Below are 114,118 nucleotides of genomic sequence, written 5' to 3' on the forward strand. Positions count from 1 at the left end.
TGACCAAATTCGCTGGCAGTTTTTTGACTTCGTCAGGCCAAACCGCTAAATGCCCTCGTAGCTCTATCGATTCATCATGGAATTTTTTCAAGTCAGCCAGCACAAAGCGGTATCGATCCAGATAAGCCGCCGATAAATCATCCGCCAAGATTCTGGCGGGTTCTCCGGCTGTTGCCAGACACCATTGAACAATCTCGGCCACCCGTTCGTCAGGTCTGCACGGTGTGACAGCATGAATGACACTCAAAATATATTTGTTGTAAAGCACAGCCCCCTGCTCAGGTTCATCAGTTGGGTTCCCCGGACAAAGTCGTCGCTCCCAAGGAAGGACGTAAACCTTTTTATCCATCACGGCCTGGAGTACATAATCCGACGGTTTAACCAATCGCTGCATGACTTTCTCCGAGGGGGGGGAAATACGGTTCAACTATGGTAGCTCGTGGATAGAGGCCTAAGGCCTCTATCGAAAAAAATTACCTTTCAGCCTTCCTCGTCGGCCTCTTGACCGGTGGATTGCTCAGCAACGGCGATAGCATGCTGGAAACTTTCAAGAAACACGGTTTCGGCATGGGTCATTTTCTGCTCGCGGTTCCACAACAAGTGGATGTCCACATCGGAGACCCCGCCCCTCGGCGGCAGGCGCCCGAGCATGCCGTTGTATAGGTCGATATCGAGCAAGTGTTCCGGCAAGTAGCCGATACCATAGCCTGCGATGACCAATCGACGGATTTTTTCGAAGCTGGATGACGATCCTGCCGGTGAAGCCTTGTTGGGTCACGAAAGACAGTCAGCGGCGACAGGTTGCCGCCAATCTGGTCACTGGTGAAGCTGACAAAGTTCTCACCCTGCAACTCAGCCAGATAAAGGCCACGCACACCGATAAAGCGATGGCGTTTGCCACAAAAGAAGGCATATCGCTGACGTATCAGGCACCGTTGCTCCAGCTTGGGTTGAGCAATGCGGCATAGACCGACACCTGCGGTGGCGGTTTTCTGCATCAGCGAACTGAGAATGTCCGAGCTACGCAGCACCTCTATTTCCAGCTCGACGCGTGGATGGCTGAGGTGAAAATTCGCAAGAAAATCATCATAGATCGCCGATTGAACCCGGCCGATCGAGAGCAGGCGAACCTTCCCCACCACGTCATCCTGCGGGCCAGCACGAGGTGCCAGGGCCATTGTGGTCGACGGCGTAGTGACCGATATCCTTGAACTGCGTGAAGCGGGGCTGCCCGTTTTCGCCCGCGGCACCAGCCTGCTGACGACCAAGCTGCACGGTAATACCGAGAGCCGGTTGAATGTTCCAGTGCAGTGCGGCGGGGTTCAGGTGCATCCGGGCGATCTGGTCCTGGGCGACGATAACGGCTTGCTGATTCTCGACAGCCAGGTACTCGCCAGCGTCATCGATCAGGCACTGGCCAGTGATCGTGCAGAGCCCGATCTGATTAGGCGTATCGAAGCCGGAGAGTCAATAACATCGCTGCTGCGCACCGAGTGAATGATCGTGGTTGGTAACGATCCAGCCATGGGTCGAACCGTTTAGGGTTTTTAAGGTGATGCCCAGGATACGCGATTGAACGCAAGCACCCTTCTAAAAAACAAAGGGCCCTTTTAAACTCAAACCAAAATCGTTAGAGAAGCATCCACGCTTCAAACTGCACTTCACGCCGTTCAGCGCCTCCTGGCTGAACGCCGTGGAAGGCTGGTTTGCTCAACTGGAGCGACGCGCCCTGTACCCGGAGCGTCGCGGAGCTGAAAGCGGGCATTCGTCAATTCATCGAGGCCCACAATGAATACTCAGCAAAACCGTTCAAGTGGAACAAAACAGCTGAGTCCATCATCAGCTCGATACATAAAGCGAAGCTGGGTGCGATTAAAAATAGATTTTTGAATTAACCGCTCAGGACAATAGATAAAAAATTACTATATGTTCTGACGAAGTACACCATTGCATTTCACTGCACCACAAACGCTGATAACTTCCTCTTTAACATAAAAAAACCAAAAAAATTTATCAAACACATTAAAAAGCAATAGCCAATTAACGGCCATGGATTATCGCCGCCAAAAATAAGGATCATGCTTGTACCAACGCCACTAACCACCAGGCTCTGAATACCAAAATACAAGGCAACCGCAGTGCCCGCCATATCATCAAACTCCCGCAGCGCACCATTAGCGGTGACGGATACAAGAACGACGATACCTACCGCTATTAGCCACATGGGCATCACAAAGGTAGCAAACCGCGGCGCCCCAAAAGTTGAGCATATCGCTAGAACTCCAGCGCCACTCATTATTAAGGCAGTGCCGCGAACAAAACACCCGAGTATTCCCCAACGCCCTACGAACCAGCGCGCGAAACGAGCGGTGGCAATCATGATGATCGCAACGGAAGAGAAAGAAAAACTAAACCCCATTTGAGAAAAACCCACCCCATCAATCAACACGCGAGGAGCAATAGAAAAGAAAACAAAAAAAGCTCCCATTGCCGAGCTGAAACCAAGGGTATATACCCAAAAAGAATTATTTATCAGTATAGAGGCGAAGCTAGACTTGCTACTTTTAGTAGAATGTAATCGCGTTTCATACCATCTGGGCCACGCGTGCAGTAGTGATATAACCCCTGCCACACCCAGCATGCAAAAAATCGCACGCCACCCAAAATTGACTGCAATGACAGCACCTAAGATCGGCCCTACTGCAGGAACAAACGCAAGTATCGAACCAAGTAATCCATAAATTGTACTGCTTTCTGGCCGTGCTCCGTATACATCTCTAATCGTTGAAAATGTTCCAACAAGCGCAGCAGATGCTCCCAACGCTTGAAAAATTCTAAAGATCAGAAACAAGTCGCCACGGCTAACCGTCGCAGCGGAAAACGATGCAATAACAAACACAGTTGCTCCGCCAAGCACAACGGGTCTTCTACCGATACGGTCTGATAGCGGCCCGAAAATTAATTGCCCCATCCCGAGAACAAGAATGTATATGCTCAAGGTGAACTGAACAATTAAAGGCGATGTATTCAACGCTGCCGGCATTTGAGGAACGACAGGCAAATATACATCCATGGCGAGCGAAGCTAAGAGATCAAAAGGTACCATCAGCAACAAAGCTGCTGGCAAAGGATATGTCCAAGTATGGACGGCTCGATGAGTCATAATATGAATCCGCTAACGTTAATAAATAACGGCGACCCGCCCAAAGGGCTCATTGAGAAATCGCCGCAACAGACATATGAACTATTGCGGCTTAATCGTCCGTTAGTGTAAGGATTCGCAATCCCGTATTTCACCTCTAGAACGGGACCACGCACTATGAAGCACCAGCCCCCTGCAAGTGCTGACAAGCTTCTTTCGTCTACATGGTTATTCTCAAGCAAGCATTTATTTCGTTTTGTATCAACACTCAGCCAACACCAAATCATTCCTACAAAAAAGCAAGCACTCCAAAACGACGTAGGAAGCCCAGCGCAAACACAAGCCATTGCTCAATAAAGAAAATCTCCAACTTTAACAGAGATCAAAAAACACTCATCACTCGCCAAATAAACACTTTGTTTGTTTGGCGAGTGACAAAGTTTCGCCACCAGGCTACTTGTATCCTGCCTCATAAACAAAAGGCCATTGCCTCACGGGCTCGCTGTATCTTGCTCAAAATATCTTCCCCCTTGGCGTTCCAGACGTAGCGAGTCGGCTGCGCGTTTCGCAGTGCCAGGAACGTGATTGAGGTTTCCAGTTCGCGTACCGAACTGAAACTGCCGTCACGTAGATGGCTGGAGACTCTACAAAATCTCAACTTTCGAGAGGCAGCAGTTGGTTTTCTCAGAATTTCGTACAGAGCCTAGAGCGATTGATACCGGACTCAATTTCCTTCAACCGCAGGTAACGGAATAAAAGCTAACGGTTGTGGCATCACAATCGACGCCCCCGGCGCACTGGCGCGGGTATTTTCAAGCATGCCGTCCACGTCCTGAAGAGGAAGTGGGGTCGCCGGCAATACTGTGCTTTTCAGAAAATTCTCCCAGTGCCCAAGCACTATCAGCCGCGGTCGAGTAATCGCGAGCAAGGCTTGAGGGTACTGATCCACCTTACGCCAGGAGCTCACGGCGAGTATTTGTACGTCCACCTTCTTGTTGCCGATGTGGCGTGGAGGCAGTCCATAGGGTGGGCTGCTTGCCGAGTCGAGATAATGGATTCGCAAAACGGGCTTTCCCTGCTCGTCCAGCAAATCAATCAACCAGGCAAGGACCTGACCTTGCTTCCATCCCATTGCCGAAGCAGGTAGTTCATTCAGATCTGTGTGATAGTCCCCCGCCGCCAGCGTAATCCCGGCGAAATGTGGGGCGTGCATGCTCTCGATCGGCATTGCCCGGAAACTGCCCCTTGTGGAGTAGAACCACTTGCCTTGCTGCGCGGGTTGGTCACCGTTTACCCGGGCCATCATGGTTTGAGCATTGACGATCCTGCAGCCCGGGATGACCGCGCGCAAAATATGGCCGACTGTATTGGACCCATATGCAAAGGCGTTCGGTGCCTGTTTTTGCATGATCCGGGGTACGTCCAGCAGGTGATCGTAGTGGCCATGTCCGATCAACAGCATGGTGACATCCCGGCTTTCCGGCATCATGGCGTCGATTCTGGCCGTGTCTGCTTGAACCCGCAATGGCGGGATATGCGCCAGTGCCGGATGACTGAATAAAGGCGCAATCAGCAGCCCTTCCTCACGCCAACGGATCAGGTAACCACCGATGCCTAGAAACTGCATGCTAGGCGCGGAAGCCGCTTGGACATGTGCTAAAACACAGGTGCCCAGAAACAGAGTCAGCAGTAAGAAACGCACCATACCGGCCTCTACAAGGATGGGGCCCGCTCAGCCCAGCGCAGTGATATCGGCCACCGTCACGTTCAACTGCAGCGAGTTGTTCCAGTAGAAGCCTGGCGTGTCGTTGGCGCAGAGTAGCAACTCCCCTGCCGGCAAGCCGGTAACGATGTTGTCGCCATCATGCAGCCATTGCCACTTCGATGCGCCATGCACCCCCTTGCTTCTGACCAGCAAGGCCATCCACGGCGCCTGCGGCAATCGCTTTGACCACCCTATGTGTTCCCGAATGCCGCCGGGGTGGGCGTTGCCATTGGCGTTGACCGGTGGATCGTTCCTATCCACCCATTCGCCCCTGACCGAAAATCGGTAGCGATGCCCCGCCTCTACTTCGACGTTGGATCGCAAGCAGGAACAATCAGCCGGAACGGTCAGTTGTACAGGGTCCGTCACGTGGATCATTGCGGGCGCCCTCCTGTATTGCTCGCCTGTTCAACTTGACGACGTCGATTTGCCAGTTGCGAGGCGGTTTTCGTCATGATCATCGGGTCGGGGGTAGAAGTCCCGAGAATACGCGCCAATGTCGCGCGCACGGTGGCCTCGTCATTATCGAAGTCGCCATGATGATGGGCACGGGACGCATCTGTTGCGCCCATCTTCGAGGTGTTGGGCGACAGTATCCACTCGCGAGCACTCTTGGGTTTGAACAGCTGGATCAATTCCTGATCAGCCTTGATGAACTTTTCCATCCCCAGGATCGGTTCACCATCAGGACGAAAGAGCGGAATGCGTGGTTTTTCCTCGAATGCATGAGCCACCAGATAAAGCAGCGATTTGTTATAAATATGTGCGCAATCATCATCCCTTTCGGCTTTGTCCGTGAGTGTGAACAGGCTGAATTGTTCTACCTTTTTATTGGCGAGCGCTGGCACATATTTGTCTTTGAAGAGCTTCACGGTGCACGCCGGGGCCCACAGAGTGCAAGTCTTGACCTTCAGTCCCAACCCACTCGTTTTCTTGTTGGCCTGCGACGTGGAGGACACCAGGTATTCCAACAGGGGCGCGAGAAAAATAGCGCCAGCGCTGTGCCCGACCAGATGGATTTCCACCCCCGCGCCAGCCAGCGCGACCAGTTCGTTGGCAACAATGCGCGCTCCCCCCGCCGCCCGGGTGGTCGCCAACATTGCGTTTTCCTTCATCTCGTCCCACTCGGCCTTTCCGGTCAACTGCCGGGCAATCGGTTCAAGTCCGTCATCCAGGCGATCGAGCATGAAGTCCTTGGTGCCGTCCAGCAGGCCCTCATTACGCCGGCGGCGCATGGCATCGGCGAGCATGTTACCCAGTGTGGTCCAGTAGTCGGTCTTCCAAATGAATGCCAAGGGATAGACCTCGGCATCGATCATCGCTTGACGATATCCCGACAGTGTCTCAATGGCGCTCGCCTTGCTGACCAGCCCACCGTGGGCGATCAAGACAACTCGCTTGGTTGACCAGTGCTGAGTGATCCTAGGGAAGTCTTCGCTAAAGATCTCGCGAACACTGGCCGGCGTGGTGCCGATATCACCGCGAGAATCGAGCACCCCATCATTGCCAATATTGATGACATGCGGCCGAATTTCCCGCAGCGTCTGCAGGGAGGATGCCGCGGCAGTGCCGGAGGCTGTCTTGGAGGCATGACTCACTGACGCGAGCGTCACCGGCGCGCCAAGCCGGGCAACCCAAACGTCTGAACCGTTGCTCAGCCAGTCGTCATAGCGCAGATGCCCAAAACCTTCATGGCCCCACTGATCGCCCCATGAGTTCTGAATCCAGAAACCCTCCTGGTCATAGGCCACGATTGCAAAGGCATGGCCACCGCGAAGCGCATCGGACGGTTCGATGCGACCATCGCTCTTGACGCGCCCCTCCTCCCATCCCTCATGAAGGGTGGCGCTGGCGAATAGCACATTCACTTCCGCCAGCGCAGCATGCATGGCGACCAGATCCTTGTGATCGACCCGATAGTAGGCTCCCAGGGGCCGCAAGGCCGCCTCCTTGGCAAGCGAGTCCGTGAACCCGCCACTCGATGGCCATTGATCCACGCTGCAAACGCCGTGCTTGAACCAGCCTTTCATGGCCCCCCGGCAACTGGACCCACCATAGTCCTCCCCTGCCCATTCGTCATAACGTTGGGCCAGGTGGTAGAACATCTGGGGGCTGACCGCCTGCGTATCGGCCTGATGCCTGCGCGTGCGCAGCAGATAGTGGGCGACGGTCGCGAGGGCGTACCCAATGCAGGCCGGCTCCTGCTGCTGATTGAGGATGGGCACGGCGGCCGATCGGTAATCGGAGAGCTCGCGGCGTATCGGCACCTCCACCAGGGTAGGCGTATACATGCGATCCCTGAAGTCCAGCCCATCGGGCCTGACATTCATGATGTGGCCGCTGAGCCCTTTGGCACTGGCCTTGCGAGATTGACCTGGCTTGCTTGCCATCCTGCGTTCTCCCCCTGCCGGCCAGTGTGAATGGCACGACAGATTTGATGTGAACGGTATGAACATCCGCTTGTTGCACGGAGGCTGCGGTCTCAGTTGCGCTTGGTGTCATCGGCCTCATCAGACACTGCTGGCGGGAGCCAAACCTCGATGATCTTTTTGTCTGGCGCGCCGCCCAACAGGCGTTGTTCCCAAGCGGCTTTCCAGGTTTTGGGCACTTCATTCGACGGATTGGTTAATGCTGCTTCTACCAAGGCTTTGCTGCATGGCTCACCCGCTTGCGTATAGCGCAGCACGGTAGGTTGAGCATGAGGCACGGGAGGTCGCTGCCGCTGTCGGCGAGCACTGTCGACAACATCCTCAATCGGAGGCACATTCGCCCCAAGCCCTCTTGCCTTCCAGAGCTCCCGGTAACTGCGTGCGGCGCCTCGCCAGGCTGGGCCGTAAATTTGCAAATACACCGTGTAGCCTACGCAGGCATGCTCAGGCCCAGTCGGCTCATTTTCACCTTTAGGGGGCAGAGTTTGCTCAGGCAGCATGCAGTTTTCGACTGCTCCGTTGCTGGTAACATTCGTCCCGTAGTCGTAATGCCGGACCCAGTAAAGAGGCTCGCAAGGCTTGCGACGGGCTGTTTTCAGGCAACTGGGTGCGTCGTCGGCTTCCAAGAGTTTGCAAGCTAGGTTCGAATCCGACCCCTTGCAGCCTTCTTTAGTAGTGGCCACGACGGTTTTCAACATTCTGCTTTGGTTGAAACCATCAAATCCTCGAATCTGGCATCGATTTTCTGCCACCCTTAACAGTTCGCTGGCTACAGCGTTCCATTGCGTGGCGCTTTGTGGTTGCGCTCCAAGTGCCTGGCTATAGGCAGCAATAATGCCTTTGTAGTCGTTGGGTTCGATCACGCGAGCCGAGGCGTTGCGTTGCATGATCGGGTCCAGTGCCTGCCATGCCGCCACTGCAGCGGTCGTCACCGCGCCGAAACTGAGCGTGGCACCCACCGCCCCTGTACCGACAAACCGAGCTACATTACGGCCAATAGGCGGCTTCAGCGTCGGAGTACCCACCCCATCGGTGGTGATCACTGCGCCGTCGTCGTTACAGAATTGCTGGAACAATGTGGCAAGGCCCTGCCTCCCTGGCAGCACAATGCCCATCCCAAGGCTATGACCCATCTGGAAATAGCTCTCCCACTGGGCCTCACTAAAAAACTGGTCGGTTGTTGACTCTTGCGGAAACAATGGATTGGAGGCTTTGAAGTTCACCAGATCCAAAGGCATACCACTGAAAAGGTTGGGTTTTACCAGAATCAAGTAGCCCTCATTACCACTGCTGCGGTACTTGATCCGCGCCAGTGCCAGGCATGCATTGGTCTGAGCAGAAGCCAAATCGGCAAGCGAACCATAAATGCCAGCCGTAGTGGGATGGGTCGGCCGCTGAAATACGATCTCTGCGTCCAGGTCGATTCGTGCCTTGCGCACCAGATTCTCTAAATCGCCGAAAGCGTATTGCGGATCAGCGCCGCAGTCGGCGAGTACGATCAGCTCGGCTTCTTCGCGCAGCAGCGCATAGGCACCTGTATTGTCGAAATGGCCTCCATCGCTGAGAAACCAATGGCGCCACGCTCGACCTTCGAAGCGGCCTGTCAATTCGTGTAGCAATAGACGGTACTTGCCATGACGGACACGGTGATCCTCAGCAGTGCTGTCCCACCAGTAACCAAGGCGAATCCCTGCCATCATCAACAGTGCCGCAACGCCTGGGCGCGTCGTGGCGCCAAGCCCAGGTGCAACCGCGGCACCGGAAATAGCCATCCAGTGACCCAGTCCTTTAGCCTGGGGTTGCGTCATGCGCTGCCATCCTCCCATTGCCGCGCGCAATAAACCGGTTGATCCCAGGGTCAGCATTTCACCCTTTCGATCGCGATTGAAGATGCCTCCGCGCGGGTCGCTGGTCTGGTTGACGCATACGTTTAACAGGTGGATGGGTCCGCCTTTGCGGTGCGACTGGTAGTCGGTCAGCAAGACGTCGTCCTGGGCTTCCGGTACGGTGACAGCGAGATCCTGTGGGTCTGGAATCTGGGCACCCATGACATCATCGGAACTGTGCTTGCGCTGGGCATTGCTGGCGCCAAGGTAGGCCCGAATCAGCCGAGCACGGTAGAAAAGGTAGAGAGACGAGCGATTGAGGAAATCAACGTTGTTCCTCGAGATGACTGCCCAAGTCGCTGCGGGGAGGAACACCATGAGCAAGGTGTACCAGGCGCGATCGTAGAAAACCAACACAGCGCCAGGACGAAACAGCGATGAGCCGACCCATCTATGCACCACGCTTATCCAAAAGACGGCCAGCGCTGCGAGCGTGACAATCCCCATCAGATTGAGTATTGCCATCACCATTTTCAAGCCAAGCGGCGACATGCTCTTGGGCGCATTGCTGATCATCGGCAGCGCGATCCTCAAAGCAACTGCCAGCACTGCCAGCACCGGCCCCAAGGCCATGCCTTTGTCTGTGTGAGCGAGAAACCAGGCCGCAAGTTCCGCATACCCTGCCAGGACAATCCCTAGGGACCAGAAAAGCGTGCTGCCAAGCCAATTTGTAAGTCGATTACGCCAATGGTCTGCATTTCCTTGGGTCTTGATTTGTGTAGCGAGTGCAAATGCCAGGCAAGCGCCCCCAAACCAGCCACCAAGGAACACCGCCGCGACAGCCAGCCACCCGTCGGCAATGGGCACCGCCCTGGCATTCAGATCGACTCCGCTCATGGCGTCGTAGAACCCTACTAAACCGAGCAGACCTGCCAGTGGTAACACGGCTATGGCTAATAACCGACGTCCTTCCGACTTCCCGGGGCCTGCTGGAAGCAACCAGTAGGCGAAGCAGAGCACGGCTGCCCAACCCAGCCATGGCACCAACAAGATGAAGACGGTGGGCAGGTTCACGACCGTGGCCAGTAACGCTAATGTTAGCCCTTGGTCGCCCGGTTGCGGTGCGCCGGCCCAGCGATCTGCGCCGGCCCAGACGAGCAAGTCAATCCCTATCAGCACGCAAGCCAACAGTATTCCCAGCACCGCCAGTTCTATGTGGATACCCAGGAGGTTACGCCCAAAGTTCGCAAACGCGTTAAGGGTATCCCGGGTTCCGCTGGGCGTAAGGTATCGACCGTTTGCTCGTAGCCAGTTGAGCCACCAGGTTGACTCCATCCTCCCCAAACGCTCTTCCAGAACACCGCCGGTGGTCGTGCTCTCATGGAATAGTTTGCCCAGGCTGGACCCGGCGTAGCCTCCGCCCGAGACCGTCGACATCAGGTCAAATTGCCTAAGCTGTTTTTGGGCGGCCAGTGCCTTGATGACCCCCAGGCAAAAGGTCGCGCTGCGGATGCCGCCCCCCGAAAGAGCCAGTCCCCAAAACCGACGTTCTGCTGGGATAGGCGGATCAAAAGCTGCACGCCGCTGTTGTACATAGTTGTCGAGTGCTTCGCCTGAATCGTCCACGAGCGACTCCTGCCCATTGCATGTGTCGTGCGAATGGGAACTAGAGAGAGGCGATAAGGCAAAACGCCGACAACCGGCACCGCGCACCTGTCGCAAGGATGCACAATTGATCCGCAAACCCCGGGGCTCGGGATCTAGGTGTGAGCTTCGTTGAAGAATAGATCAGCAATACTGCCTGTACCAATGACCGTTCCCGAGCCTTTTTCTAGGGTGCACTGCGGGTTTGAGCCGCCTTGGCCTGCTGCCACATGGGAATGGCCTTGAACGCCGTGACCATGTCGTAATCCAGTGCCACCGGGGCCTGCCCGTTCGCGCTCGGGCCCATCGGTGTCTTGCCGTTGCGGCTCTGGAACCATTGCATCCACAGTGGTGAGCCGGGATCGGCCATGACCAACGCAGCGGCACTGTCGTTGCTTGAGAGCGGTGGGTCGATGACCTGCGGCGGCTGGCTGCTGGTCGGTAGCAGGAAGGAGGTCATCGGGTACTGAGCACTGCTATGACATCCCAGGCACCCCGCGCTGGCAAGGCCGGCTGGGGAGTAATGCGTGGCGGTCCAGGCCGGAGTGACCACGGCACCGTCATTAGGGCCCGAAAGGCGTCCGTCCCAGCCCAGCGTGGATGTCGAGTAGGGAGGCGCTTTCGGGTTGATCCAGTTTTCGCTGAGCTTCGGATTGACGGTGACCGGCGGTGTCAGCGCTTGCGGGTCGGTGTTTATGACGTCCGGGTCGCCGCCCCAGGTCGCTCCCAGCGGGATCATCTTGTCCCAGGCATCCTTGCCAGGGGCGTTGTTGTCGTAGATCAGCGTCGAGAACACCCAGCCCGTCTGGGGAGCAGCGACGCTGTCCTTGACGATGATGTCGAACTGCATCAGATAGACATTGGTTATAGAGGGTAAGGTTGCACTGCCCTTGGAACCGTTTTCGAGGCATTTGGAGTTCGGGTCTTGGGCACTGCCGTTGCTGATATTGGTTGGCGCGTAGATCTGCCATTGCGCGGCGTTTTCCATTGGCGCCCAATCAGCGCCACAGGCGGTGACCAGGGCAAACTTGATGATGACACTGCCTTCCGCGAACTGTGCTGCCTCGGTGGTCAGTGTGGGATTCATCGCTTGTTCGGCGGTCGTGCCCCAGATGTTGCCCAAGGTCTTCGCGGCTCGGGTGTCGTAGAGCGTCAGCACATAGGTGGTCAGGGGTTGCTTCTGATCGGTCAGGGTGCCGGCCGGGAAGCCGGATCCGACATAGACGCCACGAATAGGCTCACGCTCGACGCCCAGCCATATGGAGTCATACCAGCCGCTGTTCTGGTAGTTCCAGTTGGCATAGTCGAAGACGATCTTGCGCATGTCTGGAGAAACATAGTCCTTGAGGGCTTGAACGTAGGCATTGGCGTTGGCCTGGGTGATCCTGCCGTTGTTGGTCGTTGTACTCCAGGGGAAGGCAGTGGCTGCGGGCAACTGGCTTGGATAGTCGTGGCTGAGGGTGAACAATGGCCCTGTGTAGTTGGCCGGAGGTGAAATGGCGGAGGGTAGAAAGGGATCTATCTTGAGCTTGGCGTCACTCAGCTTTTCAGCGGTGGAGGTCAGGAAGGGGACCTTGCCCACCAGTGATCTGTCGGCGGATGGGGTTTGCGCTTGGGCCGTCAGGGACGGAAGTGTTGCGGCTATCAACAGACTCATCGGGTAAATCAGGTTTTTTTTCATGACGTGCTCCTTGTCTGTAGCGAAAGAGACTTCCGACGGGTGCGTCCCTGGCGCAAAGGGTAGTCCAAGTCCCCGGTTGCGGATGACCGCTGGCCATCAAAAAGCCCACCGGGGTGGGCTAATGTGATGGCCGTCTTACTTCGTTCTGACTGCTGCAGATCACCGCTCGTCGCTTATGAAACCGTCGCGCGGTATACACCCCAGTGTCTGGCTCAAGGATTGCAAAGGCCGGTCATAGCAGCCCCAGAATGACGTAATCCTGACGCGGCCGCGCCCCAAATTAACGCTTGTGGACTCCAGCAATACGCGTGGTCAGTCACCGGAGATGTATCGTGTCAACTCTCAATGAAATCGCAGCGAATCACGCGAGAATGGCTAAGGCACTAGCAGAAAATATGACTGATCCAGGTGCGGGGCTGATTCAGGATGAACAGGTCCTTTACCACACCCGTATTGCAGTGCCCGAAAGGTGCCTCAATCACCGGTTCCAATTGATCCGTCAAGACCACGCATTCCTCGACGGACAACCCGCCACTTAATTTTTTGACAGGCCAAATCCACGATCTATAGTCCATCAGCGACCTGCGGGAAGGAATCCCAAGCCGTCAGAAAATGGAGCTAGTTCAGCTCGCAGTCATTGAAAAGTTGGGCCCTTCCAATAGTGAACATCTAGGTCGCAACGTTGTTAAACGTTGTTATCTCCCGGCAAATGCCAGGGAAATCACTATGGAAAAGGAGCTTCATAATGTCTCGAGTCACGGATGTGCTGGTTTCGATCGACACTGAAACCATCTTGAAAAAATACCCGAACATTAGCAAAAACCCAGACTCGCCTACGCTCATTGACTACAACCACGTCTACATGGTGACCAACCAGGACAACGTGGTCAGTGGCCAGGCCGGCGGCGAGCTCGATCTGAAGGCCCAGGTTGGTGATTTGATCCGCTGGCGTGAAACCAGCCTCTCGCAAAGCTTCGAAACGGCAGTGATCTTCTACAGGTTCATTGGCAATGCGGGCAATGAACTGATCTCCACGCCCTCACCACGCAAGGCCACCGCCAGCGTCGCTGTGCCAAACACCAGCAACCCATGCGTGCCCACTTGCCAAAAAGTCGATAACCACTATTGGTCGTCGGAAACGCTGGCCTGTGGACGTGTAACCTATCACTTCAACTTCCTGATCGTCGATCGCAGCTGCAACGTCGTCGCCTGCTGTTCGTGGGACCCGTTCATTTCCATCCATAACTGATAGGAGCTAGCCGACCTCGCGGCCGCTTTTTCCGCATTAGTTGGAGCGGCCGCGACTCAGTCAACATCATGAAAGGAAGCCGTGATGTCTAACGACCCATCTGCTATGTCCAGCGAAGCAGCTACTTCGCATGTATTACTCATCGTCGATGCCGAGACGCTGCTCTCGCGTTATCCGCAACCCAGCCAGGATCCCGACAGCCCTACCCCCATCGATAAAGGCTTTGTCTTCATCCTGGACGGTGCCCATTTTCCGACCGCGAACGCCGATAGCCATGTGCTGCAGATGAGTCTCGGCAGGGCCGTTTGCTTGCACAGTCGAACCATCGCCCTTCGGGCTGAGCACAGTGTGGTGGTCTACGCCTTCGCGGTTGCCGATACCGAGGTGCTGCCAGCACCGACGCTGGTGGTGAAGCCTGACCAGCCCGTACCCGCTATCAATATCGAAAACCTGATCCAACCCGTCCTTGCGCAAGTTGATGAACATTTCTGGCACTGTCAGCCGCTGTGCAAAGGAGAAGCGCAATGCGAATTGAGGTTTATGTTGGTGAACAGCCAGTGTGAGGCTGTGGGGTATTTCAGTTGGGGGGGGAAGGTTCAAGTCAAATGATCGGAGTTTGCCTCTTCTGGTCTGGCCAACCGACGGGGTACGCAAGGTGTGCTTGACTGGAGTGACATCGCTTTGAGTTGAAGCACGGGAAGGAGAGCCAGCATGCTGGAAATCATCGACAGTCCTAATTCTCTAACTGCCAACATACCCATCCTGCTGGCTCGAGGGGTCAAGGTCGTCATTCGCTACTACAACCACAAAAACTCAAGGATATTCCCCACCAAGTGCCTCGAACCGGCTGAAGCCGTTGCACTCGACGAGGCAGGCATAGCCCTGGCGGTTGTGTTTCAGCAACGTGCAGGTGGTGGCGGGCACATTGAGGACTTCGGCGCGGCGAATGGAACCCGGGATGGCAAACGAGCCCGCGAGCTTGCGGTGCGCCTGCAACAACCCAAAGGCTCGGCCATCTACTTCGCCGTCGATTGGGACTTCGTGAAAGCGGCCGAACTCGCTGAGATTGATGCTTACTTTCGCGAGGTCAATAAAGCGGTAGGCCCTGACTTTCGGGTCGGTGTCTATGGCTCCGGCAAGATTGGTGGTCGCCTCCTGAACCAGTCGCTGGTTTCGTTGATTTGGTTATCGGGTTCGCTCGGTTGGACGGGCACGCGCGAAATGCTGGCCACCGACCGCTGGGCTTTATTCCAGAAGGCGCTCGATAAAAATGAAGCGGGCATCAGCCACGATGGAAACATTGCCAGCCCAGCCTTCGGCGACTTTGGTCAATTCCGCCTTGGAGCAGCCTCGGTCCCAGACATCGCTGAGCCGGCTGCGCCGCCGCTGGCACTGATGCGCGTGACCGCCCGTTCGGGACTGGTTCTTCGCCGAGGCCCAGGGCGCGATTTCACAGACATCGACACACTACCGCGGGACACCGTTGTGCGTGCTTTAGGGCGAACCGGGGACTGGATCAAGGTTGATCTGGAGGGCGATGGTGTTGCTGACGGTTTCATGTTCAGCGAATTTCTGGCCCCCGTTGCTGGCGGCCTTCCAATGCCCGTACCTGCGGGTGCGCGCCCCGTAAACATTGCCCTCGCTGAGCTGGCGGCGGGGATCGCAGAAGTCCCTGGCCAGGGTAACAATCCACGCATTCTGCTCTACCACTCGACAACGACACTGCACGCGACGCAAGACAGCGTAGCGTGGTGCTCATCGTTCGTTAACTACTGCGTCACCCAGGCCGGCATGCATGGCACTAACAGTGCGGGTGCCCAGTCTTGGCACAACACCGACTGGGGCATTGACGTCACCCAATCGCCCCAGAAAGGCGACATCGTCGTCTTCAGCCGCACCGGTGGTGGTGCCAGCCCTGGCAGCGGCCACGTTGGGTTTTGGCTGGATGCAGGCGGTGGCACTGTCAGGGTTCTGGGGGGTAACCAAGGTGATCGGATATCCATTGATACCTTTCCAGAAAACGGCAAGAAGGGCCCCTTCACCTATAAGCGTCTGTCAATTCGCCGGGGGTGAGTCGCAACAGGTCAGATTTTGCCAAGAAATCGATAGATTCGATCATCCATCGAATGGGCGACGTTGAAGCGAATCCAAGGCACCACGCGCGCATCGGGCATGAACAATTGCCCAGGGGCCAGGAGGATTTTTTCATCCTTGGCGAGCATGGCGAGCTTCGTGGAGTCTGCGATCTGCGGATGCCGAGCCCACAGGAACAAACCTGCCCTGGGCTCGACAAATAGCTCCATGCCGACATTGCGCAAGCGCTGGGCGACAACATCATGAGCGTCTGCCAACTGGCTTTGCAGCTGTTTGACATGTTTACGATGTCGCCCCTGCAGCAACACTTCAAGGGCCAGCTCTTCAGTGATTTCCGAGGTTGTCAGGCCACTGACCAGTTTCAGCGGCAGCAACTCGTCGATCAACTCCTGGCGAGCCGCGATAAAACCCACTCGCAAAGCCGGCGCAATGGTCTTGGAGAAGCTGGCGATGTAAATCACCCGCGACAGCTGGTCCATCCCGGCCAGGGTCTGCTGGCCGCCAGGGTCCAGGTCGGCATAGATATCGTTTTCGACAATCAGAAAATCATACTTCTCTGCCAGTTGCAGCAAACGATGGGCCACCGCCAGTGACAGACTGGTGCCCGTCGGGCATTGCAGGCGGGCGTTGGTGAAGAACACCTTGGGCCGGTGCTGCACGATCAATTGTTCAAGCTGTACCAAGTCGATGCCGTCACGGGTGCGCGACACGCCCAAAAGCTTGGCTCCTTGTAGGTGCAGGTTGAGAAACAGGTTGTGATAACCCGGCTCGTCGACCAACACGCTATCGCCTCGTTGCACCAGGTAGCGCACCACCAAGTCCAAAGCATGACTCGCCCCGCTGGTCAGGAGGATTTGTTCGAGGTGGGCGCCAATCCGGCTGTCCGCCAGCTTCTCGGTCAGTTTGGTGCGCAGCTTGGCGCTACCTTTGGCAATGCCGTAACCGGAAAAACTGCTGGGCGCATTGCGAGCCAGGGCCCGCAGGCTGCGTTGCAGACCATCGTCGTCCGTCCATTGTTCAGGTAACAGACCAACGCCGGGGCGCACCTCCATGCCCATTGGCTGGAAGACTCGTTGCAACAGCAGGTAAGCGTCGAAATCGAATTCACTGTCCAGCGCGCCCTCCTCTGTCTCGGATGGCGCTTCGCAGACAACGCTATCAGCCAGTTCCCGCACGTAGAAACCCGCATTGGGCACAGCCTTCAATAGGCCCAGTGCGACCAGCCGATCATAGGCCTCGACCACGGTGAAGTGGCTGACCTTATGAGATTGCGAAAGCTTGCGGATCGAGGGCAATTTGCTGCCGGGGCGCAGCTGTTGTTGTTTGATCGCAAGGCTGATGCCCGCAACGATCTGGCTAACCAGAGGCGTCTGCGAACTGGGATCCAGGAACATCATAAAAACGTCCGTTCAAGCAAGGTATGAGCAGGTAGGTGTACTGGTAAAAAGACCATAACAGGGATGCCGGCCAACGGCCTGTTCTGTGTATGGTCGCCAGCAGGGTGCTGCGGCAAGATCGGGTCATGGCCGATCGATTTATCGGCAGAACATACCACGAACCAGGATCCGCCATGCACGATACCCCCCAGCAAATCGACCGTAGCCGGATCTCGGCCCAAGAGTGGAATACCCGGTGTGACCTGGCGGCACTCTATCGATTGCTCGCGCATTTTCGGATGACTGATCTGATCGATACGCACATTTCCGCCAGGGTGCCTGGCGAGGATGGGCACTTTTTGATTAATCGCTACGGGGTGCTGTTCCACGAAATGCGCGCCTCGGATCTGATCAAGATCGATCATGAGGGCAATGTCCTGGACCCTTGGCACGGTCCCGACAGTATTAACCGTGCCGGCTTCAATATTCATTCGGCGATCCATGCCGCACGCCCGGACATCGATTGCGTGGTGCACTCCCATACCTCGGCGGGGATCGCTGTGTCTGCGCAGGAGCAAGGGTTACTGCCGATCAGCCAGCATGCGCTGAAGTTCTACAAACGCCTGGGATACCATGATTATGAAGGGATCTCTTTAAACCCCGATGAGCGCGCCCGGCTGATTGACGATCTGGGGCCGCACATGGCGATGATCCTGCGCAATCACGGGTTGCTGGCTGCTGGCGGCAGCATCGCCGAAGCCTTCAATCAGATCTATTTCCTTGAGCGCGCTTGCCAGGCTCAAGTACAGGCATTGGCTGGCGGACAACCCTTGCGCTTCCCGTCAGAGGCGGTCTGCGAATTGACCGCACAACAATCCGATGACGAGATCGACCAACAACTGCATCACCTTGCCTGGACTTCTGCACTGCGCCTGATCGCCGGTGATCCCGTGGATTACCGGACCTGACGCAAAGAAATTTCCCAGCCGTCCACATCTGCCAAAACCAACAATCCTAAGGGGTAGACATGAAAAGCAAAGCCATTGGAACCTTATTGCTCGCCGCCATGGCGTCGAGTGCCATGGCCAACGAAATAACCGTGATTTCGTTCGGCGGCGTGAGCAAGGACGTGCAGTCGCAGGCTTTCTACAAACCGTTCGAAAAAGGCACCGGCAACACATTGATCGCCGGTGAGTACAACGGTGAAATGGGCCGGATCAAGGTCATGGTCGATACCAACAGCGTCAATTGGGACGTGGTGCAGGTCGAAGCGCCAGAACTGATTCGCGGCTGTGAGGAAGGGATGTTCGAGCGCCTGGACATGGCGCAGCTGGGTAAACAGGAAGACTTCGTGCCCGGCACACTGTCCGAATGCGGTGCTGGCTTGCTGGTCTGGTCGATGGCGATGGCTTACAACAGCGAAAAACTGAGTGCCGCCCCCACCGGCTGGAAGGACTTCTGGGATACCCAGCAGTTCCCCGGTAAGCGCAGCCTGCGCAAGGGCGCCAAGTATTCCCTGGAAATTGCCTTGATGGCCGATGGCGTGGACTATGCCGATGTCTACACAGTACTCGGCACTAAAGAAGGCGTAGATCGCGCATTCAAGAAACTGGACCAGATCAAGCCCAGCATTCAATGGTGGGAAGCCGGCGCGCAGCCCATGCAGTTCCTCGCCAGTGGTGATGTGGTCATGAGCACCGCGTTCAACGGGCGGGTGTTCTCGGCCCAAGAAGCGGGAGCCCCGGTACAGATCGTCTGGAACGGCAGCATCTATGCCATCGACTCCTGGGCGATCCCCAAGGGCAGTAAGAACAAGGCGATTGCCGAACAATTCATCGGGTTTTCCCTGCGCCCGGAAAACCAGAAGATCCACTCTGCAAAGCTCGGTTACGGCTCGACCAACCTGCACACCGCATCACTGCTTGATCCAGCCCTGGCGGCACGCCTGAACTCCGCCCCCGCCAACTTGGCTCAGGCGATGCCTATGAACAATGAGTTCTGGGTCGATCATGGTGAAGAGCTTGAACAGCGCTTCAATGCCTGGGTCGCTAAAACCAACTAAAGGTCTGGAGCACAGCTTGCTGGCGATGGCCTCGCCTCGGTCATCCAGATACACCGCGTTGTATTCATCGCCGGCAAGCCGTGCTCCTACAGGCCCAGTCTTCACCAGACGCCGGGGACTAATCGCCACCGCACTCGACGGGCATAATTGTCATACCCTGCAAGTTCAGACCGCAACAGCCGGTCTTCCCATGCCGTGCGCAAGACCAGTAGCGCCGACGCCAGCGCGGCGGGCACCAGTGCCCAGAACAAACCTAGCGCGAGGGCCATGCCGAAAAACAGGAACAGTGCGGCGATGTACCCAGGATGGCGCACAAGTGGCTGGCCGATCGCATAAGTGATAGCCGTGCGGCGTGACATCGCCTTCGGCTCTTGGGGAGTTTCCATTTGGCTTGGCATATTTGATAAGGCCCGCAAATGCCGTGTTGAGTTCCCCTGACCACCGAATGTGGCGCGGCTTGTTGTAGGAGCCGGCTTTAGCCGCGATGAACACGACACGGTCTGCCTGATACACCGCGGTGGGGCCTTCGCAGCCAAGGGCAATCGGCATAGGGGACGGCCTTCATAGGCCGTACCCCTGCCACACCACCCGGCATGCGGGTCCGCACCGGGCGGTTCGAGAGATTGAGGTTATGAGAGTCGCGGTAATCCCAAGCTGTCGAACCAAGCGATATTAAACACGCGGTTCAACTCCATACGGCTGTTGTGCCACCAGCGGCGGGTGTTTCCTGCCACCTTCTGCGCCGCTTCCTTACTCGCCCCAAGTGCGCGCAGCTCTCTATAAGTCGTCGTCCCGCGCTTCCAGTGCTTGAGCTGAATCGCTCGTAATCGGTGCCGTATCCATTCATCCAGCTCCCGCCAGACTTTCGGGGTTTGCGACAACCCAAAATAAGCTTTCCAACCCAAGAGGTAGGGCCGCAAGCCGTCGACAACCTGCTGCACGCTACGACCACCCGAGCGTCGAGTGCACTCGCGTATCCGCTGCTTGAACCGCTTCTGCGCTTTAAATGAGACGGCCCGTTTGGCTTCGCCGCGGGAAGGCCAGAAGGCATACCCCAGAAACTTGCGACCGAACGCACTCGTCACTGCACTTTTGCTCTCGTTGACGCTCAAGTGTAGCTTTTCATACAGACGCTTCAGCAAGGCCATTACTCGTTGAGCCGCCTTTTGACTGCGCACATAAATGTTCGCATCGTCGGCGTAGCGCACAAAGCAGTGGCCCCTTCGCTCAAGCTCTCGGTCCACTTCATCCAACAGCACATTCGCCAGTAACGGCGACAGCGGACCGCCTTGCGGCGCCCCGCAGCGGCGTTTCTCAAGCACGCCATTGTTCAGCGTACCCGCATCCAGATAAGCCCGGACCAGCCGGATAACTGCCCGATCCGCAATCCGTTTGCTTAGACGATCAATCAAAATATCGTGATCGACCCGGTCGAAGAATTTCTCCAGATCCACATCTACTACGATTTTCCGACCCGAGGACACATAACGCTGGGCGGCAAGAACCGCGTCCTGCGCACTGCGTCCAGGACGGAAGCCGTAGCTGTGTTCACTGAAGGTGGGATCGAGCAGCGGCTGCAAGACTTGCAGCAACGCCTGTTGGATCAAGCGGTCAGTGACTGTAGGGATGCCCAACTCGCGTTCTCCGCCGTCGGGCTTGGGAATTACCACCCGTCGTACCGGACTGGGCCGGTAGACGCCTGACAACAATTGCCGACGAATCGTGGCCCACTCCGTGAGCAGGTATTCAGCCGTCTGGTTGATGTCCAGACCGTCAGCACCCGCTGCACCTTTGTTGGCTTTGACCCGTTTCCACGCTCGTTTCAGGTTCTCTCTCGCAAAGGCTCGTTCCAGCAGCCCTTGCCCTGCGCTTTCGGGTTCATTTTGCGGGCGATTTGCCTCGTCGCTGACGGAGCTTCTCACGGTTTCACCGCTCGCAGTCTCCTTCCGCCCCGCGTTTGGCAGGCATCTGACTTCCGGCATTTCGCATCAACATGGCCTACAACGCTCTCTCTCGTTCGGCCCTTCGTCAAAAAAAAGACTACTACGGCCTCTGCTGACTTCTCGCTCCGGCTTGCTCCGTCGCCCTTTCAGGCATGAGGCGAGATCTCCCCAGGTAAGAACACAATCCTTCACCGCACAACCGCCGGATTTACGCAGCCTGACTCTTGACCACAAGAGCTTCGCGGTTATTGGCCCGCTCGCCCTGGTCGGCTTCGCCTTATATCCGGTTCTTGTTCATCGGCTCGCGGCTTCGCTCCACGCTTCCTCCCCACACTTGGTCGCCCTCATGCAGTTGCGCTTCACTTCGTTCGCTGTGGTCAGCTCACGGCGGGACTTGCACCCACAAGATTGCGCCCATGCTGGGCGCACCAAAAAAGCCGCCCCGAAGGGCGGCTAAAAACCAAAGGAGATGAAACCGGACTTTCGTCAAACCTTCGCCTGACGCCAGTCGCTTCGAAATCATCGGCGGCAGTTTATCCTCACACAGCCCGACCCCATCATCGTTTTCATCAATAACCTTAATCGAAACAAGCACTTGTACCTTCCTCACCAGATCGTACAAAGCGCATTTTTCAGACTATAGCCAGCGGATGTTTGCCTTTCCCCTACCCCAGCGGAGCAAGCAGTGGCTGCGCCTGCGCACTTGTGTTCAGATTGGCACTGCATTGACTCCCTGACGTTGAGCCATTCTCCGTGCCCCAGACGACTCTCACGCGTACCGGCAAAAACGATTTGATGTGGCGCCAGCTCTTGCCCAAGGTCCGGCGCGATGATCAACCCTTGCAAGTGCAGTTATGCACCGCCTTTGTCACGGCCATTCTGGACGGGCGATTGCCCGCCGGTACACGACTGCCCTCGGGGCGGGATCTGGCGCAGTTGACCAAGGTCTCGCGCAATACGGCGGTGCTGGTTTATGAGCGGCTCAGCGCCGAGGGCTATGTCGAGTCCCGGCTGCGTGACGGTTTCTTTGTGTGCGCAGATATTCCTGCGACGCAAGTCCCACAGGAGCCGACCGGCCCCACTAGTGCACAGCCGGATTGGGGGCAACGCCTGAAAAACAAGGCTGAGGATGTGCGCTGGGCCGATCGACCGACTGTGTGGCGACAGGTGCGTTATCCCTTTATCTACGGTCAGTTCGACCCTCGCCAGTTTCCGCTGTCCCAATGGCGACAGTGTAACCGTCAGGCCAACGAGCTGAGGTCCATCGACCATTGGTGGCAGGAAGGTGAGGATGTCGGCAGCATGGAGTTGATCGACCAGTTGATTCGCCGAGTACTGCCACGGCGTGGTATTGCCGCCACCCGCGACCAGGTCATGCTGACCCTGGGACGCCAGCAGAGTTTCTATCTGCTCGCCCGCTTGCTGCTCAAGGACGGTACTCGGGTAGGCTTCGAAGACCCGGGTTTCATGGATGCGCGCAACGTGTTTGCCTGCAACGGTGCGCAGGTAGTGCCTCTGGCCGTGGACGATCAGGGCCTGGTACCCACCGGCGACTATCGCCATTGCGAGTACCTGTATTGCACGCCCGCCTACCAGTGCCCGACGGGTGTGACCTTGAGCAGTGAGCGCCGCACCGCCTTGCTGGCATTGGCCGCCCGCTTTGATCAAGTCATCATCGAAGATGATGACGATCCCGAGACCCAGTACAACGGGCAAGCGCTGCCAGCGCTCAAGGCTTTGGACGGCAACGACCGGGTGATTTACCTGAGCAGCCTGTCCAAGCTGTTGTCGCCAGGGCTGTGCATTGGCTATATCGTCGCCCCGGCGGCGGTCATCGAGCAGTTGCGTCAGTTGCAACGGCAGATGATCCGGCAGATACCCGGCAACAATCAGATCACGGCTGCCCTGTTTATCCAGCAAGGCCATTACGACCGCCGGCAACAACAAGCGCGGGAAGACCTCGCCCAGCGGGCAGCCCTGATCACTCAAGCACTGCGTGAGTACCTACCCCAAGCGCACTTCATTCCTCCCACGGGTGGTGCCTTCCTATGGCTGCAACTGCCTCGCTGTCATGACCTGACCACCCTGTATTACGAAGGCCTGGCCCAGGGCGTGTTGTTCGATCCCGGTGATGCGTTTTACCTGGACCCTACCCGTGCAACACGCCCCTGCCTGCGCCTGGGGTTTGGCTCGATCCCCATGGAAGCCATCGTGCCCGGCATTCGCGAGCTGAGCCGTGTGGTGGCCGCGCATGTAGCACGCTGGAACCTATAGCGCCCCATTGCCAAGCACCGCCACAGCGGCGCGCACCAACGCTGCGCACCCCGACGAGGCCTGACTGGCCAGTGCCGCCACTGATTTCGCTGCAGCCCGCGCCAGCCGGGGCTTTTACTGGCCCCATCGATAAATATCGTTGGCGCCCTACGCTGGAGATAAAAATGCACAGATACTGGGGTCGCAGCCAACCGGCCAAGCCTGTGGGTGTCGTCCTTCATAATTGAGACAGGATGAGGAAATGTTGAGCAATCGCTGCAGGCCTTACTCACTGACACACTGTTTGATGGCGCTGGCCTGGACCAGTTGCGCCAACGCCCAAGCGGCTGCCGAAGACGCCAGCCCGCCCCAATGCGCCGAGTTCGAGCCTTACCTCACGCGCGCCGAGGTCGCCTTCAAGTCCATCCCGGTCTGTGCACGGATCAGCCCGCCACTGGGTGGCCTACGCCAATCCCTGGCTGAGCACGGCATCGGTTTCACCGCGACCTCCTATAACGGCTACGCCTATGACGTACTCGGGCACAACGCCGAGCCGCAGCTATACAACGGCCAGAACCCCAGCTACAACGCCTCGCTCAACGCCTATCTGACCTACGACCTGACACGCCTGGGTTTTGCCAATGACGCCCAGTTCACCCTGGCGGGACAATGGGTAGGCGCCAACTACACCCCGGCCAACCCACGGGTGTCGACCATGACGGTATTTGTGGTCAACCAATCGTTCTTCGATCACCAGTTGGAACTTGAGTACGGCTATATTGCCGGCGTGCGGTTGTTCTACGGCATGGCCCTGGGGGGCAATGCCTCGACCGCGGCGCTGGGCCCTAGCAGCGTGGTGCCCTTCCAGGTGGGCATGTCGGCCACCTCACCCACGCCCACCTTGAATGTGATCGTGCGTGACCGCTCGTTGCGCTTTTACAACAGCGCCGCGGTGATGCGCAGTGTTAGCCCTGGTGGCATTGCCCAGGACGTGGAAGACAACCCCAGCGGCTTTCGCCTGAGCGTCCCGGATGCCAAGGCGCTGTTCATCAACGAATTCGGTTACAAGCAGCCCGCCAATGCCAGTCAGAACGCGATGTGGCTACGCGCTGGCGCGCTCTACAACACCAGCCACTATCGTGAATTCAAGACAGGCGAAAAATCCGAGAATAACTACAGCGTCTACCTGGCCGAGACCGTTCAGGTCAGCAAACCCTGGGGAGATGCGCGAGGCTGGTACCTGGACAGCAAGATCGACTACTCGCCCGACTCGGTCAATGCGATCAACAAGGCCTGGCAAGTGACGGCCTTCAATGTCGGCCCCTTTGCCAACCGGCCAGCGGACATGGCCGCCGTGGGCCTGACCAAAAGCTATTACAGCAAGGAGCTGCGCGACATCACCGCAGACGCAGGCCTGGACTCGGCTGGCTACACCCTGGCGGTGACCACCTCATACGCTGCGCGGCTGACGCCTGGGATATTCCTGATCAGCGGATTGACCTACACGAAGAACCCGGTGTTCACCCCCCTCCATGATGACGCCTTGCTGTTGCAGATGTCGCTCAATTTTCTGTTCTGAAACTGGCTCACTCACCCATAGACCTATCCCGGATTCCAGCTCGGTGACACTCTGGAACGGGTTTCTGCACTCGGAGCAAATGCCCATGCCCATCGATAAACACGCTTCGCTGTCCCAAGCCGACTATCTGTCGCTGGACGCCACGGCCATGGCCGAAGGCGTACATAACGGCACCCTGACCCCCGAAGTATTGTTACTGGCCGCCTTTGAGCGTTGCGACCAACTCAACCCGCACGTCAACGCTGTGGTCATGCGCCATGACGACCTGGCGCTTGAGCAGTTGCACGCCCGGCAGAGCGCAGGCAGTGAGCGCAAAGGCGTACTGGCCGGCGTACCGATGTTGCTCAAGGATCTGAACACCCACCTGGCCGGCACCGTCACCAGCAACGGCTCGCGGTTCTTGGTCGACGCCCCGCCTGCGCGTGAAAACAGCACCCTGGTCAGCCGCTACCTGGAGGCCGGGATGCAGATATTTGGCAAGACGGCCAGCCCCGAATTCGGCCTCACCACCACCACCGAGTCGGCGCTGTGGGGCCGTACGTGCAACCCCTGGAACCTGGCGCACAGCGCCGGTGGCTCATCGGGTGGCGCGGCGGCAGCCGTGGCGGCGGGGATCGTGCCCGTCGCCCATGCCACCGACGGCGGCGGTTCGATCCGCATTCCGGCATCCTATTGCGGCGTGTTCGGCCTCAAGCCTACGCGCTACCGTAATCCGCAAGGGCCGGCCAGCTTCGAAGGCTGGTTTGGCGCCAGTTGCGGGCATGTGGTGTCACGCAGTGTGCGCGACTCGGCATTGCTGCTGGATGTCAGCCACGGTCACGAACGCGGCAGCCCCTACTGGCTCGCGGAACCTGCGCGTTCGTTCAGCGACGAGGTACGACGCACGCCCGTGGGGCTGCGCATCGGCGTGGTCAGTGAAGCTCTGACCGGCACCGCGCTACACCCGGATGTGCAAGCCGTGTTGACGCAAACCGTGGAATGCCTGCGCCAACTTGGGCATCAAGTGCAGCCGTTGACGCTGCCCATCAATGCGCAGCAGCTGTACAGCGCCCACGGCGCGGTCAGCGGTGTCACCCTGCTGGCGGCGGTACGCGACCGCGAAGCCACCCTGGGTCGGCCCCTGCACCCCGACGAGCTGGAGCCGATCAGCCATCAGGTGATGGCCAACGCCACCTCGACCACGGGCGAGCAAATCTATCGGGCGCGTCGCAGCTTCGAAGCCATCGGCTTGCAAATGGAGGCCCTGTTCGATGACTTCGACCTGATTCTGTCTCCCGTAACCTGCGAACCGCCGCCGCTGCTGGGCCATGTCAGCCTGCAAAACAGCTATGAAGACTATGCCCGGAATATCGTCCCCAGCATCGGTTTCACGGTGCTGGCCAACGTCAGCGGCCAGCCGGCCATGTCGGTGCCAATGGGCAGCAGCCGCGAGGGCTTGCCGATCGGTATGATGTTCACCGCCGCGCTGTGCCAGGAAGGCCGACTGTTTCAGTTGGCCGGGCAACTGGAACAGCACAGGCCGTGGGTCTGTGCCCCTGCCCTGCGCTAAACGGCCCGCCGCACTGCCCTCGGTAGTGCGGCGACAGAACACCCGCATTCAGTGAGCGTCCTTCCATGTCCATCAAGACCTACGGTTTTCGTCGTCACTACACGTTGTTTCTGTTGTTTTTGGTGTCTGCTGTCAGCCTGATCGATCGCCAAATCATGGGCATCGTGATCGAGCCCATCAAGGCCGAATTTCATGTCTCCGACACTCAGATCGGCCTGTTGACCGGGCTCGGTTTCTCTTTGGTGTATTGCCTCTGCGCCCTGCCGCTGGGCCGTTTGGCTGATCGCAGCAACCGCCGTAACCTGATTGGCGTGTGTTGCGCCTTCTGGAGTGGCATGACCTGGCTGTGCGGCATGGCGACCAGTTACTGGGGCCTGGCAATGGCGCGCCTGGGCGTTGCGGTGGGCGAGTCGGGCAGCAGCGCGGCCTCAATGTCGATGATCGCCGACCTCTACCCGCCCCACCAGCGGGCCAAGGCCATTAGCGTCTTCATGCTCGGCGCGCCCATCGGCGCCTTGGTGGGCCTGAGCGCCGGTGCCTGGATCGCCTACTACTATGGCTGGCGGGAGGCATTTGCCTGGATGGCGGTGCCCGGCCTGGTCGCGGCCGTGCTACTGGGGCTCAGCGCCCGCGAACCTATGCGTGGCACTTGGGAAACGACTGCGCAGAGCCCCGTCGAACATGAATCGTTGTGGCAGGTATTGCGCAGTGCCTGGGCCAGCAGCCCGTATGTGCGCATTGCCATTGCCGGTGCCCTTCTGGCGTTCTCCGGCTATGCCTTCAGTATATGGAGCACCGCTTTTCTGGTGCGCACCCACGGTTTGTCGCTCAAGGATGCCGGCACCCTGATGGGGCTGGTGGCCGGCCCCGGTGCGATCATCGGCTCGCTTTCCAGTGGCTGGCTGACGGCACACCTGGCCCGGCGTGATGCACGCTGGCAGCTGGGCATTCCGATCATTGGCGCGCTGTTGGCCTTTCCGCTGGCGGCAGGATTTGCGCTCTACCCCGGCAACGACCCCTGGCTACTGGGCAGCCTGAAGGTGCCCCAGGCGACGGTGTTCATGTTCGGCATGTCGGTGTTCGGAATGTGGTGGATGGCGCCCAGCTACACCGCCATTGCCCAGTTGGTCGCCCCGCAGCGAAGGGCTACGCTGATCGCCGTTTATAACTTCGGCATCATGGCCCTGGGCGCAGGCTTCGGGCCGTTGGCCGTCGGGGTGTTGAGCGATCACCTAAGCCCTCTGGCCGGGCCTCATGCCTTGAGCTGGGCGCTGGTGACCTGTGCCAGCGGCTACTTGTTGGCCAGTGCGATTCTGTTGAGTGTGGTCAAGCCCTACAGCCATGAGGCTCGCCAGGCGGCACTGTGCTCAGCAAATGAACATAATTCTCTTCCCGCTGCTTAATGGACATCTTTTCGACATTTTTTCGACATTCCAGGAGGATAATTAGAGGGGCTCAAGTGACTGAGCAGACCTTGCCCTGCTGAGAGGCCGGGCAAATCCCTGGAGAGGAGTACAGGCGTGTTCAACTCACGATCAAGAGTATCGACAGGCCGCGCGCGCGTGCGCCCTCCGGTCACCCACTCAAACGATGCCGCCCCTGTTCCCGAACGCGGCAAGAACGAGCCGATTCGTGAGTTGCTGCATTTTTACGGCCTGCGCGCCACGCTATTTCGCCTCAAGGTCATCGATGCCTTGCTGTGCGCAGAGCGCGATCACCGCAGCCTGCTCGTCAACGATATCCATGCCCAGGTCGGTACCGATCTTTCCTGCCTCAACTTGCGCGAAGTCATTCGGCGCTTGACCGCTGAGGGCGTGATCGGCATGAGCGATGACAGGCGCTATAGCCTGACGCCTAAGGCCCTTTCTCTGCTCGATCGGTACACGCAGACCGAAGTGTCACCCGCTCAACACAGATCCTTAACAAAACCGTGACATTTTTTGCTACTGCTATGGTTAAAGCTCCAGCCTTGACATGGCAACGACGCAAGGGAGTCGCGCATGAAGGTAACGGTATTTGGTACAGGATATGTAGGACTGACGCAGGCAGTGAGTCTTGCGCAGGTCGGCCACAGCGTTCGGTGCGTGGATGTCGACACGGATCGAGTCGAGCTGTTGAGCCAAGGCCAGTGCCCGATATTCGAGCCTGGGCTGCCTGAACTTCTGGAGAAAAACCTTGGCTACGGACGTTTGCACTTCAGTACTGACGGTGCGGGGGCCTGTGACTTCGCCGACCTGATTTTCATTGCGGTCGGCACCCCGCCCCTGAACGATGGCAGCGCAGACCTGCAGCATGTCTTTGCCGTAGTGGATACCGTGCTGACCCATTCCGGTCGCGCCAAGATCATCGTCAACAAGTCCACGTCGCCTGTGGGCACCGTCGACCGCATCAAGGCACGTATCCAGGCACATGAGCAGGCCGGCATGGGCCATGAAGTCATCAGCAACCCGGAGTTTCTCAAGGAAGGTTCAGCGCTTACCGATTGCATGCGCCCTGAACGCATCATTATCGGCGGTGCCGGGCCTGCGACACTGGAGGTGCTACGCGAGCTGTACCAGCCGTTCAGCCGCAACCGGGAAAAAATCATCGAAATGGACGCCCGCAGCGCCGAGCTGACCAAGTACGCGGCCAATTGCATGCTGGCGACCAAGATTTCCTTTATCAATGAAATGGCCAACCTGGCCGAGCACCTGGGCGCGGACATTGAACAGGTCCGCCGGGGCATCGGCTCGGATTCACGCATTGGCTACGATTTCATCTATCCAGGCTGCGGCTTCGGTGGCTCGTGCTTTCCAAAAGACCTGGCCGCTTTACAGAAGATCGCCGAACACGAAGGCTTCAACCCACGCCTGCTGCGCGCGGTAGATGCCGTCAACCATGAGCAGAAAAGCCGGCTCTTCAAGAAGGTCAATCAGCATTATCGCGGTGACCTAGTCGGCAAGACCTTTGCAGTCTGGGGCCTGGCCTTCAAACCCAATACCGACGATATTCGCGAAGCACCCAGCCTGGTGCTGCTGCAAGCCTTATGGGCTGCTGGCGCCCGCGTACGTGCCTACGACCCACAGGCCATGGAGGCGATCGAGCGGCTTTTCGGCCAACGCCCGGACCTTCACTTGACCGACAACAAAGAGGCCGCGTTACAAGGGGCGGATGGATTGATCATCGTCACCGAATGGGAAGATTTTCGTGTACTGGACCTGGACCGAGTACCCAGGTTGCTGCACGACAAGGTTGTGTTCGACGGTCGTAACCTGTTCGAGCCTGAACATCTGCAGGCTGCCGGCTTGCACTATTACGCCATCGGCCGTGGCAAGGCGGCCCAGGCATGACCGTGCTGGTGACCGGAGCTGCGGGCTTCATCGGGTTTCATATGGCTCGACGCTTGTGTGATGAAGGCCTTGAGGTGGTCGGCATTGACAACCTCAACGACTATTACAGCGTCGATCTCAAACACGCACGCCTGGCTGAGTTGAAGCCGTATCCAGGCTTTCATTTCCAGACGTTGGACATCAGCGACAAGGACGCGCTGCTCGCCTTGTTCACCGAGTATCGATTCAGCCATGTCATCCACCTGGCCGCACAGGCCGGGGTGCGCTACTCGCTGGAAAACCCGCAGGTGTATGGCGAGTCGAACCTGGTCGGTTTTCTCAATGTGCTCGAAGCCTGCCGCCACTATCGGCCGGAGCACCTGATCTACGCGTCCAGCAGTTCCGTGTATGGCGCCAACAGCAAGATGCCATTTTGCGTCGAGGATGCGGTTGATCAACCGGTGTCACTCTACGCTGCCAGCAAACGAGCCAACGAATTGATGGCTCACAGCTATGCGCACCTGTACGACCTGCCCACCAGCGGCCTGAGGTTTTTCACTGTCTACGGGCCCTGGGGCCGGCCGGACATGGCGTTGTTTTCATTTACTCAGGCGATGCTCGAAGGCCGGCCGATCGACCTCTACAACCACGGTCAGATGGCTCGCGATTTCACCTACATTGACGATATTGTCGAGGCTATCAGCCGCCTGCGTCTACGTCCTCCTGCCCCGGCACAGGGCTCGGGCGCACCCTGTGCGCTCTACAATATCGGCCGCGGTACACCGGTGCCATTGCTCGAGTTTGTCGACTGCCTGGAAGCGAGCCTGGGCAAAAAGGCCGTTCGCCGCTACCTGCCTATGCAAGCGGGCGATGTGGTCAACACCTGGGCCGATGTATCGGCGCTGTCTCGTTGGGTCGACTTCACGCCCGGCGTTAGCGTCCAGACAGGTGTCGATCAGTTTGTCCGCTGGTATCGCAGCTACTTTTGCATCTAGTTCAACACGTCGTCGATAAGAAAAGGCTGCGCAACACATGAAGGACACCGGCTGTGGCTTGAAGGTGATCGAGCGCAAGGCGTTCCTGCGACTGCCTTACTTCGACCATATGCACCGGTATATTCCGGCGCTGATCCAGCGTCACAACGGACGCATGCTGGTGCATCCGGTCAACCACCGTCATCGCCAGAGCGGTGTCTCCAAATACGGGAACCTTGATAGGGCCCTGGTCGGAATCGTCGACTTGTTCGGCGTGTATTGGTTGCTGCGTCGCACTCGCCTGCAAGCCGAGCCACAGGAGCTGGAGGGATGAACCTGACACGCGAAACGATGTGGCTGATCCTGGGGTTTGCCGGGCAAGCGGTGTTCACCGCGCGATTTGCCCTGCAGTGGCTGTACAGCGAGTACAAGAAACGTAGCGTGATCCCGCCTGATGACGGGGTTGCCGAAAGTGGCCTTGTACATTCCGGGTTTGTTGTCTGCCGCAACGGCAACCGCCGTGCTTTACGACCTGGGTCGTCGCCTGTGGAACCGCCGGGTGGGGCGTATCGCAGCCCTGCTGTTCCTGGCCACCTACCAGACTTACAGCATCTTGCGCACCGGCCAGATCGACAGCTTTCTATGCCTGTGGGTTGCCTTGGGCCTGTACGGCATGGTCCGTCATTTGCTGCTCGGCCCTGCCTGGGGCTGGTTCTATGTAGCTTGCGCCGCCATGGACCTGGGGGTGATCAGCAAAGGCGTGGGCTTCGTGCCCGCCTTGATGTTGATCCCCTACGCCTATGCGGTGCGCAAGGGCTGGCACGGTGTGGTCGCCATGCCCCATCAGGGCCGCCGCTGGTTGCTGGGCCTGGGGGTGATGCTGGCGGCGATTGCGGTTTGGCTGTTGCCATTGGTGATCACCGTGTGGATGCAAGGATCGGCCGATGATGTGGCCTATCTCAAGGAGATCCTCCTGCGCCAGACCGCTCAGCGCTATGCCAATGCCTGGCACCATCGCGAACCGTTCTGGTATTTCTTCGTCAAGGTTGGCGCTGAGCACGACCGGCGATGTACTCGCCCGCTACCCACTGGTGGGCTTCCTGGACCCTGAAGCCGTGACCTACCTGGGCAAAGGCCGCATCGCGATAGCCGATGAAATCATCCAGCAGCTCTATGTGGTGTCCTTGCCTGACCAGCCAGGGCCGATACAGGCCCAGGACGCTCCCTACATTGCTCTTGAGTTCAATCTCTCGCGCAACAACATCAGAGTGTCTATGCCCGGGACGTGTCCGATGCACACTTTGACGCGAAAACAGGCCAGTGAGCCCAACCTGTTTTATCGGTTCGAGAAAACCCCGTAACTGTAGGAGCAGAGCTTGCTCGCGATGAACGCACCGCGGTCTATCCAGATACGGCGGTGATGCCATCGCGACCAAGGTCTGCTCCTACAGGTCGTTGTAGTACGGCATCAACGGCCCCTCTTCCGGTTTGCGGCCCTCGGCGCCTATGGCCTTGAGGGTGATTTCCATATCCTTGGGGAATGACCAGTGACGGGTGATCGAACGGCGCCCGTTCCCAGGCCACTCGCGGGTCGATTTTGATTCAGGCCTCTTGAGTGGAGGTACGGGCGTAGCGAAACGTAGTCAAACAGCACAGCAACACACCACCCGCCGCCAACACGCCCCCCACAACCCCAATATAGGGCAGGCCAATGTGCAAGCTGACCACGCTGCCGAGCAAGGCGCCCGCACCGATGCCAACGTTATAGAGCCCCGAGAACAACGCCATCGCCACATCAGTGGCATCCGAGGCCAGCTTGAGCACCTTCGATTGCAAAGCCAGGCCAAAGCTCATGATCGAAATCCCCCACACAACACTGAGCGCACACAGCAACATCGGGCTGAACGAGAACGGCAGCAGCAGTGCCAGGCACAAGCCCAGAGCACTGATCGCGGCAATCGTGAACCCATGTGGAAAGCGCTCACTGTAACGGCTGAACATAATCGAACCAAAGATCCCGGCCCCGCCGAACACCAGCAGCACGGCAGTGGTCATGTCGCCACTCATGGCAGCAACGACCTGGGTGAAGGGTTCGATATAGCTGTAGGCCGTGAATTGCGCAGTAATCCCCACCACGATCAGTAGGTACACCGACACCAGCGCCGGGCGCTTGAGCAGAATCGGCAGGCTGCGCAGGGAGCCCGAGTTCTGGCTTGGCAACAAGGGCAACGCCTTGATCAGGACCAACAGCGTGGCAAAGGCGATGCCGGCGATCGCCAGGAAGGTCGTGCGCCAGCCCAGCGCCTCACCCACCACCCGACCGATCGGAATGCCCAGCACCATGGCCAGGGTTGTCCCGGTGGCCAGCAATCCAAGGGCCTTGGCTTGTTGGCCCGCCGGCGCCACGCGCACCGCAAGCGAGGCGGTAATCGACCAGAACACCGCATGGGCCAAAGCGATGCCGATTCGACTGAGCATCAACACAAAAAAACTGTTGGCGATACTGGAGAGCAAGTGGCTGACAATAAACAGTGCGAACACGAATATCAGCAACTTGCGCCGTTCAAAGTTGCGGGTCAGCAGCATCATGGGGATGGACGCCAGGGACACGACCCATGCATAGATGGTCAGCATGAGTCCGACCTGGGCTGAGGGCATCTGGAAGCTGTCGCCGATTGCGCTCAGCAAGCCGACGGGTACGAATTCTGTGGTGTTGAAAATAAAGGCGGCCAGGGCCAGCGCTATCACGCTAAGCCAACTGCCCGACCGGTCTTGCGTGGGGGTATTCATATAAAGAGGTAACGCTCCAGGCGCAAAACTCACGCACAGCATCCTTCCTCCAGAGCGATTGAGCCTGGGCAGCAGGTGCGATGAGTGAGTCGTTATAGGTATGCAATACAGGGTGAAGCGCCAGATTTTACGTGATGCACAACCGGCCCACAATCGATTCAGCAAGGGCGTCAATGTACACATGCGGACAAATTAATTGATTTAATATGCATCCGTATTAGACTGGACCTATCGCGCATTTGCAGGAGCCACCCTTATGGTCGCCACCGTCAAGACACCCAGTGCCCATTCTGATATCGACACCCCGGAAGCCGGCCGCGTGGCGCTGAAATTCTTCTTTGGCCTGATGGAGCACTGGGGCTGCTCGGTCGAACAGCAGCGCTTGCTGCTCGGGTCCATCAGCGCCACCACGTTCTACAAATACAAGCGCCTGCCCAACGTACGCTTGCCCCATGACACACTGGAGCGAATCTCCTACCTGATGGGGATTCACAAGGCACTGAGCATCATTTTCAGCAACCACCGCGAGCGCGCCTATGGCTGGGTCAACAGCCCCAACAGCGCCCCGCCCTTCAATGGCTGCTCGGCCCTGGAATACATGCTGGCTGGCCGGGTGGTAGACATCGCCGACGTGCGTCGATACCTGGATGGGGTGCGGGGTTGATGGAGCCGCGCCTACATACCCCCGACTGGAACAGCGCGTATCGGATGATCAGCAGCTCTTTTCCACCCATCACCCTGTTCGAAGACTTGCTCGATCCTGCCGAGCTTTCCATGGCATACGCGCTGGAATCGCTGACCAATGATCGGTTGGCCGAACAGGTTGGCGTGCTGAGCCGCGTGGCCGTCGAAGACCGTGTATCGGGGCCGGGTTCCACCCCGGTGATGGCGGCTTTCACCCATATTGGCAAAGCCAGTCGCTTTACCGACGGCAGCTACGGCGTGTATTACGCCGCCAGCAGCCAGGAGGCCGCGATTGCCGAAACCAGCTTTCACCAGGCGCGTTTCTTGATGGCAACCCAAGAGCCCGATGTGGAGTTGACCTTGCGCACCTACGTCAACAAGGTGGTCCAGCCGATGCATGATGTACGCGACAGCTTCGCCCATCTGCATGACCCGGACCCTGCCTGCTACGGCCCGGCCCAATCCTTCGCCAAGGCGCTGCGGGCCGACTTGTCCTGGGGCATTCTCTATAACAGCGTGCGCGCCGTGGGCCATGAGTGCATCGCCGCGCTCCGTCCTCCCGCTGTGTCTATCCCGGTACAAGGCAAACACATCCGCTACGTGTGGGATGCCCGCAGCCAGACCATCAACTGCCATTTCGAAATCACACCCATGTGACTGTCAGGTCGTGGCCCAATCCGCCACGACTCGGGCCGCCGAGGCGATGATTTCGTTGCGCGGCTTGGCATCGCGTGCAGGCTGTGTGGTGTAGACCGCAATGATGATCGGCGGGCGCTGGGGTGGCCAGACCACGGCAATGTCGTTGGCCGAGGCGTAGTCACCGGTGCCGGTCTTGTCGCCCACCTGCCAGTCAGTGGGCACCCCGGCACGAATGCGGGCGTCACCGGTGGTGTTGCCGCGCATCCAGTTGAGCAACTGCACAGACTGCGCCTGCGCCAAGGCGCCGCCTAAAACCAGCCGTTGCAGGCTCAGCCCCATGGCTGCCGGAGTGGTGGTGTCACGCAGATCCCCGGGGATGGCAGTGTTCAGCTCTGTCTCCCAACGGTCCAGGCGAAACGTCGAATCGCCGATCGAGCGGGCAAAGGCCGTCACCGCAGGTGGACCCCCCAGCAACTTGATCAACAGGTTTGCCGCCGTGTTGTCGCTGTACTGAATGGCGGCCGCGCACAACTGCGCCACCGTCATGCCTTCGCCGACGTGTTTTTCAGTGATGGGGGAGTAATTGACCAATTCACCCTTGGGATACGACAGCTGCTGCTGCATGAGCGCCGGCTGCTGCTCGCTACGTTTTAAAACCGCAGCGGCGAGGATCACTTTGAACGTGCTGCAAAAGGCAAAGCGCTCTTGCGCGCGATAAACCAACGGCGTGTTGTTGGCGGTGTCGACGGCGAAGACGCCAAGGCGTCCCTGGAGTTGTTTTTCCAGTTCGACAAAACGCTTGTCGAACGGGTCGTTAGCCTGTGTATCTGTCGCCCAAGCGCCCATGGGACCGGCAAACGGTAATACAGCTGCCGCCCATAGGAAGCGCCGGCGGCTGCTTGAAAACGTATTTTCCATGATGTCGAGCCGCCTTCAGATCGAAGAAAAGGCCGTGGCAACCTGTCACCACTGGCGCTTGTCAGGTCGTGTCAGGCCCAACTTCTCGATCCTATAGCGCAGCATGTCCCGGCTCAAGCCCAGCATCCGCGCCGACTTGGTCACGTTCCAGTCGGTGCGGTCGAGCATTTTGCGCACCATGTCGCGCTCCACTTCCGGCAAGTTCATGTTCTCCACGGGTTCGCTAATGGCCCTGAACTCATAGATTTGTGGCGCGGGCTCGGCCATGGGCTCGTCGTGCAGGCTCATGCAGACGTTCAATTGCGCGGGCGCGATAACGTCGTGTTGGGTGAGCAGCACGGTCTGTTCGAGCATGTTGCGCAGTTCACGAACGTTGCCCGGCCAGCTATAGCTTTTCAGCATCTGTTGGGCATCAGAGCTGAAACTCAAACTCGGCTTGCCGTAGCGGCGGCCATGGTGGGCAAGGAAGTGCCTGGCCAGCAGCAACACGTCGTCGCCACGGGCATAGAGCCGCGGGACCTTGATGGAAATGATGCGCAGGCGAAAGAACAAGTCACGACGGAATTTACCCTGCTGGACCATCTGCTCAAGGTTGCAGTTGGTCGCGCTGATGATGCGGATGTCGACCTTGCGCTCCTTGACCGAGCCGATTCGACGGATGGTTCGGTCTTCCAACAACTTGAGCAGCTTGGCTTGCAGCTGCAGGTCCATTTCGCCAATCTCGTCGAGGAACAGCGTCCCACCATCGGCGGCTTCTACCAGCCCCACCCGGCGCTCCTTGGCGTCGGTGAAAGCGCCTTTTTCATGGCCGAACAACTCTGCTTCAAGCAGGTTTGAAGGAATCGAAGCGCAGTTGAACTCCACGAAGGGCGCCTTGCAACGCGGGCCGTCGAAATGCAGGGCACGCGCCACCAGCTCCTTGCCGGTGCCTGTTTCACCTTCAACCAGTACGGGCGGCAGGTCGCCGCCGGTCATGCGTTGTTCAGCCTCGAGCAGGTGACGCAAGGTGGCTTTCATCGCCAACATGGCTGGCGACTCGCCAATCAACGCCTGCAACCCGGATTTCTGTGCCTCGCGCTCCTGATAGAACGACAACTTACGCTCCATCCGCTCGGTCGCCAGCGCCTTGTCCAGCAAGACCTTCAGCTCGCTCAGGGCGACCGGTTTAGTCAGGTAGTGGAAAGCGCCCTCTTTCATGGCTGTCACGGCGTCTTCGACGTTGCCATAACCGGTCATCATGATGACCTTGAGGTCCGGCACCTTTTCCACCAGTTGTTTGATCAGCTCATGGCCACTCATGCCCGGTAGGGAATTGTCGGTGACTACGGCGTCGGGGTTGCATTGTTGCAATTGCTCCAGCGCTTCTTCGGCGCTGTGGCAAACCGTGACCTCAAAGCTCTTGCGTTCCAGAAAGGTCTGGATATTCGACGCGAGGAGTTCGTCATCCTCAACTACCAGAATGCTGTGTTCCATGTTCTTCTCCCTGCGCGACCTTAAAGATGAGGCAGACACGGGTTCCTTCCTGCTCGCGGCTGGTCAAACTGACCGAACCACCGAAGCGCTCCATGATTTTCTTGACCAGCACCAGCCCCACGCCCAATCCACCCTGTTTGGTGGTGAAAAAGGGCTTGAAAACCATCCGTTCCTGCGCAGGCGTCATGCCCTTGCCGGTGTCGTCGAGCAGCATTTGCACACGCTGCCCGCTTTGTTCTTGCACTTTGATACCCAGCACCCCGCCACTGGGCATTGCCTCCAATGCATTGGCCAACAGGCTGTTGAGAATTTGCGTCAACATCACCTGCTGGCTGATCACTGGCGCGCTGGCCGGCACGTTAAGCTGAACCTGAATCCCGACGCGGGCAATCTGGGTGGTGAAACCCGCCAAGGCGTCGTCGATGGCAATCGCCAGGTCCACGGTTTCGGCGTCATCATTCAAGGGCCGCAGCGAGACGAGCAATTCTCGTACCCAACGCGACATACGGTCGACCTGGCTGATGATATCGGTGATGTTTTTCTGTGCCGGCACATCGGCAATTTCATGGGCAAGCTCGGCACTGCTACGAATGGTCGCCAGCGGGTTGCGCAGGCTGTGCGCCACCGCCGAAGACATTTCACCCAGCGCCACAAAGGTTTCACTGGCGATCAACTGGTGCTGCTGGGATTGCAGCATCAGGCTGGCCCGACGAATGATCCAATAAAGGCCGAAATAGATCAGTGCACCCCCGAACAGCGTGGACACCCAGATAATCACGTAACCACGCTGGATCCTGCGCACCAGATCCTGCGGCTCCTTGTAGATCTCGACCATTGCGGTGACTTGGTCACCCTTGGTGTTGAACATCGGGATGTAGTTTTCGATGAACAAGTACTTGGGCTCGGTCAGGAACTGTTGCTCCTCGCGCTCCTCATCGATCTTGTGATAACTGGCTGACACGGGCTGGCGTAACTCGAAGGACTCATCCAGGTCTTCGTCATCAAGGATCTGCTGCCCCACCAGCTCCGGGTTGGTGGACCAGACAATGGTCCGGTCTTGCGCATAGACAATAGAGAGCAAGGTGTCGGGCAAATGTTCGATATGGTCGAGAAACTCCACCCGAGTCGCTGCTACTGTCTGCGCCGACAAGCCCGCGTGATTGCCGTCCTCACGCGGATCGAGCAATTCACCCATGCTGATTTGCGGGCTGATACCCGCGTGACGCACTTCGGCCACGCCAATGGACTGGACAAATTGCGCGGTCAGCAGGGCGTCGCGCTCCACGCTTTCGGTCACCACAAAGCGCGTGGAAACATAGCCCAGGCCCACCGCCACCGAGGCGATAATGAACAGGCTGACCAGAGAGAACCAGCGCAGCAGGTTGAACTGCCTTGGCACGCTGGTGACTCTCCATGCGGCATCTCTTGCAAGACTGAGCATCTTCATCGGATGACTTCCCCCGGATGCTTTCGTTATAGCCCAAGTGCTGGGCGGGTATTCACATCAATACTAATAACGGCTGAAGCCATGATAGTACTTTGCCAGTTTTGCGCACTGCATGCCGTGCATCCGTGGAAAATTTGACCGGCAATGTCAAAAAGCAATTATCGCGCCAAAAAATATGACTCAATATCTCTCTGAAATACCTTTGAATATCAAGTATTTGAGTATTTTTACCCAGACGTGGGGAAATTAACGGCCCCGCTAGCGGGGCAACTTCACCCGCTTAGTGGGGGGGCAAGCTGGAATATCAGGTGTACCCGGGTGCCCTGACCCTGTTTGCTTTCCAGGCGTACGCTGCCACCAAAACGCTCCATGATGCGCTGGACCAGCATCAGGCCAACGCCCAGCCCGCCCTGCTTGGTGGTGAAAAATGGCCTGAACGCCATTTTCTGCTGCTGCGCTGTCATGCCGTGGCCGGTATCGCTGACCGTCATGGCAAGCGTATGCCCCTGGGCCGGTTCAACGGTGATGCTCAAGGTTCCCCCTTTGCCCATCGCTTCCAGGGCATTGGCCAGCAGGCTATTGAAGAGCTGGCTGAGCAATATCTGCTGACCGAGCACACGCGGCGAATGCTGCGCAGCGATCACTATCTGCAGATCCGCGTGGCGGATCTGCGACTCAAAGGCACGCAAGGCCTCATGAATCGTACCAACCAGATCGACCTGCTCGGTTTCGTCGCTCAAGGGCCGAAGCGATTGCAGCAACTCGCGAACCCAGGCCGACATGCGATCGACCTGGCTGATGATGTCGCCGATGTTCTTCTGGGCAGGCCCCTGTTCGAACTCCAGCGCAAGCTCGGCGCTTGAGCGAATACTCGCCAAGGGGTTGCGCAAACTATGGGCCACCGCCGAAGACATTTCCCCCAGGGCGCCGAAGGTCTCACCTGCCACCAGCTGTTTCTGCTGTTTGGCCAGTAACCCGGACGCCTTGCGCACGAGCCAGTACAGGCCGAAAAACATCAGGCCCGCGCCCGCTCCCGTTACCAGCCAGATTGTCACCACACCCCGGATCATCCGGGCGATCAGGTCCTTGGGTTCCTTGTAGATCTCGACCATGGCCGTAACGTTTTGGTCGTTGGCGTCGAACAGCGGAATGTAGTTCTCGATAAAAATAAAGTCCGGTGAAGTGACAAACTTCTGTTCCGAACGGGCATCGTCCACATCGTGATAGCTGGTCGATACGCGAATTTTTTCATTGAACGCGCGCTCCAGATCATCGTCATCGTCAATTTTCTTGCCCACCAGTGCCGGATTGGTCGACCAGATCACCGTACGATCGGGCGCATAGATATTGGCCAACAGCACATCGGGAAGGTTGGCGATATGGTCGAGAAACTGCCAGCGTGCGCCCTGTAGAACCTGAGGGGAAATGTCGGGATAGTCGTCGTCCGAGCGCGGGTCGAGCAACTCGCCCATGGTCCTGACATTGGGAACCGTCACATACCGCACCTCAGCCGAAGCAATGGCCTGGATGAACTGGGCGGTGAGCAGCGCATCGCGCTCGACACTTTCATTGATGATAAAACGCGAAGAAATGGTCCCCAGCCCCACCGCGACCACGCCGATAATCGCCATGCTGATAAAGGAGAACCAGCGCAACAGGTTGAATCGGTGCGCAGTTCCATCGGTACGGTGCAGCATCGAAGCTGCCTGCGGCAACGCTACAGTGCGCTCTGGTGAGTTCATCAAGGGTAGTCCTAATTCAATACCATAAGGTTATAGCCCACTCTTGGCCGCTATTCCCCGATGTCATTCCCCAACTTGCCCCAACCCTGGGGGTTGCAACCCTGTCGACGTTCTACGCCTGCCTGTACCACACCCAACGAAACCGCTCTGGCGCAGCGCTTTGAGAGGCAATTTCAGGCATTGGCTCGAAAGTTGCCGAACCCTCCTCGACTGATCCAACGCCCTCGGGCCCGGCTCACCTCAGAGGAACTTACTCATGCGCCGTCTCATCTCCACCAGCGCGACCTTGTTCGTGCTTGTCTCGCTCACCGATGGATCCGCACAAGCGGCGCTCTACGATGTCGACCCTGGTCCCTATCAAAACAGCACCGGTGGCTTTGCCGCCTGGTACCAGGACAGTCACGGACGAGTGCTCGACCTGTGCCTGTCGAAAAACCTGAGTTCTCGGGTGGCCAGCACGCCCGGGGCACCGTCCTACATGTGCCCGCTGGGGGCAGTACCTGGCGTGTTCGACGATACCCAAGCCGTGGTCTTTCCCACAAACTTCCCTGATGAAGCCTTTTGGTTTACCGCTGACGCTGCGATCATCGATGCAGCTACCGGCATCGACCTGGGCTACGTCGCGGCCGTGGAAGCGGCGTTCAGTGCCGAGGAACCCAAAGAAGGCGATCAGGTCAGTTTTGGCCGGGTGCGTATCCGGGTTGATGTGCCCACGGCCGGTACCTATGTGATCACGCACCCTTACGGCGTCGATGTGTTTGATGTACCCGTCGCAGGACTGCGCGCCATCAACATGACTCGCGACATCGGCATCGGCAGCCCTAAAACCTACACCGGCGCCCTCAAGAGTGATATCGGCCCGTTCCTGCGCAGCATTAACGGCCCCTACACCGAGACCAACCCGGCGACCGGTCTGGCCGAGAGATTCATCGGTGACCCCAATCTCAGCGAAGCGGTGACCGGCAGCCCGTTCAACACCAACTTCGTCAGGGTCGAAGGCCCTAACGGCATCGATGTACGCACCGAACTGTTCGCCATCTCCGGCAAGCTTTCGCAGGCGGCGCGGCCAACGCCGATGATCACTCATCGCAGCACGTATTCACGCAAGACCGAGGCCAGCGTAGTCAAGGCTCAACAGGACGTGTTCGTGCAAGCGCCGCCCAATCCGGCCACCGTCACTCTTAGCAGTCACAGCCCGGCACTGCCCTTCACTGAAGCCGACGGCACGGGTGCCTGGTACGTGCAGGCACCGGAAAACCCTTCCTTGCCTATCAACCTGCAGGTCACCGCCGATAACCACGTGGCCATACCCACTAGCACGTCGACCACCTTGCCCATGGCGTTGACTGACCTTGTCACCATCACTCGCGCCGAATACAGCCTGGGCTCCGGACAACTGTCGCTGACGGCCACTACCAGCGACGAAACGACGCCACCGGTACTCACGGCTGCCACCGGCAATGGCGCCAACATCGGTGCCTTGAGTGGCTCGGGCGCAACAAAAACACTGACTACCGGGATGACGCCGATTCCGCCGGCCAAGGTCATGGTGACTTCCGCCAATGGCGGCAGTGACACCGAAGAAGTGGTGATCTTGCCATGAACATCCTCACGCCAAGATTCGTAGCAGGAGGCAACATGAACACCTGGCCCCGCGCGGCGCACTGCGCCCTTTGGTTGTCGATTTCGCTGGCTGGCGGTGCTAACGCAGCACTCAAGGCCGTCGACCCCGGCCCCTATACCTTCGCCACCGGCGGTTTCCCGATGTGGTACCAGGACGCCAACGACTTGAAGTTGGAGCTGTGCCAGTCACTCGCCGTCAGTACACGGGTCGGCGCAACGGTGCCACCGGCCTATATGTGCACGCTGGCGGTGGAACCTGGCGTCTTTGACGACACCCTGCCGATGGTCTTCCCGGACAACTGGCCAGGTGAAAGCTTCTGGTACATGGCCCAAGCCTCGATTCCCGACACCAACGGCTTTGGCATGGAAGTTTATGTCGCCGCCATGGAAGCGGCCTTCGGCGCCGAAGTGCCCAAGGCAGGCGATCAGGTGAGCTTCGCTCGTATTCGCCTGCGTATAAACGTGCCCGTTGCCGGTACTTACGTGATCACTCACCCTTATGGGTCAGAAACAGTCCAGGTGTCGACACCAGGCCGACGTGCCATCAACATCACTAAAGACGTCGGCATTGGCGCACCGGGTGATTTCAGCGGCGCGCTCAGCGGCGAGATCGGGCCATTCCTGCGTGGCGTCGGTGGCCCTTACACCGAGATCAACCCGAGCACTGGGACCACTGAAACCTATATCGGCGACCCCAACATTACCGAAAGGGTCACCGGCAGCCCGCTCAGCAACAACTTCGTGCGCATCCAGGGCCCGACAGGCACCATCCAGACCAACGTTTTCACGGTGTCCGGCAAGGTATTGGACCCACGCGCCCAGACCCCGGTCGAGCTGCAGCGGGCGACTTACCGCCGCACCTCGGCTGGGTCTCGCGTGGAGGTCTTCGCCAAGGCTGCCGCTGGCACAAGCGTATGCATGCGCAACACCCTGGCGTTGGTGCCGGGTACGCCTCCTTCGCCCTGCCAAACCACCTTGCAGACTGACAACAACGGGCTGTTTTTCGGCAATCAATTGGCTGCCGGCGCACCGCCTGCCGTCTTCGTAGTGACCGCCAGCAATCCGGGTGGCAGTACGCAGCCTACCGCGCTGTCGAGTAAACCGACCGACATCGTGAAAGTCGAGACCGCGCAATACGAATGGACCAACAAACGCCTGACTATCCAAGCGCGCTCCAGCGACGAAGTCCAAGTGCCGGATTTGATTGCCCAGGGCTATGGACGAATGTCAAAAAGCGGCACCCTGCAGACGTTGACGGTCAATGGCCTGACTCAACCACCGGCCAGCGTCACGGTCAAATCGGCAGCAGGCGGCGCCGACACCGAGTTCGTCAAGGTCGTCGGTACGGCGCCTGCCCAAGCGGATAACCAACCGCCAGCAGCCGTGGCCGACACGGCCAGCACCAGTTTCGGGGTACCTATCACCCTGAGCCCTCTGGCGAACGACAGCGACCCAGACGGCAACACCCCACTGACCATCACCGGCCTGACCCCGCCTGCAACCGGCCAGGGCACGGTGGCCCTCAGCGGAACGACCGCAGTGGTCTATACCCCTCCGGCAGTGGTCACCGCGCCGCTGGTGGCAACCTTCACCTACCGTGCCCAGGACACCAAGGGACTTGCCTCGACACCAGCCACCGTGACCGTCAACGTCGCGCCTAACCGGGCACCGACGGCGGTCAACGACACCGTGGCCACCCTCGCCGCGCCTCTGGTTGTGAATGTGTTGGCGAACGACACCGACCCTGAGGGCAACGTGCCACTGAGCGTGGCCAGCGTGACCCCGCCCGCGGCCGGACGCGGCACCGTCACCACCGACGGCAATGTGGTGAACTACACACCACCGGCCACCGTGACCACGGCCTTCACCACCACCTTTGGCTACGTGGCACGTGATTCGCTGGGCGCCTTGTCGGCACCGGGTACGGTGACGGTGCAGGTATCGCCACGTCAAGCAGGGGCAGAGACCTTCACGGTCACCACCGCACAGGTCCAGGCACGGTCCAACAACCGCTTCAACTGGGACTTCGCCGGGACCTCGTCGGTCGTCGCCGGTAACACCATCACCATCCAGGTCACGACCCCGGACGGGCTGGTCACCCTGGGCAGCACGACGGTTCCAACCAATGGTCGCTGGCGGCTGACGGTGAGCAACTCCACCACCATCGTACCGACTGCAAATCCGACGGCCACGATCCGCAGCTCCCAAGGCACCGTCCGTACCCAATCGGTTACATCGCTGTGAAGCTCGCCCTGCCTGCTGCTCGGCAGGCAGGGCACCTGCCCCAGGGAAGAGGAACCGACCATGTCCAGATTCGCTAGCGCCCTGCTCTGCCTCTCGCTGCTCAGCACTGCCTTGATGGCCGACGACCTGATGGACAACGCCGACCTCGCCAGCACCAGCGATCTGGGCGAGCCACCCGCGATCTTCAGCCTGCCGGCCCCAGCCGGCCAGCAAGCCTTGATCGACCAGAACGGCAGTGGCAACCGCGCCACCGTCAACCAGAGTGGCCAGTCACTGTTGGGCAACATCGTCCAGGCCGGCAGCAACCAGGAGGCGTTCATCCTCCAGCAAGGATCGGACCTGATGGCCGCCATCACCCAACAGGGCTACGGCAACCAGGCCTCGATCAGCCAGACCGGCAGTGGCAACCGCGCCGAAATCAACCAGAACGGCAACCAGAACACCGCCAGCATCGAACAGACAGGCTCTGGCCTGCAAAGCAGCGTGACCCAGACCGGCAACGGTCAGAGCGTGCAAATTCACCAGTACCGCTAAAGCAAGGCACTACATTGGAGGTAATACCATGTTCAAGCTCAGCCCATTGACTGCCGCCGTACTGGTGGTCTTAAGCGCCAACGCCCTGGCTAACGACAGCCAGTCCGTACAGGACCAGTCGGGTACCGCCAACATCGCCATGGTGCAACAGGGCGCCTCGGCCAACGGAGTGGTCAAGCAGGACCAGTTTGGCGAAGGCAACGATGCGATGGCCGTCCAGGACGCCACCAACGGCCTGATCGAGCAAACCCATACCGGCGACTACAACGCAGCCTATGCCGAGCAGTTGAATGAAACCAACAGCTACATCCCACAAATCCAGTCCGGCACTTTCAACATTACCCACGCCAGCCAGTACGACGGCGACGGCAACCAGGTGCATCAGGTCCAGGAAGGCAACGGCAACTTCTCGTTCTTCAACCAGGGTGCCCAGACCGGCAGCACCGGCAGCGCCGTGCAGTACGGCGATAACAACAATGCCAACATCGAGCAATTCGAAGGCGGTGCCACCAACAACGCGAAGATCCTGCAGGACGGCAACGGCAACTACGCGGCTGCCGAGCAGGTGTTCCATGAAAGTGGCCAGATCAACATCGACCAGAATGGCGATGACAACTACGCCTACGGTGACCAGCGCAACAACAGCGGCGGCAACGTGCAAATCCATCAATCGGGTACCGGCAACGGCTCGGAAGTCTGGCAAGATACCCAGCCCCTGGCCGTGACCAAAATCAATCAGGAAGGCACATACAACGAAGCGATTGTCGACCAGAGCTTTGGCTCAGACAACCTGGCAACCATCCTGCAACAAGGTAACTACAACGCCAGTTACTCCGACCAGTACGATTCGAACCAGTCGTTGACCAACCTGTTCCAGAGCGGTGACAACAACCTGGCCTACACCTACCAGACCGGCAACAACCATACCCTGGAAACGAACCAGATTGGCTTTGGCAACAAAATCTACGCCAGCGACTGGAAAGGCCCCCACGGCGGTCAGTTCGGCAGCAACCAGACCGCCTTCCTGAACCAGAATGGCTTGGGCAACAGTGTCAACATCACCCAGGCAGACATGACCCAAAAGGCCACTCTGGAGCAACGCGGCGATAATAACCAGGCAACCATCGACCAGGCTGAAAACAACAACGAGCTGTACTTTGAACAGAACGGCAGCGACAGCATTCTGGTTGCCCAACAGCGTGGTGAAACCAACTATGCCAACGGCATTAGCGACGGCAATGGCAACACTATCAACCTCGATCAGTCGGGCGCCAGCAACCTGAGCCTGACCTGGCAAACAGGGGACGGCAACACCGCCAACATCAAGCAAACCGACGGCGTGAACATGGCCTATGTCACTCAGGGCGGTAACGGAAACATCGCGACCGTCGACCAGGCGGGCGCCAACATGACGGCGACCATCCAGCAATACGGTTATTCCAACCAGGCGACCGCCATACAACATTAAGTCCGGCTTTCTCTTTCGCGCAGGCACGGCGAGGTGCCTGCGCTTTTTTATTACTCACGGATTGCCGGGAAAAGTGCATTCGATTTTTAAAAAATGCGCTGTCCCGGTAGCCGTAAGCCATCCGTTTTATAACCTTGACCCAATTGTTGATCCCTTCCAATTAGTCTGACCAAAGGACGAGCTAATTTGTCAGTAGTACAAAAAATTTCGCTCCTCTAAAAAACATGGTGCTGTTCACGTGCAAACTTCTCCACGACTTTGTTAAGCGTAGTGATCTCGGGTATGTCGAGCTCGGGTGGGAGCCTGGACAATGGGTGATGCATTAACGAATGGTCAAATGTCGTTGGGTTGCTCAGTCCGTACCATTCCCTTATTCGCAAGAACGCAAGAATTTCGTAGGGAAACAGCATACGGTACTCGTAATCGAATTCGAAAATTTCATCATGCTGCGGAGAGGTGGCATTGGACAGATGAAAATCCGCCATACTTGAAATCAAACCTTGCAATAATTTTTGGTCTGATGTGTTCCAGCTTTCAAGGACATGATCATACAAAGACAAATTGCCCGGATGTGAATAATTGGATACATCTATGTTTTTACCGACACTACTTGCATATAATTTAACAAGAAACCAGAAGTGACGAAACAGCTTACCACTTTGATTTTTATCATTGCGCCGCAGATTTAATAAAGTTAAAAAGTTGCTGACGGGCAAGCAGTGGAACCACATTGGTCATGCGCACCGAAAAAACTTCTACCGAAATGAATCGCCCCCCTTTTGCTATTAGTCATTGGACCAATGAGTATTTTCGTAGACAGCGTGATAGCCATAGGTATCTACACAACTCTGGGGCAGCGCGGCTCTTGTAGCCGCTGCCGAGGTACGAGGCTGCGATCGGCGGCGAAGCCGTCGTAAATTCAGGCCCTTCGGGGTGCCTGATGGATTACGGTCTCAGGTTTTACGGCCGCTTCGCTGCCGATCGCAGCCTCGTACCTCGTCAGCGGCTACATTCGTAGCAGTAGACGAGCTCAGCGAGGCCACGTCCGGGGACGTAGTCCTCGCAAAGCCTGTACTCGCGGTGTATCTGAAAAACTGAAGTGCCAGGTTTTACGACTGCTGCGCAGCCGGACGTGGCCTCGTTCTACTCGTCCACTGCTACGAAATGCAGTACGCCAAAAGATGTGTAGATACCTATGGCGTGATAGCAGCACCTTGTCAATGCAGTGATTTTTCAAGCGCACGTATAATGCTGCCAAGTAACAATGATGGTTTGCCGCTATGGATATCCACAAATACTAGGGTGGCGGTCGATTCCGCCATGATTACTCCACCCCTTGAAATGTGCTGCTTGAAGGTTACGGAGTGTTTTCCTGCACTCATGGGGGCACTGATTATTGTTAATGCCTCGCCAAGCCTGATGGGCTTAAGGTATTTGATATGCATCTCTACGACGGCAAATGCATAATCCTTTTCGTGATGAAATATATTCCCTTCAAATCCATTTGCTTGCCACCACTCACACCGCGCCATATCAAAATACTTAAGATGATTCGCATGATATAAAACCCCTGCCCAATCTACGTCATGTTGATAGACTCGTATTGTTTTCGTTGCCTTGGCGCACATGGCGATCTTCCTGTTTCTTTTTGTTTAGCGTCTGATCTTTAGTGTTTTCAATTTTCTGAGCAAGGGTGAGCTTCTGTCCCATTCGGGGGTATTATTGCAAAGTGTAATGGTACTGTTAATACTAAGGAAATATGATAGAGCCACCTCAGCTTGCATTTTTGCCAGTGCTTGGCCAAGGCAGTTTCTGGGTCCGTGGCCAAACGCAAGGCTGCTTTTGGTGGTGCGCAAAATATTGAATGTATCCGCCTCCGGACCGTAGTGTTTTTCATCCCTATTAGCAGAGCCGAGACACAATAGAAACCTATCCCCTTTTTTGATATCGTGCTCGGATATTTGTGTGTCCTGAATTGCCTGCCGCTGTGTAAATTGCAGGGGTGATTCAAAGCGCAACACCTCTGCAATCGCAGAGGTCAATAGAGCGCTGTCATTCGTGACCAAGTTGAGTTGTTCGGGATGCCGACTGAGAAGAAAAAACGAGTTGCCTATCAATGCTTGCGTGGTTTCACCTCCACCCGTCAAAACGGTGATACAGGAAAGTGCCATCTCTTCATCTGTAAGGTTACCCATTGATTTACAGCAATCGCGCAGCATTGAAAAATAATTTTCACTGTCGTGCTGGCGAGATTGTTTCAGTTTCTTCTCAAAGAAAATTTGTACGTTCTGCAATGCATTGATGGCGCCAGGAAGATTGGTTTCATTCAAACTTGCTGGGTCTACGAATAGGCGAAGCGTCGGCAATGTGGCTTCCAAGTAAAGTCGCTCCTTTTCATTCAATCCAAGCCAGCGAGAAAAAATGTTAACCCAAAGCAATCCACCAACATCATGAACAAGATCGATTTCATCTCTTTTGCAGGCGCTGAATAATTTGCAGACTTCTTCTTTTGACCAGGCGCGGAGCATTTGCATGGTGGTCGAAGAAAATAGCTTTATCATGATTTTCTTTTGTTTTAAGTGCTCAGGATCATCCAGTACAAGTAGTGTGCTTTTTATAAATAAAGCTGCCTTGTGAGGCAGCGCTATTCCAAGGCGAGTGCAAATAATTTGAATATGAGATGACCAGAAGGCAACATTCATATGCTCATTTTTCAGTGCGGCAAGAACGTCATCATGGCGTGACAGTACTACCCACCCATTCGTCCGGTAGAAAGGGTGGGCTCGCCTCAGTAGAGCGTATCGACCGTAGAGATCGTCAAGATGCGTGGTGTCTTGCGGATTCAATATGGAGTCGGTGCCTGGTCCGGACATATCTTAATCCTCGATACGGAAAAGGGAGCGGGAAAGGGGACTGATTTTCTCCGCCGACGCTATTTTTGATTTCGAGATTACCGTCAACCGCTGGGGCGGAAAGTAGTAGCCGCCCTTGACGGTTTCTTTGCCGTCATTGTCGGGAGCGCTCACATAGGTCATGAAAGCCAAGGCGGTGATTTCCATTAACTTGTGGCTTCACCTTATTAGATGTGTTGGCAATGCGTAACTAACAGTTCTGATAGGTTCTTTACGAAAAGTGAAGTCGCAAACATTGCAGCGTGCATGCTGTAGATTGGCCCCTGTCATTTCTGACAGCAGACAAGCCCACGATACCCGGCTTAAGGTGAGTGAACCTGTGGTCAATGCGTGGGGGATTGCCGTGAGCGAGCTTGAACAGGACTATGTGATCGCCAGCGCCCCCGGCAAACTGACCCTGATGGGTGAATACGCAGCGGCCTATGGTCGGCCTGCCCTGGTCACCAGCATCGGCCTGCAATGCCAGGTGCGGGTTCATCGTGAAGTGGAGTCCGGGGTGCGGCTGTTGTTGCCCGACATCAACATTTTCACTGAGTTCAGCTGGGCCGAGATTGAGCGATATACCCAGGCGGCCGAGGTGCACTGGGAAGAATTTCTGCAACAGCCCTCTGCCGAGCATCTGGCCCGTCTGCGTGGCAAAGACGCCGCCCACGTGGTCAAGATTGCGCTGGGCCAATCACTGCGTTGGTGCGACTTCAGGCCGCCATTCGGTGTCAGTGTCCAGATAGACTCGGCCCTGCCACCTGCCTGCGGCCTTGGCAGTTCTGCGGCGGTGGCAAGCGCCACGACGATGGCGTTGTTGTCACTTTTCAGGCAACCCCCCTCCCTTTCTTCGCTCAGGCAAATCGTGCTGGAAATCGAGCGCCGCCAACACGGCCAGCCTTCAGGCATGGACCACGGCTGCGTGCTCAGCGGTGGGTTGCTCAAGGCCGTGCGCGTCGATGGCAGCCTTTCCATGTTGGTCATGCCGCCATCGCGCGGGCTGCGCCGGTTGAGCCTTTACTACACCGGTAGGCCCAGCCAGTCCAGCGGTGTTGTGGTGAACCACGTCGCCGATAACCTGGAATCTGACACGGCCTTCAAAACCCATCTGCTGGGGCAGATGGAAGCCAGTACGATGCACTTCTATCGGCTTCTGAGCGAGTTCTCACCCTGCGCCCAGGCAATGGTCGAGGTGATTCGTGACGCGCACCGGCAACTGGATCAACTGGGCGTTGTTCCCTACGCCGTGCGCCAGGTGATCAAGGAAATCGAAGCGGCCGGGGGTGGGGCGAAAATCTGCGGTGCCGGGGCGCTCAGTGGCGTGGGGGCCGGCGCCCTGTTGGTCTGCTGGCCGCAAACGCCGACCCGCTTGCCCCCTGCGCTGGACAACTTTCCACGGCTGCATGGGCGCTTGAACGTTCCGGGCGTCAGCATCCAGCCGCAGGGGTGCCTGTGAGGCTTGCAGTGATTGCGAACAGCCGGGGCACCATCGCACAAGGCCCAAACCGCTGCGCAATGGAGACTGCCATGATCGTCCACTGTTATTTCTGACAGCAGACAACTCCATATGCCAGGCCTAAGGTGGCTCAACGACCAGCACTGAACTGGAGATCTCGCATGCCCACCCACACTCAACTGATCGACAGTTGCCGCGACCAGATCGTCAGCGGACAACGCAAGTGGCATGAATTGCCCGACGAACTCAGTGCTGACCAGGCCGCCCAGGTTCGTCGCCAAGCACTGGAGTGCATGACCCGGCGTTCACTTGAAGCGCTGGGGCAATACTCCATGGATCTCAAGCCAGCCCGTTGCGAGAACCTGATTGGTGTGATTCAAGTGCCGCTGGGTGTAGTGGGCCCGGTGTCAGTGCAAGGGCAATGCACTGAACGGGAGGACCTGATCTACGCGCCGCTGGCCACGACTGAAGGGGCGCTGGTTGCGAGTATTGCGCGTGGCTGCCGAGCAGTGCGTGAGGCCGGTGGTGCCGTGGCATCTGTCGAGCAGGTGGGTATGACACGGGCTCCCGTTTTCGTCTGCTCAGGTCTTGAACAGGCCGCCTGTTTTTTGCAATGGGTACAGTCTCACTTTGACCAGATACGCCAGCTGGCGGAAGGTACCAGCCGGCACCTGCGATTGTTGGAAATCAAGCCACAAAGCTTGTGCAACACCATATTCCTACGTTTTCGCTTCAGTTGTGGTGATGCGATGGGGATGAATATGGTGACCCTGGCTTGCGACAAAGTTGTTCGTGAGTTGATAGAACCTGCCACCGGCGTACATTGCGTGGCATTGTCGGGAAATTACTGTACCGATAAAAAACCAAGCGCCGTAAATTTCATCGAAGGTCGAGGGCATCGCATTTCGGCCGAAGTAATCGTGCCAGCCAAAATACTAGAGCAGACTCTCAAGACCAACTCAGAGGCACTGTGCGAGGTTCAGTACCGCAAGAATCTACTCGGTTCCATTAGCGCTGGAGCACTGGGTTACAACGCTCAATTCGCCAATGTAATCGCCAGTTTTTTCCTGGCTACCGGCCAGGATCTGGCGCACACCGCTGAAGGCTCCCTGGGCGTTACCTGTATCGAAGCGCGGGAAAACGGATCGGTCTATGCCAGTGTGCATCTGCCCGATGTGCCATTGGCGGCCATCGGCGGTGGTACAGGCCTTTGCACCCAGCGCACTGCGCTGCGTTTGATGGGAGCCCTGCCCGACCCCAATCAGCCTGGTTGGGCCGTGTGTCGACTGGCCGAAATACTTGGGGCGCTGGTACTGGCGGGTGAATTGTCGCTGCTTGCTGCCATGGCCTCACATCACTTGGCTCGCGCTCACCAGCGCCTGGGGCGATTTAGTGGATGACGTCGAGCAAAATTTTGTCATGGCCAGTGCGCCGGGAAAGTTGATTCTCATGGGCGAGCATGCGGCAGTTTATGGCAGACCCGCGCTGGTCACGAGTATCGACCTACAGTGCCAGGTTAGCATCCACCGGGAAGTAGAGCCTGGCGTCCGGTTGCTGTTGCCCGATATCAACGTCTTCACTGAAAACAGTTGGGTGGAAATCGAGCGCTATACCCACGCCGCCGAAGCCCGTTGGGGGGACTTTGTGCAGCAACCTTCGGCAGCGAATTTCGCTCGCCTGCGTGGCACCGACCCTGCGCACATCGTCAAGATTGCACTGGGTCAGGCGCTGCGCTGGTGCACCTTCAAGCCCCCCCATGGGATAAGTATTCAGGTCGACTCGGCGATTCCTCCCGGTTCTGGGCTCGGCAGTTCGGCGGCTGTGGCCAGCGCTACGGCGGTGGCGTTGCTTAATTTGTGCAAGCAACCCCCTTCGATACCGTCGCTGCGCCAAATCGTTCTGGAAGTCGAGCGCAGCCAACACGGGCAGCCTTCAGGTATCGACCACGGTTGTGTGTTATCCGGCGGTTTGCTCAAGGCGGTACGCGTAGATGGCTGTCTGTCCCTGCTGTCGATGCAGCCTTCGCACTGCCTGCGGCAATTGAGCATTTACCACACCGGTACACCCAACGAATCCACGGGTGCCGTGGTCACCGATGTGGCGGAACGGCTGGACGCTGATCCAGCGTTCAAAAGCCGCCTGCTAGAGCAAATGGAAAACTGCACATTGCGCTTTATTCAGCTGCTGGGCGAATTCTCACCCTGCCCTCAGGCGGTGCTGGAAGTGATCCGCGATGCCCAGAACCATCTGGAGCAACTGGGCGTCGTACCCGATGCCGTGCGCCAAGTGGTTCGCCAGGTCGAGTCGGCAGGCGGCGCAGCCAAAATATCCGGAGCCGGAGCGCTGAGCGGCACAGGAGCCGGAGCGCTATTGGTGTATTGGCCGCAAGTGCCGGCCTGCCATCCTCCCGCACTGGACAACCTGCCTAGGCTGCACGCCAAGCTGAACGTACCAGGCGTTAGTATTCAGCCGCAGGGTTGTCTATGAACCCTCATTCGGTGATCGCACCGGCCAATATTGCTCTGATCAAATACTGGGGGCTGAGTGACAATGAGTTGATGATTCCTTGCAATCCCTCGATTTCGATGACGCTCAGCCAGTGCGTCACCCATACCACTGTCCAGGCTCGGCTTGAGTCTGGCGATGAAATTTTGATCCATGCAGGACGGCAGCTGATACCAGCGCCACCGTTATTCGCCCAGCAGGTCATTGCCCAACTGCACCGGCTGCGCGAGATCGCCGCCAGCCCCTGCGGGTTTCGCGTCGCTACCTGCAATCACTTCCCCACTGCAGCAGGCATCGCTTCATCGGCCTCCGGCTTTGCCGCCTTGACGCTAGCAGCTTGCGATGCCTTGGGACTTACCCCGGACATGACGCAATTGTCGCGCTGGACACGCATGTCAGGCTCAGGTTCGGCCACTCGCTCATTGCTCGGTGGCTTTGTGCAATGGCCCGAAAACCCCGTCGATGGGCAGTCTCCTGCTCATCAGTTGGCCCCGGCAAACCATTGGCCGCTCTGTGATTGGGTGGTGATTGTCGATGATCGGCCAAAGCTGGTGAGTTCGCGGTCAGGACACCAGCGTGCGCATTCCAGCCCACATTTCACCAGACGCCAGCAATTGCTGGCCGAGCGCCTGGAGCGTCTACAAATCGCCCTGCGCAGACGGGATTTCGGATTGTTGGCCGAGGTGGTCGAGGAGGAAGCCATTGAGCTACATCTGATTGCCATGACGGGCCACCCCGCCACCTTTTACTGGCACTCGGCAACACTTACCGTACTGGAAGCTGTCCGGCGTTTACGCGCCGAAGGCCTCAATGTGTGTGCCACCGTAGACGCAGGCCCGAACGTGCATGTGTTGTGTGTGCCCGAGCACCACTTGCACGTTCGCGCAGCACTGGCGGCCTTGCCGGGCGTGATCAGGCTCATCGAAGACCGTACAGGCGAGGGCCCGCAGCGAACGTCGGTACACCTGATCTAGATTGTTCGTTGCGATCTGGCGCCACGTCATCGCACAATTGCCGTTCGGCTGAATAACGGAGACTGCCATGATTGACCTCTACTACTGGCCCACGCCTAACGGTCACAAAATCACGATGTTCCTGGAAGAAGCCGGGCTGCCCTATCGGGTCAAGCCGGTGAACATTGGCAAAGGTGAACAATTCGCCCCTGATTTCTTGAAAATCGCCCCAAACAATCGGATTCCGGCCATTCTTGATCATTCGCCGATCGATAATGGCCAGGCAGTGCATGTATTCGAATCCGGCGCCATTCTGTTGTACCTGGCGGATAAAACCAGCCGCTTCATTCCCGCGGACCTGCGCGGGCGCAATGAAGCCTTGCAGTGGCTGTTCTGGCAGATGGGGGGGCTGGGGCCGATGGCGGGGCAAAACCATCACTTTGTGCAGTACGCACCCGAGCCCATCCCTTATGCCATGGAGCGGTATGTCAAGGAGACTTCGCGGCTGTACGGCGTGTTGAACAAGCATCTGGCCGATGGCCGTGACTATATTGCTGGCGAATATTCCATTGCCGACATGGCCTGCTACCCCTGGATTGTGCCGTTCGAGCGACAGCAGCAGGACCTGGATAACTTCCCTCACCTCAAGCGCTGGTTTGAGCGCGTCCAGGCCAGGCCTGCGACCGCACGGGCCTATGCCGTGGCCGAGCGTATCAACGCAGATCCCGTGGTGGATGAAGAATCGCGCAAATTACTGTTCGGCCAGGATGCCTCAACCGTGCGCTAAGCGCCCTGTAGGAGCGACGGGGGCGCCTAGCCCTTGGTCGCGATGGCGTCACCGCGGTCAATGTTTATATCGCGGTGATGCAGTAGCGACCAAGGCAGGTCGGTTACGCCAACAATTTCTGGATTTGTTCGTGCAAGGTATCGAGGTCGAAGGGCTTGGCCAGGATCGGCGCCTTGCGCGTGATGGGGCTGCCGGATTCAATGATTTCAGCCGGATAGCCGCTGATGAAAATCACCTTCAGGTCCGGCCTGACCTTGACCGCAGGTTCGGCAATTTGAACACCCGTAATCCCGCCCGGTAATCGGTAGTCGGTCACCATCAAGTCCAGGTGCGGCTTGCTCGCCAGGATTTCAAAAGCCTGTTCGCCATCTTCGGCTTCCAGCACCCTGTATCCAAGGCCTGACAGGTAATCGACCAACACCATTCGGATCACCGGTTCGTCTTCGACAATCAGGACTACATCTTGTGCATCTTCGCTCATGGGAAACCTACGTTCTTTCTCAACTGCCTGATACGACCATGACCGGTCGCAGAGGTTGCCAAAATGATGCGACTAAGTGGAGGGTTCCGTGGCCAGCGGGAGATTGACCCGGAACAGAGCGCCCTCGCCTTCGGCGCTTTCCACGTCAATGGTGCCATTGTGGGCAACCACGATCTGCTCGGAGATATACAAACCCAATCCCAGGCCTGCAATAGCATGGTTTGAAGAAACGCGCTCGAATTGTTGAAAAATCCGCTTCTGGTTGGCTGCACTGATGCCAACGCCATGGTCGATCACTTCAACGCAGGCCAAGGCCTCGTAGCGATAGACCCGTACCTGGATCGGCGCATTGCAACCGTAGCGCAATGCATTGGTCAGAAGGTTGGCGATCACTTGCTCGATACGAAATTCATCCCACACACCCACCACCGGCCCGTCGACCGAGAAGTCCAGGCTTACGCCTGCATCGGCAACCTGCGCGGAAAAGCTTTCCAGCAAACGCCCCACAAGGGCTGCCAAGTCAAACTCCGTGGAGCGGATAGACAGTTTGCCGGTGCGAATACGCGAAACATCCAGCATATCTTCAATCAGCCGGATCAGGCTTTTGATTTGCCGTTCATCACGGTCAACCATCGCACGCATCTTATCCAGCGTGAACGCGTCGGCGTTGCCCCGAGCCAGGTGCAGTTTGCGCAGTTGGGTCTCCAGAATCAGCCCATTGAGTGGCGTTCTGACCTCGTGGGAGACAATGGACATGAAGTCATCGCGCATCCGCACCGCGTGCTCCAGTTCGTTCTGGGTCATCTGCAACTGCTTGAGCAGGGCTTCTTGCTCCTGACGACTGTGTTCCAGGGCTTCGAGCTGCTGCTTAAGGGTTTTGCGCTGCTGATAAAGGTCGACGAAGACATTGACCTTGCTCTTGACCGCATGGGTGTCCAAAGGCTTTTGCAGAAAATCCACGGCACCGCTTTCGTAGCCGGTGAAGGCATAGTTCATTTCTCGCCCGGCAGCACTGACAAACACAATGGGAATATTTTTGGTTTTTTCGGTGCCGCGCATCAGCTCGGCCAACTCGAAGCCGTTCATGCCCGGCATTTGTACATCCAGGATGGCCAGCGCGAATTCGTGCTGCAACAGCAGCGATAAGGCTTGGTCGGCCGACAACGCCTGGTGAACCTCGCGGTCATCGCCTGCAATCAAGGCGTTGAGGGCAAGCAAATTCTCCGGCAGGTCATCGACCAGCAGTAGCTTGACTTTTATGTGACTTAGCATTGACTTGATTCCAGCTCGGCGAGCAGTGTCGGGCCTGTTCATGATTTTCGGTAGATCCGTTCCTGGCGAACCAGTGCTTCGAACTGATCGCTGTAGCCGGAGAAATCCAGGGTTTCCTTGCTGCCCAGCATCAAGAAGCCGCGATGGCACAAGGAGTCGTGAAACAGCCCGAACGCTCGGTCCTGCAGCTTCTTGTTGAAATAGATCAACACGTTGCGACAGGAGATCAACTGGGTTTCGGAAAACACACTGTCAGTCGCCAAACTGTGATCGGCGAAGGTCACGTTGCCACGCAAGCTCGAATCGAAAATGGCATTGCCATAGGCGGCGGTGTAGTAATCGCCCAGCGAGGCCTTGCCGCCCGAGCGCTGGTAGTTCTGCGTGTGCGTGCGCATGCTGTCGAGCGAGTAGATGCCTTGCTTGGCCTTTTCCAACGAGCGTGGGTTGATATCGGTCGCATAAAGGATGGTGCGTTCCAACAGCCCTTCTTCACGCAGCAAGATGGCCATCGAGTAGACCTCTTCACCCGTACTGCAACCGGCCACCCAAACCTTGATCGACGGGTAGGTCTTGAGCAAGGGCACCACTTCCCGACGGATCGCCAGAAAGTGCTCAGGGTCACGGAACATTTCGCTGACCGGAATCGTCAGGTACTGCAGCAATTGCATGAACATGGTCGGGTCATGCAGCACTCGCTCCTGCAGCGCCGAGACAGTGTTGCACTCCAGCTGGCGCAACGCATGGTGGATGCGGCGTTTGATCGAAGCGCCTGAGTAGTCACGAAAATCGTAGCTGTACTCGAGGTAGATCGCCTCGATCAGCAGGCGGATCTCGATATCGCTGTTCGGTTGCGGAGTGAGACTGGCAGACACTAGATACGCTCCAGTTGCGGCAGCCACACGCGAATCAGCGAGAACAGCCGATCCAGTTCAATGGGCTTGGCCAAGTAGTCATTGGCCCCCGACTGCAAGCAACGCTCCTGATCATCACGCATGGCCTTGGCCGTCACCGCAATGATCGGCAGCTTGCGAAAGCGTGGATTTTTGCGGATTTCCCGGGTCGCTTCAAAGCCGTCCATTTCCGGCATCATCACATCCATCAGCACCAGGTCGATATCTTCCACGCTATTGAGCTTCTCGATGGCCTCACGGCCGTTGCGGCCGATCTCGACAATGGCGCCCTTGTGCTCCAGGGCGCTGGTGAGGGCGAAGAGGTTACGCACATCGTCATCTACCAGCAGCACCTTGCGGCCTTCGAAGACTTTGTCCCGGCTGCGCGCGGTCTTGAGCATGCGCTGTCTTTCATGGGACAACTGCGATTCGATTTTGTGCAGGAACAAGGTCACTTCATCGAGCAGACGCTCCGGTGAGCGGGCGCCCTTGATGATGATCGAACGTGAATACTTGAGCAGGTCGGCCTCTTCATCGCGGGTCAAATTGCGCCCGGTGTAGACAATCACCGGTGGGAAGGAGCAGATGTCTGCGCTGGACATAGCCTTGAGCAGGTCGTTGCCGAGCATGTCCGGCAATTTGAGATCGATGATCATGCAGTCATAGACGTTCTGGCGCAGCAGCAGCAACGCTTCCTGGGCCAAGCCTACGGCGGTGATTTCGATGTCTTCGTCGCCGATCAGGCGGGAGATACTATCACGCTGCACATCGTCATCTTCCACCAGCAGGATACGCTTGACCTTCTGGGTCAGCTTGGCCTCAAGGCGCGCGAACACCTCCTTGAGCTGCTCGCGGCTGGTGGGTTTGACCGCATAACCGACCGCGCCCATGTGCATGGCCGCCTCGACCCGATCCTCGACCGAAATCACGTGCACCGGGATATGTCGGGTAGGCGCCAACTCTTTAAGGCGTTGCAGCACCGTCAAGCCGGAATGGTCCGGCAGGCGCATATCGAGCAGGATCGCATCGGGCAAAAAGCAGGTGGCCAGGTCAAAGCCCTCGTCAGCCGCCTGGGCGACCAGGCAGTTGTGACCCAGCTCATGGGCCAGATCGAACAGGATCCGGGCAAAGTTGGGTTCGTCCTCGATCACCAGGATGCAGCGTTTCTGAAAGGGCGCCAGCGCGCGATCATCGGCAAAATTGATCCGCTTGACGATCGGTTCAGCCTGTTGCGGCCCCGCGACCATCGGCGGTGTCGCCACAGGCTTGGCGGGTGGGCTTGGCGGCTCATGAGCGGTCGACGGCTCATAACGCTCAGGCAGCGTCAGCGTAAACGTACTGCCCTGCCCCGGCGTACTACTGACTTGGATACCCCCGCCCAGCAGCCCTGCCAGGTCGCGGGAAATCGACAGGCCAAGCCCCGTACCGCCGTAACGGCGATTGGTGGTGCCGTCGGCCTGGTGGAATGCTTCAAAGATGCTTTGCTGCTGATCGTGCGCAATACCGATGCCGCTGTCTTGAACACGCAAGGCAATGCCATCGCTGCCGTCGCGGGCAATGGTCAGGCTGACGCCGCCGCGCTCGGTGAACTTCACGGCGTTGGACAGCAGGTTCTTGATGATCTGCTCGACACGCTGACGGTCTGTGAACAGCTGCACCGGTGCATCGGGTTCTACCACCACACTGAAGGACAGCTGTTTCTCGACCGCCAGTGGCTCGAACAACACCCGCATGCCTTCGGCCAGCCGAGTGACGTTAGTGTTTTCCGGGCGTACATCCAGCTTACCGGCTTCGACCTTGGCGATATCGAGGATGTCATTGATCAGGTTGAGCAAGTCGTTGCCGGCGCTGTAGATCGACTCGGCAAATTTCACCTGTTCGGTAGAGAGATTGTCTTGAGGGTTTTCGGCCAGCAATTTGGCCAGGATCAACGAGCTATTGAGCGGTGTACGCAGCTCATGGGACATGTTGGCGAGAAACTCGGATTTGTACTTGCTGGAACGCTGCAGCTCCTGAGCCCGCGCTTCAAGCTCGACTTGAACCTGCTTGAGCTCAGCATTCTTGTGGTCCAGGGCATCACGCTGGGCTTTGAGCGCATCGGTGCGTTCGGCCAGTTGTTCGTTAGTCTGCTCCAGCTCCGCTTGTTGGGTCTCCAGGTGTGCCTGGGACTCCTTGAGCACTTGGGATTGCTCTTCGAGCTCTTCGTTCGCGGCTTTCAGCTCTTCTTGCTGAGCTTGCAGCTCTTCATTCAGTTGCTGGGTCTCTGCCAGTACTTCCTGCAGGCGCTGACGATAACGCGCGGCCTCGATGGACGTGCCAATATTACTGGCGATCAACTGCATGAATTCAGTATCGCGCGCGCTGACTGCGCGCAGGAAACCCAGCTCGACCACGCCATTGACCTGTTCATCGTTGCGTGTTGGCACCACCAGTACGCTGCGCGGCGCACCGTCGCCGAGCCCCGAGTTAACCTTGAAGTAATCCATCGGTACATCGTCCAGGCGCAACAACGTCCCCTGCAAGACGGCTTGGCCCAGCATCCCTTCACCTGGTTGCAGATACTGCTCGCGCGTTTCTTGCTCACTGGAAAAGCCATAGGTGGCCACCCGGCGCAAGCCACCGTGCTCATCGCGCACATAGACTGCCGCGACCACGACGCCCAAGTAATTGGCCAAGTATTGAAGGATATTGCTCCCCAGCTTTTGCAAACTCAGCTGGCCCAGCACCTGCTCAGCCAGGCTGGTTTGCCCAGCACGCAGCCAGGCCTGGTACTGCAGGCGATCCGCGGCGTCGAGTTGGGCCTTGAGGTTGGTTGAATAACGGGACGAAAGGTTCAACAGGTCACGCCGGCCAAACCACGCCAGTGCGCCACTGACCAACAGCACGAAGCCGACATACAGAATGATCGACAGAATCGTCGTACGGGTAACGTCGGCATTGCGACTGACACGCAACTGATGCTCCATGGCCAAGAAGTCATCGAACTCCTTGCGCACCTCGTCGGTCAGACGCTTGCCCCGCCCCGCCTGGATAGCCCCACGGTAATCGCCATCATTGCGACGTAAATCGATCATTTGGCGGGCATAGAGGTTCCATTCACTGATCAATGATTGGAGACGATTGAGGCGATCAATCTGCAGCGGATTGTCTGCCACCAGCGCCTTGAGGTTGACAAGCTCGGCCGCGACGCGCGGCTTGGCCACCTCGTAGGGGTCGAGAAAACGCTCATCACCGGTGATCAAAAAACCGCGCATCCCGGTTTCCATGTCGATGGACAACTTCACCGCTTCGTTGGCGTTACGGATCACCCGATCGGAGTGCTCCACCCACTGAATCACCATCAGCAGATAGGCGATGATCGCCACGAACACCGCTGCACTGAAGACCCCAACGCCCAGTGGCAGCGCCAGGTTGCGACCCAGCAGCTTGCGAAAACTATGCTCCTCGATCGAGACGGGCTGGGTCATGTGCAGGTTCCATTGACGGTGAACAAAGGGCCGAGTGTGCCGTAGTTTCGAGTATTAATTCTATTTTTTCTGCCCTATCAGCCAGTTTTTTCTTACGCATATTTTTCTTTTTTTCACTAGGCTTTCTAGTCGGGATAGGTGCATTTGGCCAGCATTGGAGCGCTTGGCTGTAAGATAAATTCCCTTCATTTGTAAGCAGCGCTATCCTCCTTGCCCAACGATGACGGTGCCCCGAGCCGCTTTCCTGAAAATATTGACCTGGGATAACCACGATGTCCGAATCCACCTCCCGCAGCATTCTCGTCATCGAAGACGACGACATTGTCCGAATGCTCATCGTCGACGTGCTCGAAGAGCTTGGCTATCGGGTGCTGGAGGCAGACGGCAGTGACGTAGCGCTGCGCCTACTCAAGGACGCCGAAACGGATATTGACCTGATGATGACGGACGTGGGCTTGCCGGGCATGGACGGCAGGGAACTGGCTGCCGCAGCCCGTCTATTGCGCCCGCAGTTGCCCATCCTGTTTGCCAGCGGTTACGCCGAAAGCATCGACGTGCCGGCGGATATGCACGTGATAGGCAAACCCTTCTCCATTGATCAACTGCGGGACAAGGTCAAGGCCGTCCTGGGCCAATGACACAACCTTGGCTGCGATGGCCATAGGTATCTACACAATTCTGGGGCAGCGCGGCTCTTGTAGCCGCTGCCGAGGTACGAGGCTGCGATCGGCGGCGAAGCCGTCGTAAATTCAGGCCCTTCGGTGTGCCTGATGGATTACGGTCTCAGGTTTTACGGCCGCTTCGCTGCCGATCGCAGCCTCGTACCTCGTCAGCGGCTACATTCGTAGCAGTAGACGAGTTCAGCGAGGCCAGGTCCGGGGACGTAGTCCTCGCAAAGCCTGTACTCGCGGTGTATCTGAATACTGAAGTGCCAGGTTTTACGACTGCTGCGCAGCCGGACGTGGCCTCGTTCTACTCGTCCACTGCTACGAAATGCAGTACACCAAAAGATGTGTAGATACCTATGCTGCGATGGCCTCACCGCGGTGGTCCGGCATTTCGGTGAACCTGGCTCCTACCGGTCGGTGTAGGAGCCAGCCTTGGCTGCGATGAACGCACCGCGGTGCATCAGGTAAACGGTGGCGCGCTCATCGCGGTGGTCCGGCATTCCGGCAAGCCCAGCTCCTACAGAACTTCCTGGGTGGCTTCGAGTCGGAAAATAGACAGCTCCCAGGAATCGCGCATGACGACGCCCCATCCCCGCCCGGATCTTGCGCAGGCGCCCGCGGTCCGCTCACTGCGGATCCTGACAGTCAACACCCACAAGGGTTTCAGCGCCCTTAACCGGCGTTTTGTGCTCCCGGAACTGCGTGATGCCGTGCGCACACTGTCAGCCGACGTGGTTTTTTTGCAGGAGGTGCTGGGGACTCATCGCCAACACGGCAAGCGCTTCGATAATTGGACTGACATCCCCCATTACGAATTTCTCGCCGACTCCATGTGGCCGGTGTTCGCCTATGGTCGCAATGCCGTGTACCCGGATGGGGAGCATGGCAATGCCTTGTTGTCCAAATTCCCTATCCTGCGTCACCAGAACCTGGACGTCAGCTTCCAGGGTACCGAGGCTCGCGGCCTGCTGCACTCGGTGCTGGCGGTACCTGGGCAGGCAGAAGTCCATACCGTCTGCGTACATTTGGGTTTGAGTGAACATCACCGTCGCCAGCAACTTCGGCTGCTGTGCAAGTTGCTCGACGAACTGCCGACCGACGCCCCCGTTATCGTCGCGGGCGACTTCAACGATTGGCGCCAGCGCGCAGACCGACAACTGGCGCCAAGTAACCTGACTGAGGTGTTCAGCCAGGCCACCGGCGCGCCGGCCAAAACGTTTCCGGCTCGTTGGCCGTTCTTGAGCCTGGATCGCATCTACCTGCGCAATGCCACTGCTCGCAAGCCTCAGGTGTTGTCCCGCAAACCATGGACCCACCTTTCCGACCATCTGCCCCTGGCTGTCGAGGTGCTTCTATGAAAAACACTTGGCAGTCAGACAATCAGGTGCAACTGCTGATCAATGGTGAAGAGTATTACCCCTCGGTGTTCGAAGCCATTGCACACGCGCGCGAAGAGGTCTTGCTGGAAACCTTCATCATATTTGAAGACAAGGTTGGCGAGCAGTTGCAGCAGGTATTGATTGAAGCCGCCGAACGTGGCGTGCGCGTTGAAGTACTGGTCGATGGTTATGGCACCGCCGACTTGAGCTCAGCATTCCTGCAGCGCCTGACCGCTGCCGGCGTACGTTTGCAAGCGTTCGACCCCAGCCCGAAGCTTATGGGCATGCGTACCAATCTGTTCCGGCGAATGCACCGAAAAATCGTCGTGATAGACGGCGAAGTCGGGTTTATCGGAGGCCTCAACTACTGCGCCGATCACTTGGCTGACTTCGGTGAAATGGCCAAGCAGGACTATGCCGTGCAAGTACGCGGCCCCATCGTGGCCGACTTGCACAAGGCCACCCTGACTTTACTCGATGAGACCAGTCGAGTCCGGCGCACGCCCTGCCCCTGGCGCAGCCACCCTGCCCCCATCGACCCGGACAGCGCCCATGCCGACATGCTCCTGAGCATTCGTGACAACCAAGACCACCCCAACGACATCGAGCAGCACTACCTGCGCGCCATCCGCAGCGCCCGCCAGCGCCTGGTCATCGCCAACGCCTATTTCTTTCCCGGTTACCGATTGCTGCGCGAGCTACGCAATGCGGCCCGCCGCGGGGTCAAGGTCACCCTGATCCTGCAAGGCATGCCGGATATGCCGTTGGTGCGTTTATGCTCACGGCTGCTTTATAACTATTTGTTGCGCGATGGCGTGGTGATTGCTGAGTATTGCGAGCGCCCCCTGCATGGCAAAGTTGCCTTGGTGGACGACGAATGGTCGACAGTAGGGTCGAGCAACCTGGACCCCTTGAGCCTTTCCCTGAATCTTGAAGCAAACTTGTTCATCCGTGACCGCACCTTCAATGAGCGCCTGCATACCCATCTTCAGGAGCTGGCGAGCAGCCAATGCAAGTCCGTCAGCCTCAAACGCGTACTGCGCGGCTATTGGTGGCGTGCACCGTTGATATTTTTAACCTTTCACTTCCTGCGCCACTTCCCGGCCATCGTCGGCTGGCTGCCCGCCCACTCCCCAAGGCTCGCGCCGCTCAGCGCCAAGGTTCAAGACCTGAAGCATACGCCGCAGGCTCATCCATGAATAAGACAGCCCGCCATCCATCGGCCAATAAATGGAAATGGGCAAAGCGTTTGTTGACCCTGGCGTTCTTTGTTTTGGTTGCACTGTTGTTGTTGATGTTGATACGCAACCTGGACTGGCAGGAGGTCAGGCACGCATTGCAATCCTACCGTGCGTCCACTTTGGCCATGGGGGCAGTGATCGCCTTCGTCAGTTACGGGGTGTTCAGCAGCTATGACCTGCTGGGACGCCGTTACACTCAACATACGCTGGCGGCGCGAAAAATCCTGCCGCTGGCCTTTGTCTGCTATGCCTTCAACCTTAATCTGAGCACATGGGTAGGGGGCGTCGCGCTGCGATATCGGTTGTATTCCAAAATGGGCCTGGACGTGGCGACCATCACCCGAATACTGACGTTTGGGCTGATCACCAACTGGTTGGGGTATCTGCTGGTGGCCGGGACAGTGTTTGCGCTGGGATTTCCTCAACTACCCGGCAGCTTCAACGTTGGCGCCAGTGGGCTGCGCTGGATCGGGGTGCTGCTGGTACTGGTCGCCGTGCTCTATCTGGCGGCGTGCCGCTTTGCCAAGCGACGCACCTGGACCTTGCGCAGACAGTCCATCACCCTGCCTTCATTCAAGCTGGCCGCCCTGCAAGCAACATTGGGCACCACCAACTGGTGCCTGATGGCGGCGCTGATCTACCTGTTGTTGCCCGACAAGGCCGCTTACCCCAGCATTCTGGCCACCCTGCTGATCAGCAGCATTGCCGGGGTTATCACGCACATCCCCGCCGGCCTTGGCGTTCTTGAAACGGTGTTCATCACCCTGCAGCAAGGCGTGTACTCCAAGGGCACGCTGCTGGCTGCATTGATCGGCTATCGCGTCCTGTATTTTCTGGTGCCGTTGGCCGTCGCCTGCGTGGTGTACCTGATGCTTGAACGTCGCAATCGAGGCGCAAACGCCCGCCAGACCGATCAACCCTCCTGAAACCTGGGCAGATAAAGACTGAGCGTTGCACCCTGCTCCGGAATCGACTCAATGCGTACCTGCCCACCCGATTGCCGAGCAAAGCCGTAGACCATTGAAAGCCCCAAGCCAGTCCCCTGCCCCACTGGCTTAGTGGTGTAGAAGGGATCAAAGGCACGCTCCATCACGTCGCTGCTCATGCCGAAGCCCGTGTCCAGGATTTTCAGACAGCAATAATCACCCACTAGCAGATCCTCATCAGCCATGGGGGCCGCGTCATGGCGGTAGTTACGCGTACTGATGTACAACTGCCCTCCATCAGGCATCGCATCGCGCGCGTTGAGACACACGTTGAGCAGCACACCTTCCAACTGGTGGATGTCCACCATCACTGGCCACAGGTCGGTGGCCAAGTCCATTTTCAGGTTGACGTTGTTGCCAATGGTCTGTCGGATCAATACGTGCATGCCTTCGACGAGCTGATTGATATCCGTCAACTCCGGCAACAATGACTGACGACAAGAAAACGCCAGCAACTGATGGGTCAGCGTGGCTGCTCGCACCGCCGTGCTCTGGGCCGCCTCGATGTAACGCTGCAACTCATCGAGTCGGCCTTCCTCGACCCGCCGCTTGAGCAATTCCAGGCTGCCACTGATACCGGTCAGAAGGTTATTGAAATCGTGAGCCAGCCCGCCTGTCAGTTGTCCAACCGCTTCCATCTTCTGACTGTGACGCAACAGTTCCTCTGCCTGACGCAATGCCTCCAGGCGCTGTCGCTCATCGGTTACATCACGCCCCACCGCACTGAAGCAATCAATGCCTGGAACAGCCGCCCAGTTTATCCAGCGGGTGCTGCCATCTTTGTGCAACAGTCGACAGTCGACATCGATCACCCGCTCTCCGCGCTCAAGACGCGCAGCGTTATATTGGGCGACCAACAAGTCCTGGGGGTGTACGAAATCCAACACACAGCGCCCTAACAACTCGCTTTCGTTCCAGCCCACCAACCGTTGCCAGGCCGGATTGGTCGCCGTGATCACTAGGTCCGAGCGGGTCACCAGCATGAGATCGGCAGACATTTGCCATAAACGGTTGAGGTCAGCGGTACGTTCGGCCACCTGGGCTTCGAATTTGTCCGCCAGCGCCTTGACCTCTTGTTGAGCAAGCACTTGCGCTGTGGTTTCGACCACCGTGTCGAGCATGCCGACCACCCTGCCGTTTTCGTCACGGACCGGGCTGTAGCAAAAAGTGAAATACGCTTGCTCAGGCGCATTGCGGTTGACCACCAACGGGAAGTTCTCGATGAAGGTGGCCTCCCCCCGGTAGGCCTTATAGGCAATGGGCCCGATCGTGTCCCAGGCTTCAGCCCAGATCTGGTCAAAGCGCCGGCCAAGCGCTTCTGGCTTATCCCCAAGGATTGGCCGAAAGGCATCATTGTAGATAGCCACCATCTCCGGTCCCCACACCAGGCATCCCGGAAACTTGGAGACCAGCAGCATATCCACGGCAATGCGCAAGGCTGGGGGCCAACTCTGCATCGGCCCAAGCGAAGTCGCGCCCCAATCAAAGGTGCGAACTTTTTCGCTCATCTCACTGCGTTGATAGGGGAAGGATTCAAAGATCATGACCCTCATGCCGACTTCCTGTGCCAGTGAACCCAAGGATTACTCACCAATGTCTTCGTTCCAGAGTTGCGGCTGCGCTGCAATAAAGTCCTGCATCATCTGGATGCAGTCTGCATCCTGGCGAACCTCCAATTGAACACCGCGGTCCTTGAGCAACGCTTCTTCACCCAGGAAGGTCTGGTTTTCGCCAATGACAACGCGCTTGATTCCGTAAAGCAGGATCGCCCCACTGCACATCGCACAGGGCGACAAGGTGGTGTAGAGGGTGGCTTCACGATAAACCTTCGCAGGTTGCCGACCGGCATTTTCGAAGGCGTTCATTTCTCCGTGATGAATGGCGCTGCCATCCTGCACGCGACGGTTGTGACCACGGCCGATGATCTTGCCGTCGTGGACGATCACCGAGCCGATTGGAATACCGCCTTCGGCCAGTCCCTTCCGGGCCTCTTCAATAGCCGCCTGCAAAAAAGGGTCGTGGTTCGCGGCTGCGCTGTCGGATAAATGAGTGCTCATGTCCGGTTCCTTGCGATGAAGATATATTTCAAGAAATTAGCAGAGTGAACGAGTCAACAACACGTTTACTGCAGAAATTTTCCGGCAGACGACCGGGCCCCGCCAGATTTGCCAAGGCAGCTATGCTTTATACGGTTTGCCTAAAGGGTTCGTGGGTAATGGATGTACCGTCCACTCAAGGAGAGCGCCAATGAGCAAGAAAATTCTGGTGGTAGTCACAAATGTAGCCAAATATCCCAGCCTTAATCGTGCCACGGGACTCTGGTTCGGTGAGGCTGTGCACTTTGTCGACGCGGTTCAGGCCAAGGGTGTGCAGGTCGACTTTGTCAGCCCCGATGGCGGCTATGTACCGATCGACCCCAAAAGCATGTGCATGGCCGACCAGACAGAATGGGCGTGGTACCAGAACAAGGCGTTCATGAATCGCCTGGGCGCAACCTTTGCACCCGGACAGGTCAAGGCCAGCGATTACGCAGCCATTTATTACACCGGCGGGCACGGCGTGATCTGGGACTTTCCGGAAAATACTGGGCTACAGGCGTTGGCACGCGATATCTTCGAGCGCAATGGCATCGTCGCATCGGTCTGCCATGGCGCGGTGGGGCTACTGAACATCAAGCTGTCCAACAATTCGCTGCTGCTCAAGGATCGCAAGGTGACCGGATTTTCCAATATCGAAGAGCAACTGGTCGAACTGGACAAGGTCGTGCCCTACCTCACCGAGAATGAACTCGGGGCACGGGGCGGCGTGTACAGTAAGACGGAAGATCCGTGGGAATCCTATGTGGTCGCCGACGAGCAAGACGGGCGATTGATTACCGGGCAAAATCCTGCCTCGAGCAGAGCGGTTGCCCAAAGCGTTCTGGCCAAGCTCGGTATTAACTGACACTGCCTACTCAACACGCAGAAAACGCCCACAGCATGCGCTTAAGGAGGCCACAGTCATGGCCTCGAAGCATTTCCAGCATGAACTTATGCTCAAGCAGTCAGCCCCACGCCACGCCTCGGTGGCAAACGTGCGGTTGACTCTTGTCACCTCAACATAAGGGAATGCCATGACACCACGACGCCTCGGCACTCGTGAAAAACGCAAGATCCTGTTTCTCTCCCTCGCGGTAGGCTTGACTCCGATTGTCGCCGGGTTACTGGTTTTGTATCTGCAAGTCGATAAGTCCCTGGGCCAAAGCGCCGCCAAAGCTACCATTCAAGGCTTGCACAAGACCGAAGCGGTCATGGATCGGGTCACGGTTGCAACCCGGGAAATTCGCTATCTTGCCGGCCAGCCCTGCGATGCGGCACTCCCCACCTTGCGCATGGAAGTGGTCAGCGAGTCCTACCTGCGCTCGTTGATGCTGCTGCGCAATAACACCATCTATTGCAGCTCATTGGATGGAGTCATGTCGGCCCATCTGGCGCCGGATGCGTTCCAGAATGGTAAGTTCTGGTTGCGCCAGGGTAACCCGACCACGCCAGACAGCTCGATCCTCTACTATCGACTCTATAACGGTACACAAGGCGTGGCGGCTATCGTCGATGGCCAGACATTGCTCGACGCCCTGGACCTGCGCGGCAACGATACTGCGCTGATCCTGGAGCTGGGCAACGCTTGGCTCGACCGGTTGGGCAACGTGCGTACAGACTCGATCCCGGAGAATCCCGAGCATCACGTAGAACTCAGCTCAACCCGCTACGGCTTCAATGTCCACGGCGGTTACGCCAAAGGCACCGTCCGAACGGTCTACCTGCAGCGCGCAAGCGTATTCGCCAGCAGTTTTTTTCTGGTCGGATTGTTGACCGGCGGGGTGTTTTATTGGGTGTGCAGGCGCTCTTATGCGCCACAATGCAAGACGTGTTCGCCTGCCGGGTAGGAGCCGGCTTTAGCCGCGATGGGGCACACCGCGGTTTGCCTGATGCACCGCGGTGTGCCCCATCGCGGCTAAAGCCGGCTCCTACAGGTTAGTCAGTGCTCAATACGCCACGACGGACCTGATCTCGCTCGATCGACTCGAACAGGGCCTTGAAATTACCTTCACCGAAGCCGTCATCACCTTTGCGTTGAATGAACTCGAAAAAGACCGGTCCCATCAAGGTTTCAGAGAAAATCTGCAACAACAGGCGCTTGTCGTCCTTCTCAGAAGAACCGTCCAGCAGAATGCCGCGTGACTGCAGTTGCTCCACCGATTCTCCATGCCCAGGCAAGCGCCCTTCGAGCATTTCGTAGTAAGTATCCGGTGGGGCTGTCATGAAGCGCATGCCCAGGCCCTTGAGCTGATCCCAGGTCTTGAGCAGGTCGTCAGTGAGGAAGGCCACATGCTGGATGCCCTCGCCATTGAACTGCATCAGGAACTCTTCGATCTGGCCCGCGCCCTTGGAAGATTCTTCGTTCAGAGGAATCCGGATCATGCCATCCGGTGCAGTCATCGCCTTGGAGGTCAGGCCGGTGTATTCGCCCTTGATATCGAAATAACGAATTTCACGGAAATTGAACAACTTCTCATAGAAGTTCGCCCAATACGCCATGCGACCGCGATAAACGTTGTGGGTCAGGTGGTCAATGATCTTCAGGCCCGCGCCGACCGGATGGCGATCCACGCCTTCGATGAAATTGAAGTCGATGTCATAAATCGAGTTGCCTTCACCGAAACGGTCAATCAGGTACAGCGGCGCGCCGCCAATGCCTTTGATGGCAGGCAGGCGCAGCTCCATCGGCCCGGTCGGGATTTCTACTGGCTGTGCGCCGATTTCCAATGCCTTGGCGTACGCCTGCTGGGCATTCTTGACCCGGAACGCCATGCCACACACCGAAGGACCGTGCTCGGCAGCAAAGTACGAAGCCAGGCTGTGTGGCTCGTTGTTCAGGATCAGGTTGATGTCGCCCTGACGATACAGGTCAACATTCTTGGAACGGTGGGTGGCCACTTTGGTGAAGCCCATGATCTGGAAGATCGGCTCCAGGGTACCCGGCGTAGGCGAGGCGAATTCGATGAATTCAAAGCCCATCAGCCCCATTGGGTTTTCGAATAGGTCAGCCATGGTTGTTTCCTCATCACGGTATAGGTGTTTAACAGGTGTTAACGGCTATAGCGGTCGAGGATGGCGGGTGGCGCGCAGGAAATGCCCCTCACGCTGCGGGAGAGGAAGTCACCATAGATGAGTTTGAACCCGTACTGCCTCATGTGGACCCATTCTCTTGGGGTCTGCCGAGCGGCGGACCTTATTATTGTATGCGTAAGCCGATTCTACACAGCGTAACGCATTACGCAAACGCTTTGTGAAAGCACCTCTATCATGAACACTGTTGCCGGTCGCAATATTGTACGTCGCTTTTTAACGACTGCCGCGAAACAACTGCCGACTGTATAGATAGGCCCGGAATTGAGATCATAGCCACCTGTGTCACCTGTCAAAAATCCGCTTCGCGAGGCACCCCTTGTCCAAAGGCATCACGTTGTCCGTCACGGCATCCACCTTATTTGCCGTGATGTACTTTTATACCTCTCTTTTAACCCCGCTCAGCGGTGAAGAAATCTTCGGCTGGCGTGTGCTGCTGACCCTGCCCTGCGTCACTTTATTCATGCTGGCAAGCCGCGACTTTGCGCTGGCCATCGGCTTGATGCGGCGCATTCTAAAAACGCCGATATTACTGCTGGGCACCCTCGCCACTTCGAGCCTGATGGGCGTGCAACTGTGGCTATTTCTCTGGGCGCCGCTGCATGGGCGCAGCCTTGAGGTCTCGCTGGGCTACTTCCTGCTGCCGTTGACCATGGTCCTGACGGGGCGCCTGGTGTACGGCGAACGCCTGTCCTGGTTACAGACGGTTGCCGTTTGCTGCGCCATGGTAGGCGTGGGCCACGAGCTGTACCAGCATGGCAGTTTTGCCTGGGAAACCCTGTTGGTGGCGAGCGGGTATCCGCTGTATTTCGTGCTGCGGCGCAAGTTGCGCACCGACCATCTGGGAGGGCTGTGGGTCGACATGGGCCTGATGATTCCGGCGGCCCTGGCATTCGTGTTGACCGGGCCGTTGTCCACCGCTGACTTGCTAGAGCATCCCAGCCTGTACTGGCTTATCCCGGGGTTGGGCATGATCAGCGCCCTGGCGCTGATCAGCTATGTATTGGCCAGCCGGTTGCTGGCGTTCAGCCTGTTCGGCCTGCTCAGCTATGTCGAGCCTGTATTGCTGGTTGGCGTGGCCCTGTTGCTGGGGGAAAGCATCAAGGCCGACCAGTGGTTCACCTACCTGCCGATTTGGCTGGCAGTGGTGGTATTGGTGCTTGAGGGGTTCAAGCACCTGCTGCGTCAGCGTCGCCCTTCTGTGTAAGCAAGACCTGCCGCACGCGGCGCTCCTCGACCGACATCACCTGCAACTGCCAGGACTGCCAACGCAGGGTGTCCCCCACCACAGGCAGGCGGTCAAGCAAGCTCATCACCAGACCCGCGAGGGTCTGGTAGTCCTCGGTGGCCTTTGCGCCAAAGCCGGTACGGGCTTGGACGAGGCTCAGGTTCAACGCGCCATTGACGATAAAACCGTCTGCTTGTTGCACGATATCTGGCCCTACCACCTCGCTGGCATCGGGTAACTCGCCGGCAATGGATTCGAGAATATCGGTCATGGTCAGAATGCCGGTAAAGTCACCGAATTCATTCACCACAAACGCGATATGCGTCGAGTCGGCACGCATCTGCTCCAGCGCATTGAGAATGCTGAAGCTCTCCAGCAAGTGCAGCGGCTTACGTACCAGGCACTCCAGATCCGGTTCGTTACCGGCCAGCAACTCTTTAAGCAGTTCCTTCTTGTGCAGGTACCCCAAGGGCTCCTCAATTCGACCCTGTCGAATCAACGGCAAACGTGAGTAGGACGAGTGCATCAGCGATGTACGAATTTGTTCGGGTGACTGATCAATGTCAATGGCATCGACGTCCGAGCGCACCGTCATGACCGTGCGAATCGGTCGTTCGGCAAGGTTCAACACACCCTTGATCATGACCCGCTCACGGCGATCGAACAGGGCACCCTCGTCGCTGTCACCGAGCATGTCGGCAATCTCCTCCCCCACTTCCTCGGCATCCGGCCTGCGCCCACCCAGCAGCCGTAATACCGCATGGGCGGTACGCTCGCGCAACGGGCGATGCAGTTGCAGGCTGCGCTTGCGACGCACACGAGCCACCTGATTGAACACCTCGATCAGAATCGAGAAACCGATCGCTGCGTACAAGTAGCCTTTGGGAATGTGGAAACCCAGGCCTTCGGCGGTCAGGCTGAAGCCGATCATCATCAAAAAGCCCAGGCACAGCATGATCACGGTCGGGTGCGAGTTGACGAAACGGGTCAGCGGCTTGCTTGCCACGATCATCAGGCCAATGGAGAACACCACGGCGATCATCATCACCGACAGCTGTTCGACCATGCCCACGGCGGTGATCACCGCATCGAGCGAGAACACAGCATCCAGCACCACGATTTGCGCCACGATGGGCCAGAATGCGGCGTAACGCGTGCTACTGCTGCTCTGCGCAATATGTCCTTCCAGCCGCTCGTGCAGCTCCATGGTCGCCTTGAACAGCAAGAACACGCCACCGAACAGCATGATCAGGTCACGGCCGGAGAAGGCCTTGCCAAAGACGTCGATCAAAGGTTCAGTGAGCGTCACCATCCAGGAGATGCTGGCCAGCAGGCCAAGGCGCATGATCAATGCCAACGACAGGCCCAGCACCCGCGCGCGGTCACGCTGATGGGGTGGCAGTTTGTCGGCAAGGATGGCGATGAACACCAGATTGTCGATACCCAGGACGAGTTCCAGGACGATCAGCGTCGCCAGGCCCAGCCAGGCGGTAGGGTCGGCTAGCCATTCCATGGGCGAGTACTCGAGCAAGGGTGATCAGAAGGGGTTAAAGCAGGCCAGGATGGCCTTGGACTGGGAGGCTCCGAGAAGGAAGTCATATCTACCTGAATTTCAAACGGGGGAAGATCCTACAATTGCAGCTACCTTTTCCGACACTGGAAAAATATTTCAAATCGCTACCATGGCTAATTGCGCGTCGCTGGCAACTCCAATCTCACAGGCCATGGCACGTTGCAACCAATGTGGGAGCCGGCTTTAGCCGGCGAATGCGCCGCGCGGGCGGCGCGCGATCTCAAGAGCAAAGGAAAACCCAAGGCAGGCACCTCGTGGGGCTCATGCGATCTGTTGACAGGCGCTCTGCGGTTCACCCTGAGAATGAAGGGAGGAAGGCCGTATCAAGGCTTCCAGGCGCTTGCCTTGGGTTTTGCGCTGTTGCCAAAATCGAGCGCCGCCCGCGCGGCGCATCGCCGGCTAAAGCCGGCTCCCACATTTTTTGCAACGTGCCATGGCCTGCGGGATCGGCGTTGTTAGCCTTGGGGGTTCGGCTTTAGGTCTTTGTGGTTTCGAAGTCTTGCGCGTGGCTGACAACTCCACTCTCACAGGCCATGGCACGTTGCAACCAATGTGGGAGCCGGCTTTAGCCGGCGAATGCGCCGCGCGGGCGGCGCTCGATCTCAAGAACAAAGAAAAAACCAAGGCAGGCACCCTGTGGGGCTCATGCAGAAATTTCAATCGCACCCATAGCAAAAACCCATTGAATCACCACACGATCGTGAAGTAAGCTCGGTCGCATTCACTGGAGATCAGCATGTCGCCCATCACTCGCACCTACGCCCTCACTGCCGTCAGCGCTCCTTGCCTGACCGTAGCGGCTGCCTGTGCGACAGCTTCCCCAGTCAACTTTTATTTTGGGTATTGGTTTAGCCAACGGCGCGCCTGATACCCATCACGGCGCCCGCAACTCAAGGGGTCGCCAGGCAGAGAAATCTAACCCCCGGTCGGCTCCCCGACCGGGGGTTTTGTTTTTTAAGGCCCCCAACGCCATCAACATTTGAGGATTACACCATGAACTACGCCACCTATTACCGTTACGACAGCTTCAGCGCATGGCGATTTAGCCAGCTCCGCTCGGGACAGCCTGCCGCCTCCGATCGGTCACTCATGGGTGGCAAGCACACACACGACGCCATCACGGCCAATTGTCGAACACCTCGATAGGGTTGAGCGCGGGATGAAGCCCGCCGCCAACCCAGGGAACCCCGAACATGAATTCGTCCAACTCTGCCCTGTCCCTGACCTCGCTGAACGCCCAGCAACTGCCGTTTGCCGCCAATCATGCCGCCAGCCAGCGCCTGCCCAGCACCCATGGTCTCAAGCAACAACTGCCCCTCTCCAATACCCTGCATGCCCAAGTCAGCGCCCACCGTCAGGCCGTGCGCGCCATTCTTGACGGCAGTGACCCACGCCTGCTGGTCGTGGTCGGCCCCTGCTCCCTGCATGACCCGCAATCGGCGCTCGAATACGCCGAACGCCTGGCCGCGTTGAGCAAAGACGTCGACCAACAACTGTTGCTGGTGATGCGCGCCTACGTCGAAAAACCTCGTACCACGGTGGGCTGGAAAGGCCTGGCCTACGACCCGCGCCTGGATGGCAGCGACGACATGCTCGCAGGCCTCAGCCTGTCTCGCGAGCTGATGCGCGAAATGATCAAGCTCGGCTTGCCGATTGCCACCGAGCTGCTGCAACCGATGGCCGCAGGCTACTTCGATGACCTGCTGAGCTGGGCAGCGATTGGCGCACGCACCACCGAATCGCAGGTCCACCGCGAAATGGCCAGCGGCTTGCCGTTACCGGTCGGCTTCAAGAATGGCACCGACGGCGGCGTCGCTATCGCCTGCGACGCCATGCGCAGCGCCGCGCACCCGCACCGCCACTTCGGCGTCGATGCCCAAGGGCACCCGGCCATCATCGAGACTCAGGGCAACCCCGATACCCACCTGGTATTGCGCGGCGGCCACCGTGGTCCGAACTTCGACCGCCAGAACATCCGCGACGTCCATCAGCAGCTGACGAACATCAAGGTACCGGCGCGGATCATGGTGGATTGCAGCCATGCCAACAGTGGCAAAGACCCAAGCCGTCAACCTCACGTGTTCGGCGAAGTGCTGGCCCAGCGCCTTGAAGGCGACCGCTCACTCGTGGGGGTCATGCTGGAAAGCCATTTGTTCGACGGCTGCCAGGCGTTGAGTGACAACCTGCGTTATGGCGTATCGATTACCGACGGCTGCCTGGGGTGGGATGCCACCGAACAGCTGTTGCGCCGCGCTGCACAACAATTGCAGCGCCAGAACGCGGGCATTGCAGTCTCGGCATGAGACAGGGCCTACCGATTGCGGTAGGCTTTCAACCTTTCTGTCAAAGGAGTTGTTCCCATGGCCAAAGCCACTGCCCGCCACATCCTGGTTTCCACCGAAGACAAGTGCAATGAACTGAAAGCTCAAATTGAAGCTGGTGCCGATTTCGCCGAAGTTGCAAAAGCCAACTCCTCCTGCCCATCGAGCCGCCAGGGCGGCGACCTGGGCTCGTTCGGCCCAGGCCAGATGGTCAAGGAATTCGACACCGTGGTGTTCAGCGCCCCTCTCAACGTGGTGCAAGGTCCGGTGAAAACCCAGTTCGGTTATCACCTGCTGGAAGTGACCAGCCGTCAGGACTGATCACAGCTTTACGCCACCGTGGCGGGCCTGACATTCGCCAGCCCGTCACGGTGGAATCGCAATGGCTTAGCGCGTATGTTTGCAGCTGTAATGATTGCCGAATATTGCGGCATATCTTTCCTCACTCCGTGTAAGGAAACAGCGATTGATCGCAACGATCAGCCCCCTGCGCCGGGCATTCCTCCTCTCGTTCTGGATATTGCTGAGCCTGCACCTGCCTGACGCCTTGGCCGCACCGCAACAGGCCCTGACCGTCTACGCAGAACCGCCCAAGTATCCTCCCTCGTTTACTCATTTCGACTACACCAACCCCGCAGCCATCAAGGGTGGCACGTTGCGCCGTTCGGCCATTGAGATCGGACAGTTCGATCACGTATTGCCCTACATCGACCAAGGCGTGGGCGTTTCACAGGTCGACGGCTGGCTGTATTCGCCCCTGGCGGTGCGCTCGCTCGACGAGCCCTATACGGTCTACGGCCTGGTCGCTGAAAAAATGGAACGGGGTGACGACGGGCGCTGGTTACGCTTGTTCCTCAACCCAAAGGCGCGTTTTGCCGACGGCACACCGATCACCGCCCAGGACGTGCGATATACCTTTGAGCTGCTGATGAGCCAGGGCAGCCTTAAATACCGCACTCAGTTCGCCGATGTCGCCAGCGTTGAAGTCGAAGGTCCGAGGCAGATTCGTTTCCATTTCAAGACCAACGAAAACCGCACCCTGCCCCTGGACCTTGCCTCGTTGCCAGTGCTGCCCGAGCACTGGTGGAAAGACCGAGACTTTGCCAACGGTGGCGGCTTCGAGGCGCCGCTGGGCAGCGGTCCGTATCGGGTCGGCAAAATGGACAATGGTCGCAGCATCACCTTCATCCGCAACCCGGACTGGTGGGGCAAAGACTTGCCGGTCAATCGTGGCAGCTACAATTTCGACACCTTCACGGTGGAGTTTTTCGGTGACACCGATGTGGCGCGGCAGATTCTTCGCGGCGGCAGCTACGACTACAACCGGGAGTTTTCCGCCACCGGCTACACCCTCGGCTACCGGGGTCCGGCACTGGACGACGGCCGTCTGCAGCGCGCTCACCTGGCACCCAACTCGCTGCAAAGCGCCCAGGGCTTTGTGTTCAATCTGCAGCGACCGCTGTTCCAGGACCGCCGTGTACGCCAGGCACTGGCCCTGCTCTGGGACTTCGAGTGGAGCAACCGGCAGATGATGCGTGACCTGTACATCCGTCAGCAGAGCTTTTTTTCCAACAGCCCCATGGCCGCCCGGCAATTGCCGGATGCCCAGGAGCTCAAGCTTCTGGAGCCGCTGCGCGGCCAGGTGCCCGAGGAAGTGTTCAGCCAGGTATTCGAAGCCCCGAAAACCGATGGCAGCGGGTTTATCCGCGACAAGCAGTTGCAGGCCCTGGCCTTGCTCGAAGCGGCTGGCTGGACACCCAAGGGAGACCAGTTGGTCAACGCCCAGGGTGAGCCGCTGAGTTTTACGTTTCTCAACGCTCAAAACGGCTTCGAACGCCTGCTGCTGCCCTGGAAGCGCAACCTGGCGCAGATCGGCATCGACTTGCAGATTCGCCGCATCGACTCGGCCCAGTACGTCAACCGCCTGATGGCCCGCGACTACGACATGATCGTGACCGGCTACCCGGTGTCGCCGTCTCCGGGCCAGGAGCTGTACAGTTATTTTGCCTCCAGCGCCGCCGACGACCCTGGCTCGAACAACTACATGGCCCTCAAGGACCCCGCGGTGGACCGCCTGCTCAATGGTTTGATCAAGGCCGACAGCAAATCCTCGATGATTGCCCACGCAGGGGCCCTGGACCGGGTGCTGCAATGGAATTACTACTGGATTCCCAACTATTACCCACCCGGCACCTCAACCGTGTGGTGGAACCGTTTCGGCCGGCCTGCCATTGAAGCCAGTAACGACGAAGCCGTGGAAACCTGGTGGGAGGTCAGCCCTGTGCCCCTGACCAATGCACAAATGGCCGAACGCCTGGACCTGACTGCCAAGGAGGCGCAATGACGGCTTACATCCTGCGTCGCCTGCTGCTGATCTTCCCCACGCTGCTGATTATCCTTCTGGTGAACTTCGCCATCATTCAGGCCGCCCCCGGTGGGCCGGTTGAACAGGCTATCGCAAGGCTGCAAGGCATTGGCGGCGGCGCCATCGCCAGTGCAGGCGAGACGGTACACGCAAGTTCCAGGGCCAGCCGCGGCCTTGACCCCAAGCTGATCAAGGAAATCGAGCGCCAGTATGGGTTCGACAAATCCGCCCCAGAGCGGCTCTGGCTGATGTTGAAACACTACGCGACGCTCGACTTCGGCAGCAGTTTCTTTCGTGGCGCCAAAGTGACCGATCTGATTCTGGACAAAATGCCGGTGACCTTGTCGCTCGGAGTCTGGGCCACGCTGATCACCTATCTGGTGTCCATTCCGCTGGGTATCCGCAAGGCCGTGCGTCATGGCAGCCGATTCGATGTCTGGACCAGCACGGCGATCATCATCGGTTATGCCATGCCAGCATTTCTATTCGCCTTGCTGCTGATCGTGGTGTTTGCCGGTGGCACCTCGCTCAACTGGTTCCCGGTGCGTGGGCTGGTGTCGGAAAACTTCGCGCAGCTTTCCACCCTGGGCAAGGTGGCCGATTATTTCTGGCACCTGGTATTGCCCGTCACCGCCTTGGTGATCGGTGGCTTTGCCACCCTCACCGTGCTGACCAAAAATGCCTTTCTCAACGAGATCACCTGCCAGTATGTGGTCACCGCCCGCGCCAAGGGCTTGAGCGAGTCGCGGGTGCTGTATGGGCATGTGTTTCGCAATGCGATGCTGCTGGTGGTGGCCGGTATTCCGCAGGCATTGATCAGTGTTTTTTTCGCAGGTTCCTTGCTGATCGAGGTGATTTTCTCCCTCGATGGCCTGGGCCGCATGAGTTATGAGGCAGCAGTTTCGCGTGACTACCCGGTGGTGTTCGGCTCGCTGTTCATCTTCACTCTGTTCGGCCTGTTGGTCCGGCTGATTGGCGATTTGTGCTACACCTTCGTCGATCCGCGCATCGACTTCCATGCCAGGAGCCAGTGATGTTCGCCCTCTCCCCCATGAGCGTTCGCAAATTACAGCGCTTTCGCCGCAATCGGCGCGGTTGGTATGCGTTGTGGTTGTTTGGCCTGCTGTTTGCCTTGAGCCTGGGCGGCGAACTGATCGCCAATGACAAACCGCTGGTACTGAGCCTCAAGGGTGAGCTGTATTTTCCGGTACTCAAGCGCTACACCGAGCAGGACATCGGCGGGCAACTGCCCTTCCAACCCGACTACCGAAGCCATTACGTGCGCAAGCTGGTGGCCGACCAGGGCGGCTGGATGTTGTTTGCCCCGATTCCCTTCAGCGCCGATACCCCCAACTATGATTTGCTCGTACCGGCGCCCAGCCCACCCTCGACTGAGAACTGGCTGGGCACCGACGATCAGGGCCGTGATGTATTGGCACGGGTGATTTTCGGCGCTCGGGTATCGATCCTGTTTGCCTTGGCGCTGACGTTGATCAGCGTGTTGATCGGCATTACCGCCGGTGCCCTTCAGGGCTATCACGGTGGCTGGGTCGACCTATTGGGCCAGCGCTTGCTGGAGGTCTGGTCAGGGCTGCCAGTGCTCTACTTGCTGATTATCCTGTCCGGGTTTGTCGAGCCCAACTTTTGGTGGCTGCTGGGAATCATGGCGCTGTTCTCCTGGCTGGCGTTGGTGGACGTGGTGCGTGCCGAGTTTCTGCGCGGGCGCAATCTGGAATACGTAATGGCAGCGCGCGCCTTGGGGTTGCCCGACCGTTGGGTCATCGTGCGACACATCCTGCCCAATGCCATGACCGCAACGCTGTCCTTTGTCCCGTTTATTCTCACCGGCGCCATCTCAACCCTGACGGCGCTGGACTTTCTGGGGTTTGGGATGCCAGCAGGCAGCGCCTCGCTGGGTGAACTGATCAGCCAGGGTAAACAGAACCTGCAAGCACCTTGGCTTGGCTTTACCGCATTTTTTACCCTGGCACTCTTGCTCTCGCTGTTGGTCTTTATCGGAGAAGCCTTGCGCGACGCCTTCGACCCGCGCGCGTAAGCAAGCGAAATCAACTGGAGGATTTCTATGCAACTTAAAGGCAAGACAGCACTGGTCACGGGCTCCACCAGCGGCATTGGCCTGGGTATCGCCCTGCGCCTGGCCCAGGCGGGAGCCAATCTGATTCTCAACGGCTTTGGCGATGCGGCACCTGCGATAAAAGCCGTGGCCGCGCACGGCGTCAGCGTGGTCCATCATCCGGCGGACGTCAGCGATGTGAAGCAAATTGCCGAACTATTTGCCTACGCCGAGCAGGAGTTGGGCGGTGTCGACATCCTCGTCAACAACGCCGGCATCCAGCATGTGGCCGCCGTTGAAGACTTCCCCGTCGAGCGGTGGGACGCGATCATCGCCATCAACCTGTCGGCGGTCTTCCATACCTCGCGCCTGGCCCTGCCGGGAATGCGCGAACGGGATTGGGGGCGGATCATCAATATCGCCTCGGTGCATGGCCAAGTCGGCTCGGTCGGCAAGGCGGCCTATGTAGCGGCCAAACATGGTGTCATCGGGTTGACCAAGGTGGTGGGGCTGGAAACGGCAACCAGCAACGTTACCTGCAACGCCATCTGCCCCGGCTGGGTGCTGACACCGTTGGTGCAGCAACAGATCGATGCACGTGTCGCCAAGGGCACTGACCCCGAGCAGGCCCAGCATGACCTCTTGGCCGAAAAACAACCGTCATTGAGTTTTGTCACACCTGAGCATCTGGGTGAGTTGGTGCTGTTTTTGTGCAGTGAGGCAGGCAGCCAGGTGCGTGGCGCGGCCTGGAATGTCGATGGGGGGTGGTTGGCTCAATAGGCCGCGCGCAGGGCTGTAGGAGCAGAGCTTGCTCGCGATGAGCGCGCCGCGGTTTGCCTGATACACCGCGGTGCATTCATCGCAGGTAAACCTTGCTCCTACTCATCCAGCAGGCCCCAGTCCGACGCGCTCGGGTTGAGGGTGCTGGTGGGTGATTGAGGCGTCGACCGATGCTCGCCAACGCCATCGCGATAAAGCTTGAGGCGTAAGCGCAGGTTGTTGTGCGAGTCGGCCTGGCGTACGGCTTGTTCGTCGTCGATCGCGCCCTCCACCACCAGGTCGAACAACGCCTGATCGAAGCTCTGCATGCCCAGCTCTCGCGAGCGCTCAATCAGTCCCTTGAGCTCGGAAAACTCATTGCGCTGGATAAAATCACGAACCGCCGGCGTGCCCAGCATGACTTCCACCGCCGCCCGGCGATGGCCATCACGCGTTTGCACCAAGCGTTGCGAAACAAAGGCCTGAAGGTTGTTACCCAGGTCATTGAGCAACTGCCCACGGCGCTCGTCAGGAAAAAAATTGATGATCCGATCCAACGCCTGATTGGCCGTGTTGGCATGCAATGTCGAAATGGCGAGGTGACCGGTGTTGGCGAAGGCCAAGGCATGCTCCATGGTTGCTCGGTCTCGGATTTCACCGATCAGGATCACGTCCGGTGCTTGCCTCAAGGTGTTTTTCAGAGCCGAGTGAAAACTGCGGGTATCCACCCCGACCTCGCGTTGGCTGACGATGGACTTCTTGTGCCGGTGGATGTATTCGATGGGGTCTTCGATGGTGACGATATGGCCACTGCTGTGACGATTGCGATAATCGATCAAGGCGGCGAGCGAGGTCGACTTGCCCGAGCCAGTCGCCCCCACGAACAGTATCAGCCCCTGTTTTTCCATCACCGCATCGAGCAACACCGCCGGCAGCTTGAGGTCTTCGAAGCGGGGGATATCCAGCTTGATATTGCGAAAGACGATCGACACTTCATTGCGCTGGCGATAGATATTGACCCGAAAGCGCCCAATGCCGGGCATCGACATGGCCAGGTTCATTTCAAGCTCGCGGGCAAAGTCCCGGGCTTGTTCGGCATCCATGATGCTCGCGGCAATCGCCGCCACTTCACCGGGTTTTAGCGCTTCAGTGCCCAGGGGTTTGAGCACGCCATTGAACTTCGCACAGGGCGGCGCCCCGGTCGCCAGGTAGAGGTCAGAGCCATCTTGGCTTGCGAGTGTCTTCAATAGTGCTTTTATATCCATATGCACGGCCCTGTGGCGTAGGTGACAGCCGATAGCTTGGGCCACCGGGTTGCTTGCGGCAAGCGCGCGCTGGGATGATGGGGCATAATTGGTGCTTTAGACTCGCACAGTGCAAGGCAACCGCGTCATGAAAGCTCTCGCTCGCCATATTCTGGTGAAAACCGCCGAAGAGGCTGAACAACTCAAGCAACGCATCGCCAAGGGCGAAGCCTTCGATGTGCTGGCCAAGAAGTATTCCACCTGCCCTTCGGGCAAACGCGGTGGTGACCTGGGCGAAGTTCGTCCGGGGCAAATGGTCGGGGCCATTGACCAGGTCATCTTCAAAAAGCCCGTGCGTGTCGTCCACGGGCCGATCAAAAGCAAATTTGGCTATCATCTGGTCCAGGTGTTCTATCGCGACTAGGCTTGTGCCCGCTCCTCTCTTACTTCAGCCCGCAAGGAGGCTCCATGCGCGTAGCGCTGACCCTGATTCTTCCGCTACTGATAGCCACCGGTGCCCAGGCTAGCGGCCCGAAAGACATTGCCCCGTTTCCGGCACCGGAGGCCGGCTTTACCCGCCAGATCATTCACCTTCCCCACCAAACCGACGAGTCGGCCCACAAGGTCGAAATACTCGCCGGCAAGACCCTGGAGGTCGACTGCAATCGCCAGCGCCTCGGTGGTACGCTCGAAGAAAAAACCCTGGAAGGTTGGGGCTATTCCTACTACCGCCTGAGCGAAGTCAAAGGCCCCATGAGCACCTTGATGGCCTGCCCGGATGGCAAGAAAACCAAGACGTTTGTGCCGGTCACCGGCGATGGCTTCCTGCTTCGCTATAACAGCAAATTGCCGATCGTGGTGTATGTGCCCAAGGGCATCGATGTTCGCTATCGCGTCTGGTCGGCTTCAGAGCGAGTGGGCAAGGCCATTGCGGAATAAGTCGACTGGGATTAATGGAGTCATTCCTCCAGCACAGCCACAACCCACGTCAACCCGTTAGATGTGCTAGTAGTTGAAACTGTGTCGGCGTGGTCTCATCCAGGCATATTCAATTATTGCCTGGATGATCAGTTGAACAATCAACCTATTGCCACTTCAACCAACGGGTCCATCGAAGACCTGCTTGACTGGATGAAAGACACCTCCCGCATGATGGGCTGGGATGTTATTTTTGCGCTGGACAGAGAATTACTTAACAAGCTGCTCACTCAGGAATATATACGCCGCTTCAACTCGGCGTCCTACCTGAGCCCAATCACAGGCAGTATTGACACAACTTCCGATACAAAAGAGTACCTCAGCCAGTTCGTGTTGGACACCCCACGCCTTTCATTCGAGAACGCGGACCTTGGCCATTCAAAAGCCAAGTTGAGCATGGCAATCATGGACGGTCGGCAATTAACCCTGAGACAGTCCTTTGGACAATGGAGCGCGACAAAAATTAGCGAATGGTACGCCTTCGACCCAACACGGTTATTGCTCGATTTGTCCTTTAGCGAAGTTTCCGGCAACGTCCAGGATGATGGCCGACTACAGTTGGACTTGAGCAACAGCGACAACTTCGAATTACTCACCCCCGCGACGCCTGACCAGCAGTTGCAGCTTGGATTGATTTTCAAAGAACTGTTCGGTCGCCTGCCGCCTGCTCAACGAGTGTATACATGGGGCAGCATTCGGCCAGGATCCAATGCCGTAGTAGCCCCTCAATCATTTGCCTTACGTACTCAAGCGAATCCTCGGGGCTCCAGCGACCCGTATTCTGAAGGATACGGCAGCGGTGCAGTGCTCGCCTTTGTCCGAATGCGAGGCCGGGTGGAGGGGAGCCTTCCAGGCAACGAGTCGGGATTCCGTTATCTGATTCCCTCCCCCTCGGATCGAGACTATTCAGCGACGGTGCTGTATGACGAGAGTCGATGGAGGCTGGCAGAGGTCATGGAATCGCTGGCGAAGCACTTTCGTATCAGCGACTTCGAGATACACACCAATGATGCCGGCTCAGTGGTGGGCGCAACGGCAATAAACGGAACATCGCCTATTGGAGATTTTTACACCCATGTTCTCATCGGGGCTGGCGGAGACTTCTACAGCGGGCACATGCAAATTGACGCGCCGGCCCTGAGGGTTGGGCATGCCATGAATGTCAGCCGACATGCCCACGGGATTACTGTTACGTGGACAGCCTCGGCATCATCAAGGGTCCGGGCGTGGATTACGTATTATGGGTCATCGGAAAAACTGGATGAATTAGAATTTTCACGCGCCCGCTTCAATGTTTCCCTCACGGCAGAGTACACGGCCCGCGAGAACACCCATCTCGACCTGGAGCTCACCCAATTTGATTGCAACGCCCAAGTCTTTTTGCCCAACATCGGAGCGAACGATGACACGTTGATCAGCGCCACATCTATTCCAATACCGTTGCAGCAACTGTTAAGCCAACTGCAACAGATGGCCAATCCTGCTCACATTGAAAGTGCATTGGAATCCAAGTTCGATGATTTCCTGCCGACAACACTTTCTATGCAGGATTTCCTGGAAAAAAACATCCAGCTGAACTTTGACCACCTCATAACTGGCACTGAGTTTCATGCGCCCTACGATTACGGCCTTTTCTCAGAGGTCAGCCCCAGGCAGACCGCTTTCGTGATCTCCCCTTTGGAGCCGATCATTGAATGCGATGCCTCACTACAGTTCACCACCGCGCCCTCCGTTCCTGGCGTCAGATGGCGATTGGAGGCGCTGTCTGGCAGCCCTGTGGCCGGTACGATCAACGCGACTACCGGGCTCTATCAAGCCCCACCGCGCAGCGCTGTGAGGGGCACTTTCACTCGTGTGCGAATCGTTGCTACGCATTCATCATCGGGATACATGAGCCAGGCGTTACTCACCGTGGTGAGTCAATCGATCAGTATCAATCCACTGATACAGACCTGTGATGCCGGTAGACGCGTAGAGCTGATGTCCGCAAGCCTGGGCGGAGCTTCGCTTGAATGGTCGATCAAGAACCCGATCGAGGGCGAGAGCGGCCGGCTGGAGGCCAGCGAAAGCTCAGAGGACAATCGTGTTTACATTGCCGCTGCGCCTGTTGCAGATAAAGACTTTGTCATTGATGAGATAGAAGTCAAAAACCCGCTCACCGGGGAAAGCCAGGCGGCTCATGTCCTGGTCATTCAATGGGGCCCAGAGCTAACACTCAGCATTGACGCGAATGAGGCGTTGCCACCAGGACAGGTCAAACTGCAAGCCAAGCGCCGAGGCGCCTTGTTGGAAGTCGATTGGCGGATTGGTCTGGGGCCTGGGGAGGTTGATCCTTCAAGCGGCGTGTATGTCGCCGATGACACCGCTTCTCAGCGATATGTTTTGATTTTCGCCAAAACCAAGCCTGAAGCGTCGGCTCAATATGAGGGCTATCTTATTCTGCCACTGCCGCTGAGCGACTTCGGCGAGGTTATAGAGACGCTATCGGCGTAGAGCGTCTGTGCATTTATGAAACAGGTCACGACTCCCTTGAGTGGAGTCAGTGACCTGATGGCTCTCCCTGGCTACAGGCTGTCGCTGATTCGCCTGGCTTGGGCTACATTGCGGTGCTTGAGGTCGTGACGCAACCCGGTAATGAGATTGGAAATCGCCCGATTGCTATTGAGTTGCTCGGCACAAATACCGGTGACCTGCAGATCGACCCGCTCGCTGGCTCGATCAAAAATCCTCACGGTCAGCGACCTGTCCTGCGCTTGAGTGCATTGGCAGCGCATGGGCAGAAAGCTGCTTTCGATGATATTTCGCAGTTCCAGTGTTGAAAGCATTTAAATCCCTCCTTGTATTATCAGTACCTGTTTCCTTGCTGTTCATCCCGCCCGGACAAGCGTAGGACTGATTTCCATTTCATGCAGGAAAAATTGGCACTGATCGCTGGTTATTGTTAGAAATTTGCCAATCGGACGCACGCCAATCCGGTGACTGAAACTTTGCCCGCTGTTGTGCAGTCAGCTGATTATCAAGGCATCGGCAGGAACAGCAGCCATGGCAAGGGCAATCTGGAAAGGGGCGATCAGTTTCGGTTTAGTGCATATCCCGGTGGCCTTGGTATCGGCCACATCAAGCCAGGGCGTGGATTTTGACTGGCTCGACAAACGCAGCCTGGGAGGCAAGGCGCCTGCCAAGGCCGACAGCGCAAAGGCCAGTAAAAAGTCAGCGGCCCGTAAGCCACCCAAGGCTTCCTGACGTTGATCAAGCCTATTCAACCCCTGAGTATTGTCCTCTCATAATCTGGGCACAACTGTCAGTTATGACAGCTTCTGTACCTTGTTGTTTACCCTTATAACGCAGGGTAAACATCTTCCCTATCGGCTAGTGCCCTACCGGATGCAGTGGTGTTTCCCCTACCTAAATGGATAAGGATAAAGCCATGCCCCTGCAACTGCTCAAGCATTCCGGCACCTTGCTGTTGCTCACCCTTGCCATCCAACAGGCCAATGCAGCCTGCATCTTCACACCCACCGCAGGCAATGACAGTTTCGTCTGTGACAGCGGTACCGCGCCTTCATTGACAGACAATGCAGGCAACAACTCACTGTTGTTTCCCGTCGGCAGTACCGGCGCGATCAACGGTGCCGTGGTCTTTGGTGCCGGGCAGGACAGCCTGATCATTAACGCCGGCACCATTGGTGGCGCCGTGCAGATGGGCACCGGCATCGACTATACCGAGATCAATGGCGGCACCATTCGGTCCCTCGCCCAGGGTGATGGCCTGGATAACTTCCTGATGACCGGCGGCACCATCACCGGCGCTTTCGAAGACGGAGATATCGCCAAACAGACCGGTGGAACCATCGGCCGGGTCGATATGAAGCTGGATGACAACACCTACGACATGTCGGGTGGCAGGATTATCGGCAACCTGGTCACAGGCTTTGGCAAAGACACCATCATCGTTTCTGGTGGCAGCATCGGCGGCAATATCAGCGTCAGCGGTGGCAACGACAGTGTCTCGGTCAGTGGGGGCGATATCGGCGGCAATATCCTCATGAGCTTTGGCGACGACGTCTTTACCTGGAAAGACGCTGGCGCCATCAAAGGCGCCATCCAACTGGCCGATGGCACCGATAAAGCGCTCATCACCAATATGCCAGCCAATCTGCTGTCACAACCGACTTCGATCGACGGCGGCACGGGCATCGATAGCCTGACGTTCGAAAACAGCAAACCGGATCGCGCGGCGACGTTGCTCAATTGGGAAACGGTGGCACTGACCAACCAATCCGAGATGACGCTCAACGATTCGCTGGTGTTGGGTGACAGCGGGACGGGCACGGGGGTGTTGTCCCTCGACAGCACCAGCACCTTGCGCTCTGCAACAGGTCAGGTGACGCCCTTCAATACCGCGCAAAACGCGACGCTGGTCAACAACGGTGTCATTGACCTTACGGGCAATAGCGCTGCCGGACGCTTGACGGTGGTGGGTGACTATCAGGGTAATGGCCAGCTCAAAGTCGACAGTGTCCTGGCCGGCGACGGGGCCGATTCGGACAGGCTGGTGGTGTCAAAGGGCACGCTGTCGGGCAACACTGTCATCCAGGTGAGCAACTTCAATGGCGCCGGAGCGCTGACGCCCCAGAATGGCATCCAGGTGGTCGAGGCCAATCAGGGGGCGACCAGCAATAGCAGCGCGTTTACCCTCGGCACGCCGCTTTCAGCTGGGGCGTATGAGTATTATCTGTTCAAGGGCGGTGTCTCTGCCGGAAGCGAAAACAGTTGGTACCTGCGCTCAAGCGTCGTGGCGCCGCTTGCGATTGCTGCCACACCCACACCAGACCCGACTGCCCCTCCGGTGGAGCCGACGTTTCCCCAGTTGGAGCCGCTCCCGGAACCGGCTGCCAGCGTGCCGGTCGCCGCCATTGGCACGCCGCCTTTGCCTGAGCCGGTCGCCGGCCAAAGTATTGCCTTGTACAGGCCTGAAGTGCCGGTGTATTCGATTGCCGCCACGGCCGCCAGCGCACTGGGACGTGAAGCACTGAGCACTTTCCACCAACGCCAGGGCGAGCAGCGCCTGCTGAATGAAACGGGCTACGTCCAGGCTGGCTGGGCGCGTGTCTATGGCGTAAACGTCGATCAGAAACTCGAGGGCGACGTGTCGCCTTCGTTCAACGGCAGCGTGACTGGCGCACAGGTGGGCCACGATCTCTGGGCATCGGACTCACAGCGAGTGGGGCTGTATGTCGGCAAATCGCGTATCCGGGGGGACGTGAAGGGTTTTGCGCTGGGGTTTGAGGACAATGAGGTGGGCAACCTGAAACTGCTGGGCGACTCGGTGGGCGCCTACTGGACGCTGGTGCAACAATCGGGTGCCTATGTTGACCTGGTCGGCCAGTACACCCGGCTCAACGGCCGTGGTCGCTCCGACCGCGGGGTCCAATTGGACCTGGACGGCCAGGTGGTTTCGGCCTCTGCCGAAGCGGGGCTGCCCATTGCCTTGAACGAGACATGGGATATCGAGCCCCAGGCGCAGTTAGTTGTCCAAAAGGTCTCGCTGGACAACAAGAACGACGGTATTTCCCATATCAGCTTCGACAACGACCCAAGCGTCAGCGGGCGTGTGGGCGCCCGCCTACGGGGAAACTTCAAAGCCGGTGGGATGCCCATCACCCCTTGGGTCCGGACCAACCTGTGGCGTACCTTCAACGCCACCAACACGGTCACTTACGACAGCATCGATCAGATCGATACCCAGCAGTCAGCGACCTGGCTTAACGTCGATACCGGTGTCGCGGTGGACTTGGCGCCTGCGGTCAGCGTCTACACCAGTGTCAGCTACGGTGCCAATCTGGACGGCAACCAGCAGAAATACCTGGCCGGCGATCTGGGTATTCGCCTGCGTTGGTAACCCCTCACCCGCGCCGGGCCGCCAACAAGCCAAGCCCGGCGCAGCTCAACAAAGCGGCGCTGGAGCGGTTGAAGACCTGACGTCGGCGTGGCTCGCTGAACCAGCGGCGCAAATAGGCGCCAACCCAGGAGTAGATGGCAATGGCCACCCACTCCAGCAACAGGAACATCCCACCCAACCAGGCGAACTGCTCGGCTACGGACGTAGCGCCATTGACGTTGACGAACTGCGGCAGGAACGCGGTAAAGATCAGGATGGCCTTGGGGTTGCCCGCTGCAACCCAGAATTCCTGGCGAGCCAGGCGAAACAGCCGGGGGTTGTGTGTAGAGGCCGCTGCGATCTGATCGACCGGCGCACGCCACAGTTGCCAAGCGATATAGAACAAATAGGCCGCGCCCAGGACCTTGATGCCGGTAAACAAGACTTCACTGGTGTGTAGCACCACCGCCAACCCCATGGCGGCCAAGGCAATCATGCCGGCAAACGCAATCAAACGGCCAATCCCGGCCAGGCACGCCTTGCGCAACCCATGGCTGCTGGCGTTGTTGAGCGACAACAAGTTGTTGGGGCCAGGCGCCATATTGAGTGCAAAGCAGGCGGGAATGAACAGGGTGAGGGTTGCGAGATCCATGACGGTGTTCCACAGCAAAAGGATTCGTCCAACGATAGCCTTGTGCCCGCCCCTCAGGCAACCACGGTGAGGGTTGCAAGGTCCAGCAAGGTAAAATGCCCTCTGCTCCAGCCAGCGGTATCGATGTGATAGACATTTCCCAACACCGTCACTTGCGATAACGGCGTATGACCGACGATCAATGCCCGCAGACCGCTGATCGGGTGGTGATCCTCGCGCTGCAAGCGGCGCCTGGACCACTGGCAGGTTTCCCTTGCGTCGGCGGGCAATTGTTCCGTGCTGATGGCGTCGCGCAACTGTTGCCAATCGGCATAGGGGCAGTCGGCATGCACAAAGCCAATCTTTCCTGCCGCTGTTGCGACTTCCATGGCCAACGGCATCTGCTCGAAACGCCGGGCGAAGGCAATCTGATCGGATTTGGGAAGGTCAAGAAACCAGCCGCCGCCGCTGGATCGATACATATCGTAGTCCAGCCAACAGCCCTGGACATGGGCAATGGCCAAGGCTTCATGATTACCCTGGATCGCGAAAAACCAGGGTTTATCGAGCCAGTCGAGCACCTCTGTACTCTGGGGGCCCCGGTCCACCAGATCTCCCACGCTGAATAGTCGGTCAGTGCGAGGATCGAAACCGGCTGCGTCCAGCGCTTGTTGCAGGCGATCAAAATGCCCGTGAATATCCCCCACGGCCCAGTCCCTGCCCTGAGGTTGCGCATTGGCTGAAAAATGAAGGAAGGCGCTCATGGTCTTGCCCTTACCTGTGTACTCACTGTTCAGCATAGGCCATGGCCTGAGTCGACTTGTCGCTCACTGGCAAGGGCGTAGACTCTTAAAGGTGAAGTTGTAGTGCCACACTTGGAGGTGCGCCATGCGCCCGCAGATTTTACCGGTACTGCTGCTGGGCTTGAGTACCAGTTGCGTCTTTGCTGCCACGTCGCCTGTGGTCGTGCAATTCACAGACCCCGAGCATTACAGCGACGCCAGCCTACGCTCCAGCTACCAGCGCGGGGCTGACCCCAGCGTCCTCAAGGCACTGCAAAACGATTTCGAAGAGCTTGGCAGGCGCTACCTGCAACCCGGCCAGCAACTGCTGATCAATGTTCGCAATGTCGATTTGGCCGGTCGTTTCGAGCCCTGGAACTACAATGCCAATGACGTGCGGTTTATGCGCGATATCACCTGGCCTTCGATTGATCTGCATTATGTGCTGAGCCAGCAAGGCAAGGTGGTGCGCCAGGCGGATGCACAGATCAGCGACAAGTTCTACCTGCAGCGTCCGGGTCGAATGGCCCATAGCGACCGTCTGTATTCGGAAAAGGCGATGCTCGACGATTGGTTTCGCCAACAGTTCGCATCGCCCTGATGTCTTTATTGTCCCTAATGTAGGAGCCGGGTTTACCGGAGTGCCGGACCACCGCGATGGGGGCTATGCGGTCTGTCTGATGCACCGCAGCGTCTTCATCGCAGGCAAGCCTGGCTCCTACAAAGGCCGCGATCATTCCGTCATGCGGCCCATGCCCTGTTAATGACCAGCCACCGGCTTCAACTTCGCCACTTTAGCCTTCATCAACCCGTAGTACGTGAGTGCTGGCACCACCAGCCCAACTACCCAGGCCAAGTCCACGCCATCCAGCGCTTGCGCCACCGGCCCGACATACAGGGTCGTGTTCATGAACGGAATTTCCAGCAGGATCGCGCCCACGAAACTGGCACAGGCAATACCATTGACGCGCCCGTATTGCCCGTTCATGTCGAAGATATCCGGCAGGCTATACACCCCTTTGCGCAGGCAGTAGTAATCCACCAGGTTGATGGCCGTCCACGGGATCAGGAAGTAGCTCATGAAGAAGATGAAGTTCAGGAAGAACGCAATGAAGTCATCCTGGCTAATGGTGCACAGCGCAGTAGCGACCAGGCTGATCACCAGCATGAACACGCCGCGTACCCGAGGCGTAACGCTCAGCCGCGAGAACGGCTCGATCACCGTGACGGTCGACATGAACGCACCGTACAGGTTGAACACGTTGATCGAGATCTGGCCGTACAGGATAAACGCGAACAGCAACACTGCAGCCGGGCCAAACAGGCCGGCGACATGGTTGCCGACGTTATCGGAGAACCCTGCGATACCCACGCTCAGGATGGCGCCCAAAATCATCATCCAGGCCCCGCCAGTGACGGTACCGATGTAGCTGTACCAGAACACCTTGGAGGTAGGCGTGTTGGTCGGCAAGTACCGCGAGTAGTCCGCTACATACGGTGCATACGACAACTGCCAGGTTACCGCGATGCTGACTGCCACCAGGAACTTGGACAGTGAAAAGCCTGTAGCCGCCCACTGCTCTGCGGGTATCTGCAAGCTCAACGCCAACACCGTTGCAACCACGAAGACCACCAGCGACAGCAACGACAAGACTTTCTGCAAGCGATGGATCAGCCGGTAGCCATACAAGGCAACGACAAAGCACAGCGCTCCGATCAGATAGATATTGCCGTCAGCCGACAATGGGCTCACCGACTCGATGGCTTGCGCCGCCAACAGCGTGTTGCTGACGAAAAAGCCCAGGTAGATCAACATCACGAACAGCAAGGGCAGCACTGCACCGATCACACCGAACTGCGCACGGCTCTGGATCATTTGCGGGATGCCAAGCTTAGGCCCTTGGGCCGAGTGCGAGGCCATGAAAATCGCCCCCAACAATGACCCCAGTACGATTGCCAGGGCACTCCAGAACAGGTTCAGCCCCATTACGACGGGCAGCACGCCCGAAGCAATGGTGGTGATGTTCATGTTGGCGCCAAACCAGATGAAAAACAACGAGCCCGGTTTGCCATAACGCTCGGCTTCAGGGATGAAATCGATGCTTCTTTTTTCGACGTTCATACGGATTACTCCTGAGCCTGAAGGCAGTTGTGCAAGCGGGCGATAGCCCCCGGCAACTCTTGTGGTTGATGGGCAAACTGATCGGGAGAATCAGGCGCGCAGCCGGTATAGGCCTGGCCTGCCAGCGAAAGTAGCCACTGATCGGTGGTCAACAGCTCCAGCGAATAGACCCAGTTGGCGAGAATCAACAGCGCCGAGTAATGCGCCGCTTCCGTGGTCGCCGTGCAAGCATCGGTCACCAGGCGGATGCGATATCCCAAGGCAAAGGCGTCGTACACGCTGGTCATCACACAGACATCAGTCAACACACCACAAATGGTCAGTGTGTCGATACCCTGTTGCTGCAAGCGCTCGTGCAGATCCGTCTGGAAAAAAGCGCTGTAGCGGGCTTTGTCGATGACCGTATCACCGGAAATCGGGGCCAGTACTGGAAGGATCTCGACTTCAGCGGTGCCGCTACGATAAGTAGCCGGCCCACCGTCGGCGGCCAGGGGCTCGTTGGGCGGCATCCCGCTTCCATCGGCCTGGTTGATGTGGCGGGTGTAGAAAATACCCATGGACTGCTGGCGGGCAGCGGCCAGCAGATGGGCGGTATTACGAACCACGGAATCGAACCCTTCCAGGGCGAAACCGTTCTCGCATTGCATATCAATGATCAACAGCGCGTTATTTTTGTTCATGGCAAACCTGATCACAGGGAAGGACGCCAGGCGTCCAGCACACTCCAATCGCCAGGCTCAAAAAGCCGGACGACGTAAGAATTCCACTGATGGGAGGGGCTCAGGAAACTATTTGCCAGAAACCGTTCTGCTTAGCGGAGACGCTTGGACGCAGACGTTTGATGCGCACGTGCGAAGTGGTCGAATTGGCACGTAGGTAGGCCAACTCGATACCGGGCAGCGGAAGTGCAGCAGGTGGGTTGAATCGATTGTTCATGGGGGATAATCGACCGTGGGATGAACAGCACTAGTACCGGTATACCATAATACAAAAAAGCTGCAAGTGTCCCCCGCCAAATGGATGTTCTATACATTTGAAAAATGTCACTTAGACCTTCGTCTATGACGCCGCCACTTCTCCGCCAAATGGCCAATCTCGCGATACAGAAAATTTTCTCGCACACGCTGCATCCACTGGACGCGCCCCTGCGTATATCCACTAAGGCCAGAGCTTTTCTGACCATCACAAGGGGTATCACCATGAACAGCTCTTCAATCAAGCGTCCAGTCATTGCCAGCCTGCTGACCCTGGCCATGTTCAGCGCGTTCACTTTCAGCACAGCTCAAGCCGCAGATATGTCACACCCTAGCGTGATGGTGGGCGGGCAGAGCATGCTGGCGACCAAGACCATCGTCGACAACGCTGCCAATTCGGCTGACCACACCACCCTGGTCGCAGCGGTCAAGGCCGCAGGCCTTGTGGATACGCTCAAGGGCAAAGGCCCGTTCACCGTGTTTGCGCCGGTTAACTCAGCCTTCGCAGCCCTCCCCCCAGGAACGGTCGACACCCTGCTCAAGCCAGAAAACAAAAACACCCTCACCCATGTGCTGACCTACCATGTCGTCGCCGGCAATCTGGACATGATGGAGCTCACCAAGCGCATCAAGGCCGGTGGCGGCAAAACCGAACTGACCACCGTCAGCGGCGGCAAACTGTGGTTGATGATGAACGGCCCCCACAACATCGTGGTCAAGGATGAGAAAGGCGATGTGGCAGATATCAGCACTTACGACGTCACTCAATCCAATGGCGTCATCCATGTGATCGATAAAGTGCTGATGCCAAAAAGCTGATTTTCTGCGCAACAGCTATAACTGGAAGGTGCGGCATGCAACCGAATGCGCAGGTTGGCAACCCTTGGCCACATGCCGCCCCACCCTTGAATCGAACGTTCAGGAGCCTGGCTATTTCGACCGTAAACGCCGTTCAATTGCAGAGCTTGCTGGCCGACGTTTCGTTGGGCAACCGCCGCTCGTTCGAAACCTTGTACCGAAGCGTCAGTGCCAGCACCTATGCCGTCGCATTCAAATGCCTGGGGCGCACCGATGTAGCCCAGGAAATCGTGCAGGAAACCTTCGTGCGCATCTGGCACAACGCTGCCAGCTACAACGCCGAATTGGCGCAGCCCTTGACCTGGATACTCAGCATCACCCGCAATCTGGCCATCGACCAACTGCGCAAGCGTCGTGAAGTACAACTGGACGACTACCCGCACCTGGAGCTTGAGGACCAGGCCCCCGGCGCTGTCGAGCAATTGAGTGCCGAGCGCGATGCCCGCGCCCTCAATCGTTGCCTGCAAACACTGGACAAGGCCCAGCGCACAACGATCACCACCGCCTATTTCCAAGGGTTGTCGTGTTCACAGATCGCCGCGCATCTGAACGCACCCCTGGGCTCGGTAAAGTCCTGGATTCGTCGAGGCATGGAGCGCCTGCGCAGGTGCCTTGAATCATGAACTACCAATCCCCCTCCCTTCGTCGAGCGCTGGCCGCCGACTACTGCATCGGCTTGATGTCCCCCTTGGCGCGCAAGCGGTTCGAGCGCCTGCTACGCGATGATCCAGCCTTGGGAATCGAAGTGGCCCAGTGGCATGAATCGCTGATCAGCACCCTTGAGCCTGTTTCTGATCAGCCCGTCCCAGAACAGGTCTGGAGGGCCATCGAGGCCCGGTTATTTAAAGGTGCATCGCCGTCCAAACCCAGCCTGTGGGATCTGCGCTGGATGCGCGCCATTGCGATGGCCGCCCTGTTCGCGGGGGTGCTGCTGATCGGCTTGTACTTCCACCAAGCCGACCCGCGCTACACCACCACCTTGATGGCTGCCAACCAGCAAGCGGTCATGGTCATTGATGGTTATGACGACCACCTGCTGATCGAACCGATGCAACTGGCGGCTGTCGATAGCGATCGCAGCCTGGAGTTGTGGGCCATTCCTGCTGACGGCAAACCTGTTTCACTAGGACTGTTACCTCGCCAAGGCGCGGCGAAACTTGAACTGGACAAAACCCAGCAGACCGCGCTGCAAACGGCCACAGCGTTGGCGGTCAGCCTTGAGCCCCTGGCAGGCTCACCCACCGGCCAGCCCACGGGGCCGGTGTTGTATCAAGGTGCTCTGCGTTCCCTGTAGGAGCAAGCCTTGGCTGCGATAGCCATAGGTATCTACACATCTTTTGGTGTACTGCATTTCGTAGCAGTGGACGAGTAGAACGAGGCCACGTCCGGCTGCGCAGCAGTCGTAAAACCTGGCACTTCAGTATTCAGATACACCGCGAGTACAGGCTTTGCGAGGACTACGTCCCCGGACCTGGCCTCGCTGAACTCGTCTACTGCTACGAATGTAGCCGCTGACGAGGTACGAGGCTGCGATCGGCAGCGAAGCGGCCGTAAAACCTGAGACCGTAATCCATCAGGCACACCGAAGGGCCTGAATTTACGACGGCTTCGCCGCCGATCGCAGCCTCGTACCTCGGCAGCGGCTACAAGAGCCGCGCTGCCCCAGAATTGTGTAGATACCTATGCTGCGATGGCCCCACCGCGGTGTATCAGGTAGACCGCGGTGGGGCCATCGCGAGTAAACTCTGCTCCTACATCAGTCAGCCAGGGCCACTGCGCCTACTCGCGACTCACCACGGGTCGCCAGGCAGTAATACAGTGGGCAAGTCACGGCCAGCCCCACCAGCCACGACAGGTCCACGCCGTCGATGATATTGGCGTACGGCCCGACATAGATCGAGGTGTTGGCAACCGGCAACTGCACCAGGATGCCGATGAAGTACGCCACGATCGCGTGCATGTTGAAACGACCATAGATGCCGCCATCGGCACTGAAGATCGAGTTGATATCGTAGCGGCGTTGCTTGATCAGGTAGAAGTCGATCAGGTTGATCGACGCCCATGGCACCAACACCAGCAGCAGCGCCAGGATCAGGCCGATAAACTGCGAGATGAAGTCGGACGAGGCGCTCAGTGCCATCAGGCAGCAACCCACCAGCACCACCGTCGAGAGCACTACCCGCACACGAATGCTCGGCGTCCAGTTACAAGCGAAGGTCTGGATCGACGTCACGATCGACAACACCGCGCCATAGAGGTTGAGGGCGTTGTGGCTGATGATGTTGAGCAGGAACAGCACCATCAGGATCGGGCCCAGCCAGCCAGTCGACTGCTTGACCGCGGCCATTGCTTCAGTACCTTCCGGGGTTGCCAGCACCGCGACAGCACCAAAGCTGAACGACAGGATGGTGCCCAGGCAAGCGCCCAGGTAAGTGGCCATGAACGGGCGGAACACACCGATGTCGGCCGGCAGGTAGCGCGAGTAGTCCGACACATAGGGCGAGAAGCTGATCTGCCAGATAATCCCCAACGATACGGTGGCCAGGAAACCCGAAAGATTAAAGGCGCCGCGCGTGAAGAAATCTGCCGGCAGCTCGTGGGCGAAGATATAGATAAAGCCCGCCAGCAGCGCGGTCCCCATCACCCAGGTGCCGATACGGTTGAGGGTATGGATGAAGCGATAGCCAATCACCCCGATGGCCGTGGCGCTCAGCGCACCGATAATGATACCGGCCGGCAGTGGCACCGACTCGGCAATCCCGGTAATGGATTTACCCGCCAGCACGATGTTGGAAATGAAGAAGCCCAGGTAGATGATCGCGGCGAAGAACACGATCAGCAACGCGCCATATCGGCCAAACTGGCCACGGCTCTGAACCATCTGCGGAATGCCCATGCACGGCCCCTGGGCCGAGGCCAGGGCAATGACGATACCGCCGATCATGTGGCCAAGCACAATGGCGAGCAGCCCCCACAGTAGATCCAGGTGGAATACCTGGATCACCATCGCGCCAGTGACGATAGGCAGTGGCGCGATATTGGTGCTGAACCAAAGGGTGAAGAGGTCACGGGCCTTGCCGTGGCGCTCTGCGAGTGGAACATAGTCGACCGTATGGTTTTCGATCAACTGGCTGGAACCGGTCTGCTGTGAATCGTTCATGAGTTCGAAAATGCCTGTTCTTATCTTTGTATGAAGCCAACCCCTGGCACGCTGGCTGCTCTCCGGCAGCTCAGTAGTTGCAGACCATATTATGGTATTCCAATATTTTGGCAAGACTGATCCGCTGATTGCACGACCAACTGATCCGCTTCCTTCAATGCCCTTTATTGCCTATCGATCGCCGCAGCCCCAGCAAACAGGCGCTTGACCGCCTTCTACGACGTTTGTCGCCTTCTCTGGAAAAAGGACTTGCAAAGTCAATCTTACGGTATACCATCAGACAACAAAGCTTATAAAAAGCGCCCTAGCCGCTCCCCGCGAGGATTTCCGCAATGATCGATGCCAACGTCTACAAGCATGTGATGGGTTCGTTCCCTTCCGGCGTAACCGTCATCACCACCCTGGACGACGACGGCCAGATCGTCGGTCTGACGGCCAGCGCCTTCAGTTCCTTGTCCATGGACCCGGCGCTGGTGCTGTTTTGCCCCAACTACAGCTCCGACTCCTATCCTGTTCTGATCAAGAACAAGCGCTTTGCCATTCACTTTTTGTCGGCCGAACAGCAGAAAGAAGCCTATGCCTTTGCCAGCAAGGGCAAAGACAAGGCCGCCGGCATCGAGTGGACGCTGAGCGAACTGGGTAATCCGCTGCTGGCCAATGCCACAGCTATCATCGAATGCGAACTGTGGCGTGAATACGAAGGCGGTGACCACGCCATCATGGTCGGTGCGGTGAAAAACCTCATCGTCCCGCAGCAGTCCATCAGCCCACTGGTGTATTGCCGCGGCAAAATGGGCGCACTGCCCGCCTTTGCCTGACCCCTGCGCATCATTATTAAAAAGACCAGAGATTCGAGGAACGCGTCATGAAATTTTCCCTGTTCGTGCACATGGAACGCTGGGACGAAAGCGTCAGCCATCGTCAACTGTTCGAGGACCTGACCGAACTGACGCTGATGGCCGAAACCGGCGGTTTCAGCACCGTCTGGATCGGCGAACATCACGCGATGGAATACACCATCTCGCCGAGCCCCATGCCATTGCTGGCATATCTGGCCGCCAAGACCACCACCATTCACCTGGGCGCCGGCACCATCATCGCGCCGTTCTGGCACCCGCTGCGTGTAGCCGGTGAATGCGCCCTGCTCGACGTGATCAGCAACGGTCGCATGGAAGTCGGGCTGGCCCGTGGTGCTTACCAGGTCGAGTTCGACCGCATGGCCGGCGGCATGCCTGCCTCCAGCGGCGGCGCCGCCCTGCGCGAAATGGTCCCGGTGGTACGTGCACTGTGGAATGGCGACTACGCCCATGACGGCGATATCTGGAAGTTCCCAACCTCCACCAGCGTGCCTAAGCCGATCCAGAAGCCTAACCCGCCGATGTGGATTGCCGCCCGCGACCCGGACTCGCACAACTTCGCCGTGGCCAATGGCTGCAACGTCATGGTGACGCCGTTGATGAAAGGCGACGAAGAAGTCGTCGACCTGAAAAACAAGTTCGAAACGGCCCTGGCCAACAACCCGGACGTCCCGCGCCCACAACTGATGGTGCTGCGTCACACCCACGTCCACACCACCGACGACCCGGAAGGCTGGCAGGTGGGCGCCAAGGCGATCTCGCGCTTCTACCGCACCTTCGACGCCTGGTTCGGCAACAAGACCGTGCCGCAAAACGGCTTCCTGGAGCCAAGCCCGGAATCCAAATTCGCCGAGCGCCCGGAGTTCGAACTGGACAACATCCGCAAGAACGCCATGATCGGCACCCCGGAAGAAGTCATCGCCCGCATCAAGTACTACCAGGAACTGGGCGTGGACGAGTTCAGCTTCTGGTGCGACAACAGCTTGCCGCATGAAGAGAAGCGCAAGTCGCTGAAGCTGTTTATTGATCATGTGGTGCCGGCGTTTCGTTAAGCCCTGCGCCGCCCTCTGAGGTAGGAGCTGGCTTTAGCCGCGATGAGCGCGCCACGGTGTGCCTGATATGCCGCATCGCGAGCAAGCTCTGCTCCTACACTCGTCCCTCTCACGATCCCCTGCAACAGGGGAAGGCACGTGGAGCGGGCGTGCCGGTGAATGCGGCTGAACGCCGATACTCCAGTCACCAACACTCACTGATCTCTTCTTCACCCATAATTTCCCGGATCCGTCGAATTGTCTTCGGTGTGGTATCGGCAGGAAGCTGGTCGAGATCAAACCATCCGACGTCAAGAATTTCATCTTTGTCCATGATCTGCGGCTGAGCATCATAGGATGTAGCTTTATATAAAATCACGTAATCATGCTGAAACTTCCACCTATTCAAATAGATCGAGAATATTTCCATATTCCCTAAACGGCATAACCCCGCTTCCTCTTGCAGCTCCCTTGAAATGGCCTCCAGCGGTGTTTCGCCCACGATCAAGCCTCCACCTGGGGTGTGCCAGCCGGATCTATAGGTATGTTTGACTAATAAAACCTGACGCTGGCTATTCAATAAAACAGCTCTGACGCCAATGGTAGGCGAGCCCAATAAAGATTGGACCTTGCTGACACCCCACTCTCGAATCCATTTGAATTTCATCTCATCCCCCCGCCCTGCAGCACCACAAGCAATTTTTCGCCAGTTGCCATCGTTTTCGGCAGCGCCATGAGAGTGCGCCAGATGATCCAAAGAAGTTTTACTTTGTGGCGTAGGCAATTTCTCAAATAAAAATTTCTCCAGACATCTCTGAGCGCCTAATCGCCTGCTTTACATCGATGAGTGCGCCGCGGTTTCCCGGCCGCTCCTCAGCTTGAACCCACACACCAAGCCCTTCACACTTGGCGCCTGAATTTTGTTGCGTTCAACCGAGGCTCCCCATGAGTACTGAACTGACCATCACCGACCTTGTCGTGGGTGAAGGCAAAGCCGCCGTCAAGGGCGCATTGATCACCACCCAATACACCGGCTGGCTCGAAGACGGCACGGTGTTCGATTCATCCTTCGAGCGAGGCAAACCGTTCCAGTGCGTGATCGGTACTGGGCGTGTCATCAAGGGATGGGATCAAGGCCTGATGGGGATGAAGGTAGGCGGCAAACGCAAACTGTTCGTGCCCTCACACCTGGGTTATGGCGAGCGCCAGATGGGAGCGCATATCAAGCCGCATTCAAACCTGATTTTCGAGATTGAGCTACTTGAAGTATTGACGCGGGAGGATTGACACCCCCGGCGCCATGGCGCCGGGTCCTGAAACACATCAGAACGACAGTAACCACAGGCTCAGCCCCGGGAACGCCACCAACAATACGATCCGCATCAAGTCCGAACACAGGAACGGCACGATGCCGATCGCCGTCTCGCTGTACGGCACATCCTTGGCCGTGCGCTGGACGATAAACAGGTTCATCCCCAACGGCGGGTGTATCAGCCCGATCTCCACCACCATCAAGGCCAGGATCCCGAACCAGATCGACTTATCCGTTTCGCTAAGACCGAAGAAATCCAGGCCCATGATCATCGGATAGAAAATCGGAATGGTCAGCAGGATCATCGCCAGCGAGTCCATGACGCAGCCCAGCAGCAGGTACAGCCCCAGGATAATGATCAACACCAGCATGGGTGCCAGGCCACTGTTGATGACCCAGGCCGCCAATTCGCCGGGCATCTGCGTGAGCGCAAGCCCGGAGTTGAGCAGGTCAGCCCCCAGCAGCACCAGAAAGATCATCGCCGAGGTTTCGGCCGTGCCCAGCAGGCTGATACGCAGACCCGACCAACGCATGCCGCCTTGAACCACCGCCAGAATGCCGCACGCCGCCGCCCCCAGTGACGCCGCCTCGGTGGGGTTGGCCCAGCCGCCATAAATACCCACGATCACCACCAGGAACACACCGATCACGGGCGAGACATTGATCAGTGCCTTGACCCGCTCTGCCATTGACGCTTTGGGCGAAACGGTGGACTGGGTTTCATCGCGCGCGACCATGATGCGCAACACGATCATGTAGCCGATGATGGCGATCACCCCTGGCACGATGGCCGCCATGAACAGCTTGGCAATCGATTCCTGGGTCAGCACCGCATAAATAATCAGCGGCACCGACGGCGGGATGAGGATACCCAAGGTACCGCCCGCCGCGACCGTCGCCGTCGCCAGACGCCCGGAATAGTTGTGCCGGCGCAGCTCTGGCAATGCCACATGGCTCATGGTCGCCGCCGTCGCCAGGGACGAGCCGCAGATGGCGCCAAAACCTGCACAGGCGCCAATGGCCGACATCCCCATGCCGCCCTTCCAGTGTCCGATAAACGTCGACGCGCAGCGGAAGATCGCTCGCGACAGCCCCCCATGAGTCGCAAACTGGCCCATCATCACGAACAGTGGAATCACAGCCAAGTCATAGTTGGACAGCCTTGAATAGGCCAGATCATTGAGGGTAAACAGCAACGACGACAGATCGCCATTGTTCACCGCCCAGAAACACGCCGTTCCGCCCACCAACATGGTGATGCCGATATGCACCCGCAGCAGCAACAGGCTCATGGTGATACCCAGGGCAATCAAACCCATCGCCAGACCGCTCATGACCGACCTCCAGGAGCAAAAACTTCATAGGCCCGTGCCAGTGCACAGATCCCCAACAACACCAGGCTCGGCACAATCAACATCAGCGGGATCCATAGGGGAATGGACAACAGGGTTGTCGCATCGCCAAACTCGTGGTTGTCGATCATTTGCAAGCTGGTGCGCCAGGCCAGGATAAAGGCCACGGCACAACACAGCAGATGAGCGATGCCATCCAGCGCCGTTCGCACGCCCTTGGGCAGCCAACCGGTCAGGGCATCGACCTTGATGTGGGTGCCACGCAGTTCGCACAGCGGCAGGAAAGCAGCGATAGCCACGGATGCGCCCACCTCCATCAATTCCATGTCGCCGCGCACCGGCATTGAAAACAGCTTGCGACCTACGATGGAGACAATCGACATCGCCACCAGAGCCATCAGGATCATCCCGCCGGCCAAGGCAAAGCCATGAGTGACCTGCAACAACGCAAGCCTTCCCCGCCCTTGATAGGCGTTCAGATCAATCGAGAAATCCAGTGATTCCTTCATGGCAATTACTGCGCCGTGCCGGCAAGGGTGCGCACGCCGTCAACCAGCGCTTTGCCATCCAGGCCTTTCTTGCTGGCTTCATCGACCCATTGCTGTACGGCGCTGGCAGAAGTTTTCTCCATTACCGCATAGGCATTTTTGTCGATATTGACCAGCGAGGCCGCGGGGCTTGCGCTCAGGGCGTTATCGGTAGCTTTGTCCCAGGCCGTGGCAAAGCGCTCTGACAAAGCCTGACCGCTGTTGCGCTCGATGATTTCCTTAAGGTCGGCCGGCAGGCTGTCGAACTTGCGCTGGTTCATCAGCATCGCCAGCACTGTGTAGCCGAAGGCGGGTTGCCCTGGCGGCGTCACGCTGTGGAACTCGGTTACTTCATCCAACTTGGTCGCCGGCACCACTTCCCACGCCGCGAGCGCGCCATCAACCACCCCCTTGGAAATGGCCTCGGTCATTTGCGCAGGTGGCATGCTGACGGGCGTTGCGCCCAGGCTTTCCAAGGTTTTTGCCGCCGTGCGGCTGGAAGCTCGCAGTTTCAGCCCCGCCAGATCCGCTTCGTTCTGGATGGCCTTGCCGCGCGTGTGCAGATTCATGCCGCCATCGCCGTGCACCACCAGCACCTTGTAGCCGTTGAAATCTTCCTTGGCGTACTGCTGGTAGAAATTCCAGATGATCTGGTTGCCGGCCTTGCCGCCGTAAGGCAGCACGAACGGCAGCTCCAGTGCTTCTACCCGTGGGAACTTGCCCGCCGAATAGGCAGGTGCCGTCCAAACGATATCGGCGACGCCATTGCGCGCCATGTCCGCGAGCTTGGCCGGTGTGCCGCCCAACTGCATCGAGGGGTAGATCTGGCATTTGATTCGGTCATTGGACTCCTGGCGCAGCTGTTCGCACCACGGCTCGATGATGTTGACCTGAGCATTGGAGGTGGACGGCAAAAAGTGGGCAACTTTGAGGGTAACGGTCTCGGCGTGGGCCGAGACGGCGCAGGTCAGCGCCAGGCCCAGTGCAGCGATGCTTGTTGTTTTCATTGTGATGGCTCCGTTGTTTTTATAGTCACGCCAGTACGGGGAGGTCGTGAATCGGCGATTTTGTTAATACATTAACCTTCTTGAAGTTAATGTCAACAGAGGCCAATAGAACATTAAATAGGATATTGTTAATAGGTTAATTATATGTGTAGATTACGCCAGCCGCGCCTTCTGCCAGGTCGGCCTTTTACACAGTCCTAGAGATAAAAATAATGACAAGGCACCCAAGCACCTTCCCGGCACTGACCTGCCTGCTCGTCAGCACCTGTGGCCTGAGCGGCGCTGCACATGCCGACTTTTTGGGCGATAGCAAAGCGAGCCTCGAAGCTCGCAACATGTACATCAACCGCGATTTTCGCCAGCACGACGCGCCCAAGGCCCAGCCCAGGGAATGGGCCCAGGGCTTTACCCTGCGCTATGAGTCAGGGTTCACCGAAGGCACCGTGGGCGTGGGGGTTGACGCTATCGGCCAGACCGCGATCAAGCTTGATTCGAGCAAAAGCCATCGCAATAGCGGCTTGCTGGCCTACGGTTCGAGCCTTGCGCCCGAAGACACCTACAGCGAACTGGGCGTTGCGGGCAAACTCCGAATGTCTAAAAGCGTGCTGAAAGTCGGCACCTTGCAACCCATGTTGCCCGTGGCGGCCTACAACGATGTACGCCTGTTGTCGTCTACCTACTCGGGCACCCAGCTGACCTCACAGGACATCGCTGGCCTGACATTCAATGCGGCCCGCCTGGAAAAGCTCAACCTGCGCGACTCCACCAGCAACGACGAAATGAACTACAACGGCGTGCAAAGCTCGCGCCTGGACCTGGCCGGTGGCAGCTACGCCATTAATCCGTCCCTGGCGCTGAGCTACTACTACGCGCAGATGCACAACATCTACCAGCAACATTTCGTCGGCCTGGTGCACACGGCCACACTGGCCCCGGGTATTTCGCTCAAGACCGACCTGCGCTATTTCGACACTTCCGAGAGCGGCGATCACCGCTACCGCAGCGCCGCCCGAGTGGATGGCGGGCATATCGACAACCGCTTTTTCAACGGCATGGTCACCCTGGGCATGGGCGCGCACAAGTTCGGTGTGGGTTACCAAAACCTTTCAGGCGACGGCGACTTCGCCTTCTCCGGGCTGGACCCCTACTCGGTCAACCTGGTGACCTTCAACATCTTCATCAAAGCCGAAACCGATGCCTGGCAAGCGCGCTATGACTATGATTTCGCGCCCCTGGGTGTGCCCGGCCTGACGTTCATGACCCGCTATGTCAGCGGCAGCCACAGCAACACCGTGGCGGTCGAAGGCGGCACCGAGTGGGAGCGTGATACTGACCTTGTGTACACCTTCCAGGACGGCTTCATGAAGGGCTTCAACGTTCGCCTGCGCAACGCAACCTTCCGATCCGGCAATGGATTGACCACGGATGCCAACGAAAACCGGGTGATCCTCGGCTACACCCTGGCGTTGTTCTGACGCTACGATGGCCACACCGCGCTCGGGTAGGAGTCAGGCTTGCCTGCGATGGCCGCCCCGCGGTGTGTCAGGAGGACTGCATGACCTTCATCGCGGGTAAACCCGGCTCCTACCGGGCGATGGGGCCGACCGGTAGCCACTTGGCACCTGCACCCGCGCTGAATCAGCGGCCGCGTGCCAGGCAGCGCAGGCGGCGATCATCGACCCGCTTGGCGAACCAGGCGGTGGTCAATTGCCGCGTGATTTTCGGGCTCTCTAATTTGATAACAGGCAACATCTGCCGTGGCAACGGCTTACGCTCAGCCTTGTCGGCCAAGGCAAACACTCGCTCGTACAAGGTGGTGTCGTTGAAATCGGCCAGATCACCCTGCTCCAATTGTCGACGAATCGTCCAGTTGCTCATGCCCATGCGCTTGCCCAGCGTGCGCACCGCAAGCTCGGTTGCACCGGGAAACAGAGAGCCATGCAGGATCAGGTCGCCGTCCAGCGCCAGCTCGATCCCCGAAGCCCGGCTGACGGCGTTCTGGAAAGCCGCATTGCGACTGGCGTACCAGCCGACGTTGAAATCGGCAAACCGATAGATGGCCTTGTCATAAGGGGCGGCATATCCCAACAGGTGCAGAATGCCGAAATACATTCCGCCGCGCCGACTGAACACTTCCCGGCGAATCGTCCCGTCCACCGGATAGGGATAGCCTTGGGCGTGCTTTTCGGCAAAGTCGATACTGACCTGCATGGGGCCGCCAGTTTGTACCGGGTTAAGGCCGCCAAACAAGGTCTGGCCCATCGGAGCCATGCTGATGAAGTCGTCGAACATCGCGCTCAGCTCTTTCTCGCTGCGCACGCTGTCCAGGCGCTGGTTATAGGTTTTGCCACCTGGCGAGCGCAGTTCCAAGGCGCCGCGCACCAGCAATTGCGGCATGTGCAACTTGGCGGCGCGGCGATTGATTTCCTCGCGAGCGATGCGCGATAGACCCGGCACCTTGGGGTCGGCCCGGAAGGTCGACTCCTGTTCGGTCACAGCCAGCACCGAACAGAGATTCTCACGAGTAGGCTTCAGGCTCTGCGCCGCAAAAGCTGCGTAAATGTCCGTCGCCCAGCCCTGGCGGTCGGAGGCTTCGGGTGGCAGCAGGCGCACAATCAGCTTGCGCACCTCATCAGGGGTGGGTTCGGGCGCCTCCTCCTGACGCAACGAGCCGCAGCCGGCCAGCACCAGAAAAACGCCCAACGCAGCCAGGCGCAGCCTGGAGAAAGCCACGCTATGCCACTGGCGTGCGCAGGGTCACGAACTCTTCCGCTGCCGTCGGGTGAACACCAATCGTTTCATCGAACAGTTGCTTGGTGGCCCCCGCCTTGATCGCGATGGCCAGGCCCTGAACGATTTCACCCGCGTCGGGGCCGACCATATGGCAACCCAAGACCTTGTCGGTTTTCTTGTCGACCACAAGCTTCATCAGCGTGCGCTCATGGCATTCGGTCAGGGTCAGCTTCATCGGCCGGAAGCGGCTTTCGAACAGCACCACTTCATGGCCTTGTTCGCGCGCCTCTTCCTCGGTCAAGCCCACGGTGCCAATCGGCGGCTGGCTGAACACTGCAGTCGGAATATGTTGGTAATCGACCTTGCGGTATTGCTCTGGCTTGAACAGCCGACGGGCCACAGCCATGCCTTCAGCCAAGGCGACGGGCGTCAGTTGCACCCGGCCGATCACATCGCCAATGGCCAGGATCGAAGGCTCTGCCGTTTCATACTGCTCGTTCACCTCGACAAAGCCGCGCTTGTCCAGCTTCACGTCGGTGTGCTCGAGCCCCAGGTTGTCGAGCATCGGGCGGCGACCGGTAGCGTAGAACACGCAGTCGGTCTCAAGCGTGCGGCCATCCTTGAGGGTGACGTTCAAGCTGCCGTCCGACTGCTTGTCGATTCGCAGGATATCGGCATTGAACTGCAGGTCCATGCCCCGTCTGGCCAGCTCTTCATGCAGGTGTTTGCGCACGGCAATATCGAAGCCACGCAGGAACAGTTCACCCCGGTACAACAAGGTGGTATCGGCCCCAAGCCCTTCGAAGATTCCGGCGAACTCGACGGCAATATAACCGCCGCCCACCACGATCACACGCTTGGGCAAGGTCTTGAGGAAAAAGGCTTCGTTGGAGCTGATGGCATGTTCGCGCCCCGGAATATCGGGGATCTGCGGCCAGCCACCGGTAGCGATCAGGATGTGTTCGGCCGTGAAACGCTGGCCGTTGACTTCCACCTGATGCGGGTCGATCAGGCGTGCATGACCTTCGTGCAGGGTCACGCCGCTGTTGACCAGCAGGTTGCGGTAAATGCCGTTCAGGCGCTCGATTTCACGGTTCTTGTTGGCGATCAGGGTCGCCCAATCAAAGTCTGCGTCGCCCAACGACCAGCCAAAGCCTTTGGCTTGCTCGAAATCGTCGGCAAAATGAGCGCCGTAGACCAGAAGCTTTTTCGGCACACAGCCGACATTCACACAGGTACCGCCCAGGTAGCGGCTTTCAGCCACGGCCACCTTGGCGCCAAAGCCCGCCGCAAACCGCGCAGCCCGGACGCCGCCGGAACCGGCGCCAATTACAAACAAATCAAAATCGTAGGCCATGTCTATCTCCTTGGCAGGGCTCCAAGCATACCGTCCACATTACGAAAGGGAACAAAAAAGCCACCCGAAGGTGGCTTTTCTGGTTGCCTGCGATGGGCGCTACGCGTTCGTCAAATAATCCGCGGTGCAATCGCCCTGTAGGAGCCAGGCTTGCCTGCGATAGGCGTTACGCAATTTATCAGGCAAACCGCGGTGCATCTATCAGTAAGCCTTGCCAGTCTTGTAGAAGTTCTCGAAGCAGAAGTTGGTCGCTTCGATGTAGCCTTCAGCGCCACCGCAGTCGAAACGCTTGCCTTTGAACTTGTACGCCATGACGCAGCCGTTCTGGGCCTGTTTCATCAGGGCGTCGGTGATCTGGATTTCACCACCTTTGCCTGGCTCGGTCTGTTCGATCAGGTCGAAGATGTCCGGGGTCAGGATGTAGCGACCGATGATGGCCAGGTTCGACGGCGCATCTTCCGGTTTTGGCTTCTCGACCATGCTGTGGACGCGGTAAATATCGTCACGGATCATTTCGCCGGCAATCACACCGTACTTGTGGGTCTCTTGCGGGTCGACTTCCTGGATGGCGACGATCGAGCAGCGGAACTGCTTGTACAGCTTGACCATCTGGGTCAGCACGCCATCGTCGTCCAGGTTGACGCACAAGTCGTCCGCCAGCACCACGGCAAAGGGCTCGTCGCCGATCAGCGGACGACCGGTCAGGATCGCGTGGCCCAGGCCTTTCATTTCGGTCTGACGGGTGTAGGAGAACGAGCACTCGTCGAGCAGCTTGCGGATACCAACCAGGTACTTTTCCTTGTCGGTGCCCTTGATCTGGTTTTCCAGCTCGTAGCTGATGTCGAAGTGGTCTTCCAGCGCGCGCTTGCCGCGGCCGGTAACGATGGCGATTTCGGTCAGCCCGGCTTCCAGGGCTTCTTCAACGCCATACTGGATCAATGGCTTGTTGACGACCGGGAGCATTTCCTTTGGCATCGCCTTGGTCGCTGGAAGGAAGCGAGTGCCGTATCCGGCGGCAGGGAACAAGCATTTCTTGATCATAAATGTCCTTGATAAGGGCGTTGCTTACGAATTCGGCGAAGTCTAATCAGACGGGTCTTGTCTGACAATGCCCGAGATTAATGTAAAACGATGGCATGATAGAGAAATATCCGAATAGATAGTTCCCTTTTCCTACAAATATTCGAGACACCAACGAGGTACCGCTATGCCGGGGCCATGGCCTGCTATAGCATTACGCCATCCCTTTTCGTTAGATTCGAGTGTCCATGAGCAAGCCGCTGGCACTTCTGGTCGTGCTGAGCCTCACAGGCTGCGCTACCGCGTCGACCACCTACTTGAATGACGGCAAGCCAGGCGTGCAAATCGACTGCTCCGGTGAAGCCATGTCCTGGGAAAGTTGCTATGAAAAAGCCCAGGAGTCCTGTGCCCCCCACAGCTACGACATTATTGGCACCAGCGGCACCCCAGCGCTGAAGGAAAGCGAAAAGACGCTGGGGCAGGATGTGGGCAACTATAAAAGTCGTAGCTTGGTGGTGCAGTGCAAAAAATGACTACCAGAACCGTTGCTGGCTGAGTTTGCCCCACGCTTTGATTACAACGCCTTCGGCCGATTGGGCTGCCGCCCCGGCGATGCGCTCCTGCAGGCTTTTGCGTTCGGCATAGTGCAGGTGATAAAGCTCAGCTTCGCGCGCCCGATCTGCCAGGTACTCATCGCTGGTTTTCAGTTCATCGACCAATTGCTTGTTCAACGCAGCGATGCCCAGCCAGACTTCACCAGTCGCCACTTGGTTGATGTCCAGTTGCGGGCGGTAGTGGGTCACGAAATTCTTGAACAGCTCGTGGGTCATTTCCAGGTCTTCCTGAAACTTCTCACGACCTTTTTCGGTGTTTTCGCCAAACACCGTCAGGGTGCGTTTATATTCACCGGCGGTCAGCACTTCAAAGTCGATGTCGTGTTTTTTCAACAGGCGATTGACGTTGGGCAACTGCGCCACTACCCCGATGGAGCCGAGGATGGCGAACGGCGCGCTGATTATTTTTTCGCCGATGCAAGCCATCATGTAGCCACCACTGGCAGCGACCTTGTCGATGCACACGGTCAAGGGCACGCCTGCCTGGCGAATGCGCGCCAGTTGTGATGAGGCCAGGCCATAGCTGTGCACCATGCCGCCACCGCTTTCCAGGCGCAGTACCACTTCATCGCGCGGCGTGGCCAGGGTCAGCAAGGCAGTGATTTCATGGCGCAGGCTGTCGGTGGCCGAGGCCCTGATATCGCCGTCAAAGTCCAGCACGAATACCCGAGACTTGGCCTCGGCCTTCTGGTTTTTCTTCTTCTGTTTTTTGTCGGCCTTGCCCTGCTCCTTGCGCAGGGCCTTGAGCTGCTCCTTGGAAAGCAGCGTGTGTTCAAGGCGCTCGCGCAAGCCTTTATAGAAATCGTTCAGGCGGGTCACTTCCAGCTGGCCCAATGACCTGCGCCGGCCTTTGGCGCGCATCGAGCCGATGGCGGCCAGTACCACGATGATCGCCACCACCAGGGTCACGGTCTTGGCCAGAAAGCTTGCGTATTCGGCAAGAAACTCCACGGTATCTCCTTACAGGTATACGCCCCGAAAACGCCGGGGCCAGGGTAATGGCTCCAGCATACCGGCGCGCTCCTGCGTCTGCCAGTCGGGGGAAATACCTGGCAATTGAGTTCAAACAGTCTTTTCAAACGAGCGTATGTTTTTTCATTGACAGCTCAAGGCCATCCTCATAACCTCGCAAAACCTTCAACGTGCCAGGACGACGGACGTGGGCAGTATCTATTTCATACGACATGGCCAGGCTTCCTTTGGTGCGGACGACTACGATGTGCTGTCGGACCTGGGCCAACGTCAGGCGCAAATCTTGGGCGAACACCTGGCCCAATTAGGCTTGCGCCTGGACCGCTGCCTCTCCGGCAGCCTGCGCCGTCAACAAGACACTGCCCGGCTGGCGCTGGCACCTTTGGCCGCCGCTGGCCTTGAGATACCCGCGCTGGAAGTAGATGCCGCCTTTGACGAGTTCGATGCCGATGCTGTCATTCGCGCGCTGCTGCCAGGTTTGTTGCCCAGCGAACCCAACGCTCTGCATGTTCTCAAGCATGCTCGCGACAACCGAGGGGAATTCCAGCGCATCTTCGCCTTATTGGTGAGCCGCTGGCATGGCGGCGCTCATGATATCCCGCCGCTGGAAAGCTGGCTTGATTTCGTTAAGCGGGTGCAAGCCGGCCTGGCCCGCCTCCTGGAGATCGCCGAGCCCCATCACAACATCGCCGTCTTCACCTCGGGCGGCACCCTCGCCGCCCTGCTCCACCTGGTGACGGGTATGACTGCCGAGCAAGCCTTCGCGCTGAACTGGCAGGTCACCAACACCTCGCTGAACCAGTTCAAGTTCCGTGGCAACGAAGTGGCGCTGGCTTGCTTCAACAACCAGACTCACTTGCAGTTATTGAAGACACCGGGTCTCATTACCTATCGCTGAGCCCGGAAAATGGCGACCAGAGTGGTCGCTGTAACCCCCAAAAAGGATCGAATCATGACCTCCGTAGCTGACGCCGTTCAAACCATGAAAACCAAGTTCAACCCGGACGCTGCCAAAGGGCTGGATCTGGTATTCGGTTTCAATATCACCGACGAAGACAAGCACTACGCACTGATCGTCAAGGACGGTACGTGCGATCTGCAAGAAGGCGAAAACCCGGACGCCAACGTGACCCTGGTCATGGACAGCGAAACCCTCAAGGGTATCGTCAGCGGTGATACCGATGGCATGCAGGCCTTCATGGGCGGCAAGCTGCGCGCCGAAGGCGACATGATGCTGGCGATGAAGCTCAGCGAACTGTTTCCAGTCTGAAACCTGGCCTGCGGCCTGTATGTAGGAGCCGGCTTTACCGGAGTGCCGGACCACCGCGATAGCCTTCCCGCGGTGTCTGAGGTAGACCGCGGTGAGGCCATCGCGGCTAAAGCCTGCTCCTACAAGGTTTGTCAGCATCCTGAAACCGAAGCCCCCAATGGCTTCGGTTTTTTAATGTCCATCGCTCATCAAGGCGATTGATCGGGCTGCAACACGGGTACCTATAAGGCAGCCGGACGCTTGTGAGCCCGCTTGCCACGCATTAGATTGGTCAATAATCACGAGCCTCATTCATAAGGGAAAAGCATGGCACTTACCGACCAGTCCACCCTGATTCGTGCCGGCGAAGAGCTAGATGCCGACTTGATCGATCCCTACCTCAAGGCCCATATCCCAGGCCTTGAGGGCATGCCTGCCATCAGTCAGTTTCCCGGTGGTGCCTCGAACCTGACCTACCTGATCGAATACCCAGGCCAGGAGTTCGTACTGCGTCGTCCCCCCTTTGGGCAAAAAGCCAAGTCGGCCCACGACATGGGCCGCGAGTATCGAATCCTCAACCAGCTCAACAGGGGTTTTCCCTACTGCCCCAAAGCCTTCGTGCACTGCACGGACGAGTCGGTGATCGGTGCCGAGTTCTACGTGATGGAGCGCGTCAACGGCGTGATCCTGCGCTCGGATCTGCCACAGGAACTGCACCTGGATGCAACGCAGACACAGGCGCTGTGCAAGAACTTCATCGACAAGCTCGTCGAGCTGCATCGCGTTGACTACAACGCTTGCGGCCTGGCCGACCTGGGCAAGCCTGAAGGTTACGTGCAGCGCCAGATCAGTGGTTGGAGCAGCCGTTACGAAAAGGCCCTGACGCCCGATGCCCCGCGTTGGGAAGCGGTCAAGGCGTGGCTGGTGGACAAGATGCCTGCCGATCACGCTCGACCTGCCATCATCCACAACGATTACCGCTTCGATAACGTGATCCTGGACCCTGCCAACCCCATGCGCATCATCGGCGTGCTGGACTGGGAACTGACCACTGTCGGCGACCCCCTGATGGACCTTGGCAACACCCTCGCCTATTGGATCGAAGCCGACGACCCGGCGCCGGTGCAATTGACCAGACGCCAACCCAGCAATGCGCCCGGCATGCTGACCCGTCGCCAGTTCGTCGACTACTACGCCGAGCGCTCGGGCATCGCCATCGACAATTACGACTTCTACTACACCTACGGCCTGTTCCGCCTGGCCGGGATCGTGCAGCAAATCTACTACCGTTTCTATCACGGCCAGACCCAAGACAAACGCTTCGCGCAGTTCATCCACATGAACAAGCTACTGGAACAGATGAGCCTGCAAGTCATTGACAAATCCAGCCTGTAACCTGCGATTACAACAAGGAAAAACCATGTCCAAGACCCAGTTGTTCGACCTCGACGGCAAGATCGCCTTCGTCTCCGGTGCCAGCCGCGGCATTGGCGAGGCGATCGCCCGGCTGCTGGCCCAACAAGGCGCCCATGTGATTGTCTCAAGCCGCAAAATAGAAGGCTGCCAGCACGTGGCGGACGCCATCACGGCAGCCGGCGGAAAAGCCACGGCCGTCGCCTGCCATATTGGTGAAATGCAGCAGATCAGCGAAGTGTTCGCCGGCATTCGCGAGCAATTCGGGCGGTTGGATATCCTGGTCAACAATGCGGCCACCAACCCGCAGTTCTGCAACGTGCTGGATACTGACCTGAGCGCGTTCCAGAAGACCGTCGATGTGAACATCCGGGGTTACTTCTTCATGTCGGTCGAAGCCGGCAAGCTGATGCGTGAGAATGGCGGTGGCAGCATCATCAACGTGGCGTCGATCAATGGTGTTTCGCCGGGTGAGTTCCAGGGCATCTATTCGGTGACCAAGGCCGCGGTGATCAACATGACCAAGGTATTCGCCAAGGAATGCGCCCAGTTCGGCATTCGCTGCAACGCCCTGCTGCCGGGCCTGACCGATACCAAGTTCGCTTCAGCACTGGTCAAGAACGATGCGATTTTGAATGTGGCCCTGCAACGGATCCCCCTCAAGCGCGTCGCGGCGCCAGAGGAAATGGCTGGCACCGTGCTTTATCTGGCCAGCGATGCTTCCAGCTACACCACCGGCGTTGCCTTGAATGTTGATGGCGGTTTCCTGTCCTGAACCTTTGCGCGCGCTGAGCGATGCGGTTGAAGATCAGGACAGCCCAGGCTCAGCGGCGCATGCCCCCGGTCGGTAACTGACCGGGCTGAAGACGCGAGTCAAGCCGATCATCAGCACGCACACCAGGATCAATGCCACCCAGGCACTGACAAAGCTACCGCTCTGCTCGCGCAACCAGCCGCTGAACCAGGGCGAAACGGCATTGATCAGAAAGCCAATGCCTTGCACGAATGCTGCCAGTTGCCCCGCTTCGCGTGGGTTAGCACGATGATCCAGTGTCAGTATCAAACTCAAGGCAAAGCAGGCGCCCAGGCCGAAGCCAATTAACGCCACCCACACCCACGCCAACTCACCCGGCAGAGCCAC

Annotated in this window: 100 protein-coding genes and 9 pseudogenes (2 of these 109 only partly in view); 61 read left to right on the forward strand and 48 right to left on the reverse strand. The window is 58.0% G+C overall.

Annotated elements, in window-relative coordinates; translation table 11 throughout:
* Positions 1–394: the 5' portion of a hypothetical protein gene (locus tag AC3IX4_RS14750; RefSeq protein ID WP_489256194.1), read on the reverse strand. Its footprint begins 41 nt before the window's first position; the window shows 394 of its 435 coding nt (coding positions 1–394); its start codon is at positions 392–394; the stop codon falls past the left edge of the window.
* A gap of 86 nt (positions 395–480) precedes the next feature.
* Positions 481–1,148: pseudogene (locus AC3IX4_RS14755) on the reverse strand (substrate-binding domain-containing protein); the annotation flags it as partial.
* A gap of 7 nt (positions 1,149–1,155) precedes the next feature.
* Here AC3IX4_RS14755 and AC3IX4_RS14760 point away from each other — a divergent pair.
* Positions 1,156–1,497, forward strand: a pseudogene (locus AC3IX4_RS14760) (RraA family protein); the annotation flags it as partial.
* Between the two features lie 133 nt (positions 1,498–1,630).
* Positions 1,631–1,895: pseudogene (locus AC3IX4_RS14765) on the forward strand (IS630 family transposase); the annotation flags it as partial.
* Between the two features lie 59 nt (positions 1,896–1,954).
* On the opposite strand, the gene cml reads toward AC3IX4_RS14765, so the two are convergent.
* The 7 genes and pseudogenes from cml to AC3IX4_RS14800 form a co-directional block, all read right to left on the reverse strand.
* The gene (gene cml, locus AC3IX4_RS14770; RefSeq protein ID WP_489256195.1) at positions 1,955–3,163 is read right to left on the reverse strand and encodes a CmlA/FloR family chloramphenicol efflux MFS transporter; all 1,209 of its coding nucleotides are present in this window, start codon (positions 3,161–3,163) and stop codon (positions 1,955–1,957) included.
* Positions 3,164–3,611: 448 nt separating this feature from the next.
* Positions 3,612–3,776: pseudogene (locus tag AC3IX4_RS14775) on the reverse strand (IS630 family transposase); the annotation flags it as partial.
* A 90-nt stretch (positions 3,777–3,866) separates the two neighbouring features.
* The gene (locus tag AC3IX4_RS14780) at positions 3,867–4,847 is read right to left on the reverse strand and encodes an MBL fold metallo-hydrolase (protein WP_489256196.1); all 981 of its coding nucleotides are present in this window, start codon (positions 4,845–4,847) and stop codon (positions 3,867–3,869) included.
* A gap of 27 nt (positions 4,848–4,874) precedes the next feature.
* A complete protein-coding gene (locus AC3IX4_RS14785) occupies positions 4,875–5,285 on the reverse strand; it encodes a hypothetical protein (protein ID WP_489256197.1) in 411 nt (136 codons plus the stop codon).
* The gene (locus AC3IX4_RS14790) at positions 5,282–7,297 is read right to left on the reverse strand and encodes a C1 family peptidase (RefSeq protein WP_489256198.1); all 2,016 of its coding nucleotides are present in this window, start codon (positions 7,295–7,297) and stop codon (positions 5,282–5,284) included. Before AC3IX4_RS14790 ends, AC3IX4_RS14785 begins: the two co-directional genes overlap by 4 nt.
* Positions 7,298–7,389: 92 nt before the next feature.
* A complete protein-coding gene (locus tag AC3IX4_RS14795) occupies positions 7,390–10,788 on the reverse strand; it encodes a patatin-like phospholipase family protein (RefSeq protein WP_489256199.1) in 3,399 nt (1,132 codons plus the stop codon).
* A gap of 205 nt (positions 10,789–10,993) precedes the next feature.
* A complete protein-coding gene (locus AC3IX4_RS14800; protein WP_489256200.1) occupies positions 10,994–12,487 on the reverse strand; it encodes a hypothetical protein in 1,494 nt (497 codons plus the stop codon).
* A 745-nt stretch (positions 12,488–13,232) separates the two neighbouring features.
* On the opposite strand from AC3IX4_RS14800, the gene AC3IX4_RS14805 reads away from it, so the two are divergent.
* The 3 genes from AC3IX4_RS14805 (at position 13,233) to AC3IX4_RS14815 (ending at position 15,809) form a co-directional block, all read left to right on the forward strand.
* Positions 13,233–13,736, forward strand: a complete 504-nt coding sequence (locus AC3IX4_RS14805; protein WP_489256201.1) for an inclusion body family protein — start codon at positions 13,233–13,235, stop codon at positions 13,734–13,736.
* A gap of 84 nt (positions 13,737–13,820) precedes the next feature.
* Positions 13,821–14,345 (forward strand): AidA/PixA family protein, encoded by a 525-nt coding sequence (locus tag AC3IX4_RS14810; protein ID WP_489256202.1) that lies wholly within the window; start codon positions 13,821–13,823, stop codon positions 14,343–14,345.
* Positions 14,346–14,447: 102 nt separating this feature from the next.
* Positions 14,448–15,809 (forward strand): TIGR02594 family protein, encoded by a 1,362-nt coding sequence (locus tag AC3IX4_RS14815; RefSeq protein ID WP_489256203.1) that lies wholly within the window; start codon positions 14,448–14,450, stop codon positions 15,807–15,809.
* An 11-nt stretch (positions 15,810–15,820) separates the two neighbouring features.
* On the opposite strand, the gene AC3IX4_RS14820 is transcribed toward AC3IX4_RS14815, so the two are convergent.
* Positions 15,821–17,227 carry an aminotransferase-like domain-containing protein gene (locus AC3IX4_RS14820; RefSeq protein ID WP_489256204.1) on the reverse strand — a complete coding sequence of 469 codons (1,407 nt, stop codon included), beginning with the start codon at positions 17,225–17,227 and terminating at the stop codon, positions 15,821–15,823.
* A 173-nt stretch (positions 17,228–17,400) separates the two neighbouring features.
* On the opposite strand from AC3IX4_RS14820, the gene AC3IX4_RS14825 reads away from it, so the two are divergent.
* Entirely contained in the window at positions 17,401–18,174 is a 774-nt protein-coding gene (locus AC3IX4_RS14825; RefSeq protein WP_489256205.1) for a class II aldolase/adducin family protein, read from the forward strand.
* A gap of 59 nt (positions 18,175–18,233) precedes the next feature.
* A complete protein-coding gene (locus AC3IX4_RS14830; protein ID WP_489256206.1) occupies positions 18,234–19,268 on the forward strand; it encodes an ABC transporter substrate-binding protein in 1,035 nt (344 codons plus the stop codon).
* 101 nt (positions 19,269–19,369) lie between these two features.
* Here the strand turns inward: AC3IX4_RS14830 and AC3IX4_RS14835 are convergent, their stop codons facing one another.
* The 3 genes from AC3IX4_RS14835 to AC3IX4_RS14845 all read right to left on the reverse strand — a co-directional run bounded on the left by AC3IX4_RS14835 (position 19,370) and on the right by AC3IX4_RS14845 (position 21,806).
* Positions 19,370–19,627 (reverse strand): hypothetical protein, encoded by a 258-nt coding sequence (locus AC3IX4_RS14835; RefSeq protein WP_489256207.1) that lies wholly within the window; start codon positions 19,625–19,627, stop codon positions 19,370–19,372.
* Between the two features lie 270 nt (positions 19,628–19,897).
* Entirely contained in the window at positions 19,898–21,190 is a 1,293-nt protein-coding gene (gene ltrA, locus AC3IX4_RS14840; RefSeq protein WP_489256208.1) for a group II intron reverse transcriptase/maturase, read from the reverse strand.
* Positions 21,191–21,593: 403 nt separating this feature from the next.
* Positions 21,594–21,806: a hypothetical protein gene (locus AC3IX4_RS14845; protein WP_489256209.1), complete on the reverse strand. Its 213-nt coding sequence runs from the start codon at positions 21,804–21,806 to the stop codon at positions 21,594–21,596.
* Between the two features lie 158 nt (positions 21,807–21,964).
* On the opposite strand from AC3IX4_RS14845, the gene pdxR reads away from it, so the two are divergent.
* From pdxR to AC3IX4_RS14900, 11 genes and pseudogenes are all read left to right on the forward strand, one after another.
* On the forward strand, positions 21,965–23,485 hold the full coding sequence (gene pdxR, locus AC3IX4_RS14850; RefSeq protein WP_489256210.1) for a MocR-like pyridoxine biosynthesis transcription factor PdxR: 1,521 nt from the start codon (positions 21,965–21,967) through the stop codon (positions 23,483–23,485).
* Between the two features lie 241 nt (positions 23,486–23,726).
* Positions 23,727–25,043 (forward strand): carbohydrate porin, encoded by a 1,317-nt coding sequence (locus AC3IX4_RS14855; RefSeq protein WP_489256211.1) that lies wholly within the window; start codon positions 23,727–23,729, stop codon positions 25,041–25,043.
* 85 nt (positions 25,044–25,128) lie between these two features.
* Complete coding sequence (locus tag AC3IX4_RS14860) at positions 25,129–26,592, forward strand: amidase (RefSeq protein WP_489256212.1); 1,464 nt, start codon at positions 25,129–25,131, stop codon at positions 26,590–26,592.
* A 65-nt stretch (positions 26,593–26,657) separates the two neighbouring features.
* On the forward strand, positions 26,658–27,995 hold the full coding sequence (locus AC3IX4_RS14865; RefSeq protein ID WP_489256213.1) for a spinster family MFS transporter: 1,338 nt from the start codon (positions 26,658–26,660) through the stop codon (positions 27,993–27,995).
* Positions 27,996–28,112: 117 nt separating this feature from the next.
* Positions 28,113–28,526, forward strand: coding sequence for a fe2+ zn2+ uptake regulation protein (locus tag AC3IX4_RS14870; protein WP_489256214.1), 414 nt, complete (start codon positions 28,113–28,115; stop codon positions 28,524–28,526).
* 66 nt (positions 28,527–28,592) lie between these two features.
* Positions 28,593–29,921: a UDP-glucose dehydrogenase family protein gene (locus tag AC3IX4_RS14875; protein WP_489256215.1), complete on the forward strand. Its 1,329-nt coding sequence runs from the start codon at positions 28,593–28,595 to the stop codon at positions 29,919–29,921.
* A complete protein-coding gene (locus AC3IX4_RS14880; RefSeq protein ID WP_489256216.1) occupies positions 29,918–30,895 on the forward strand; it encodes an NAD-dependent epimerase in 978 nt (325 codons plus the stop codon). The genes AC3IX4_RS14875 and AC3IX4_RS14880 overlap by 4 nt, the downstream gene beginning before the upstream one ends.
* A gap of 43 nt (positions 30,896–30,938) precedes the next feature.
* Positions 30,939–31,208: pseudogene (locus AC3IX4_RS14885) on the forward strand (dolichol-phosphate mannosyltransferase); the annotation flags it as partial.
* Positions 31,205–31,324: pseudogene (locus AC3IX4_RS14890) on the forward strand (lipid-A-disaccharide synthase N-terminal domain-containing protein); the annotation flags it as partial. The pseudogenes AC3IX4_RS14885 and AC3IX4_RS14890, both read left to right, overlap by 4 nt.
* Before the next feature lie 4 nt (positions 31,325–31,328).
* Positions 31,329–31,922 (forward strand): annotated as a pseudogene (locus AC3IX4_RS14895) (ArnT family glycosyltransferase); the annotation flags it as partial.
* Positions 31,876–32,235: an SdiA-regulated domain-containing protein gene (locus tag AC3IX4_RS14900; protein ID WP_489256217.1), complete on the forward strand. Its 360-nt coding sequence runs from the start codon at positions 31,876–31,878 to the stop codon at positions 32,233–32,235. The pseudogene AC3IX4_RS14895 and the gene AC3IX4_RS14900, both read left to right, overlap by 47 nt.
* Positions 32,236–32,476: 241 nt before the next feature.
* Here the strand turns inward: AC3IX4_RS14900 and AC3IX4_RS14905 are convergent, their stop codons facing one another.
* Positions 32,477–33,664: a sugar transporter gene (locus AC3IX4_RS14905; protein WP_489256218.1), complete on the reverse strand. Its 1,188-nt coding sequence runs from the start codon at positions 33,662–33,664 to the stop codon at positions 32,477–32,479.
* 256 nt (positions 33,665–33,920) lie between these two features.
* Between AC3IX4_RS14905 and AC3IX4_RS14910 the strand changes: the two genes are divergently transcribed.
* Both AC3IX4_RS14910 and AC3IX4_RS14915 read left to right on the forward strand, forming a co-directional pair.
* Positions 33,921–34,328, forward strand: a complete 408-nt coding sequence (locus AC3IX4_RS14910) for an MbcA/ParS/Xre antitoxin family protein (RefSeq protein WP_489256219.1) — start codon at positions 33,921–33,923, stop codon at positions 34,326–34,328.
* Positions 34,328–35,005, forward strand: a complete 678-nt coding sequence (locus AC3IX4_RS14915; RefSeq protein WP_489256220.1) for an RES family NAD+ phosphorylase — start codon at positions 34,328–34,330, stop codon at positions 35,003–35,005. The genes AC3IX4_RS14910 and AC3IX4_RS14915 overlap by 1 nt, the downstream gene beginning before the upstream one ends.
* 3 nt (positions 35,006–35,008) lie before the next feature.
* Here AC3IX4_RS14915 and bla read toward each other — a convergent pair whose 3' ends face one another.
* The 4 genes from bla to AC3IX4_RS14935 form a co-directional block, all read right to left on the reverse strand.
* Positions 35,009–35,905 carry a class A beta-lactamase gene (gene bla, locus AC3IX4_RS14920; protein WP_489256221.1) on the reverse strand — a complete coding sequence of 299 codons (897 nt, stop codon included), beginning with the start codon at positions 35,903–35,905 and terminating at the stop codon, positions 35,009–35,011.
* Positions 35,906–35,950: 45 nt separating this feature from the next.
* Positions 35,951–37,378, reverse strand: coding sequence for a sigma-54-dependent transcriptional regulator (locus tag AC3IX4_RS14925; protein ID WP_489256222.1), 1,428 nt, complete (start codon positions 37,376–37,378; stop codon positions 35,951–35,953).
* Entirely contained in the window at positions 37,353–38,825 is a 1,473-nt protein-coding gene (locus AC3IX4_RS14930; protein ID WP_489256223.1) for a sensor histidine kinase, read from the reverse strand. The genes AC3IX4_RS14925 and AC3IX4_RS14930 overlap by 26 nt, the downstream gene beginning before the upstream one ends.
* 272 nt (positions 38,826–39,097) lie before the next feature.
* Positions 39,098–40,567: a sensor histidine kinase gene (locus AC3IX4_RS14935; protein WP_489256224.1), complete on the reverse strand. Its 1,470-nt coding sequence runs from the start codon at positions 40,565–40,567 to the stop codon at positions 39,098–39,100.
* 256 nt (positions 40,568–40,823) lie between these two features.
* Between AC3IX4_RS14935 and AC3IX4_RS14940 the strand changes: the two genes are divergently transcribed.
* Genes AC3IX4_RS14940 through AC3IX4_RS14955 form a run of 4 tightly spaced genes read left to right on the forward strand, consistent with a single transcriptional unit; the run spans position 40,824 to position 46,436 of the window.
* Positions 40,824–42,170: a hypothetical protein gene (locus AC3IX4_RS14940; RefSeq protein ID WP_489256225.1), complete on the forward strand. Its 1,347-nt coding sequence runs from the start codon at positions 40,824–40,826 to the stop codon at positions 42,168–42,170.
* A 35-nt stretch (positions 42,171–42,205) separates the two neighbouring features.
* Positions 42,206–44,434 (forward strand): cadherin-like domain-containing protein, encoded by a 2,229-nt coding sequence (locus tag AC3IX4_RS14945; protein WP_489256226.1) that lies wholly within the window; start codon positions 42,206–42,208, stop codon positions 44,432–44,434.
* A gap of 60 nt (positions 44,435–44,494) precedes the next feature.
* Positions 44,495–44,968, forward strand: coding sequence for a curlin (locus tag AC3IX4_RS14950; protein WP_489256227.1), 474 nt, complete (start codon positions 44,495–44,497; stop codon positions 44,966–44,968).
* Between the two features lie 28 nt (positions 44,969–44,996).
* On the forward strand, positions 44,997–46,436 hold the full coding sequence (locus AC3IX4_RS14955; RefSeq protein WP_489256228.1) for a curlin: 1,440 nt from the start codon (positions 44,997–44,999) through the stop codon (positions 46,434–46,436).
* A gap of 54 nt (positions 46,437–46,490) precedes the next feature.
* Here AC3IX4_RS14955 and AC3IX4_RS14960 read toward each other — a convergent pair.
* The 5 genes and pseudogenes from AC3IX4_RS14960 to AC3IX4_RS14980 all read right to left on the reverse strand — a co-directional run.
* Positions 46,491–46,596 (reverse strand): annotated as a pseudogene (locus AC3IX4_RS14960) (transposase); the annotation flags it as partial.
* A 55-nt stretch (positions 46,597–46,651) separates the two neighbouring features.
* On the reverse strand, positions 46,652–47,152 hold the full coding sequence (locus AC3IX4_RS14965; protein WP_489256229.1) for a hypothetical protein: 501 nt from the start codon (positions 47,150–47,152) through the stop codon (positions 46,652–46,654).
* Between the two features lie 501 nt (positions 47,153–47,653).
* Positions 47,654–48,064 (reverse strand): YbgC/FadM family acyl-CoA thioesterase, encoded by a 411-nt coding sequence (locus tag AC3IX4_RS14970; protein WP_489256230.1) that lies wholly within the window; start codon positions 48,062–48,064, stop codon positions 47,654–47,656.
* A gap of 24 nt (positions 48,065–48,088) precedes the next feature.
* Complete coding sequence (locus tag AC3IX4_RS14975) at positions 48,089–49,309, reverse strand: cytochrome P450 (RefSeq protein WP_489256231.1); 1,221 nt, start codon at positions 49,307–49,309, stop codon at positions 48,089–48,091.
* Between the two features lie 3 nt (positions 49,310–49,312).
* Entirely contained in the window at positions 49,313–49,495 is a 183-nt protein-coding gene (locus tag AC3IX4_RS14980; RefSeq protein ID WP_489256232.1) for a hypothetical protein, read from the reverse strand.
* A gap of 160 nt (positions 49,496–49,655) precedes the next feature.
* On the opposite strand from AC3IX4_RS14980, the gene AC3IX4_RS14985 reads away from it, so the two are divergent.
* From AC3IX4_RS14985 to AC3IX4_RS15005, 5 genes are all read left to right on the forward strand, one after another.
* Positions 49,656–50,786, forward strand: coding sequence for a mevalonate kinase family protein (locus AC3IX4_RS14985; RefSeq protein ID WP_489256233.1), 1,131 nt, complete (start codon positions 49,656–49,658; stop codon positions 50,784–50,786).
* Positions 50,787–50,947: 161 nt separating this feature from the next.
* On the forward strand, positions 50,948–52,186 hold the full coding sequence (locus AC3IX4_RS14990) for a hydroxymethylglutaryl-CoA reductase (RefSeq protein WP_489256234.1): 1,239 nt from the start codon (positions 50,948–50,950) through the stop codon (positions 52,184–52,186).
* Complete coding sequence (locus AC3IX4_RS14995; protein WP_489256235.1) at positions 52,179–53,273, forward strand: mevalonate kinase family protein; 1,095 nt, start codon at positions 52,179–52,181, stop codon at positions 53,271–53,273. Before AC3IX4_RS14990 ends, AC3IX4_RS14995 begins: the two co-directional genes overlap by 8 nt.
* Complete coding sequence (gene mvaD / locus AC3IX4_RS15000; protein ID WP_489256236.1) at positions 53,270–54,265, forward strand: diphosphomevalonate decarboxylase; 996 nt, start codon at positions 53,270–53,272, stop codon at positions 54,263–54,265. The genes AC3IX4_RS14995 and mvaD overlap by 4 nt, the downstream gene beginning before the upstream one ends.
* A 67-nt stretch (positions 54,266–54,332) precedes the next feature.
* Entirely contained in the window at positions 54,333–55,031 is a 699-nt protein-coding gene (locus AC3IX4_RS15005) for a glutathione binding-like protein (RefSeq protein WP_489256237.1), read from the forward strand.
* A 103-nt stretch (positions 55,032–55,134) separates the two neighbouring features.
* Here AC3IX4_RS15005 and AC3IX4_RS15010 read toward each other — a convergent pair whose 3' ends face one another.
* From AC3IX4_RS15010 to AC3IX4_RS15025, 4 genes are all read right to left on the reverse strand, one after another.
* Positions 55,135–55,512, reverse strand: coding sequence for a response regulator (locus tag AC3IX4_RS15010; protein WP_489256238.1), 378 nt, complete (start codon positions 55,510–55,512; stop codon positions 55,135–55,137).
* 72 nt (positions 55,513–55,584) lie between these two features.
* The gene (locus AC3IX4_RS15015; protein WP_489256239.1) at positions 55,585–56,784 is read right to left on the reverse strand and encodes a hybrid sensor histidine kinase/response regulator; all 1,200 of its coding nucleotides are present in this window, start codon (positions 56,782–56,784) and stop codon (positions 55,585–55,587) included.
* 38 nt (positions 56,785–56,822) lie between these two features.
* On the reverse strand, positions 56,823–57,656 hold the full coding sequence (locus AC3IX4_RS15020) for a CheR family methyltransferase (protein ID WP_489256240.1): 834 nt from the start codon (positions 57,654–57,656) through the stop codon (positions 56,823–56,825).
* On the reverse strand, positions 57,656–61,141 hold the full coding sequence (locus tag AC3IX4_RS15025) for a response regulator (RefSeq protein ID WP_489256241.1): 3,486 nt from the start codon (positions 61,139–61,141) through the stop codon (positions 57,656–57,658). The genes AC3IX4_RS15020 and AC3IX4_RS15025 overlap by 1 nt, the downstream gene beginning before the upstream one ends.
* Positions 61,142–61,413: 272 nt before the next feature.
* Between AC3IX4_RS15025 and AC3IX4_RS15030 the strand changes: the two genes are divergently transcribed.
* The 4 genes from AC3IX4_RS15030 (at position 61,414) to AC3IX4_RS15045 (ending at position 65,355) form a co-directional block, all read left to right on the forward strand.
* A complete protein-coding gene (locus AC3IX4_RS15030) occupies positions 61,414–61,779 on the forward strand; it encodes a response regulator (protein WP_489256242.1) in 366 nt (121 codons plus the stop codon).
* Positions 61,780–62,384: 605 nt separating this feature from the next.
* Complete coding sequence (locus tag AC3IX4_RS15035; protein WP_489256243.1) at positions 62,385–63,167, forward strand: endonuclease/exonuclease/phosphatase family protein; 783 nt, start codon at positions 62,385–62,387, stop codon at positions 63,165–63,167.
* Positions 63,164–64,387, forward strand: coding sequence for a cardiolipin synthase ClsB (gene clsB / locus AC3IX4_RS15040; protein ID WP_489256244.1), 1,224 nt, complete (start codon positions 63,164–63,166; stop codon positions 64,385–64,387). The genes AC3IX4_RS15035 and clsB overlap by 4 nt, the downstream gene beginning before the upstream one ends.
* Positions 64,384–65,355 (forward strand): lysylphosphatidylglycerol synthase domain-containing protein, encoded by a 972-nt coding sequence (locus tag AC3IX4_RS15045; protein WP_489256245.1) that lies wholly within the window; start codon positions 64,384–64,386, stop codon positions 65,353–65,355. Before clsB ends, AC3IX4_RS15045 begins: the two co-directional genes overlap by 4 nt.
* Here AC3IX4_RS15045 and AC3IX4_RS15050 read toward each other — a convergent pair.
* Positions 65,343–66,968, reverse strand: coding sequence for an ATP-binding protein (locus AC3IX4_RS15050; RefSeq protein ID WP_489256246.1), 1,626 nt, complete (start codon positions 66,966–66,968; stop codon positions 65,343–65,345). The two genes, AC3IX4_RS15045 and AC3IX4_RS15050, sit on opposite strands and share 13 nt — an antisense overlap.
* Positions 66,969–66,998: 30 nt before the next feature.
* The gene (locus AC3IX4_RS15055) at positions 66,999–67,472 is read right to left on the reverse strand and encodes a nucleoside deaminase (protein WP_489256247.1); all 474 of its coding nucleotides are present in this window, start codon (positions 67,470–67,472) and stop codon (positions 66,999–67,001) included.
* 190 nt (positions 67,473–67,662) lie between these two features.
* Between AC3IX4_RS15055 and AC3IX4_RS15060 the strand changes: the two genes are divergently transcribed.
* Both AC3IX4_RS15060 and AC3IX4_RS15065 read left to right on the forward strand, forming a co-directional pair.
* Positions 67,663–68,358, forward strand: a complete 696-nt coding sequence (locus AC3IX4_RS15060) for a type 1 glutamine amidotransferase domain-containing protein (protein ID WP_489256248.1) — start codon at positions 67,663–67,665, stop codon at positions 68,356–68,358.
* A 169-nt stretch (positions 68,359–68,527) separates the two neighbouring features.
* Positions 68,528–69,340: a CSS-motif domain-containing protein gene (locus AC3IX4_RS15065; RefSeq protein WP_489256249.1), complete on the forward strand. Its 813-nt coding sequence runs from the start codon at positions 68,528–68,530 to the stop codon at positions 69,338–69,340.
* Between the two features lie 88 nt (positions 69,341–69,428).
* Here AC3IX4_RS15065 and hppD read toward each other — a convergent pair whose 3' ends face one another.
* Positions 69,429–70,505, reverse strand: coding sequence for a 4-hydroxyphenylpyruvate dioxygenase (hppD, locus tag AC3IX4_RS15070; protein ID WP_489256250.1), 1,077 nt, complete (start codon positions 70,503–70,505; stop codon positions 69,429–69,431).
* 397 nt (positions 70,506–70,902) lie between these two features.
* On the opposite strand from hppD, the gene rarD reads away from it, so the two are divergent.
* On the forward strand, positions 70,903–71,790 hold the full coding sequence (rarD, locus tag AC3IX4_RS15075) for an EamA family transporter RarD (protein WP_489256251.1): 888 nt from the start codon (positions 70,903–70,905) through the stop codon (positions 71,788–71,790).
* On the opposite strand, the gene AC3IX4_RS15080 is transcribed toward rarD, so the two are convergent.
* The gene (locus tag AC3IX4_RS15080; RefSeq protein ID WP_489256252.1) at positions 71,753–73,324 is read right to left on the reverse strand and encodes a TerC family protein; all 1,572 of its coding nucleotides are present in this window, start codon (positions 73,322–73,324) and stop codon (positions 71,753–71,755) included. The two genes, rarD and AC3IX4_RS15080, sit on opposite strands and share 38 nt — an antisense overlap.
* A gap of 493 nt (positions 73,325–73,817) precedes the next feature.
* Here AC3IX4_RS15080 and AC3IX4_RS15085 point away from each other — a divergent pair, with 493 nt between their 5' ends.
* From AC3IX4_RS15085 to hbdH, 7 genes are all read left to right on the forward strand, one after another.
* On the forward strand, positions 73,818–74,093 hold the full coding sequence (locus AC3IX4_RS15085; RefSeq protein WP_489256253.1) for a hypothetical protein: 276 nt from the start codon (positions 73,818–73,820) through the stop codon (positions 74,091–74,093).
* Positions 74,094–74,577: 484 nt separating this feature from the next.
* Complete coding sequence (locus tag AC3IX4_RS15090) at positions 74,578–75,687, forward strand: 3-deoxy-7-phosphoheptulonate synthase (RefSeq protein WP_489256254.1); 1,110 nt, start codon at positions 74,578–74,580, stop codon at positions 75,685–75,687.
* Between the two features lie 57 nt (positions 75,688–75,744).
* On the forward strand, positions 75,745–76,026 hold the full coding sequence (locus AC3IX4_RS15095; protein ID WP_489256255.1) for a peptidylprolyl isomerase: 282 nt from the start codon (positions 75,745–75,747) through the stop codon (positions 76,024–76,026).
* Positions 76,027–76,192: 166 nt separating this feature from the next.
* On the forward strand, positions 76,193–78,049 hold the full coding sequence (locus AC3IX4_RS15100; RefSeq protein ID WP_489261291.1) for an extracellular solute-binding protein: 1,857 nt from the start codon (positions 76,193–76,195) through the stop codon (positions 78,047–78,049).
* On the forward strand, positions 78,046–79,104 hold the full coding sequence (locus AC3IX4_RS15105) for a microcin C ABC transporter permease YejB (RefSeq protein ID WP_489256256.1): 1,059 nt from the start codon (positions 78,046–78,048) through the stop codon (positions 79,102–79,104). Before AC3IX4_RS15100 ends, AC3IX4_RS15105 begins: the two co-directional genes overlap by 4 nt.
* Positions 79,104–80,126 carry an ABC transporter permease gene (locus AC3IX4_RS15110; protein WP_489256257.1) on the forward strand — a complete coding sequence of 341 codons (1,023 nt, stop codon included), beginning with the start codon at positions 79,104–79,106 and terminating at the stop codon, positions 80,124–80,126. The genes AC3IX4_RS15105 and AC3IX4_RS15110 overlap by 1 nt, the downstream gene beginning before the upstream one ends.
* A 27-nt stretch (positions 80,127–80,153) precedes the next feature.
* Positions 80,154–80,924, forward strand: coding sequence for a 3-hydroxybutyrate dehydrogenase (hbdH, locus tag AC3IX4_RS15115; protein ID WP_489256258.1), 771 nt, complete (start codon positions 80,154–80,156; stop codon positions 80,922–80,924).
* 98 nt (positions 80,925–81,022) lie between these two features.
* Here the strand turns inward: hbdH and AC3IX4_RS15120 are convergent, their stop codons facing one another.
* On the reverse strand, positions 81,023–82,168 hold the full coding sequence (locus tag AC3IX4_RS15120; protein WP_489256259.1) for a PilT/PilU family type 4a pilus ATPase: 1,146 nt from the start codon (positions 82,166–82,168) through the stop codon (positions 81,023–81,025).
* A gap of 127 nt (positions 82,169–82,295) precedes the next feature.
* Between AC3IX4_RS15120 and AC3IX4_RS15125 the strand changes: the two genes are divergently transcribed.
* From AC3IX4_RS15125 to AC3IX4_RS15135, 3 genes are all read left to right on the forward strand, one after another.
* Positions 82,296–82,571: a peptidylprolyl isomerase gene (locus AC3IX4_RS15125; RefSeq protein WP_489256260.1), complete on the forward strand. Its 276-nt coding sequence runs from the start codon at positions 82,296–82,298 to the stop codon at positions 82,569–82,571.
* Positions 82,572–82,615: 44 nt separating this feature from the next.
* Positions 82,616–83,086, forward strand: coding sequence for a serine protease inhibitor ecotin (eco, locus tag AC3IX4_RS15130; RefSeq protein ID WP_489256261.1), 471 nt, complete (start codon positions 82,616–82,618; stop codon positions 83,084–83,086).
* Between the two features lie 132 nt (positions 83,087–83,218).
* Positions 83,219–85,618 (forward strand): hypothetical protein, encoded by a 2,400-nt coding sequence (locus AC3IX4_RS15135; protein WP_489256262.1) that lies wholly within the window; start codon positions 83,219–83,221, stop codon positions 85,616–85,618.
* A 71-nt stretch (positions 85,619–85,689) separates the two neighbouring features.
* Here AC3IX4_RS15135 and AC3IX4_RS15140 read toward each other — a convergent pair whose 3' ends face one another.
* The gene (locus AC3IX4_RS15140) at positions 85,690–85,950 is read right to left on the reverse strand and encodes a DUF1652 domain-containing protein (protein WP_489256263.1); all 261 of its coding nucleotides are present in this window, start codon (positions 85,948–85,950) and stop codon (positions 85,690–85,692) included.
* A 217-nt stretch (positions 85,951–86,167) separates the two neighbouring features.
* Here AC3IX4_RS15140 and AC3IX4_RS15145 point away from each other — a divergent pair.
* Both AC3IX4_RS15145 and AC3IX4_RS15150 read left to right on the forward strand, forming a co-directional pair.
* Positions 86,168–86,287: pseudogene (locus AC3IX4_RS15145) on the forward strand (non-homologous end joining protein Ku); the annotation flags it as partial.
* Between the two features lie 265 nt (positions 86,288–86,552).
* Complete coding sequence (locus tag AC3IX4_RS15150; protein WP_489256264.1) at positions 86,553–89,027, forward strand: autotransporter family protein; 2,475 nt, start codon at positions 86,553–86,555, stop codon at positions 89,025–89,027.
* Positions 89,028–89,031: 4 nt separating this feature from the next.
* On the opposite strand, the gene AC3IX4_RS15155 is transcribed toward AC3IX4_RS15150, so the two are convergent.
* The gene (locus AC3IX4_RS15155; protein WP_489256265.1) at positions 89,032–89,658 is read right to left on the reverse strand and encodes a LysE family translocator; all 627 of its coding nucleotides are present in this window, start codon (positions 89,656–89,658) and stop codon (positions 89,032–89,034) included.
* Positions 89,659–89,711: 53 nt separating this feature from the next.
* Complete coding sequence (locus AC3IX4_RS15160; protein WP_489256266.1) at positions 89,712–90,401, reverse strand: metallophosphoesterase; 690 nt, start codon at positions 90,399–90,401, stop codon at positions 89,712–89,714.
* Between the two features lie 124 nt (positions 90,402–90,525).
* Here AC3IX4_RS15160 and AC3IX4_RS15165 point away from each other — a divergent pair, with 124 nt between their 5' ends.
* Positions 90,526–91,020 (forward strand): DUF3016 domain-containing protein, encoded by a 495-nt coding sequence (locus tag AC3IX4_RS15165; RefSeq protein WP_489256267.1) that lies wholly within the window; start codon positions 90,526–90,528, stop codon positions 91,018–91,020.
* A gap of 159 nt (positions 91,021–91,179) precedes the next feature.
* Here the strand turns inward: AC3IX4_RS15165 and AC3IX4_RS15170 are convergent, their stop codons facing one another.
* The 3 genes from AC3IX4_RS15170 to AC3IX4_RS15180 form a co-directional block, all read right to left on the reverse strand.
* Positions 91,180–92,541, reverse strand: coding sequence for a purine-cytosine permease family protein (locus AC3IX4_RS15170; protein ID WP_489256268.1), 1,362 nt, complete (start codon positions 92,539–92,541; stop codon positions 91,180–91,182).
* A 5-nt stretch (positions 92,542–92,546) separates the two neighbouring features.
* Positions 92,547–93,221: a cysteine hydrolase family protein gene (locus AC3IX4_RS15175; RefSeq protein WP_489256269.1), complete on the reverse strand. Its 675-nt coding sequence runs from the start codon at positions 93,219–93,221 to the stop codon at positions 92,547–92,549.
* Positions 93,222–93,321: 100 nt separating this feature from the next.
* On the reverse strand, positions 93,322–93,477 hold the full coding sequence (locus AC3IX4_RS15180) for a hypothetical protein (RefSeq protein ID WP_489256270.1): 156 nt from the start codon (positions 93,475–93,477) through the stop codon (positions 93,322–93,324).
* Positions 93,478–93,740: 263 nt separating this feature from the next.
* Here AC3IX4_RS15180 and AC3IX4_RS15185 point away from each other — a divergent pair, with 263 nt between their 5' ends.
* From AC3IX4_RS15185 to AC3IX4_RS15195, 3 genes are read left to right on the forward strand one after another with little or no spacing between them, the layout of a single operon-like run.
* Positions 93,741–94,334 carry a fasciclin domain-containing protein gene (locus tag AC3IX4_RS15185; RefSeq protein WP_489256271.1) on the forward strand — a complete coding sequence of 198 codons (594 nt, stop codon included), beginning with the start codon at positions 93,741–93,743 and terminating at the stop codon, positions 94,332–94,334.
* 35 nt (positions 94,335–94,369) lie between these two features.
* The gene (locus AC3IX4_RS15190; protein ID WP_489256272.1) at positions 94,370–94,996 is read left to right on the forward strand and encodes an RNA polymerase sigma factor; all 627 of its coding nucleotides are present in this window, start codon (positions 94,370–94,372) and stop codon (positions 94,994–94,996) included.
* Positions 94,993–95,667, forward strand: a complete 675-nt coding sequence (locus AC3IX4_RS15195) for an anti-sigma factor (protein ID WP_489256273.1) — start codon at positions 94,993–94,995, stop codon at positions 95,665–95,667. The genes AC3IX4_RS15190 and AC3IX4_RS15195 overlap by 4 nt, the downstream gene beginning before the upstream one ends.
* Positions 95,668–96,129: 462 nt before the next feature.
* On the opposite strand, the gene AC3IX4_RS15200 is transcribed toward AC3IX4_RS15195, so the two are convergent.
* Positions 96,130–97,533: a purine-cytosine permease family protein gene (locus AC3IX4_RS15200; RefSeq protein ID WP_489256274.1), complete on the reverse strand. Its 1,404-nt coding sequence runs from the start codon at positions 97,531–97,533 to the stop codon at positions 96,130–96,132.
* A 332-nt stretch (positions 97,534–97,865) separates the two neighbouring features.
* Here AC3IX4_RS15200 and AC3IX4_RS15205 point away from each other — a divergent pair, with 332 nt between their 5' ends.
* Together AC3IX4_RS15205 and AC3IX4_RS15210 are read left to right on the forward strand one after the other, a co-directional pair.
* The gene (locus AC3IX4_RS15205) at positions 97,866–98,351 is read left to right on the forward strand and encodes a flavin reductase family protein (RefSeq protein ID WP_489256275.1); all 486 of its coding nucleotides are present in this window, start codon (positions 97,866–97,868) and stop codon (positions 98,349–98,351) included.
* Between the two features lie 47 nt (positions 98,352–98,398).
* Positions 98,399–99,442: an LLM class flavin-dependent oxidoreductase gene (locus AC3IX4_RS15210; RefSeq protein WP_489256276.1), complete on the forward strand. Its 1,044-nt coding sequence runs from the start codon at positions 98,399–98,401 to the stop codon at positions 99,440–99,442.
* 184 nt (positions 99,443–99,626) lie between these two features.
* Here AC3IX4_RS15210 and AC3IX4_RS15215 read toward each other — a convergent pair whose 3' ends face one another.
* A complete protein-coding gene (locus AC3IX4_RS15215) occupies positions 99,627–100,178 on the reverse strand; it encodes an NUDIX domain-containing protein (protein WP_489256277.1) in 552 nt (183 codons plus the stop codon).
* 188 nt (positions 100,179–100,366) lie between these two features.
* Between AC3IX4_RS15215 and AC3IX4_RS15220 the strand changes: the two genes are divergently transcribed.
* Complete coding sequence (locus AC3IX4_RS15220) at positions 100,367–100,708, forward strand: FKBP-type peptidyl-prolyl cis-trans isomerase (RefSeq protein WP_489256278.1); 342 nt, start codon at positions 100,367–100,369, stop codon at positions 100,706–100,708.
* Between the two features lie 36 nt (positions 100,709–100,744).
* Here AC3IX4_RS15220 and AC3IX4_RS15225 read toward each other — a convergent pair whose 3' ends face one another.
* Genes AC3IX4_RS15225 through AC3IX4_RS15235 form a run of 3 tightly spaced genes read right to left on the reverse strand, consistent with a single transcriptional unit; the run spans position 100,745 to position 103,619 of the window.
* On the reverse strand, positions 100,745–102,067 hold the full coding sequence (locus AC3IX4_RS15225; RefSeq protein WP_489256279.1) for a TRAP transporter large permease: 1,323 nt from the start codon (positions 102,065–102,067) through the stop codon (positions 100,745–100,747).
* Complete coding sequence (locus tag AC3IX4_RS15230; RefSeq protein WP_489256280.1) at positions 102,064–102,594, reverse strand: TRAP transporter small permease; 531 nt, start codon at positions 102,592–102,594, stop codon at positions 102,064–102,066. Before AC3IX4_RS15230 ends, AC3IX4_RS15225 begins: the two co-directional genes overlap by 4 nt.
* A 5-nt stretch (positions 102,595–102,599) precedes the next feature.
* Positions 102,600–103,619 carry a TRAP transporter substrate-binding protein gene (locus AC3IX4_RS15235; protein ID WP_489256281.1) on the reverse strand — a complete coding sequence of 340 codons (1,020 nt, stop codon included), beginning with the start codon at positions 103,617–103,619 and terminating at the stop codon, positions 102,600–102,602.
* 212 nt (positions 103,620–103,831) lie between these two features.
* Between AC3IX4_RS15235 and AC3IX4_RS15240 the strand changes: the two genes are divergently transcribed.
* Complete coding sequence (locus AC3IX4_RS15240) at positions 103,832–105,094, forward strand: OprD family porin (RefSeq protein ID WP_489256282.1); 1,263 nt, start codon at positions 103,832–103,834, stop codon at positions 105,092–105,094.
* Positions 105,095–105,257: 163 nt separating this feature from the next.
* On the opposite strand, the gene AC3IX4_RS15245 is transcribed toward AC3IX4_RS15240, so the two are convergent.
* The 3 genes from AC3IX4_RS15245 to galU form a co-directional block, all read right to left on the reverse strand.
* Positions 105,258–106,352: a DUF1615 domain-containing protein gene (locus AC3IX4_RS15245; RefSeq protein WP_489256283.1), complete on the reverse strand. Its 1,095-nt coding sequence runs from the start codon at positions 106,350–106,352 to the stop codon at positions 105,258–105,260.
* A 1-nt stretch (position 106,353) separates the two neighbouring features.
* Entirely contained in the window at positions 106,354–107,709 is a 1,356-nt protein-coding gene (gene gorA / locus AC3IX4_RS15250; protein ID WP_489256284.1) for a glutathione-disulfide reductase, read from the reverse strand.
* 201 nt (positions 107,710–107,910) lie between these two features.
* Positions 107,911–108,750, reverse strand: a complete 840-nt coding sequence (galU, locus tag AC3IX4_RS15255) for a UTP--glucose-1-phosphate uridylyltransferase GalU (RefSeq protein ID WP_489256285.1) — start codon at positions 108,748–108,750, stop codon at positions 107,911–107,913.
* Between the two features lie 227 nt (positions 108,751–108,977).
* Between galU and AC3IX4_RS15260 the strand changes: the two genes are divergently transcribed.
* A complete protein-coding gene (locus AC3IX4_RS15260; RefSeq protein WP_489256286.1) occupies positions 108,978–109,262 on the forward strand; it encodes a hypothetical protein in 285 nt (94 codons plus the stop codon).
* Here the strand turns inward: AC3IX4_RS15260 and sohB are convergent, their stop codons facing one another.
* Positions 109,263–110,294 carry a protease SohB gene (gene sohB, locus AC3IX4_RS15265; protein ID WP_489256287.1) on the reverse strand — a complete coding sequence of 344 codons (1,032 nt, stop codon included), beginning with the start codon at positions 110,292–110,294 and terminating at the stop codon, positions 109,263–109,265.
* 208 nt (positions 110,295–110,502) lie between these two features.
* Here sohB and AC3IX4_RS15270 point away from each other — a divergent pair, with 208 nt between their 5' ends.
* From AC3IX4_RS15270 to AC3IX4_RS15285, 4 genes are all read left to right on the forward strand, one after another.
* Positions 110,503–111,213 (forward strand): histidine phosphatase family protein, encoded by a 711-nt coding sequence (locus AC3IX4_RS15270; protein WP_489256288.1) that lies wholly within the window; start codon positions 110,503–110,505, stop codon positions 111,211–111,213.
* 54 nt (positions 111,214–111,267) lie between these two features.
* On the forward strand, positions 111,268–111,585 hold the full coding sequence (locus AC3IX4_RS15275; protein ID WP_489256289.1) for an SCP2 sterol-binding domain-containing protein: 318 nt from the start codon (positions 111,268–111,270) through the stop codon (positions 111,583–111,585).
* Positions 111,586–111,891: 306 nt separating this feature from the next.
* Complete coding sequence (locus AC3IX4_RS15280; protein ID WP_489256290.1) at positions 111,892–112,959, forward strand: phosphotransferase family protein; 1,068 nt, start codon at positions 111,892–111,894, stop codon at positions 112,957–112,959.
* 25 nt (positions 112,960–112,984) lie between these two features.
* Positions 112,985–113,752: an SDR family oxidoreductase gene (locus AC3IX4_RS15285; protein ID WP_489256291.1), complete on the forward strand. Its 768-nt coding sequence runs from the start codon at positions 112,985–112,987 to the stop codon at positions 113,750–113,752.
* 33 nt (positions 113,753–113,785) lie between these two features.
* On the opposite strand, the gene AC3IX4_RS15290 is transcribed toward AC3IX4_RS15285, so the two are convergent.
* On the reverse strand, positions 113,786–114,118 hold the 3' end of the coding sequence (locus AC3IX4_RS15290) for a CynX/NimT family MFS transporter (protein WP_489256292.1). 864 nt of this gene lie beyond the right edge of the window; the window shows 333 of its 1,197 coding nt (coding positions 865–1,197); its start codon lies beyond the right edge, outside the window; the stop codon is at positions 113,786–113,788.

It is taken from the genome of Pseudomonas sp. KH_021, from assembly GCF_057838865.1.

What these genes read in the sequence shown, in the direction of transcription:
- cml (WP_489256195.1), bottom strand. Translation starts at nt 3,163, where the DNA reads ATGACTCATCGAGCCGTCCATACTTGGACATATCCTTTGCCAGCAGCT.
- AC3IX4_RS14780 (WP_489256196.1), bottom strand. Translation starts at nt 4,847, where the DNA reads ATGGTGCGTTTCTTACTGCTGACTCTGTTTCTGGGCACCTGTGTTTTA.
- AC3IX4_RS14785 (WP_489256197.1), bottom strand. Translation starts at nt 5,285, where the DNA reads ATGATCCACGTGACGGACCCTGTACAACTGACCGTTCCGGCTGATTGT.
- AC3IX4_RS14790 (WP_489256198.1), bottom strand. Translation starts at nt 7,297, where the DNA reads ATGGCAAGCAAGCCAGGTCAATCTCGCAAGGCCAGTGCCAAAGGGCTC.
- AC3IX4_RS14800 (WP_489256200.1), bottom strand. Translation starts at nt 12,487, where the DNA reads ATGAAAAAAAACCTGATTTACCCGATGAGTCTGTTGATAGCCGCAACA.
- AC3IX4_RS14805 (WP_489256201.1), top strand. Translation starts at nt 13,233, where the DNA reads ATGTCTCGAGTCACGGATGTGCTGGTTTCGATCGACACTGAAACCATC.
- AC3IX4_RS14810 (WP_489256202.1), top strand. Translation starts at nt 13,821, where the DNA reads ATGTCTAACGACCCATCTGCTATGTCCAGCGAAGCAGCTACTTCGCAT.
- AC3IX4_RS14815 (WP_489256203.1), top strand. Translation starts at nt 14,448, where the DNA reads ATGCTGGAAATCATCGACAGTCCTAATTCTCTAACTGCCAACATACCC.
- AC3IX4_RS14820 (WP_489256204.1), bottom strand. Translation starts at nt 17,227, where the DNA reads ATGATGTTCCTGGATCCCAGTTCGCAGACGCCTCTGGTTAGCCAGATC.
- AC3IX4_RS14825 (WP_489256205.1), top strand. Translation starts at nt 17,401, where the DNA reads ATGCACGATACCCCCCAGCAAATCGACCGTAGCCGGATCTCGGCCCAA.
- AC3IX4_RS14830 (WP_489256206.1), top strand. Translation starts at nt 18,234, where the DNA reads ATGAAAAGCAAAGCCATTGGAACCTTATTGCTCGCCGCCATGGCGTCG.
- AC3IX4_RS14835 (WP_489256207.1), bottom strand. Translation starts at nt 19,627, where the DNA reads ATGTCACGCCGCACGGCTATCACTTATGCGATCGGCCAGCCACTTGTG.
- AC3IX4_RS14855 (WP_489256211.1), top strand. Translation starts at nt 23,727, where the DNA reads ATGTTGAGCAATCGCTGCAGGCCTTACTCACTGACACACTGTTTGATG.
- AC3IX4_RS14860 (WP_489256212.1), top strand. Translation starts at nt 25,129, where the DNA reads ATGCCCATCGATAAACACGCTTCGCTGTCCCAAGCCGACTATCTGTCG.
- AC3IX4_RS14865 (WP_489256213.1), top strand. Translation starts at nt 26,658, where the DNA reads ATGTCCATCAAGACCTACGGTTTTCGTCGTCACTACACGTTGTTTCTG.
- AC3IX4_RS14875 (WP_489256215.1), top strand. Translation starts at nt 28,593, where the DNA reads ATGAAGGTAACGGTATTTGGTACAGGATATGTAGGACTGACGCAGGCA.
- AC3IX4_RS14880 (WP_489256216.1), top strand. Translation starts at nt 29,918, where the DNA reads ATGACCGTGCTGGTGACCGGAGCTGCGGGCTTCATCGGGTTTCATATG.
- AC3IX4_RS14900 (WP_489256217.1), top strand. Translation starts at nt 31,876, where the DNA reads ATGCCTGGCACCATCGCGAACCGTTCTGGTATTTCTTCGTCAAGGTTG.
- AC3IX4_RS14905 (WP_489256218.1), bottom strand. Translation starts at nt 33,664, where the DNA reads ATGAATACCCCCACGCAAGACCGGTCGGGCAGTTGGCTTAGCGTGATA.
- AC3IX4_RS14910 (WP_489256219.1), top strand. Translation starts at nt 33,921, where the DNA reads ATGGTCGCCACCGTCAAGACACCCAGTGCCCATTCTGATATCGACACC.
- AC3IX4_RS14915 (WP_489256220.1), top strand. Translation starts at nt 34,328, where the DNA reads ATGGAGCCGCGCCTACATACCCCCGACTGGAACAGCGCGTATCGGATG.
- bla (WP_489256221.1), bottom strand. Translation starts at nt 35,905, where the DNA reads ATGGAAAATACGTTTTCAAGCAGCCGCCGGCGCTTCCTATGGGCGGCA.
- AC3IX4_RS14925 (WP_489256222.1), bottom strand. Translation starts at nt 37,378, where the DNA reads ATGGAACACAGCATTCTGGTAGTTGAGGATGACGAACTCCTCGCGTCG.
- AC3IX4_RS14930 (WP_489256223.1), bottom strand. Translation starts at nt 38,825, where the DNA reads ATGAAGATGCTCAGTCTTGCAAGAGATGCCGCATGGAGAGTCACCAGC.
- AC3IX4_RS14935 (WP_489256224.1), bottom strand. Translation starts at nt 40,567, where the DNA reads ATGAACTCACCAGAGCGCACTGTAGCGTTGCCGCAGGCAGCTTCGATG.
- AC3IX4_RS14940 (WP_489256225.1), top strand. Translation starts at nt 40,824, where the DNA reads ATGCGCCGTCTCATCTCCACCAGCGCGACCTTGTTCGTGCTTGTCTCG.
- AC3IX4_RS14945 (WP_489256226.1), top strand. Translation starts at nt 42,206, where the DNA reads ATGAACACCTGGCCCCGCGCGGCGCACTGCGCCCTTTGGTTGTCGATT.
- AC3IX4_RS14950 (WP_489256227.1), top strand. Translation starts at nt 44,495, where the DNA reads ATGTCCAGATTCGCTAGCGCCCTGCTCTGCCTCTCGCTGCTCAGCACT.
- AC3IX4_RS14955 (WP_489256228.1), top strand. Translation starts at nt 44,997, where the DNA reads ATGTTCAAGCTCAGCCCATTGACTGCCGCCGTACTGGTGGTCTTAAGC.
- AC3IX4_RS14970 (WP_489256230.1), bottom strand. Translation starts at nt 48,064, where the DNA reads ATGTGCGCCAAGGCAACGAAAACAATACGAGTCTATCAACATGACGTA.
- AC3IX4_RS14975 (WP_489256231.1), bottom strand. Translation starts at nt 49,309, where the DNA reads ATGTCCGGACCAGGCACCGACTCCATATTGAATCCGCAAGACACCACG.
- AC3IX4_RS14980 (WP_489256232.1), bottom strand. Translation starts at nt 49,495, where the DNA reads ATGGAAATCACCGCCTTGGCTTTCATGACCTATGTGAGCGCTCCCGAC.
- AC3IX4_RS14990 (WP_489256234.1), top strand. Translation starts at nt 50,948, where the DNA reads ATGCCCACCCACACTCAACTGATCGACAGTTGCCGCGACCAGATCGTC.
- mvaD (WP_489256236.1), top strand. Translation starts at nt 53,270, where the DNA reads ATGAACCCTCATTCGGTGATCGCACCGGCCAATATTGCTCTGATCAAA.
- AC3IX4_RS15005 (WP_489256237.1), top strand. Translation starts at nt 54,333, where the DNA reads ATGATTGACCTCTACTACTGGCCCACGCCTAACGGTCACAAAATCACG.
- AC3IX4_RS15010 (WP_489256238.1), bottom strand. Translation starts at nt 55,512, where the DNA reads ATGAGCGAAGATGCACAAGATGTAGTCCTGATTGTCGAAGACGAACCG.
- AC3IX4_RS15015 (WP_489256239.1), bottom strand. Translation starts at nt 56,784, where the DNA reads ATGCTAAGTCACATAAAAGTCAAGCTACTGCTGGTCGATGACCTGCCG.
- AC3IX4_RS15025 (WP_489256241.1), bottom strand. Translation starts at nt 61,141, where the DNA reads ATGACCCAGCCCGTCTCGATCGAGGAGCATAGTTTTCGCAAGCTGCTG.
- AC3IX4_RS15030 (WP_489256242.1), top strand. Translation starts at nt 61,414, where the DNA reads ATGTCCGAATCCACCTCCCGCAGCATTCTCGTCATCGAAGACGACGAC.
- AC3IX4_RS15035 (WP_489256243.1), top strand. Translation starts at nt 62,385, where the DNA reads ATGACGACGCCCCATCCCCGCCCGGATCTTGCGCAGGCGCCCGCGGTC.
- clsB (WP_489256244.1), top strand. Translation starts at nt 63,164, where the DNA reads ATGAAAAACACTTGGCAGTCAGACAATCAGGTGCAACTGCTGATCAAT.
- AC3IX4_RS15045 (WP_489256245.1), top strand. Translation starts at nt 64,384, where the DNA reads ATGAATAAGACAGCCCGCCATCCATCGGCCAATAAATGGAAATGGGCA.
- AC3IX4_RS15050 (WP_489256246.1), bottom strand. Translation starts at nt 66,968, where the DNA reads ATGAGGGTCATGATCTTTGAATCCTTCCCCTATCAACGCAGTGAGATG.
- AC3IX4_RS15055 (WP_489256247.1), bottom strand. Translation starts at nt 67,472, where the DNA reads ATGAGCACTCATTTATCCGACAGCGCAGCCGCGAACCACGACCCTTTT.
- AC3IX4_RS15060 (WP_489256248.1), top strand. Translation starts at nt 67,663, where the DNA reads ATGAGCAAGAAAATTCTGGTGGTAGTCACAAATGTAGCCAAATATCCC.
- AC3IX4_RS15065 (WP_489256249.1), top strand. Translation starts at nt 68,528, where the DNA reads ATGACACCACGACGCCTCGGCACTCGTGAAAAACGCAAGATCCTGTTT.
- hppD (WP_489256250.1), bottom strand. Translation starts at nt 70,505, where the DNA reads ATGGCTGACCTATTCGAAAACCCAATGGGGCTGATGGGCTTTGAATTC.
- AC3IX4_RS15080 (WP_489256252.1), bottom strand. Translation starts at nt 73,324, where the DNA reads ATGGAATGGCTAGCCGACCCTACCGCCTGGCTGGGCCTGGCGACGCTG.
- AC3IX4_RS15085 (WP_489256253.1), top strand. Translation starts at nt 73,818, where the DNA reads ATGGCCTGCGGGATCGGCGTTGTTAGCCTTGGGGGTTCGGCTTTAGGT.
- AC3IX4_RS15090 (WP_489256254.1), top strand. Translation starts at nt 74,578, where the DNA reads ATGAATTCGTCCAACTCTGCCCTGTCCCTGACCTCGCTGAACGCCCAG.
- AC3IX4_RS15095 (WP_489256255.1), top strand. Translation starts at nt 75,745, where the DNA reads ATGGCCAAAGCCACTGCCCGCCACATCCTGGTTTCCACCGAAGACAAG.
- AC3IX4_RS15105 (WP_489256256.1), top strand. Translation starts at nt 78,046, where the DNA reads ATGACGGCTTACATCCTGCGTCGCCTGCTGCTGATCTTCCCCACGCTG.
- AC3IX4_RS15110 (WP_489256257.1), top strand. Translation starts at nt 79,104, where the DNA reads ATGTTCGCCCTCTCCCCCATGAGCGTTCGCAAATTACAGCGCTTTCGC.
- hbdH (WP_489256258.1), top strand. Translation starts at nt 80,154, where the DNA reads ATGCAACTTAAAGGCAAGACAGCACTGGTCACGGGCTCCACCAGCGGC.
- AC3IX4_RS15120 (WP_489256259.1), bottom strand. Translation starts at nt 82,168, where the DNA reads ATGGATATAAAAGCACTATTGAAGACACTCGCAAGCCAAGATGGCTCT.
- AC3IX4_RS15125 (WP_489256260.1), top strand. Translation starts at nt 82,296, where the DNA reads ATGAAAGCTCTCGCTCGCCATATTCTGGTGAAAACCGCCGAAGAGGCT.
- eco (WP_489256261.1), top strand. Translation starts at nt 82,616, where the DNA reads ATGCGCGTAGCGCTGACCCTGATTCTTCCGCTACTGATAGCCACCGGT.
- AC3IX4_RS15140 (WP_489256263.1), bottom strand. Translation starts at nt 85,950, where the DNA reads ATGCTTTCAACACTGGAACTGCGAAATATCATCGAAAGCAGCTTTCTG.
- AC3IX4_RS15150 (WP_489256264.1), top strand. Translation starts at nt 86,553, where the DNA reads ATGCCCCTGCAACTGCTCAAGCATTCCGGCACCTTGCTGTTGCTCACC.
- AC3IX4_RS15155 (WP_489256265.1), bottom strand. Translation starts at nt 89,658, where the DNA reads ATGGATCTCGCAACCCTCACCCTGTTCATTCCCGCCTGCTTTGCACTC.
- AC3IX4_RS15160 (WP_489256266.1), bottom strand. Translation starts at nt 90,401, where the DNA reads ATGAGCGCCTTCCTTCATTTTTCAGCCAATGCGCAACCTCAGGGCAGG.
- AC3IX4_RS15165 (WP_489256267.1), top strand. Translation starts at nt 90,526, where the DNA reads ATGCGCCCGCAGATTTTACCGGTACTGCTGCTGGGCTTGAGTACCAGT.
- AC3IX4_RS15170 (WP_489256268.1), bottom strand. Translation starts at nt 92,541, where the DNA reads ATGAACGTCGAAAAAAGAAGCATCGATTTCATCCCTGAAGCCGAGCGT.
- AC3IX4_RS15175 (WP_489256269.1), bottom strand. Translation starts at nt 93,221, where the DNA reads ATGAACAAAAATAACGCGCTGTTGATCATTGATATGCAATGCGAGAAC.
- AC3IX4_RS15180 (WP_489256270.1), bottom strand. Translation starts at nt 93,477, where the DNA reads ATGAACAATCGATTCAACCCACCTGCTGCACTTCCGCTGCCCGGTATC.
- AC3IX4_RS15185 (WP_489256271.1), top strand. Translation starts at nt 93,741, where the DNA reads ATGAACAGCTCTTCAATCAAGCGTCCAGTCATTGCCAGCCTGCTGACC.
- AC3IX4_RS15190 (WP_489256272.1), top strand. Translation starts at nt 94,370, where the DNA reads ATGCAACCGAATGCGCAGGTTGGCAACCCTTGGCCACATGCCGCCCCA.
- AC3IX4_RS15195 (WP_489256273.1), top strand. Translation starts at nt 94,993, where the DNA reads ATGAACTACCAATCCCCCTCCCTTCGTCGAGCGCTGGCCGCCGACTAC.
- AC3IX4_RS15200 (WP_489256274.1), bottom strand. Translation starts at nt 97,533, where the DNA reads ATGAACGATTCACAGCAGACCGGTTCCAGCCAGTTGATCGAAAACCAT.
- AC3IX4_RS15205 (WP_489256275.1), top strand. Translation starts at nt 97,866, where the DNA reads ATGATCGATGCCAACGTCTACAAGCATGTGATGGGTTCGTTCCCTTCC.
- AC3IX4_RS15210 (WP_489256276.1), top strand. Translation starts at nt 98,399, where the DNA reads ATGAAATTTTCCCTGTTCGTGCACATGGAACGCTGGGACGAAAGCGTC.
- AC3IX4_RS15220 (WP_489256278.1), top strand. Translation starts at nt 100,367, where the DNA reads ATGAGTACTGAACTGACCATCACCGACCTTGTCGTGGGTGAAGGCAAA.
- AC3IX4_RS15225 (WP_489256279.1), bottom strand. Translation starts at nt 102,067, where the DNA reads ATGAGCGGTCTGGCGATGGGTTTGATTGCCCTGGGTATCACCATGAGC.
- AC3IX4_RS15230 (WP_489256280.1), bottom strand. Translation starts at nt 102,594, where the DNA reads ATGAAGGAATCACTGGATTTCTCGATTGATCTGAACGCCTATCAAGGG.
- AC3IX4_RS15235 (WP_489256281.1), bottom strand. Translation starts at nt 103,619, where the DNA reads ATGAAAACAACAAGCATCGCTGCACTGGGCCTGGCGCTGACCTGCGCC.
- AC3IX4_RS15240 (WP_489256282.1), top strand. Translation starts at nt 103,832, where the DNA reads ATGACAAGGCACCCAAGCACCTTCCCGGCACTGACCTGCCTGCTCGTC.
- gorA (WP_489256284.1), bottom strand. Translation starts at nt 107,709, where the DNA reads ATGGCCTACGATTTTGATTTGTTTGTAATTGGCGCCGGTTCCGGCGGC.
- galU (WP_489256285.1), bottom strand. Translation starts at nt 108,750, where the DNA reads ATGATCAAGAAATGCTTGTTCCCTGCCGCCGGATACGGCACTCGCTTC.
- AC3IX4_RS15260 (WP_489256286.1), top strand. Translation starts at nt 108,978, where the DNA reads ATGAGCAAGCCGCTGGCACTTCTGGTCGTGCTGAGCCTCACAGGCTGC.
- AC3IX4_RS15275 (WP_489256289.1), top strand. Translation starts at nt 111,268, where the DNA reads ATGACCTCCGTAGCTGACGCCGTTCAAACCATGAAAACCAAGTTCAAC.
- AC3IX4_RS15280 (WP_489256290.1), top strand. Translation starts at nt 111,892, where the DNA reads ATGGCACTTACCGACCAGTCCACCCTGATTCGTGCCGGCGAAGAGCTA.
- AC3IX4_RS15285 (WP_489256291.1), top strand. Translation starts at nt 112,985, where the DNA reads ATGTCCAAGACCCAGTTGTTCGACCTCGACGGCAAGATCGCCTTCGTC.